Source organism: Cognatitamlana onchidii, from assembly GCF_004804355.1.
GTDB lineage: Bacteria > Bacteroidota > Bacteroidia > Flavobacteriales > Flavobacteriaceae > Cognatitamlana > Cognatitamlana onchidii.
In genome coordinates, this window is sequence record NZ_SRWZ01000008.1 from 1 (window position 1) to 115,343 (window position 115,343).

The window sequence follows — 115,343 nt, forward strand, 5'->3', positions numbered from 1 at the left end:
GAACTCTTTTAAAATCTTAGCTATTTGCTGGGGACTGAATTTACTTTTTCTCATAATTACTGTTTAAAGTTAATATTATTTTTACACTTTTAAACAGTTCGATTTATAGGGAAGCTTACAATTTCTTATAAAGAGAAAATTTCGGCGTTCTCTGGTATTAAAACTTCACCTATTGTTGTACGTAAATCATTTTTTTTAGAGAATAAATTAGACGTTGCGAGTTGGGTATTGGTTATGCAGTTGATTGAAGAATTATCAATAGAAGTCTCAAAAAATAATAGAAACAAACGTATAATTGTTTTCAACTAACTAATAGATGTTAATCAAAAAGCGCCAAATAATACCATAGTTCATTACTCTTGAAAATCACGCGTAACAGAACTATCTACAACTATATGAATTAAATTAGTCGCTAAAACAAGCGCAACGTACCATACAAACCGATAAGTGCTAGCCCAACTTAAAAAACATATTCTTAATCAATACGCTCTATATGCGCCCCTATAGCTCTAAGGCGCTCATCAATATTCTCATATCCTCGGTCTATCTGCTCTATATTTTGAATAGTAGAGGTTCCTTTTGCAGATAATGCTGCAATTAACAGAGATACTCCAGCACGAATATCTGGCGATGTCATGGTCGTTGCCTTCAAAGTCGATTTATAATCATGCCCAATTACGGTAGCACGATGTGGGTCGCAAAGTATAATTTTTGCCCCCATATCAATCAATTTATCCACAAAGAATAGTCGGCTTTCAAACATTTTTTGATGCACTAATACACTGCCTCTGGCCTGTGTAGCAACCACCAAAATAATACTGAGTAAATCTGGTGTAAATCCGGGCCATGGGGCATCAGAAATGGTTAAAATAGAACCATCTATAAAACTTTGTATTTCGTAACCATCGGTATGCGCTGGTATATGAATATTGTCTCCTTGTTTTTCAACCGTAATTCCAAGTTTTCTAAAGGTTTCAGGAATAAGCCCTAAATCGTTCCAAGATACGTTGGTAATGGTAAGTTCACTTTTAGTCATTGCTGCCAACCCAATCCAACTCCCAATTTCAATCATATCTGGAAGCATGGTGTGGTTAGTACCTCCTAAGCTATCCACCCCATCAATAATAAGCATGTTAGATCCTACACCGCTAATCTTAGCACCCATTCTATTTAGCATCTTACATAACTGCTGCAAATAGGGTTCGCAAGCTGCGTTGTAAATAGTGGTTTGGCCTTCAGCTAAAACAGCAGCCATTAAAATATTGGCTGTTCCTGTTACCGAAGCTTCTTCAAGCAACATATAAGTCCCTTTGAGTTTTTCGGCTTCAACACCATAAAATTGTTCTTCCCTACTGTATCCAAACTTGGCCCCTAGTTTTATAAGCCCTTCAAAATGCGTGTCTAAGCGACGACGTCCAATTTTATCTCCTCCTGGTTTTGGGATATACCCTTTACCAAAACGTGCTAATAGCGGTCCCACAATCATAATAGACCCGCGTAAACCACGACCATCTATTTTGAATTCATCAGACTCTAAATATTTTAGGTTTACCTCATCAGCCTGGAAGCTATAAGAGCCCTTAGCGAGCTTTTCTACTTTAACACCTAATTTTTTTAACAGCGCAATAAGTTTATTAACATCAACGATATCCGGAATATTATTAATGGTAACTAACTCTGGTGTAAGTAATACTGCGCATAAAATTTGTAAGGCTTCGTTTTTGGCTCCCTGTGGTTGAATGCTTCCCTTTAATTGGTGCCCACCTTCAATTTTAAATGTTCCCATGAAGTACTAGTAGCGTTTTCTTTGTCGGTTGTTAGAATTTTTTTTGTGATGTCCTTTCTTATTACTAGAAAACTTCCCCTTTGTTTTTAATAAACTTGATGCATCTAACAGTTCTTCTTCAGAATCTTTTAAATTAATGCGCCCTCCTGAAAGCTCAAATAAGTGATCGTATATAACAGCATCTTCAACCGTATCTTTATTCCAATTTAAAAAACACTTTTTCATGTGGTTTGCAATGGTAATGGTTAAAGCCTCCTTCATATCACCGTCTTCCCAGGTATTTGCCACATCAATCATGGTTTTTATATTATTTCCGTAAAAACGATATTTCGGGAAATTCTGTGGATATCGTAAAGGATCTGGGCGTTCTTCATAAATTTCCTTTGTAGGTTTTTCATATGGAGAATCGGCGTCCAATTCAAAATTAGACATGATAAATAACTGATCCCAAAGTTTATGTTGAAAATCTGGAACATCTCTAAGGTGTGGTTGCATATTGCCCATCACCGAAATAATGGCTTTCGCTAATTTATTACGTTCGTCCTTATCGTCTATGGTTTTAGCATGATTAATCATTTTTTGAATATGTCTACCATATTCTGGAATAATTAAATGTTCACGCTCTGTATTGTATTCTAAATTGTCTATCAAAATAAATGTGTAGAGTTAAAAAAATGCACGTAGTGGTTGTGCCTGCGCAAAATACAAAAAAAAACTAAAGACTTATGACCCCTTCAACTTTTTCTGCAACTTCCTTATATTTAGAAATTACGGCATCGGGGTTTTTCATAGAAACGTTAATCGAAACACTAGTATACTTGCCGTTTTTAGATTCTTTGGTCTCTATAACAGCTCCTAAATTATTAAAAAGTCCTTCAACCTGTGCTATTTTTTGTTTATCGGACACCACAATAAACTTATATAAATATTCAGAAGGCCAAAGTGCCGTATCGTATAATTGTTTTTTTAATTTTTCGTAAAATTCCTCTGAATTTGGAGATTTGCCCATAGTCTGTTTTTTCTAACACAAATATAAACTTTCCATACTAATTACCTTGTATTTTAAACCAACATAAAAGGCTATTTGCAGTGTCATAGTTTAGTTAGTAAACTTTAGCAAGAACTATATAACTTCCATTTTTTTAATACAAGTTAAATTACGAATTTTACAATCTAAACTTCAAACCCTTTGAGTATTAAAAAAATTGTTATCACGGGAAGTGCTGGCACGGGAAAAACATCAGTTATAAATAACTTAAAAACTAAAGGTTACTATTGTTTTGATGAGTTTATTAGAGAGCTAACCTCTGAAACTAAAAAGGAAGTAGACGCATCAAACCATGTGTCGAACCCTATTGTTTTTGCCAAAGATTCCTTAGAGTTTAACTCCCGACTTTTAAAGGGTAGAATTGATCAATTTAATAAAGCCGATAATACTAATAAAAATATTTGTTTTTTTGATCGTGGTATTCCAGATGTATTGGCCTATATGGATGTTTTTAACCAAGCCTACAATGCGACTTTTATTGAGGCTTGCACCAAGCACCAGTATACCAGTGTGTTCCTACTTCCACCATGGAAAGCAATCTATAAAACAGATAGTGGCAGATTTGAATCTTTCGAGGAAGTTTTAAAAATTCACAATCAGTTAGAAAGTACCTATACCAAGTTAGGGTATCCAATTATTAAGGTGCCTTTTGGTACTGTGGAGGAGCGAACACGTTTTATTATTAATCATATTTAGTGGCACACCCCATCAACATATTAGAACGGTACTGGAAATTTACCAGTTTCAGACCCCTCCAAGAAGCCATTATCAATGCCGTTATGGAAGACGAAGACACCTTTGCGCTCTTACCTACTGGGGGTGGAAAATCGTTATGTTTTCAAATTCCTGCGCTGGCTAAAGAGGGCATCTGCATTGTTGTTTCGCCGCTTATTGCTTTAATGAAAGATCAGGTAAAAACATTGAATAACAGAGGTATTAAAGCTTTGTCTATTACTAGTGGTATTAGCTACAACCAGCTTGACACCTTATTAGACAATTGCATTTACGGTAATTATAAGTTTTTATATGTATCGCCAGAGCGCCTTCAGCAAGAACTAGTGCAAGACAGAATTAGGCAAATGCCTGTTAATTTAATTGCTGTAGATGAAGCGCATTGTATTTCGCAATGGGGAAACGATTTTAGGCCCGCCTATAAAAACATTACCCTGTTAAGACAAATACAACCCAGTGTTAATGTAATAGCCTTAACAGCATCAGCTAGACCTCAAGTAGTCGAAGATATTGTAAAAGAATTAGATTTTATTCAACCCAAAATATTTAAGCAATCTTTTAAAAGAGATAACCTTGCTTATATGGTTTTTCATGAGGCCGATAAATATTTTAGACTGGAACGTATTTTAAAGAAAAATCCAGAATCATCTATAGTTTATGTTAGAAACAGAAAGCAAACATTAGATATTAGCACGTATTTGGAGTCCAAAGGCATTTCTTCAACCTATTACCATGGTGGCCTTTCAAATAATGACAAAGACACTAACATGATGTCTTGGAAAAACAACCAAACTCAGGTCATGGTTGCAACAAACGCCTTTGGTATGGGGATTGACAAACCTGATGTAAAAACAGTAATTCATTTAAATTTACCTGAAAGCATAGAGAGTTATTTTCAAGAAGCCGGGCGCGCAGGAAGAAATGGAAAAAAAGCGTTCGCCATTATTCTGAAAAACGATAGTGATAAAGATTTGGTTGAAAACCAGTTTTTAAACGTTTTACCTTCGGTAGAGCTTGTTAAGCAAGTTTACAGAAAACTGTGCAACTACTTTCAAATATCTTATGGGGAAGGCATGTATCAAACTTTTGATTTTGATTTTACTACTTTTTGCAAAACCTACAAGTTCAGCGCTACACTTTGTTATAACACGCTCCTACTACTTGATAGAAATAGTGTTATTAATCTATCTAAACAATTTAAAAATAAGGATTCCATACAGTTTATCATCCCTAATAATGCGCTCTTTGGCTACTTAGATAGACACCCCCATTTTAGTACCATTGTAAAATCAATATTAAGAATGTATGGTGGTATTTTTGATCATGTTACAAAAGTAGATTTGAATAAAATAGCCTCAAAGGCTTCTACATCAGAACCGGTTTTAGTGCAAGCCTTGCAGAAACTTGAACAAGATGATATTATAACATTAAACCTCGCTAAAACCGATGCTCAAGTAACATTTATTGAACCTCGAGAGGACGATAAAACCATTAACCGCATAGCACCTATTATTAAAGCGCAGAACAAACTGAAACGAACTCAGGTTGAGACAATGCTCGATTATATTGAAAATGAAGCTGTTTGCAAAAGCATGCAACTACTTGCTTATTTTGGGGAAATCCATACAGCACCCTGTGGCATATGCTCGGTATGTATTTCTGGTAAAAAATCTAAAACAAATCCAGAGCAATTAAAAAAGGAAATAATTAAGTTGCTTGAAATTAAAGACCTGTCATCAAGAGATTTATTATCCCAGCTAAACTGCCATGAAGCCGACCTAAAAGATGCTCTAGGCCTATTATTAGAACATCAAATAATACTTATTACACCAATTAACACATATAAATTAAGTCATTTATGAGTCATTTAAGAATTGTATTTATGGGTACCCCAGATTTTGCGGTAACCACCTTAAAAGCTTTAGTAGATCATCAATACAATATAGTTGGTGTTATTACCGCTCCTGATAGACCAGCAGGAAGAGGACGAAAACTAAATGAAAGTGCTGTAAAACGATATGCCAAATCGCAAGATCTACCTATTTTGCAGCCAACAAATTTAAAGAACGACGACTTTTTAAACCAACTAAAAGCCCTCAATGCGAACCTACAAATTGTTGTTGCTTTTAGAATGTTACCAAAAGTGGTTTGGCAAATGCCGGAACTTGGTACCTTTAATTTACATGCCTCTTTATTACCAAACTACAGAGGTGCTGCGCCAATAAACTGGGCCATTATAAATGGTGAAACCAAAACAGGTGTTTCCACTTTCTTTATCGATGATAAAATTGACACTGGCGATATGATTATGCAGGAGGAGGTTATTATTGACCCGGAAGAAAATGCTGGTAGCCTCCATGACAAACTAATGGTAGTGGGTAGCCAACTCGTTTTATCTACGGTATCATCTATTAATAATAAGGAGGTAGTTACCACTCCTCAAAATGCGATGCAAGGCATAAAAACGGCTTATAAGCTTAATAAATACAATTGTAAAATTAATTGGAACGATACGCTCAATAATATCTATAATCATATTAGAGGCTTAAGCCCCTACCCTGGTGCCTGGTGTACATTACTTAATGAAGACGACCAATTAGATATAAAGATTTACAAAGCAGAAAAGGAAATCATGTTCCACGACATGAAGACTGGTGACATTGTAGCGTCTAAAAAAGAGTTAAAAGTTGCAGTAGATAATGGTTATATTCATCTAAAAGAAATAAAGCTTCCCGGTAAACGTACTATGGATGCTAAGGCACTCTTAAATGGATATTCTTTTAGTAAAAACGCTAAAGTGCTCTAAACCCTTGTAACCATTGATATTATAAAATATCCGATAAAATACATATTCGTTATTAACAAATGAATGAAGTTATCAACAAAACCACCTATTTCCCTTACTGTTACTTGCATGGTTGCATAATCCGTATAAATTTGTAGAGGATTTAACTAAAAACGTTTAACCGATTTATTAATAATTAAAATTTATATTATGAACAAAACAGATTTAATCGACGCAATGGCAGAACACGCAGGAATCACTAAAGCAGCTGCAAAAAAAGCTTTAGAGTGTGCGCTTATTGAAATTGAAGGAGCTTTACAAAAAGGTAATAGAGTTTCTTTAGTAGGATTTGGTTCTTGGTCAGTTTCTAAAAGAGCTGCTAGAGACGGAAGAAATCCTCAAACAGGAGAGACTATCAAAATCAAAGCTAAAAACATTGTTAAGTTTAAAGCTGGATCTGATTTATCTAACGCAGTAAACTAATTGTTTACACTTTCTATAATATTAAAAGAGCCTTCAGAAATGTGAAGGCTCTTTTTTTATATTTCCGTTTAAATTTTGCATTTCATCGAAATAAATCTTAGATTTAATTATTAATTCCTACTAATATGGTTAAAACTAAACCCAAAAAAGGAGATTTATTAATTGCTGAACCTGCTATTATTGGGGACGTATCTTTTAACCGATCTATAGTATTACTTGCCGACCATTCTAATGAAGGATCTATAGGTTTTATTTTAAACAAGCCCCTTGACTATACTATTAATGACTTAATTCCAGAAGTAGAGGCAACTTTTAAAGTATATAATGGTGGTCCCGTTGAACAAGATAACCTATATTTTATCCATAAAGTACCGCAACTTATTCCCAACAGTATTGAAATCTCTTTAGGTATTTATTGGGGTGGCGACTTTAACAAAGTAGCCGAACTTATTAAAAACGATACGATAAAAGATAGTGATATTAAGTTTTTTCTTGGTTATTCGGGTTGGGAATCAAGTCAGCTAGAAAACGAACTAAAGTCAAATTCTTGGGTAGTTTCTAAAAACATTTACAAAAAGAATATCATTGAAAAAGATTATGAAACCTTTTGGAAAGAAAAAATGTTAGAATTTGGTGGTGAATATAGCATTTGGTCGAATGCTCCAGAAAATCCAAGTTACAACTAATCCAATCTTATTTTTATATTGAGTTTTTTAAGTAGATCACTAGCTACTTCATTAGTAAATAACTTTTTTCTGTACTTACTTATAGCCTGAATCCCAACCATTACATTGGTAATAAATAGTTCATCAGCTTTTTGTAGCTCAAAAGGCGATATTGGGGCTTCTATCAATTCGTAGTCTGGTAATTCTTTTATAATTCGCAACAACTGAGTCCTCATAATACCTTTTAAACACCCTTCGCTAAGTGGTGGTGTTTTTATAGTATTTCCTTTTACTAAAAATATATTACCGTTAAGCGCTTCAACCACATGCTTATTTGTGTTCAATAACAAACAATTAGTAAAACCATTCTCTTTTACATAAATGCTACCAACAACGTGTAAAGCTTTATTATTAGTTTTTAAAGTGGATAGTAAACTTGGCGATACATAATAATCTTTAAACAAATCTACCTCATACAACGAAGTATCTAATACATAAAAGTCATTATTAATTTGATTGACACTAATATTAAATCCAACGGCATTTGTATTTGGCGTATACAAGCCTCCTTCATTTCTATGAACCATTATTTTTACTCTAGAAGACGCTTCGCTTAAACCATTTGCTTCAATCGTTTTATTAATTTCATCTTCCAAAAACTCCATCGTAAAATGCATAGGTATTTCCATTCGCATAATACGCATAGAAGCCATTAGTCTAAAATAATGGTCTTCCCAAAAAAGAATTTTACCTCCGCTTACCTTGATAGTCTCAAAAAGGGCATCGCCATAGGCATAACCTCTATTTTGCGTAGACAATACCGTATTATTTTCTAAAAGTGTTCCGTTAAAATTTGTCATAAAAAAGCCCGCTATCGTTGTTTTGAAAGCGGGACAAATATAATTGAAAATATACGATTCTTAATTATGCAGAGCCCAATACTTGTTTTAAACTTGATATTTGATTTACCCAAAGCATTTTAGCTTCATCAAGCTCATCTTCTTCAGCAAAATCGGTTACCATAAGCGATACATCTTTTGTAATTTCATCTACTTGAATTCTTATTTCAAAATAATAAGTTTGGTCATCTTCCTCATCTTCTAACCATCTAAACTTAACACGTTCACCACTTTTTTTATTCAACAGTTTTGCTTTTTCTTCACTACCATCCCATATAAAAGTAAACAATTCGCCGCGAGAATTTACATTATCTGAAAACCATTCAGACAACCCTGAAGGCGTAGAGATATATTGATATAATAATTGAGGAGATGCGTGAATAGGAAATTCAATATCAAATTTAATTTTGTCGTCCATAAGCCGTCTAGAAATTTATCATGCCAATATATACATTAATTAAGAAGAATAACAACAATTTTTAATAATAATTTCCTTGAGTTCTATTTGCTTAAAGTAATATTGTTTTTATATTTGCACCCGTTAAAACAAGGCGAGGTAGCTCAGTTGGTTAGAGCGTCGGATTCATAACCCGGAGGTCTCGAGTTCAAATCTCGATCTCGCTACAAAACTTAAGTAAGTAATCAAGCGGTTTAGTCTTCACTAAACCGTTTTTTTTGCTTAGTTCAAAACAAACTCTTAAATTTCTTTGCCATATTGATAAGCATGCATACGCTTTGTAAAAAAGTCAAATTTTTCAACTCTAAAATTTAATTGGCCATTAGTTAGCTTTAATAATTGTCAATGTCTCGAAAAATAATATTGAACTAAAAAAAGGTACCTCCATATATTCTTAGAATAGTTTTGTAAATATTATACACGAATATGGCACAGACTAGAAACACATAGGATTGCTTTTGAACCACAGCTCAACTAAAAGCCACTAAAGCTTATACCATATACTAAAAAGTGGTTTTAATTATATTAAAAAAACCTCTTAACTTGTAGGATTTTAAGTATATTTGAAAGTGTGCACATTTGGGATATAAGCTGGCATGTATATCCCTGTGTTGGCTAACATTAAAAAATGAAAATACGATACAAGAAGAAGCAAGTAAAGTTAATTTTAATTATGGGAATAGTTTCGCTCATATATGGAATTATACATGTTATTTTCAATGAAGATATGAATTCGTTTGACTATGTTTGGTTTGTTTTTTCAGGGATTTCATTAATAATGTATTTCTATGAAAAAAAGGAAAAGTATTTAACTCTTGAAAACGGAATTATAAAGCAAAATTGGCCTTTTGGAAAAAAAATGAATCTAAATGAAATAAAACGAATTAGGCATTTTGCTGGAGATTATATTCTGGAATCCAAAAATAAAGAACTGACAATAAATATTCAATCAATAGATGAGGAAGCAATGTTGGAATTGAAAACGGAATTGAAAAAACTGAATGCTGAATGGAGTAAAAAAAATGATTTACCAAAACCGGAATAAAAGAATTGCTAGTTTTAGCTAAACCAAAGTTAGTTGCTCGTTCGCTAGCTTCTGATTTTCCTTCAAAAAATTAATACTCCCCCACAAACACCAAACTTCCTTATACAAACACGTTAACTTCAATTAAAATGACCCACCCTTTAAGAAAGCATATTGAGGAAGTAATTAGCCTTACAGATGAGGAATTTAACTTTGTTTTGAGTCATTTTAAGCCCGTTAATAAACGTAAACATCAATACATTGTTCAAGAAGGAGAAATTGTAGATAAAGAATACTGGATACTAAAAGGATGTTTAAAAAGTTATTTTATTGACAGCACAGGTAAAGAGCATATTCTTCAATTTGGAATGGAAAATTGGTGGATTACAGATTATGAATCTTTTGTAAAACAGACCAAATCTAAAACTTCTATAGACTGCATAGAAGACAGTGAATTACTCTATATATCATTTGAAGATAGAGATAAACTAACTTCTCAAATGCATAAAATGGAGCGTTTTTGGGCCAAGAAAAGTAAAATTGGTCGTATTGCTCTTCAAAATAGGATTCTGTCGTTGTTACAAAATTCAGCTAAGGAGAGATACGAGTTACTGCTAAAACAATATCCCAAGCTTTTTCAACGTGTTCCCAAAAAAATGATTGCTGCTTATTTAGGTGTTTCCAGAGAAACACTTAGTAGGTTAAACCCTTAGCATTGTTGTTTCTATTATCACCATTGTGACCTATATCACTTTAAACAAGTGACAAACCTCCTTTCTAAAAAAACAGGTACGCATCATCTTTGTATGACACTTAATTTAATAAAAAAGTTATGCCATACATTAACATTAGAGTTACTGAGGAACAAGTAACACAAGAACAAAAACGTCTATTAATAGAAGGTGCCACTAAACTTGTTATTGACATCCTTAACAAGAACCCACAAACAACTCATGTGGTAATTGATGAAATACCAACTGGAAATTGGGGAGTAAATGGTAAACAATATCTAGGAACAAAAAAATAAAAGAAATGAAAAACAAAACCGTAATCATAACAGGGGCGTCAACAGGAATAGGTAAAGAAATTGCTAAATATTTTATTGCACGAAAAAGCAATGTTGTCATGAACTCCTTTAATGAAGATAATTTAATTAAAGCGTTCAACGATTTGGGAGCCCCCTCCAATGCTACGTATTTGGCTGGTGATATTAGCAAACAAAAAACGAGCAAAAAACTTGCTGCTTTAGCTAAAGAAAAGTTTAATTCTGTAGATGTGTTAATAAATAATGCTGGAGTATTTGCTCCAAAACCATTTTTAGATGTTGAAGAAAAAGATTTAGATCTTTATCTTGGTGTGAACTTAAAGGGGACCTATTTTACCTCTCAAGCGGTTATCCCACAAATGTTGAAACAACAAAATGGTTCAATAATAAACATAGGAACCGTTTTAGTAGATCATGCCATAGATGGATTTCCTGCAACTGCACCTTTAACAAGCAAAGGAGCTATTCATTCTTTAACCAGACAATTAGCCGCTGAATTTGGAAAAAACAATATTAGGATAAATACAATTGCTCCAGGAATTATTAGAAGTCCATTACAAGGAAAAATAGGAATTGAGAATGCAGACAGCTTAGCTGGATTACATTTGCTAAACAGAATTGGAGAAGCCATAGAAATTGCCGAAGCTGCTTACTATCTAGCCTCTTCAAATTTTATAACAGGAGAAACAATTAACATAGCTGGTGGACATACAGTGGGCCACGCAATCTAAAAAAAAATAGTATGTATAAGGAAAGTATTAAAGAAATTGAAGGTGTAATTACCAATTATTTTGATGGGATTTTTTACGGGAATGTAACCAAACTTAAAGCTTGTTTTCTTGAAAATGCGGCTATATATGGGGATATAAAAGGTGTTGAATATTTAAAAAACATCTACGAATATCTTGAAGGGGTAAAAAACCGACAAAGTCCAAATGATTTAAATGAGACTTTCAAAATGAAAATCATAGGCATAGATGTAATGGGAAAAATTGCAATTGCCAAATTACACGTCCCAATGTTAGGGTATAATTACTACGACTACTTATCATTGGCTAAAGTTAATAATAATTGGAAAATCGTAAATAAATTATTCACGCATGAAGAATAGATAAACAATTGCTATAAACTATGAAGGCAATAGCGGTTCGAGTAGAACTCGAACCGCTTTCTTATAAAATTAATTATCTTGTAATATTAAGCTTATTGCGTTTTAATCTGCTACTACTTTTATACTAACCGATGAAATTCAGCAACCACCGACACCTAAAATACCTTAACTACAACTATTTTCTATTAAACAATCTCCAAAAGCAAGACGAATTATAACTAACACACCGCTAGACGGCTTCACGTTTATTTATCATCCACTTTTATTATCTTCGTTATCGGAGACAAACGGCCTTTAACAGTGAGTTAGGGGCTATTATAAAAGAACTTCTTCATGAAAAGGCTTCAGTACATTTTAATTATTATCTCGTTATTATTTGGTACAAAGTCGTTTGGACAAAGTTATCAAGACACCCTTAAAGTTCTTTTTGTGGGCAACAGTTATACTTATAGATCTAATATACCTCATTTGGTTTCATTAATTTCAGATTTTACACAAACCAAACTAATAACATCAAAGAGTGCCGCAGGAGGAGCTAAATTGAGTGACCATTGGAGAGGCAATAAAGGATTAAAAACTTTGGAATTAATTAATAATGGCAATTATGATATTGTTATTCTTCAAGATCAAAGCATGAGTGCCATTCAACAACCCGACAGTTTATTATTTTATTCTAAAAAATTCTCGGATTACATAAGAAAGCATGGCGCTCGACCTTATTTATATGCTACATGGGCGCGGAAAAAGGTGCCTCAATATCAAAAGATAATAACAGACGTTTATGCCCAAGCAGCAAGAAAAAATAATATTGGTATTGTACCAGTTGGTGAGTCTTGGAAATTGGCTCAAACGCATAGGCCCACAATAGAATTGTATCACCAAGATGGTAGTCACCAATCTCCTTTAGGAGGATTTTTAACAGCTTGCACATTTGTAAAAGAACTATCAACAGAAATACCTGAACAATTACCACGGTATTATAAAACAACTGATGAGAATGGAGAATCTGTTGAACTTTTAGTTCTAGATCCACTCGATGTTGTTTTTTGCTTGAAGGTAGTAAATGACATGTATAAATAACTATGCCTATCAAAGAAGTATAAAATGATTGCGAGGTTCTAGCCAACCCAGAAAACCCTGTAGGTTTCCCTTTAGTTCCCTCCAATTTTGGTAAATTAGCTACTTAATCAAATAACTATCCTCACGCCTTCCAATGTAATACATTCCTTTATAAAACTAACCAAGACAAGCTCACAACTACTTTTAGTAGGGAGTTGACTAACCTTATAAAAAAACGCACAGCAAACAATAAAATAGAGCTAATAGAAATGAATATTGAAAAAACACTAAATAACATTGAAGCAGCTTATTCACCTCTAACTTATAAATGCCAGCAAGAATTTATTTCTAGTTCAAAACTAATTACCTATAGCAAAGGAGAGACTGTTGTTCGTGAAGGGCAATATTCTAAAAAAGCATATTTAATTATTGAAGGTTGTGCAAGAGCTTATTATTTGAAAGGAGGAAAAGACATCTCTGATTGGTTTACATTTGAAAATCAATTTATGGCATCTATTGTTAGTTTTTTTAGTAATCAACCTAGTCCGCATTATGTTGAATTTATAGAGAACTCTACAGTTCTTGAGTTCTCAAAAGATACAGTCGACATACTTTCAAGCAATTTTCATGATTTCGAACGATTCATTAGTAAAGTAGTAACAGAAACCATGTTGGGGCTTTGTGAAAGATTGCATACAATTCAATTTTCAAAGGCCGAGGAAAGGTATCAGAACTTGACAAGTATTTACCCAGACATTACACAAAGAATACCACTAACACATATTGCTTCTTATTTAGGAATTACACTCGAAACCTTAAGTAGAATTCGCAACCCTAAAGTTCGAATTTGATTTATATCAAATGATATGACTTCCATTAAAATGACCTTTGTAAAAAGATTTAAAAATGGAAGATTTAAACAGTCATCAAAAATCGGTTTTTGGCTCTTGGTGGGAAGCTATTAGAAAATGGTTTTATCCAGCTTGGTTAATTTATGAAACCTCGTTACGCTTCTATGAATATGCGTTTGGGGTAAGTAACTATTTTATTAACCAACATGAGCGTATTGGCGAACTCTTTGCTCAAATTTTAGCTATTACTTCTGGGGTAGCAACATTTTTAATCTGCACATTTTATTTAACACTCCCTGCCTCTATTACGCTCTTTAAGTTTTTTAAAGAGGATAAACTTACAAACCCATTTTTACGCAAAATAAAAAAATACTTCTAATTCAAAATTTTAACAAATGAAAAGATTATACATAAAAATAGCTGGTATAATAAATCTTCTAGGAGCAATTCTTCATACCATAGGTGGGCAAATGGAATTGGTTAACCCTCTTTTAGATAGCAATATTAGTATTCAACAAAAAAGCGAATTAACTGGGGCGTGGCATATAGTAACCATCCTTTTATTTATGACTTCTTATATCATCTTGAAAGTAGGATTTTTAAAAGACAGTAGTCAAGAAAAAGAACAACTTAAATCTATAGCTTTTCTTTATATTTTATCAGGAATTCCATTTATAATTACTAGTTATATATACAATGTTAATGCATTCCAATGGATATTACTAATGCCTATTGGTATCCTAGTTTTCAAAGGATTACAAAAACCATCCACCAATAAGTAAAATCTTAAAAACTTCTTATGAATCAATATTTGTGGACTGCAGGAATACTATGTTTACTATTGGGATTAACTCACTCAATTCTTGGAGAGGTTTTAATTTTTAAAAATAAAAAGGAAGGTAAAAATATAATTCCAACAATAGTAATACCTAAACTAAAGGAAAGGCATCTTAGAATTCTTTGGGCTACTTGGCACCTAACATCTTTTTTCGGTTGGTGTATGGGCGTTATACTTATTAAAATAGCCACTATACAAACTCAAGTGCATACTGAGTTAGTACAATTCATTTTAACCTCTATAGCACTAACAATGCTCTGCTCTTCCCTTCTAGTTTTTATTGCAACAAAGGGAAAACATCTTGGATGGGCGATTTTATTAATAATTGGAATTTTAACTCTATTAGAAACCTTAAAATAATACACAAATGAGTAAACGGGTAGCATTAATAATCGGTCATCCAGATAAAGAAAGCTACAACTTCGCCATAGCACAAGCTTATAAAAAAGCTGCTGAGATCTCTGGTTTTGAAATTCAAGAAATCATTATTCAAGATTTACATTTTAATCCAAACCTTCAATTTGGATATAGAAAAAGAACCGAACTTGAACCTGATTTAATAAAAAGTCAAGAAATATTAAAATGGGCGAATCATTTAGTCTGGATTTATCCTGTATGGTGGGGCTCTGTACCTGCAATAATGAAAGGCTTTTTAGACAGAATACTACTTCCTGGGTTCGCATTTAGTAAAAAGAAAGATTCTTTATGGTGGGATAAACATTTTACCAATAAGACCGCTAGATTAATTTGTACCTTAGACCAACCTAGTTGGTACTATAAGTGGTTCTATTCAAGCCCTAGTCATAAAGCCATGAAAAAATTAACATTGAATTTCATTGGAGTAAAAAAAGTAAGAATTACTACTATTGGCCCTATCAGGCTTTCGAAAGAAAAGTTTAGGACAAAGTGGCTGAAAAAAGTAGAAGAATTAGGCCGGTTGGCTAAATAATAAAGCTGGTATATACAAATAACTTTTACTGGCAATGCCAGTAAAAATATCTAGCAATCGTTGAATTCAAAACCAAGCAGTTTTTTTGGAGTTCTAAACTAAACCTCGTTTCATATAACTAGTAAGGCAAGGAAACACCTTTAAGGGTTTAATAAAAATTATAAAACACAAAAGTCCTTAGCTTTTAACTAAGGACTTTTAAATCTATAAATTAAAAATATCTATTGGCAATAAAATTATTTCTTCCAAATATTTTCCATTTCTTCTAAGGTTTTACCTTTAGTTTCGGGGACAAATTTCCAAACGAACCACATGGCCAATAACGACATAATACCATACACCCAATAAGCAAAACCATGGTTAAATTGTTCTGTTAATTGTGTATTATCATTCATCATCGGGAAAGTTAAAGACACGAGGTAATTAGAAATCCATTGTGCCGCTACAGCAACGGCCATTGCTTTTCCTCTAATTTTGTTAGGAAATATTTCCGACAACAATACCCAAACAACTGGTCCCCAACTTAAAGCGAAACTTGCCACATAAAGCATCATACATCCTAAGGCCAAATATCCCGTTGCTCCAGAGAAAAACACAAAACCTAAGGCTAACATGGCCACTGCCATACCTAAAGCACCAATAAGCATTAAAGGTTTTCTACCTTGTTTATCAACTGTTTTAACAGCTATTATGGTAAACAAGAAGTTTACAATACCCACGATAATAGTTAACAGTAAAGCGCCATCGGTATTAGGGTCAATAGATTTAAATATTTCTGGCGCGTAGTATAACACAACATTAATTCCAACAAATTGCTGGAATACAGAAAGTGCAATACCTATAAGAATAACACCCCATCCATAGGACAAGATATTTCCCGAGGTTTCAGTTTTAGAAACCGAAAGTTTAATTTCTTCCAAAATCCGCTTACCCTCGTCTTCTCCATTTACTTTTATAAGTACGTCCAAGGCTTCTTCTGGTTTATTTTTAAGCATTAATGAACGTGGTGTATCGGGAACAAAAAATAAAAGTCCTAAAAACAGTCCCGCAGGAATAACCTCTGAAGCAAACATCCATCTCCAACCTACTTCATTCAACCATGCGTCTGATCCACCCCCTCTTGCGATAAAATAGTTTACAAAATAAACCACCATAAAACCACCAACAATAGCCAGTTGATTAAAAGACACCAACTTACCCCGACTATCGGCAGGCGCAATTTCGGCAATATAAAGTGGCGATAGCATCGATGCCAAACCAACTCCTATACCCCCAATAATTCTATAACAGATAAAAATGGTTGAAAAGGTATGATCTAACTCTCCAATTGGTGCAACCCCCATTTCTGGCATTGCAGACCCCAAAGCAGAGATTAAAAATAATACGGCTGCAAGAATTAAACCCTTTTTTCTTCCTAACTTTTTACTTACAAGTCCACCAAAAATACCACCTATAATACAACCTATTAAAGCACTAGCTACTAGAAATCCTTTAAAGGCATTGGCGGCGGCTTCCGTTAATCCTTTAGGTTCTACAAAAAAGCTGTCTAATGAACCTACAGTTCCAGAAATAACACCGGTATCATAACCAAATAAAAGTCCTCCAAGTGTAGCGACTAATGTTAGTTTAATTAAATATCCTGATTTTTTTGATGTTCCCATAATTTAAATTTAGTTGGTTAATATTTAAAGGTGTTTCAAATTTTAAAATCCAAAACACCTCTTGGTTTATATATATTGATTGATAATATTCTCGAACAATTCTTGCTTACCACTTTTTAATTGTAGTTCACCATTTTCTTGTGCAATTTTATACAAATCTTCCAAAGACAATTTACCCGCTTCAAAATCTTTTCCTTTGCCAGAATCGAAAGAACTGTAGCGCTCTTTTCTTAATGTCTCATAAGGTGATGAAGTTATGATTTTATCTGCAATTAATAAAGCACGTGCAAAAGTATCGGCGCCACCAATGTGTGCATGGAATACATCTTCTAAGTCTGTCGAATTTCTTCTAATTTTAGCATCGAAATTAACACCTCCACCTTGCAAACCACCAGCTTTTAAAAATACAAGCATGGCTTCTGTGGTTTCTTGAATGTTGTTCGGGAACTGATCTGTATCCCATCCGTTTTGATAATCACCACGGTTTGCATCTAAACTTCCTAACATGCCAGCTTTTGCGGCGGTTTCAATTTCGTGTTGAAAAGTATGCTGTGCCAAAGTGGCGTGATTTACCTCAATATTAATTTTAAAATCTTTATCTAATCCGTATTCCCTCAAGAATCCTATGGCTGTAGCTGTATCAAAATCGTATTGATGTTTTGATGGCTCCATCGGTTTAGGCTCAATAAAGAAATTACCTTTAAAACCTTGACTGCGGGCATAATCTCTTGCCATACCTAAAAATTGACCCATATGGTCAAGCTCACGACCCATATCGGTATTTAATAAAGACATATAACCTTCTCTACCTCCCCAGAACACGTAGTTTTCACCACCTAATTTTATGGTCGCATCAAGAGCTAATTTAATTTGCCCTCCTGCTCTAGCAACGACATCGAAATCGGGGTTGGTTGAGGCACCATTCATATAGCGGGGATTTGAAAAACAGTTTGCTGTTCCCCAAAGTAATTTAACCCCACTAGCTGCTTGCTTTTCCTTAATGTAATCAGTAATAAGTTCTAATCTTTGTTCTGATTCTGAGAACGTTGCACCTTCCTGAATTAAGTCGAAATCGTGAAAACAGAAATAATCGAAGCCCATTTTACCAATAAATTCAAAAGCCGCATCAGCTTTGTCCTTTGCCGCCTGAATAGGATCAGAAGATTGATCCCAGGCAAAGTTTTGCGTTCCTGGACCAAATGGATCAGACCCTTGGCCGCAGAATGTATGCCAATAAGCTACAGAAAATTTAAACCATTCGCTCATAGTTTTTCCTGCCACTACTTGATCTGGATTATAATATTTAAATGCCAATGGATTGTCTGAATCTTTACCTTCAAATTTAATTTTGTCTATTCCTTTAAAATATTCTTTAGTTGCCATAATGAAATTGTTTGTTTGTAAATTCTATTTTTTATTTAATATTAATTCTAATTCTTTTTTCCAATTATGATAGGCTTCGAGATACGGTTTCTTGTCTTTAAGAGGCATAAACGTCATAACATGATCGTTATCCATAATAGTTTTCCCGAAAGCTTCGAAATCGCCTTTATGCAAATTTGCTGCTCTTGCCGCCCCTATAGCACCAGTTGTGTTATAAATTTCTATTTCTTGCTCAATTAAAGTAGCCACGGTATTAGCAAAAATTTCTGAGCGGAATAAATTATCATTTCCAGCCCGAATAACACTTGGCTTGATGCCATCAGAAGTCATGATTTCCATTCCGTATACAAATGAAAAGGCAATACCTTCCAGAGCCGCTCGACACATATGTCCCTTATGATGGTTATTTAAGTTAATGTTGATAATTCGTGTCCCAATTTCTTTGTTATTTAGCATGCGCTCTGCTCCATTTCCAAAAGGAATTAAACAAACCCCATCTGACCCCACTGGAATCTCCGAGGCTAAATTATTCATATCTTCGTAAGAGCTTACCGCCAAATTATTAAGTAACCAACGGTATTGTATACCAGCACCATTAACACATAGTAACTTACCAATTCTTGGATCTGCCCCTTTTTGATAATTTACGTGGGCAAAATTATTTACTCTAGAACTTTCTTTGGCAGATAAGCTATTGGTTACTGCGTAAACCACCCCAGAGGTACCTCCAGTTGCCGCCACTTCACCAGAGTTAAACACGTTTAAGGACAAAGCATTATTAGGTTGATCTCCGGCCCTATAGAAAATAGGAGTTCCCTCTGCAATACCACTTTCCGCTTCACCATTTGCATCGACTATAGATTGTACTCCAAATGTATCAACAATATCTGGTACTAGTGCCTTGTCTATATCATAGTATTCCAATAAAAAATCGGCTACATTATCCTCCTTAAAGTTCCAGAAAATCCCTTCGGACAGCCCAGAAATCGTTGTATTAATGGTCCCTGAGAACTTATATGACACATAATCCCCTGGTAGCATGAATTTATAAATCTTGCTGTAAATATCTGGTTCATTATCTTTTACCCATTTTAATTTTGAAGCTGTAAAATTTGCTGGAGAATTTAAAAGGTTGGACGCGCAGGTATCATTCCCAATGGCATTAAACGCCGTATTACCAATTTCAACAGCTCTACTATCGCACCAAATAATACTTTTTCGAAGAGGATTTCCTTCTTTATCGACAACCACAAGTCCGTGCATTTGATACGAAATACCGATGCCCTTAATTTGAGTTTTGCTAATGTTGTATTTCGTTTTTAAAACCTTTATGGCATTGCAAATATGCTTCCACCAATTGTTTGGGCTTTGCTCTGCCCATCCATTTTTTGCTGCGTACATGCCCATTTCTTCCTTGGGTTCTTGCACAACGCCTAAACTTTTACCTGAGTCTACCTCTACTAAAGCCGCTTTAATAGATGAACTTCCAATATCTAATCCTAAGTAATAATTCATTTATAATGAGTCTCTAATTATTAATTCTGTTGGTACATAATATTGCATTGGCTTATCTTTTGTTACAAATTCTGCCGCTTTAGTGCCTAATGCTTTAAAATCTGTTGAGATAACCGAAATACCTTTATATATAAACTTTTTTGTAGGTGTTTCATTGTATGACAAAAAGCCAACATCTACGCCGGGTTCTAAATGTTTTGTTTTGCACTGTTCTAAAAATTGACCAAGCATTCTATCGCTTGTTGATATATAGGCCACATTTTTATCTACTTTAAAGGCTTTGGGATCTGATATTATTTCATAATCAAATTGAAACAACTCACAAAACTTTTTAAAATAGCTAATCGTTTCCTTGGGATGAAAAGTAAACGTTGGGTAAAGAAAAACTATTTTTTTATACTTTTTAAAAATGCTACTAGCAGGTTTTAGAGCTTCAAAAAAAGCATTGCCAAAATCCTGAAACACATAATTATTATTGACACTTGAATGTATGTTCCAATCTATAAGTAATAGCCTATCATTACGAATATCTGATAACACAGCAGGAACATCATCATGATTAAACGTCATAACAACATACTTATAATACTTCCCTTTACTGTTGTTTAAAATGGTTTTGAAATTATCAATATTATAATGATGAAATTGTACATCGGTAATAATATTATCGGGTAAATTATTCACAAAAGAGTGGTAAACAACTTCTTTATATGCTTTAAAAGTATCCAAAACTAACAATACTTTTCGAACTGTATTTGCAATGTAATACCCTTTATTGGGCACTGATTCAATAACACCTTGTTCCTTAAGAATGGAATAGGATTTGAAAACCGTATCTCTAGAGAGTTGATAGGTATTACAAATAAAATTAACAGACGGTAATGCATCTCCACTTTTTAACTTGTTATTGGCAAGATCATTATTTATAGCATTAACCAATTGTTGATATTTTGGCACTTCACTATTCGTATCGATCGTTAAATTAACACTCATTTATCCATTCTGTTCTGTTCTGGTTCGCAAATATAAAAAAAATTCTATTTCTATAATTTTATTTTATAAAATATTCAATTAACACACCTCCTTTTGAGTGAATGAAAACAATGCCAAGCAAATAAATTAGCCTTGAATTTCGTTACGGTTTGTTCTTTACAAACTTTGAACCTGCTAATTCTTTAAAACACCATTGATAGCCTTGGTTTACTTAGAGAATTTATCGTTCAAATCTAATTTTTCTAATGAGCTTAGTTCTGGCTTACCCCCTCTATTTCCACTTCCAGCAACAATGTAAATGCACTGATCTAACAAAACCGCTTGGGTGCCATGTCTACCTATCGTTAAACTATCCAAATACATCCAACTAGCAGTTTCGGTATTAAAGGCACTTACCTCGCTATGCGCTTTTTTTTGTGATACACTCTCCCCTCCTATTAGTATTAGATAATCTTTAAACACAATGGAAGCAGCACCAGCTCGTTCAATTTTTAGGTTAGCCCGAGTAGACAATGTCTCCCAAGTATTTTTCGCTATATTATAAACATCAATTTCTGGAACTGTTAATTGAAACGTTTGGCCCGTAGCATACGAGGAATTCCTTCCGCCCAAAGCATACACTTTTCCATCTTTTATTATAGCATGAAAATGATCTCTCGGCCTAGGCGCATCTGCTAGAACCTCCCATTTTTTTGTTTTAAAATCGTAACTATCTACCCAAGGTACGTGATTACTATTATGTCCATCAACAATACCGCTTACCACAATGGCTTTATCTTTATAGATAACAACCCCGGCAGAACCTCTCCGCCTATGCTCTGGTATTTTAGCCCCTTCATACCAAATATCTTCTTTCGGATTATAAATCAAAATATTCGAAATGGGCTTTTCGTAAGGGTATTTACCAGTCATAGCTCCTATTACATAAATATGCCCGTTATAAGGGATCGCTTGAAAATGATGAATTTCTACAGGAGGCTTTGCGCCTTCACTCCATATATTCCTTTTAACATCATAAATTGAAATAGGCTTTAACCCTCGACCTCCAATTAAATACAGTTTATTTCCTACGCCAACGAAACCATTCTCATGCCTAGCTATTGGATCCTTTTCTGTCTGAATAATTTCCCATGCCCCACTTAAATCGTTCATTTGAGAATACACCTGTGCAGGAAACAACACCATATGAAACAATAAAAAACAACCAACTAATACTCTGTAAGTTACCACTTTAAAAAAGCCATTTATAAGCTTGTTGCTGCCACTAGTTGTGCAGCAAATCATTAAAACTAATAATAGTATAACAAACATGATAAACTAATTAATTTGAACCGTACACAACAAAAACCATTTTTTTGAAATACATATAAGTAAAGATATAATAAACCTTTTACTAGCCCAACCAACAATAATACTAAATAAAAAAAGCGACTAACTTACTTTTTGATATCCGTCTACTCTTATTTAATAAATACTCTTTTAAGAAAAGTTTGTTTAAACCCAAAACACTAGGAACTTAGAATGCTTTTCGAGCCAATTGGACAACATACAACTAATTTCAAAACAAAACCCAAAACAGGTCAGAACAGGATGGGTAGTGGCTAAAATAACAATATCTTTATTCTTCGAGTTTAGAAATTTTTTAAATGAAAGATCGTAAAATAAAAGTTGGCTTATTTATACCTTGTTATATCAATCAGTTGTACCCGCAAGTAGGTATTGCTACTTTAGAATTATTAGAAAAATTGGGTGTTGATGTTTACTATCCGCAAGGTCAGACATGTTGTGGGCAGCCCTTAGGAAATTCTGGATATGAGGAAGATTCTAAAGGTATATGTAATCTTTTTGTTGAAAACTTTAAAGCGTATGATTATATAGTAGGTCCATCAGGAAGCTGTATTTATCATGTAAAACATCATTTCGATATATTAGAACAAACACCAGAGGTTGTTAGGGTTCGAGAAAACGCCTATGAACTATGTGAATTTATAGTAAAAATTCTTGGAAAGACAGATTTAGGAGCTTCCTTTCCATACAAAGTAGGTTTGCATAAAAGCTGTCATGGTCTTCGTGGATTAAAGTTAGGTTCTTGTTCAGAATTAAAAGGAGACCATTATTCAACGGAAGAAGACTTATTGAATGAAGTAAAAGGATTAGAGCTCATGTCCCTCAATAGAAAAGATGAATGTTGTGGCTTTGGTGGAACCTTCGCTGTTTTTGAAGAAGCCATTTCTTCTAAAATGGGAAAAGATAGAGTTCAAGATCACTTAAATAGCGATGTAGAAGTACTTACCGGGGCAGATCATTCGTGCCTAATGCACCTAGAAGGTATAGTAAATAGAAACAAGCAACCATTAAAGGTAATGCATATTGCCGAAATACTAAATAGCAGTTTATAATTATGAGTCACGCATCAAAAGCAGCAGAATTCAATAAGGACGAAGCTAAAGTCAATTGGCATGATAAGGCCCTATGGTATGTAAGAGAAAAACGCGATAAATCGGCTCATAATGTTCAAGGTTGGGAGTATTTAAGACAGCTAGGATCGAGTATTAAAGCCAACGTATTATCTAATTTAGACGAGTACTTGGTTCAGTTTGAAAATAACGCTAAAAAGAATGGTGTTCAAGTGCATTGGGCTTCTAATGCAGAAGAACACAACAATATAATCAATAGTATATTAGACAAGCACCATGCAAAAAAGGTTGTAAAAAGCAAGTCCATGCTTACAGAAGAATGCCATTTAAATCCTTTTTTGGAATCTAAAGGCATTGAAGTCGTTGATACCGATTTGGGTGAGCGCATCGTGCAACTAGCAGAAGAACCACCAAGTCATATTGTACTGCCGGCTATTCATAAAACAAAAGAAGATGTAGACGAGCTTTTTCAGGAACACTTAGGTACCAAACCAAGTGGTGGTAACCCTGAGTACCTAGTTGCTGAGGCCAGAAAACACTTAAGAGATAAATTTTTAAAAGCTGATGCTGCCATTACAGGGGTAAATTTTGCCGTAGCAGATACAGGAGGTGTTGTAGTGTGTACTAATGAAGGAAATGCCGATATGGGCGTACACCTATCAAAAGTGCATATCGCATGTATGGGGATTGAAAAAATTATCCCAAAGGAAAAACACTTAGGCGTTTTTTTAAGACTTCTAGCAAGAAGTGCCACGGGACAACCCATAACAACATATTCTTCACACTTTAACAAAGCTAGTGAAGGTAAGGAAATGCATATTGTAATAGTTGACAATGGCCGAACCGAGCAATTAAGTAGAGAAGATTTTAGAGCCTCACTACACTGCATTAGATGCGGTGCTTGTATGAACACTTGCCCTATTTATAGAAGAAGTGGAGGCCATAGCTATGATTATACCATTCCTGGTCCTATTGGCTCTATCCTTTCTCCTGGTAAAGATTTAAAAAAGCATAGTTCTTTACCATTTGCCTCGACACTGTGCGGATCGTGTTCTAATGTGTGTCCTGTTAAAATTAACATACATGAGCAATTGTATAAATGGCGTCAAGTTATAGTAAAAGAAGAAAAACAACCGGTTATTAAAAAGACCATTCTTAAAACTGCTGGTGTCGTTTTATCAAAACCAGGGCTTTACAATATGGCAGGTAAATCGGCCAGATTTATGCTGAAATACGCCCCTAAAGCCATGATATATAACAAGCTAAACGCTTGGGGAAAAGCTAGGGATTTACCCGAGGTAAAAAACGACAATTTTGATGATTGGTATAAAAAAAGAAAGAAAAATGGGTAGAGAAGCTATATTAAATTCAATAAAAAAAAATAAGCCTGAGCTACTTCCCTTACCAGAAATTAACAGGGAAGCATTTCACGAAGTTATTGATTTGAAAGACACTTTTAAAAACAATATCGCTCTAGTTGGGGGTCAGGTTGTTGAAATAGAAAAAAATTCTATTGACGAAGAAATAAAATCTAAATACCCAGACAAAGAACATATCGTTTCTGTTACAAAGAAATCGAAATTAGGAACCGTAATGGTAGATAGCAGTACCGACCCTCATAGTCTTGAACATATTGATTTGGCTATTTTAGAAGCTGAACTTGGTGTTTCTGAAAATGGCGCTATTTGGGTAGCCGCAGATAACAGTGTTGTAAAAGCCCTGCCATTTATTACAAACGATTTGGTAATCATTCTAGACAAAAATAACATCTGTTTGCATATGTTGGAAGCTTACGATAAAATAGAAAGTAGAGATAGAAACTTTGGGGTGTTTATTTCTGGTCCGTCAAAAACTGCCGATATTGAACAATGCCTTGTAGTTGGAGCCCATGGCGCTATGAGTTTAACCGTTATTTTGGTTTAAAACTTGTCTCCATATACGGAATAGCACAAATACGTGCTACAGAAATTATCAAGAATACTGACAATAATTGTTTAAATCCTAAAATAATGAAAAAGCTAGCTTTCAGCATATTTACACTTCTTGTACTTAGCAGTTTTCAGCTAAAACCCAATATTGAAAACACACTTAATGATATTAACAAGGCTTTTAAAAACATGGAAGTTAGTCTTTTAGAATGGCCTGAAGACTTACAGCCCAAATTGGGGAACTTAAAAGAGATCGCTTTTATGGCTTTTCCTAAGAAGAAAACGGAGGGTAAACTTCCACTTCTTATAACATTGCACGGAGGTGGCGGAAAAACATGGAGCATTGAAGAACAGCTTAAGCGTTCTTCGGAAGTAAAGGGACTATCTCTAGCTGAATTAGCTGGTAAAGATTTAATTCTGTTGGAACCCAATTCTTTTGAAAAATGGGACCCTAAAACACTTAATATCATGCTAGACTATATACTTAAAACCTATAATCAAATAGACCAAAGTCGTATTTACGTGGTGGGACACAGTATGGGAGGTCGAGGTGGCTGGGAGTGGATACAGCAATCTCCAGAGCGTTTTGCAGCTGCGGGTTTAGGAGGGTTTAGTGGTGTTTCAGAAGATGATAATTTTGATAAACTTGTTAATTTTCCTGTATTTGGTATGGTAGGTGGAGAAGATGGAAAAAACGTAGCTTCAGCAGAAAAAATGACATCCCTCTTAAAAGCCGCTGGTAATAAAAATGTAAGATATGTTGCTTTTCCCGGTGCCAATCATTCACAAGGAAATAAAATGCTATTTAGCCATGTTGAATGTGTTGATTGGATGCTTAAATTTTCGAATCAAAATTAAGAAACAGCGCTAACTAAAAGACAAAAAAAACTCAGTTAACAATTTAACTGAGTTTTTTTTATTTTGGTACGTAGTTTTCTTAGTAATACTTCGCGTAAACCACTTTAGTATGTAAATATTCTTCCATACCATATTTACCATCTGCGCCTCCTACACCAGACTTTTTCCAACCAGCGTGGAAACCTTGAATAGCTTCAAAATGTTCTCTGTTCACATAAGTTTCACCAAAATGTAACCCATTTGTTGCCTTCATTATATTATTGAAGTTTTCTGAAAATATAGATGACGTTAAACCAAACTCTGTGTCATTAGACATGGCAATCGCTTCATCTAAAGTATTAAACTTCATTACTGGTAATACTGGACCAAAAACTTCTTCTTGAATAATTTGACTGTCCTGACTACAACCCGTTATTACGGTCGGTTCATAAAAGTAGCCTCTGTCAAATTTAGATGGCTGACCACCTCCAACAAGCACTTCTGCTCCTTCTTTCTTGGCAAACTCAACCATTTCTGTAATTTTATCCAGTTGATCTTTAGACACCAAACTACTCATGTCGGCGTTAACTCCTGTAATAGCCTCTTCAATAGTGACTTCACTCATTTTCTTAGTCAACTTATCTACAAACTCATCATAGATGCTATCCTCAACGTAAACACGTTCGGCACAGTTACAAACCTGTCCGCTAAAGATAACTTTAGAAGATACTACGGAATTAATAGCCAAATCCATATTAGCATCTGCACAAACAATGGCAGGTGCCTTCCCTCCTAATTCTAATGACACTTTTGTGATATTCTCCGCAGCAGCAGTTATTACTTTTTGTCCTGCACCAACACTACCAGTTAAACTAATAATACCAGTAATAGGGCTACTAGACAATGCGTTACCAACTGTTCTACCAGCTCCACATACAAAGTTTAACACCCCTGCAGGCAAGTTTATTTTTTGAATAAAATCTGCAAACTCCATAATGGTATTAGGCGCTTCAGAACTAGGTTTTATTACACAAGTATTACCCGTAATTAATGAGGCAGCAACCTTACGAGCCATTACAAAAAATGGAAAATTCCAAGGACAAATACCTACAGCAACCCCAATTGGAACTTTGTGTAAATAAATATGTTCTTTTTCTCTATCACTTTGAATAATCTCGCCTTCAATTCTACGTGCCCAACCTGCATTATAATCAAAATAATCGGCTGTTACATCAATTTCAACTTGTGCTAAACCAATTACTTTTGCCTGCTCCTTAGATAGCGTTTCTGCTAGAAATACGCGATTTTCTCTAATTACGTCAGCCATTTTATGTAAATAAGCTGCGCGTTGAATTGCAGGTAATGCTTCCCATGCTGGTTGAGCGGCTTGAGCAGATTCAAGGGCATTATTTGCATCCTCTACTGTACCAGTACTAATTGTACTGATAACTTCTTCCGTACAAGGATTTAAGATCTCGATAACCGATGTAGCCTTCGAATCTACAAATTGTCCGTTAATGTATTGTTTGTAATGTTTCATGTAGTTAAAATTTAAGTTAGTGCGTTGTCGATAAATTCATTTCTCAATATCAATAAATATATGCTCCAAACACTGGTTGTTGATATTATTTTTAATTAACTGATAATAGTGACTTATTTAATTAAGTGATCTGAAAAATCTGTAGTATTTTCACAGCACAACTGTTCCATCACTTGTTGTAATTCTGTTTTAAGTAGTGAAATGGTATGGTCACCTCCCTTATTTCCAAGAGCCGATACGCCGTACATAAATGAGCGTCCCATAAATGTAAATTTAGCACCACTAGCCATGGCCCGTGCAACATCTGGTCCAGATCGAATACCACTATCCATCATGACTTCAATTTGATCGCCATACTTCTCAGCAATGGTAGATAATGGTTTTATGGTAGACTCGCCTGCATCTAATTGGCGTCCTCCATGATTTGAAACAATAATACCGTCTAACCCTAATTTTATGGCTTGCTCTGTATCGTACTCCGAGGCCACGCCTTTTAAGACAAGCTTTCCTTTCCACATATCTCTAATAGGCTTAATCTTTTCTTCATTTAACCTCCCTGAAAATGTTTCATCCATAAACTTACCTAACTGCTTTAAATCTAAATTTTTAGGCATGTAAGGCAATAAATTTGCAAAATTAGGAATACCATGCTTTAAAGTTTGCATACTCCAATGTGGTCTTCCAAATGCCTGCAAAATATTAGATATATTCATTTTTGGCGGCATAGCCAAACCGTTCCTAATATCTCTAGGTCTAAAGCCAAATGTAGGGACATCACATAGAATAACTAAAACGGGACACTCCGCTGCTTCCGCTCGCTTCAAAATATCATCTCGTAGTGTATCTTTTGCAGGATGATACAGTTGAAACCACGCTTTACCTTCAGTAAGTTCACTAGCCCGCTCTATACTAGTCGTTGTAACCGTACTTAGAATAAAAGGAATGTTATGTTCAAATGCGGCTTTTGCCAAAATCTCCGGCGAATTAGGCCACATTAACCCTTGCAAACCAACAGGTGCTATGCCAAAAGGCGCATCATATTCTACTCCAAAGAGTTTTGTCTTTAATGACGATCCTTTGTGGGTTCTTAAATAATTAGGCTTTAACTGAACTTCTCTGAGTTCAGCTGTGTTTCTAATTAAATTAACATCTTCGTTACACCCGCCATCTAAATACTCAAAAGCAAACTTTGGTATTTTCTTTTGAGCTCTTGCTCTTAAATCGTCTATTGAAGGGTAACGCGTATCATACGCCATATTAATTGCTATTTAACTTAAAAACTTCTTTCTTAAATCTTCTACTTCTTCATCGTTAATAGGTACCATGTCTCCTAAGGAGTTACCTAAAACAATTGATTTTGCACTAAACTCAGCTACTTCTAAATAATCAAAAGTTTGAAGCAATTTATCTCCAGTAATAATAACTGAATCATTTTCAATTATTAAAGCCGTAGCACAGTTATCAACCATCTGAGAATTATTGTTTTTTCTAAAATGATCACCGTACTTTACTGCACTAATGTCTTGCAAGAAAATCCAACTTTCTGGAATTGTTCTTACATTCAAGTATTCTCCAGTAACACCAAATGCCATTAAATACGGAGATTGTGTCATAATAATTGAATTGACATCAGGATTACGGTTATAAATCTCTTGATGAATCCAAGTAGCTCTACTAGGAACTTTTCCAGTTTCTCTTTTTCCGTCCTTTATTTGAACGATATCATCAACATCAATATCCCAACGATTTATTCCCGTTGGTGTTATTAAAAAGTCATTATCCTTCCAACGCATAGATACCGTTCCATAAGAGCTAATCATAAGTCCTTGCTGGCATGAACGTTGAACGATTTTGCAAATCTCTAAACGCTTTTCAACCTCATCTGAAGGATACTCTACCTCTGTTAATTCCGGTAAAACTCCAGTGGCTTGTGCTTCAAACTCATCAATCTGTGAATCAGACAAATATTTAGGGGTCCCGATTTGCGAACCATACAAAATAGTACTCGCACAAAACTCTAAGGCTTCAAACCTCTCGAAAGCATCGGTTAAATCGCTTCCTCCTAAAACCGTACCATGGTTTTCCATGATAATCGCCTTAAATCCTTTTTTGAATTCATCAGCAATTACCTCTCCTAAATCTTCACTACCTGGTAACCTGTACTTTGCATAACCGATAGGCCCACAAATATGTTTAGCTTGTGAAATGATATTAGTGTTCGGAATTTGGCGAACGATACTAAAAGAAACAAGCGCAGGCGGATGGGCGTGAATAACGGATTTAATATCAGGTCTAGCCTCATAAATAGCTTTATGAAATGGAAACTCAGAAGACGGCTTATGTTTTCCTATTATTGTTCCATCTTTCTTTACACATATAATATCTGATGCTCTTAAAGATCCTTTATCGATTGCAGAAGGTGTTACCCAAATATCTCCCTTATCGTCGATAATCGAAATATTTCCTCCAGAGGTTGTTGTCATTCCTCTTTTATAAATTCTGTCAATAACTTCAGTGATTTGGTCTCTTGGATGGATTAATTTAATATTTTTTGACATAATACAATGTTTTTGAAGTTAGTACAAAATTAACTTCTTTTGGGGTTTTAATAATTCTTATTTTATTTAACCGTTAATAATGAACGGTACGTGTTTCTTTAATGCGTAATTTTTTTTCAAAAACTTAGAGTTAAGTTTGGTATCTGAGATAGAAATTGCAGCTCCCAATGCCGACCCTAACGATGCATTTGTTGTTCTCAACTTTTTGTCTCTAAATTCATGAGATAGAAGCTTAATATAAAGATCATTATCACTAAATCCACCATCAACGTACAATCTTGAAATAGTATCATTTCCAATGGCTCTATTTATACAGTCAATTTGTAACTGAACTAACTCTAGCATCAATTGATGATAAGCGTGCTCATAATTGTTGAATACTATAGTAGTTTCACTGGGCATGGTTTTATCTTCTAAACTTTCCCATTTAAATGACTTCTTAAAATTTTTAGTCAACTCAGAATAAATATCGTAATCAAACTTCACATTTCTATGATAGTCATCATCAACGCCAAACTTAGCATTAAGTTTTTCCACCTGAATTTTGTATTCATTACCCAAAAATAATCTTGCAGCTTTAACTGGTCTACCATTAATTCTCATATAATTAATGGCATCTTTATCATCTGTATCTGTAGAGATTGGATTTTCAGTGAACGGATTAAAAGATATACTCCAAGTTCCTGTAGATACCAGCACAAACTTTTTCTTTACACTACGTGCATAAGGTAATAAGGCTGCAGAACTGTCATGTATACCTACACCAATTTTAATACGATTACCGTTATAATTCATATTAATACTGGTTTCGGTAGATACTATAGGTGGTAGTATCTTGTTTATTCCTTCCTTATACACCCAAGAATGATAGTCTTTTTTGCTATAATCCCAGAGCGCTGTATGACAACCTATACTCGTGTATTCGCTTAATGGAATACCAGTAAAGACATAGCTTAAATACTGAGGTAAATGCATAGAGTACTTTATCTTGCTATAAACCTCTGGTTTTGATTTCTTAAGCCAGTACAATTGCAAGCCTGAATTAAGCATACTTAAATCGGCACAACCAGTAGTTTTAAGAAAATCTTCTCTCGGCCCATAATCCTCGAAAAACGAGTTTATTATGGACTCATCTAGTGGCTTAGTGTAATTATAAAGTGGTGTTAAGGGTTCACCGTTTTCATCTACATGAACAAAACTGGCGCCATAGGTTGAAAAATTGATGGCCTTAACATCAAACTCTTTTTTTTCTAAAATGCGGTCAAAGACCTCCTTCAACCACTTTTTTAGAGCTGGAAGGTTCTCAGTAGGATGTCCATCTTCATCTTCAATTTCATCAAAAGACGTATATTCCTTGTGAACTTCTTTAAAGTCTTTGTCAAAAAGAAAGAATTTTTTATTCGTCTTTCCTATATCAAAAACTGCTGTTACTTTTTGTTTCATCTTTTATGGTTATAAACCAGTTGCTACTGTATTTTTACCTCTTTCTGAGATTAGACTATTTCTAATATCTAATGAACGGTATGCCTGAATTGGACTTAATGCCCCTCCAGTGCTTAAGCGTGCTTTTTCCAACAATGGCCTAACATCTGTTCTATACGCCCCTTGTAAAATTTCTTGACATTTCACAACGTCATTATCTAGTTGAGCAGCTTTAAGTGCATTTTGATCTATTAATAAAGCTTTAGCATAAGCTTCTTGAATAGCTTCTAGAGATTGAATTAAATCTTCTAACGGATCTTTAACATTATGACTAGCATCAATCATCCAAGCTAAATCTGGGTTTTGTGGATTGTTTTGCATACCATAAACCAACTCATTAAATATTAAAAATAATGCATACGGCTTAATACTTCCAACTGTTAAATCGTCATCCCCATATTTACTATCATTAAAATGGAAACCACCAAGCTTTCCTTTCAACTGTAAAATTGAAACAATTTGCTCGATATTAGAATTTGGCAAGTGATGTCCTAAATCTACTAAGGTGTAAGCTTTGTCTCCACAGCCATTTGCCAACATTAAAGAAGCACCCCAATCTTGAATTACTGTACTATAAAAGTTTGGTTCATATGGCTTATACTCCACTAACATTTTCCAGTCATCTGGTAAACCTTTGTAAATATCTATTAAACTATCTTGCGTGTTTTGAAATGCGGTTTGAAAATTATTCTGTCCAGGAAAACAAGAACCATCTGCAAGCCAAACAGTTAAAGCTTTTGAACCAAGTTTATCACCAATCTTTATAACATCTAAATTATGTTGAATCGCTTGTTCTCTAACTGCTTTACTTGTGTTGCTTAAAGATCCATATTTATATGACTCTTCAGCACCTTGTTGGTCCTGAAACGTATTTGAGTTTACGGCATCAAACTTAATACCTAAGGCATCTGCTTTTTCTTTGATAGCATTATAATCTGAAGGAATATCCCAAGGAATATGTAATGAAACCGCTCCTGCTGTTTGAGTTAAACTGTGAAGGACACCAATATCCTCAATCTTCTGCTCTAAGCTAGAAGGTTCACCATAAAAAGAAAATCGCCCAAAACGGGTTCCTCCAGCACCTAAAGCCCAACTAGGAATGGCTACCTGGAATTCTGATAATTTGGAAATTATTCCGGAAACGTCATGCCCTTGTTTACTTAACTTATTTGCTAAGAAATCATAACTCTCCTCGTGATTTTTTAAACTTTTCTTGTTACTCTCTAATACTTGTTCCTTCTGAATATTCATGTTTTTTAACCTTTAAAAGCAAAGAAACTTCCATAAATACGTAAGCATAAATGGAAGTTTTCTTTATCAAACTAAACTAAACTAATCAAATTATTATATTTTACTTTTTTTACTATCTCACAAAAGCATTGGCCATTCCTCCATCTACATTAATAATATTCCCTGTAGACTTATCCAGTATTCCTACTAGAGAAAACACACCATTAGCGATATCATCTGGAGTGATAATTTCATGGAGCAAGTTTCTCTTAGCATAAAACGCGGGTAATTCTTCAACCGTAATACCATTTGCCTTAGCTCTTCCTTCAGCCCAAGCGCCTTCCCATATTTTACTTCCTACAATAACACCGTCTGGGTTTACTGTATTTACTCGTACTTTATCTTTTGCTAATTCGGCAGCTAATAAACGTACCATATGCTGCTGAGCTGCTTTTGCAGTTCCGTATGCAACATTGTTTGGTCCCGCTACTAAACCATTTTTACTAGCAATTGCAATATAATCACCGCCTAAACCTTGCTTACGCACTATGGCTGCAAACTGCTTTGCCAAATCAAACTGTCCTTTTACTAAAATGTTTTGTAAAATATTCCAGTCTTTGTCAGTTGTATCTTCCAAAGGTTTAGAAATTGCTAATCCAGCACTATGCACTATAATGTCTACGCCCCCGAATTCTAAAACAGCTTTTTTGTAAGCGCTAGCTATAGATTCTGTGCTCGTTACATCACATACTGCATATGTAGAAATGTCTCTCTTATATGTTGCATTGGCTTCGATTAATGCTTCTTCGTTAATATCTGTAAGCACAACATTGGCCCCTTGAGCTGCTAATTTATCAGCAATAGCTTTACCAATTCCACCACCTGCTCCAGTAACTAAAGCTACTTTGCGAGACAACGGTAACTCTTTTGGCATACGCTGAAGCTTAGCTTCTTCCAACAACCAGTACTCAATATTAAATGCTTCTTGTCTTGGTAATGATGTGTAAGACGTAATAGCCTCAGCACCACGCATTACATTAATTGCATTGATATAAAACTCACTAGCAACACGTGTAGTTTGCTTATTCTTTGCAAAACTAAACATACCAACCCCTGGGTAAATGATTATTACAGGGTTTGCATCACGTATAGCAGGACTATTATCTACTTTACAAGTGTTATAATAATCTTCGTATTCTTTACGGTACGCTTCAAACGCTGGCTCTAATTTCTTTAAAATCGCATCAGCGTCCGACAAATCTTCATTTTTATCTAGATCTAATACAAGCGGTTGTATTTTTGTTCTTAAAAAGTGATCTGGACAGGATGTTCCTAAAGGCGCCAATCTCTCTAAATCATTACTATTAATATACTCCATAACAACATCTGTATCGGTAAAATGACCAATCATTCTGTTTTCTGAAGAGCATAAACCTCTTAACAAAGGCATTAACTGGGATGCTTTTTCTATGCGCTCTTCTTTTGGTAAGCTTTCTACTTTTTGGCCTCCAAATACAGGTCCTCCCGCTTGGATTTTTTTTGTAATATAGTCCGACGCCATTTCTATAACTTCCAAACTATTCATATAACACTCGTAAGATGTATCTCCCCAAGTGAACAATCCATGACTTCCTAGAACAATACCTCTAATACCGGGGTTATCCGCCAAACATTTCTCTAACTGCAACCCTAAATCGAACCCTGGCTTTTGCCATGGTACCCATCCCATAGTATCTCCCCAAATTTCTTTGGTAACTTTTTCACTATCCTCGGCAGCCGCAACAGCAATAAGCGCGTCTGGGTGCAAGTGATCTATATGGGCAAATGGCAGTAAACCATGTAAGGGTGTATCAATAGAAGGAGCCTTACTATCTAAATCATAAATACAATGGTTAAAAAGACCAACCATACGATCCTCATCATGAAGCCCTTTGTAAACATTTTTTAGGTTGCGTAATCTTTCCGTGTATAAACCAGCAATGCCTGAACGTGTTAGTGTACCAATATCTCCTCCAGATCCTTTAACCCACATTACTTCAACATCATTATTTGTTAAGGGATCCTTTTCGATAGTCTTACAACTCGTATTACCGCCTCCATAATTGGTAATTCTTAAATCTGCACCTAAAATATTAGATCTGTACAAAAACAAATCCACTTGATTATCTCCCAAAGAAGCTGCCTTTTCTTCGTCCCACAAATAGTCGACGTATTTAAATTCTTTTGTAATGTTTTCCATGTTTTCTGTTATATTAATATCCCAAAAATATATTAGACAAAAAACTTTTGTATCCTGTACTATACCGTTTAAGAAGGCTTTAAAAAAAAAATAGCTTTGCAATAGCTTTAAAACCCCATAAAGCCATGGGTTTTTCTATTTTTTTACATCAGAAATGAAGCGATTTTTAAATTACAAAAACTTATTTAAAACTGGGCATTCCTATCCATTTTTTTTCAGATTTATCTAGAACCTTCGTTCATACTTAAAAAAACACCTATATAGACAAATTGAGGCATCCTAACTACAACAAATGAGATGAGAAAAATTTATTTAACCTAACCCAAGAAACATTATTAATACATTCCTATTTTACCTAAAATCATTTCTTAGACAATCCTAACTTTCAAAACGAAAGGCTCCCGTAAATTTATATTAAAATCGTATCTAAGTAACTCTTTTAGTACTTCTTGAGAAGATGTTTTGAAACGCATAAAAAGACTTCAAAAAACTATGTTCTTTTTAGATGATTTTTGTTTTTTTTTCCTTAATATTATCCCTATATCTTTGCAAGATAGAAACAGCTTACTCTCTTAAAGAAATGCGATATGGAAATGATGAAATTTATAAAGATTGATGAAAATTCAAGAGTTCCAAAATATCAACAAATAATTGATTCTATTATTCACAATATTTCTATTGGCAATCTCACAATGGATCAAAAAATTCACTCCATTAACATGTTTAGTGAGGAATTTTATTTATCTAGAGATACGGTTGAGAAAGCGTATAGTATTCTTAAAGAAAGAAACATCATTACTTCTATACGTGGAAAAGGATTTTACATTTCAAGAACTCAATTAATCTCCAAGGTTAATATTTTGTTTCTTGTAAATAAATTGAGCTCCTACAAACTGCGAACTTATAATCATTTTATCAATAGCGTGGGGGCTAATTCTCATACAGATTTACGTATTTACCACTGCGATGAGACTTTGTTTTTAAATTTATTGGATAAAAACAAATCTGCTTATGACTACTTTGTAATCATGCCCCATTTCAAAACCGAAGATTTAAAGCATGTTAGTTTTACCGATAAAGTAAAGAAAGCCATTAAGCAAATACCCTCTGAAAAACTGGTTATTTTAGACAATATCAAACCGAATATCGGGGAAACACTTGCAGAGATTTATCAAGATTTTGAAAATGATATTTATAACGCTCTAAAAGAAGGGGTTTCCAAAATATTGAATTACAAAAAGGTCATACTAATTTATCCTGAAAAGGCAGTATATCCTTATCCGAGAAGAATTTTACATGGTTTTAGAAAATTCTGTGTAGAGTACAAATTAGATTTTGAAATTCTTGATAAGGTTTACGACGAAATGATTTTAAAAACTGGAGATTTATTTATTACAATAGAAGAAGCCGATTTGGTAAACCTAGTAAAGCGTGTAAGAGAAGATGAATTTAAACTGGGAGAAGAGATTGGCATTATTTCTTATAACGACACCCCGTTAAAGGAATTACTGGGTATAACAGTTATTTCTACAGATTTTAAGGTTATGGGTGAAACTGCAGCGAAAATGATACTAAACAAGTCTAAGGGCAAGGTAAAGGTTCCTTTTAATTTTATAGATAGAGATTCGCTTTAGCAGTATGTGTTTGCTCCCTCGTTCATAATTTCCAAATAGCTCCAACATTAAACCCTTGAAAAAGCCGCTTACATGTAAGTCGTTTATTTTGAATAATTAAATTTTAATTGCAAATGAAATTAGCTTCAGTAGATATTGGATCGAATGCCATAAGGCTTCAAGTAGTAAGAGTATATGAAGACCAAAATTTGGTAAGTTTTAAGAACCTGCAATTGCTAAGGTTTCCTTTGCGCTTGGGTCATGACGTATTTTCCAAAGGAGAAATTTCTACTGCTACCAAGGAGAAGTTCATAAAATTAATGAGCACTTTTAAACATTTAATCGATCTTTACGAAGTTGAAGGTTATTATGCGGTAGCCACCTCAGCTATGCGGGAGGCTGCTAACGGAAATGAAATTAAACAGGCCATAAACAATACAGTAGGCCTAAAAATAGACATTATACCGGGTAAAAAAGAAGCCAGTATTTTAAACAAAGCTATTTTACCCACTTTAAGTGACAATAAGTATGTTCACATTGATGTAGGGGGAGGTAGTACAGAACTCAACCTGATAGAAAATGGACGACTTGTTGCGAATCAATCCTTTAAAATTGGATCGGTGCGCCAGCTTTCCTCCACGGAAAGGGCGGAGGTTTTTAATGCCATAAGAGACTGGTTGCGAGCAACGCCATTTTACAAATCAAAAAATATAATTGGTATAGGTACTGGTGGGAATATCAACCGCATGTACAAATTGGCCAATAAAGCATCGAATATGGCGATTTCGTATGTCGAGCTTAAAGCATTGCGGGCTTATGTAAAGGAATTTAGCTATGAAGAGCGCATGTCTATTCTTAAAATGAATCCGGACAGGGCTGATGTAATTATACCGGCATCCGAAATATACCTCAAGGTGATGAAAGAAATGGGTAGCGATCAAATATTAGTTCCGAAAGTAGGTTTGAAAGATGGATTGGTTTACGAGCTGTATGAACAAAATACTAAACGCAACTTAAACAAAATTGAATATATTGGCTACCAGTAGCCTGCAAAAAAAAATGAAAATTTCGCTTATTAGTTAGAACTTGTCTAAGTGTACATTTGAATACTAGAAGGTATTTTTACTTTTATCTCCTTATCTGGTTTCGTTAGTTTTCCTGTTCCTTTTTCTATCTTAAACACGACGACATCATTAGAAAATTGATTATCCACTAAGAGAAAGTCGCCAGATGGAGATCTTCCATAAAAACACAAAGAATAGCTTCATTTTAAATAAGGTTTGTTCTTAGAATTATTTACTATAGTCCTTGTAGTATGACTTTACAGAATTTGTGGTAACATCCTCATTTTTATATGATAGTTTTTCGCCCTCTCCTATATAAATACTTTTTAACGTCTCATCTTCATTTAAGGTGATTATCGCAAAAGTGCCTTCAAAATGAATACCTAATGCTTCATTAATAAAAATGTCATTTTTAGACTGTGTAATCACATACTGAATTAAAGTTTCGGAAGGTGTTTTACTCACAACTTTTAATCCTTTGTATAATCCGCTCTGCTCAATTTTAGTAACTGATTGTATTGATGGCGTTTCTGTTTCATTGTAGGGTTCAAAAACCACTACGAATGGGTTCTTCCATGCTTCGCCTTTTTTTCTAATAACTAAGGTTGGTGTAGCTAAACTGTCATAGGGCTCAGGAGACTCGAAAGTTGTTGGAGCTTTTACTTTGGTATAAGTTCTGTTTTCAAAACCTGGAATATATAACTGCATAAAAACAGCGCCTTGTTCTAATTTTTTTGTATGAAATGTAGCATTAACATCACCCGTATACGATTTTGAAGTATTTACATCTTCGAAGAAATGCCATCCTGGATGCCTATAAACTTTATTACGCTTCCAAGGCCCATCTGCATTGGCCATATACCTATCAGGAGTTTCTTGAAAGTCTAAATCCTTGTTTTCAAAAGTGAGCTTATCTCCGATATTATGATATAAGTAGTCGTGGTATTGATTTGGTAGTCTGGATTTTGAACGAAACACGTCCACATAGTAGCCCGTTGTTGGCGAGGTTCTGATTAAAGCCAAGGTTCGTTCTTGTTTGGCTTCGGCCTTATCCCCTTTATCATCTTCAAAACTGGTTAAACTAAAAGAATGATTGGGAGACACCCCTGTTTTACCCACTTCGGGTTCCATGGAAATCAATTGAATTTTATTAATTTCTAAATCAACCCATCCGCCTTCACCTCGAGAACTCCCGTTTACGATAACCGTATTGTGAGCAGCAAAAATTCGGGAGTAGTTTTCATGAAGATCCACACCATAGCGATTTCGGCCATTATCTACTCCTAAAACTTGCCCTTCCCCGTATAATTCAATATTCATACCTTCCGCATGTCCATGTACCATGTGCGCACCACCAACGAAACCCATTAAACCATCCTTTGGATTGTCTGTACTACTTAAATTACGCTGTAAAACAATACCAGCGTGATAAACTCTGTCAGTCTGAGACAAGTCTACATTTGTTGATGCATTTTCAAAACTACCATCATACCACAATAAAGCCTCAGTCCCTTCTCGTTTGTATTTCCCTTTACTAATGGCCCTGTTAATAAGTGGTGCAAATTTATTTTGAATTTCGGTTAGCCCATCCATCTTAGCCAAGGTGTATGCATCATCATAAGCTTCATAAGGCACATGCGCATGCCTGTGTCCATCCCCCCAACGCACAATTTCATTGTTCGGATATACAAAATAATCTAGTCGAGGTAGCGCATGTAATACATTGGAGTACTTTTTTCCCAATTTTAAAGACGGATTGTATTTATTCAATATCAACATCAATCTTGCTAAAATGGATGTTGTGTGATTTAAATATTGGGAGGTTTCTGGCCAGATATCCCCTTCATTTTTATAATTTTTAACCATAATATTTAAGGCGTCTTGGTTGTCTGTACTTTCGGTAAAAAAATAAGACAACCATTTTTCTCGCTCCGGTTCATCATCCATAGCCAAGGCATTATAAACCAAACTTGGTGCTTCTAAAACACAGTGATTTGAACCTGTTTGCCCATAATTAACCGTAATATTTGCATAAGCTTTAAACACATTTTGAGCATCATCAAAAGGAAAATTGACTTTTTCGTTTTTAATAATATCTAAAGCTTTTCCCCCTTTTTTGAGATAAGGATGAATAAAATCATAAACTAATGGTAGTCTATACCCAATAACACGTACTTCTCGAAAGCCGTCATATGGAAATAACCAACCCCCTCTGCCCCTCCAAGTAGATACCTCCAATTGTTGTACGGATTTTAAAAATGAATATAAAATACTACTTGCCATGTAAGCATATTTCTCATCTTGAGTTAGGTAGTACATGGTACCACAATCTAATGCCACTTGTAGATGCGTAATTAAAAGTTCGGCAGGTTTCCAATCTTCATCAGTTGCATTATCCAAATTTTCTTGAACTCCATTCCTTACATGGGTTGTTTTAAAAAATGGCGGAAAATGGTTTTGTCGTTTTTTAGACCAGTCAAAAGGTAATTGTTTGATGTATACCGAAGGGTCTTTATAAAATTTATTAACCTCAGCATCCGTGGTAAGTTTTAGCGTATCATAAATGTGTTTAGCCCATGGTTGGGTATTTATTTTTTCAAGGATTTGATTACGTTCACTAGATTTTACGAAAATAAAAGGACGCTCTAATTCCTGCCCCTGCATTGGACCAGCTATAAATAGGATTACAAACAAAAAAGTGATTTTTATTTTCATTTTTTGTAAATTTTAAAATTCTTATAAATTGAAGAACGCGTATACATTTGGCGTAAACCTATTCTACCAGATTCAATTGGAGCAATATTTGAAATATCCCATTCAAAATACTCTACTTGATCTTCATGCTCCATTTTAAAACTTAATTTTTCTGCAGTTTTTACGGCCGTGATATGATAGGTTTTCCCCGTTTCAAAAAGCCCTTGCATATCATATGAAGGTTTAACTATGATACTATTGAAGGGCTTATCATCTGGTTTTGGGTAGCGACGCGCGCGAACATAATGCAAACCATCTCCTTTATTGCCAAAAGCCGAATAACTGATATGAAAGGCATTCATATTTTCAAAATAAATTTTCATCGCAGGAATTTCGCGTAAGTTTTTCCATTTCGAAATATCTTTTTGATAGACACCTTCTTCATCACCCGTGGCTTGAATATAAAGAATATTAACGCATCTTACCTCATTATCAGTCTTTGTATAATCGTATTCTATTTTAATATCTCCTGAAAATGATTCTTTTGTCCACAAAACAGCATGATGTGCATCGTTCTTATATTCTGATCCTGCTCTAAAATGCATACCATCTTTTGAATTTTCTACTGTTGCAATTAGTCCATCTAGAGTCCAACGTTTTGTCCAGTCTGATGTACAATCATCTTCAAAAACTAAATCCCATTGACTCCTTGTACTAATTACATCAGAACTAAGCCGTTCGCTTTGAGCACAAGTATTAATGTAATTACATAGGATAAAAAATATTACAAGATAATTCATTGTTAGCCCATTCAATTAAAAAAGTCTTAGTACTATTTCTCCCTTCCCATAAATCCAGAAAAGTTCATTTCTTTTTATTGAGGTTCAGTTTTGCTTGGTTAAACAACCTAATTCCAATGAATCGATTTTCTTATCAAAAAACATTCAGCAACAAGAAAAACAAGCTACCTATAAAAATTGGCATGTTAAATAAACTGTTCCAATTCTTTTAACTGGTCATCGGAAAGCCCACTAGGTTTAAAACCTGCCGACCAACACATCATTAAAAGCTTAGCCCCTTTATTGGCTACATCCAAAAAGTCCCATGCTTTTTCAACATCTGGTGCGGCTGCTGTAGCACCATGCTTTTCCCATAAAGATACGTTTCTTTTTTTAAACGCTTCAATAGTTACTTTAGCTAAATCTGAAGTACTTGATAAAGCGTAAGGGGTACAATGAATGCCTTTTGGAACGAATACCTTAACCTCTGGACACATCATCCAAACTTGTCTATTCAATTCTTCTTCATTGTTGAATAATTCATGGTGACTCAAACATATTAATTCTAGCGGATGTGTATGAACCACTGCTAAGTTTTCTGGTTGGTGAATTGAATTAAACAGATGAATGCTTGCATGTGATATCAATTCACAGGTTGGAGCAAAACCATGCTGTTTTCCTCCCCATATTATAGAATAGGCATTTGCTTTTTCGTTAATTCGAAGTATACAAGAAACCTCTTCAATTTTATCAACAAGATCTCTTAAATAACATCCTGTTCCTGTTATATAAATCACAAACCCTCCCATACCTCCTGGGAAGCTGAATGGGACTTCTTCTCCAATATCCAAAACTTCTTCTTTTGAAAAAAAAGAAGTCAAATTCATAGAAATATTTCCTGCATTTCGCTCTGCCCATTCGCGTTGCCATAAATAGCCTGCAACTTTAGACACCTTTTTTAATTCATTCTCAACCTGTATGGGCAGCTTTATAGCGTGCATAACTGTTTATTAATGTTGTTAATTAAGAAAATCTTTTCCCCATTTAGCTCTTAACTCCACAGCAAGTTGATTCACAGTGTCTTGATATTCTAGTTTTTCAGCTAGATTATCCAATTCTAAAGGATCGGTCTTATGGTCAAATAACATACGGGCGTAAGCTATTCCATCATCTTTAACCCATTCTGTGTAAAACAAATCGCCTTTAATTAAGGTAACCATATCTTTAAATTTCGATACTGCCCAATCTTTGTGTGATGTTTCTCCGTTTATGATAGGCACAAAACTTTGCCCTTCCACAGTTTCAGGACTCTCCAAGCCCACTAATTCTGCTAAACTTGGGTAGATATCAATATATTCGGTAGTGGCCTCGGTTTGTTGCCCGCTTGTTTTACCCGGAACTTTTATGATTAATGGTGTTCTTAGGGCGGTTTCAAATGTGACGTGCTTACACCAAAGTTTGTGATCACCTAAATTCCAACCGTGGTCGCCCCATAAAATAACGATGGTATCTTCATCAAGCTCTAAACGTTTTAATTCATCTAACACCAAACCTATTTGAGCATCCACATAACTTACACAAGCGTAATAGCCGTGAATCAATTCTTTGGCTAATGAATCAGGAATATCTCCCTTCTTAGGAATGTTTCCATAATTACGTAACTCACCGAATTTATGAAATGCCTGTTTCGGAGTGCTTTTAGGCTGCACATAACTTTCAGGCAATTCAATGTTCCCTCTATCGTATAAGTCCCAATACTTTTTTGGCGCATTAAATGGTAAATGAGGTTTCATAAAACCCAATGCCAGAAAAAAGGGCTTGTTTTTATTCTTAAGCATCTTTAAATCCGCAATCCCTCTTTGAGCAATTTTACCATCAAAATAAGCGGTATCATTTACTTGTGCCATTTCGAAAGCAGTAGCTCCAGCAACAGCTAAATTTGCATTACCATTTGCTATTATGTTTTCTTCTAACTGATAATTGCGAATATTACCTTTGGGAAACCAAATATTATCCCAAGCTAAACTATCATCGTTATTCTTATGATATATTTTCCCATTGGAACGTGTTATGTATCCGTTCTGTTTTAGAAGCTTTGGTAATGAAACAGCATTGGGAGCATCAGCATCTGCCGTTGCACCATAATTTATGAAGCGATGCCTAGTTGGCCGCATGCCTGTTAATAAACTTGCCCTTGAAGCCCCACAAACAGGGATATTGCAATATGCACGATTGAACACCAAACTCTCTTCAACCAATTTATCAAGATTTGGAGATTGAATGTGACTAGCACCATAAAAATTAAGTTCAGGACGCAAATCATCAACGGCAATAAACAATATGTTCATTGGCTTTTTTTCATCATCGACAACTTCTTCTTTTGTCTCATTTTTACATGCTACTAAAAGCATACTAATGGTAATAAACTTTAGAAAGAATTTCATATTTGTATTCATAATTATTCTTTTACCAATGTTCAATGATCATATAATCGCCTTTTTTTAAGGTGCCTTTTATGGAATCGGGAATTTGTCGTCTTGGCGTATCTTTGTCAAGTTTAAATCCTTTTTGTCCTTTAGGAGTGATGATTGGCATATTACCATGGGTTTCATCTAAAATATCTCCTTGCAATTTCATCCAACTGAACAAATCCTTTTTTAATTGTTCTTTAATGAATTGTAATTCTGGGCTTTTAATTAAGTTATATTGTTCGAAAGGATCATTTTGCAAATCGTATAATTCTTCAAACGGTTCATTTTTGAATTTATCTGCGCCTCGTTTTATAAAGTAATCTACATTGGGTTTTCCAGTTAAATTATTAGCTACAACCTCTTTCGAATTAAAATTACGGATGTATTTATAACGCTGATTGCGTATCATACGCGATGGAAATACCTCTGAAAATAAAATATTCTGATTGGTCCTAACGCCATACACATAGTCATTTATCTTAACATCCTCCCCCTGAAACAATGGTAAAAAACTGTTCCCATCCATCTCTTCAGGTGCCTTTCCTCCTGCCATTTCCATAAAGGTTGGTAACACATCGGTATAATGAATGAGTTGATTTGAAGTAGTCCCAGGCTTAATTACTTTAGGCCAACGCGCTACAAAAGGTACCTTCAACCCTATATCTTTAACCGTAAATTTTCCCGAAACCCCGTGGTCCGCACTATAAATAAACAAGGTATTGTCATCTAAATAAGTATCGACTAATTCTAAAACTTTTTCAATTTGCGTGTTATCTTCTTCAATACTTCGGTAATAACCTGCCTTAGATTTCACATATTCTTTATCTCCTTTTTTCTGTTCGTTATATGGATAGAATTTAATAGCATCAACATTTGGGTTTTCAACATCAAAATATTTCCCATGTGGGTATTTAGATGTAATAAACATGCAAAATGGTTTTTTCGAAGTTTTTAAATAACGCTCTATACTATCCAAAGGGATGTAATCTCTAGGCACACCTTTTTTAGGAACGGGCTCCCATTCTCTATCCCATTGATAAACCTCTGAAGGTTTTACGTGACTTTTTCCTGCCAAAACCACCTCATAACCCAAAGTTTTCATTTGTGCGGTTACACTTTTAATATCAGGCTTTGTTGCTGTATGATTCGCAAAACAGCCATTTTTTAATGGATATTTACCAGTAAATAATTGCGACCTACTAGGTGCACAAATGGCCTGTGCAGTAAAGGCATTCGTAAAAAGCATTCCTTCTTTTGCTAATCTGTCTACTCCTGCAGTATTCACCTTCTCGTTACCATAACAACCATAATCATATACATCTTGATCGTCTGCTAAGAAGAAAATAATGTTTGGTTGGGATGAAGTCGAGTTACTAGACTCTGTATACCCTTCCTTCTTTTCTTTTTTTTTGGCACAAGCTAATGAAATGCTTAAGGCTAACAGTAATAATACTTTATGTTTTTTCATTTTGACATTTAGGTTACTTATTTATCTAGGAAATTTTTACCCCATTTTTCACGCAATGCCTTGGCAAGTACTTGAACTTGCTCTTGGTATTCTGGTTTTTCGGCAAGGTTATCCAGTTCTAAGGGATCGGTTTTATGGTCGAATAACATTTTAGCATATGCTATACCATCATCCTTAATCCATTCTGTGTAGAATAAATCACCTTTTATTAAAGTAACAGCATCTTTAAATTTTGATACTGCCCAATCCTTTTCTTGAGATTGTCCTTCAATTAATGGCACAAAGCTTTTACCATCAACTGTTTCAGGGATATCTAATCCTATGAGTTCAGCTAAACTTGGATAAATATCTATATATTCGGTAATAGCCTCAGTATGTTGCCCGCTCGTTTTGCCTGGTACTTTTATAACTAATGGCGTTCGTAAAGCCGTTTCAAATGTTACGTGCTTACACCATAATTTATGATCACCTAAATTCCAACCATGATCGCCCCATAAAATAACGATAGTATCATCATCTAATTCTAAACGTCTAAGTTCATCCAGAACTAATCCTATTTGAGCATCTATGTAGCTTACGCAGGCGTAGTAGCCATGAATAAGTTCTTTAGCTAAATCCTCTGGTAAATGGTCTTTTTTAGGAATATTTTCATAGTTCCTCAATTCACCATATTTATGAAAGGCTTGTTTTGGCGTGCTCTCCGGTTGCACATAACTTTCGGGTAATTCTATACTTGCTCTATCATACAAATCCCAATACTTTTTTGGTGCAGTAAATGGCAAATGGGGTTTCATTAACCCCATGGTTAAGAAAAAAGGTTGTTTGTTTTCCTTTAATTTTTGTAAATCCTTGATAACTTTTAGAGCCAATTTCCCATCTCTATACACGGAGTCGTGAACCTCAGCAACTTCAAAAGGTAAGCCTCGCTTTGTTTTGCTTCTTATTTCTTGACTTTCTGGTAAGGCATAACTCCACAAAGCATCTGCTTGCCACATTTCATCCCATGCGTTTTTATCATCTGTCTTATGATGATATATCTTACCGTTTGATATGGTAGCGTATCCATTTTGTTTTAACAACATTGGCAAGGATACAGCCTCTTTAAAATCCTTATCTTTTTGAGTTTTCGCATCTAAAAATCTATGTCGTGTTGGTCTAGCCCCAGTCATTAAACTTGCTCTGGAAGCACCACATACTGGTACATTACAGTAAGCTCGATTAAACACCAAACTCTCGCCAGCAAGTTTATCTAAATTTGGAGATTTAATATGATTTGCCCCGTAAAAATTCAATTCAGGTCTCAAATCATCAACCGCGATAAATAAAATATTTTTGGGTTTGTTTTCCTGTGATACCTCCGATTTAGTTTTCTCATTTCTACAAGACACTACTGTAAAAATGATAATGAATGTATAGTTAATTATTTTATTCATTATTTATTTATTTATTTTAATTACTGAAAGACAATAACTTTTTACTCTAAACTAGTTCTAGCCTTTTGTTCTACAAAATATGGTTGAAATGTATATTTAGATGCTGCATCCCATTTTACATTTTTTGTTGGCAAAAGCACTTTCATTTTTTCTATTTGAACCTTGTATTTAGGGTTTTCAGCTTCGTTTGTCCATTCATTTGGATCGGAACGATGGTCATAAAACTCTTCCTTACCATCCTCATACTGAATATACCTATAGCCATTCATTTTAATAGCATGATTATTCATTCCAAAAGTAGTAATAGCCCGTGCTTCGCTAAGACCTTCATCATTTTGCATCATGGCAACCAAGCTATTGCCCTCATTTCTCTCATAAGCAGGTAAGGCACTCAACTCTAACAAAGTTGGATAAATAGATAACATCTCTACTGGTGCATCTATCTTCTTCCCTTTTGGCAAACCTGGTCCAGCAAATAGTAATGGTGCTTTTGTAGCAGTTTCCCAAAGGGCATGTTTTGCAAAAGTTCCTTTTTCACCCAAGCGATATCCGTGGTCTGACCATAAAACAATAACGGTATTATCGGTGTATTTACTATTTTCTAAAGCATCTAAAACCCGCCCTAATTCATAATCCACAAAACTGACACAAGCCAAATAGGCTTGTACAATTTTTTTCCACTCACCACTTTCTTTGGCCCATTCTGTAGATGGCATCATAGGTAAATCGTTAATTTTCATGCCAACTGGGGGAATATCATTTAAATCATCAGACTTATATGGTGGTGTTTCAATGGATTCTAAAGGATATAAATCGAACCATTTTTGAGGCACATATAACGGTACATGCACGCGCAAAAATCCAACGCCTAAAAAGAAAGGTTTATCATATTCGCTTTGTAACCTTTCTATTGCCCAATTTGCAGAAGCATGGTCTGGCATTAATGTGTCGCTTTCTGGAAAAGCACCCCAATCTGTACTTGTTTTACCATGAATTCCTTTGATACCCTTACCTCTACCATCCCAAACAAAACGTTTTTCTGGTAGTGGACCAAAACCCTTTACACGTCCTCCAGATTCATCAAAAAGGCTATCTGGGGCATGTATATGAAACAGCTTCCCTATTCCCATAGTGTGATAGCCGTTATTTTTAAAATACTCTGGAAGAAAGGTTATATCTTTTGTTGCTGGATTACCATCTCGACGCACTTCATTATCGGGTGCCATTCCGTAAATACCTGTAGTTGACGGGCGCAACCCCGTCATAATCGATGCTCTTGATGGTCCGCAAAGCGGCGCCTGAACATGCGCATTTGTAAACGTTACCCCCATGTTGGCTAACCTGTCAAAATTTGGTGTTTTTACGTTTGAAAAGTTATCGATTGGTCCAATCATATTGTTCAAGTCATCTACTGCGATGAATAATACATTTGGTTTAGTTTCTTGATTTTCGGAAACTTCCTCCCGTGATGCATTGGATTTACAAGAACTGATTAACAAGGTAATTACAGCTCCTAAAAAGACTAATTTTTTCATTATTATATTGTTATTTATTGATGCTTTTATAAAACGATTGCAACGTATAAAAAGCTTTTTTCTTGTTTCCTGTTTCAGATATTAAGCCTTTTCTATTCCAGCCATTTTGGTAAGGAATTAAGGTTCGTCTTGGTGACCTAAAATCTACTAGAGTCCAAGGTGTAATGCCGCTTATTCCTGGAATTTTAGCTAATGTCGGTAAGGTTTCTTGGTATAACAATTCCTGAAATTCTTCACTCCAACGTGTCATATTATCTGCATGATACCCTTGAAGCGCACCTGCACCAAATTCTGAAATAATGACTGGTTTATCGATATCAATTTCCCAACGAATATTTTTGATGTTATCAATTTTACCACCATACCAACCATAGTATTGGTTAAAACTTAGGACATCCACAACCTTAGCAAATTCATCTTCTACAATCATGATATTTTTGTTTTCTTTTTTACCATGGTCTTCTAAAGCAGCACTAATAAGACGGGTATCATCTAGTTTTCTCGTCGTGGTTGCCAAATTGGTTAAAAAGGTTAAACGCTCTTTAGATGAAGGCGTTTCGTTGGCCATAGACCAGATGATAGAACAGGCTCTATTCTTATCACGACTTATCAATTCTGACAACTGCCTTTCTGCTTTATTATAGGTTTCCGGATTTGTCCATTGAATGGTCCAATACACCGGTATTTCCTCCCAAACTAAGATACCCATTTGGTCGGCTAAACGAATCATGTTCTCATTATGCGGATAGTGCGCCAAACGCACATAATTACAGCCCAATTCTTTTGCCCAACCTAGCAGAACCCTAGCATCTTCAATAGACCAAGCTCTACAACCTCGCATGACGTTTTCTTCGTGAATGGAAATACCTTTTAGAAATATTTTTTCGCCATTTAATAAAATTTCTTTCCCTTTAGTTTCAATAGTTCTAAAACCGATTTTATCCGATATGTTATCTTTTGAAATAGCAATGTTTACATTGTATAATTTAGGATTTGTATCACTCCAAAACGACACACGTTTCACAGGAAATTTTACAGCTACAAATCCGTTAGCATCCGTTGTATAAGATTTATTTATTTTTAATTCTGGGATGGAAAGGCTAACGTTTTGATTTCCCTTATTTTCTCCATTTAATTGAATGTATCCAGAAACCTCCTTATTGTTATTTTTAGTTAGTTGAATTTTATAATCTTCTATAAAAGTGTCATCTAACTCATAAATAGTAACATCTCTGGTAATACCGCCATAATTCCACCAATCCGTGCTTAAAGTTGGTACTTCATCAGCAGCACGCTTGTTATCTACTTTTACGATTAAAAAGTTGTCTTTTTCTTTTAAAAGGTGCGTCATTTCAAAATTAAATGGTGTAAAACCACCAACATGCACGCCCAATTTCTTGCCATTTAAATACACATCTGCCTTGTAGTTTACTGCTCCAAAATGCAAATAGTAACGTTTAGCAGTATCATAATTTTCAACGTTAAACGTCTTTTTATACCAAACGGTGCCTTCGTAATAAAACAACTTTTCTTCTTGTGAATTCCAATCACCAGGAACAACCATAGTTGGTGCTGTATCAAAATCGTACTCTACCCTATCGGTTTTATTTTGTGGTTTTTTATTTAAAAAGTAGGCACTAGAACCGGGGTTTTCGGTACCATCATGAGGTTCCATTCTGTAGTTATAATAACCCGTTTCATAAACATCTACGATGTAATGCCACCTGCCGTTTAGGCTTTGTCCGTTTCTTAAGTAAGTATTCTGTAATAATGGTTGATTCGCAAATGTGCAAAATGAAATGAACAGTAGGCTTATGCTGACAATATATTTCATGTGATTTTAAATAACTTGAATTGCAATTTTAACTTGATTTTTATCCTCAAAAGACATAATTAATGGCACTGCTTCTGCACCCGGCACCATATTAAATAGCCTTTCTTTGGGTGTGTCTTTTATTTTTATAACTGAACTTGAAGTGATTTTTACTACCCCATCAGGTTTCTCAATAATAATTTCATTTTCTGAAACTTGTGTAACTTTTTCTCCTGTTGGCGATACTATTGGCAATACAAAAGCGGTCGGTGTTTTTATGACCTCATTTGTAGCGACAATAATTTCTAATTTTTCAGAATTGACAATATAAGTTAAATTGAAATTAGAAGCTGTTTCAGTTATCGCTTCAAAGTCTTCATTTTTTAGTTGTGCATTAGCCTTGTATTCCAAACTACCCATTTCATCTTTTGATGTAAAAGTGGCTTGTAAATCAAATAAATTGGTATACCAAACTTCGTCTTTGAACGTTTCAATTCTCGGGGTTAGCGCAAAATCCTCTCCCGGTTGCTCCTGTTGATTATGCGCTTCTAGTAGTTTATAAATTGCTAAACTAGTGGCACACAATAACCCCACTTTCATGTGATATAAGGTACAAAGCGAAGCACCTGTAGCTTGCCTTACATCTTTTCTGGTACTGTAAACGGAATCATAAGCAGATACCGTTCCGCGCCAATCGCCTTTGCCAAATAAAGATACATCTAACTCTTTAAAATATGTTACTCCATCTGCCACTGCTCTTGGTAATGGCGTGGAGGTATCAATTTTAGGTATATGGTCCCAATGGTCTAAAATAGTGGCTAATGGTTTAGCATGTGCAAAGGTATGATGCACACTAGCCTCAACACCATGTGATACATAATGAAGGCCACCGTACAGCAACCCATCTTTGGTGCATTGTTTTAACAATTCCGTATTCTTGATTGCAGCAGTTCCCAAAGCTGGATTATCCCCTGCCATAAATATAAATGCAGGTTGCATACCATCACTCGTTCTACTGCCCCAATAGGTCCACTTAAACATGCGGTTACCAAAACTGTTATCTATTCCGCCATCTGGCAGTATAAATTGCAAATGGGAATTCAAAGATTTATTAAGCACTAGTAAAAGCTCGTCATCTTTAGCCTCTAAAGCATACAACACTAAATTGTTTAGTGACTCTTCTATATTGTAACCTAAATCTATCCCTGGTAAGCCTTTGGGACTCAAGGCTTTTTTATTCTTATTTTGAATTTCGCCAAAAAGTAAGGCATTAGGTTCAGAAAAATGGCTTTTAATCTGATTTGCCATATCTTTACTTCTTTCTATATACTTTGTATTGTTAAGCATATTGCCAATCAAATACAAAGCATAAATTGTGGTAGCGCTATAGTTGATATTAGAATTCCCCACAACATGAAATCTATTATACACAAACTCAATAGCCTGCTCTAAACGCTTATACCAGCGTTCTTTTCTCGTTTCATCTATTAAATCGCCATGAAACTTTAATGTGTCTGCTAACGCAATAGCTGCAAAAACGGTCGTACCCTCCCAAGAATTAGGATCTACATCATTAGTCCAAGCCCCATTAGGTTTGGTTACATTTTTACCCCACTCAAAAACAGCAATACCAGCATCTAAATATTTTTGCTCACCTGTGATTTTTGCCATACAAAAAAAAGGATATACGGCATCGATAACGCGACCGTGCACCCATCCTGTTGGACATTTAAATTGTCCGTGCATTGCTGGGTCTGATGGATTTATGATTTGAATTTTAATCATACCATCACACCACGCTTTCAGTAAATCAAAAACTAGTTTTCTGTATTCAGGTGAATGAAATTCTTTTATCTCATTGTTACATGAACTTAACAAGCTAGTTGCTGAAAGCGATAGCCCAACACCTGTTATGGTTGACAACTGAATAAAATCTCTACGCTTCATCTGAATATTTCTTTATTACAATTTGAATTATTCAGCTCTAAATGCAGTAATTTTTGCCGTCAACTCCTCCACAATTTCTGGATGACTTTCGGCAATATTATTTTTCTCAAACGGATCTTCGGTAATATTAAATAATTGTACTACTTCATTTTTCTTTCTAACTGGATCTGGAATAATAATTTTATACGGCGGAAAAATAGCCATATTATAAAACATACTGTTTTCAATCGTGTCAAAATCGTGTGCATATACTTCTCCAAAAATACCTTTACGCTCAGCTAGCGCTTTTTCATCTAAAACACTTAATCCAGGTAAATTTTCAGGTTTTTCAATGCCTAAAATATCAAGAACTGTTGGTACCATATCAATACTACTTGTTATTGTACTTTTATCCATTTTAGGGGTGATTTTCCCTTTCCATTTATACATAATTGGCGTACGAATTCCCATATCGTAAGGTGCGCGCTTAGAATCTTTCATATAACCACTTTTTGTAGGATCTTGTCTCCATCCATTATCACATACATAAACGAAAAGTGTGTTTTCTGTTAAGCCTTTTTCTTCAAACATATCAAATAACTGTCCGCAAGTTTCATCAAACCACTCGCACATGGCCCAATACTTAGCCAAATGCTCTGAGTCTGTTTTTTTCAAATACTTATCTAATAAACGTTGTGGTGGTGTATGCGGTCTGTGAGGTAAAAATGGTGCATACCATAAAAAGAAGGGTTTCTTTTCTTTTAATGCCAGATCCACATAGCTGTTAATCGTATCTAAACCTTTTCTTCCAATTTCTAAACCATAATCTCCATGGCGACCACCTCTATTTGGGTCACCATGTGTCATACCATCATCAAAGCCCCCAATTTTGTGGTTACCATGCCACCATTTTCCTGTCTGGAACGACAAATAGCCTTTTTCTTTTAACATATCAGGAAGTGTAGTTTGCTTTTCAAAAGCTGAGATGATGGGCTTATAAGCCTCCGCTCTATTCTTCTGACTTGCCTTACGGTCTCCTTTTACGCGATCGTAAACCTTATCATTTCCTAAAATACCATGGTCTTTAGGATATAAGCCTGTAATGATTGTTGCCAAAGAAGGTGAACATAATGGTGTTGGCACATAGGATTGCGTAAAGGTTAAACTTTCAGATGCAAATTGATCTATTCTTGGAGTCTCTATATTTTCATCCCCCATAAAACTATAATCTGTCCATGATTGGTCGTCGGAAAGAATAAAAACAATGTTTGGTGTTTGATTTGTCTTATCAGACTCTTGGGTTTTTGCTTCTGATGTTTTGGTTTTATTTCCACAGGAGAAACATATTAGCAATAATACAATATAACCTAGTTTGTTCAATTTGTGCATCGTTGTTACTTAATTGTTTTGTTATTTATTATTTTTTAAAACTTCGGCTTCACTTTTTAAACGCTGAATGGGCCCACTATCTCCTAACAAATACATGTTTCTAAAATCAGTCCCTGATACTTTTTCCCCTACGATAATTCTAGCATCAGGGTGTGGATTATCAATAAGTGATGAAATGACAAAACCTGAGTGTTTTCGTTGCAAAAACACTTTACTCTTTTTAAACGATTCGCCTCCATCAGAGCTATCCCATCGGCATATTTCTCCAACATCGCCACTACCTTCATGTTCTAGATATACGCTTATTTCTTTTGCTGATGTTACTTCTAAATCCCCATTCCCTCTCGGGAGATCTGTATTCTCACTTTGTAACCACGCTTGTCCATCCCATCTAAAAAGTTGTAAACGTTTAGGGCCACTTCTTTTTTCGCCTATGTCAGGTCCAACCAAAACACCAACATGTGGATTGCCATTTGGATCAACATCTGCTATCCCTTGAAAGGTCCAATCATTAGGTATTTGCCTAACCACTGCTTTTTCATCAGCCATTTCCTTGGTCAAAGGCATTTCTAAAGATTCATTTTTAACATTTTTCCATTCCCCTGTCTTGGTATTAAAAACCATATAATATAGGTTGTGTCGTTCTGGAATATGCCCACGTGGGTCTTGTGCATTTTTATTGTCTCTACAAATGTGGTAATCAAATGCTACAATAATATCGTCTCCATTACCTCTGCTTAACCATGGATACCAAGAATCTTCGGCTTCAATCTCTGTTCTACGCTTATGCTTTAAAAATGAAACTGGCTCCTCAAATGTTTTACCATTATCAGTTGATTTTTGGTATACCCAATTACTTCTGTGTGCACCGTGGCGATAAAACAGGTATATATCACCATTATCCATTTTAATAAACTGACTATAAGTTCCAAACAATGAAATATTATCTAGTGTTTCCCACTCTGAAATATCTAAAGGGTTTTTAGAAACGGCGTGTAAATTTTTTCCGTAGTGATGATTTCCTAATGGATTGTCTCCATCTTCTCGGGTTCCTCCATGACCTCCAAAAGCAATATGAATATAGTCGGCATCATCAATAAGAATAGCTGGTTTCCCATGATTGTCTATTTTCTTTTTACGGTTTGGGTCTTTCCCCATTTCACTAACGCCTACTTTAAAAGGGCCTTTCCATTCTTTGGTAGTATGATTGTATGAAGCCACATAAGGATCTTCCAATGTACCTTGGTAAGCCACGTAAGTAATACCTTTGTGATACACCCCTGATGGATGTTGCACAATGGCCACCGCATTGCCAAAACCATTATCGGCAAAATAATCTACCATTTCGCTATCCGCGTCAATTGTCTTTTGTTCTTTGGCATTATTGGCACAACTCAACAAACAAAAACAAATCATTAAGTTTATAACCAAATATTTATTCATCATTACTTTCTAGTTTTACGGTTTCAAAAAATATAAGATTTACAGGCCCTAGCAGACCAGACTTTAGCAGATCATCATTCTTATTATAGTGATTCCAACTGGCAAATGTTGTTCTTTTCGATGGTCGTTCTGTATGATTTAATAACCAATCCGGAAGTGGCTTTGCACGCTTGCCTTGTCTTGGATAATCTAATTTTAGTTTTTCGTCACCAATCAATCGATTGGTCCATAAATTGGTCACCTTAACTTCTAAAGTATTCTTCCCTTCTTTCACAAATTCATCAATATTTACTCTAAAAGGGGCCTTCCATAAAGATACAATATTATTGCCGTTAACTATGACTTCTGCAATAACGGATACACTACCTAAATCTAAGGTTACACTTTTATTCGGCTGTATCATCTCTTCGGATAACACAAACTCTTTTTTATAAGATGCTGTTCCTGAAAAATTTTGAATCGCTTCGTCTTGCACATCCGTCCACGAAATCAAACTAGGAAACGTTTCTTTTTTTGAAGCTTCAGAGTTTATTGGGAAAGAAACTTCCCAAGCACCTGATAACTCCATAGGCTTTGAAACGGATGTTACTTTTGCTGTTTTTGTTGCTCCTGACGGAGTCTTGTAAGTTATCTTTCCAGCATAAGGTGTAGTCCAACTTATGGCATCATTTTTAAATTCTAATGTTGGTTTTGATGTGTCTTTAGACAATTTTAAAAACTGTCCTTTCGGAATAAATAAGGTGCGTTCTTTTCCATCCGTTTTATAAGTGATTTTTAAAACAGTTTTATTGCCTTCTGGAATTTTATTTTCAATTAATTGATTAGACACCAAAATATCATAAGTTCCAGAATTTACTATATTTTTAATCGTTTTGGTAACATCAAAAGTTTTATAATGCTGAGGAATACCCGTTGTTTCTCCTTTAAATTTTCCAAATACCGCTTTTAAAACTTTTAGAGATTTATCTCCAGCGTCAATATGAATATGCTCGCGTTCTTCAGCATAAATCTGCTTTTTGGTATCACCTATTTGGTATTCCATTCTGAACTCCTTTTTATAGCCCATTGCAGGATCGCAATCGCAAAAAGCCCTACTCATTTTAAAATCTAAAGTGCCATTTTTGATGGCTTTATTAACTCTATCTGTAATATCAATTAAACCTTCTTGCAAAAACGTACCGTATTCTGCTTTTACAATTTCTAAATTCGGAAGTGGTTCTACTTGAGAAGGTTCTAGTTCTGTTAAAACTTCTAATAAATGATTAGTACTAACAGGCTTTTTAAAGACAACAAAAACCGATTCTTCCCTACCTAAGGATAACGGCACTGTTGTTGTCCCATCTTTATTTTCTTTAAAAACTACCACATCTTTTATAGTCCCTTTTTCTGAGTTCCATAGTTCTGGTTGCTTTCCTGCCACTCGAAAACGCGCTGTAACTTCTCTGTCTTCTTTTCTGGCATTCGCTATAAAATAGATATCTGCATCAGCTGTCTTTCTGTGTATAAAACTCAAATCTGTTTGGTCACTGCTTTCAATTTTAAAATCTGTTGTTTTATTAGCCAAAGCTTTTGCTATAGTCATATCTTTTACCAAACCACTTCCCCATAATGCATCAACATAAGTTGTTACATCTTCATCGCAATTTGGATAGTTAGTCAAACTTGGCGATTGCATTGGTTTTTTGCCAATTACTTGTGCGCCACCATCTACCAATTCTTTTACTTTTTGAAGAGTTTCTGGTTTGATAAAGTCTGATTCTGGTAAGACTAAAAGCTTATACGTATTGCCTACGGATGAATATATTGTTCCGTTTTTAACGGTTAAATCTTTCAATTTATTTGCTCCAATCAAATCATAATCAAAACCCATGGCTTTAATTTCAGGTTTAATGAAGCCTGTATTTGGCGATGATTCTCCTGTAAACACTAAAACATCGGCTACATTTTCACCTTGTTGCAATAAATATTGTGAACGAGCTACGTAATCCATATAACCCTTACTTTGTTTCCACCAAGTATTTAAACGGTTAAAATCAAAACCATGGTAACTTAAGGCCAACCCTGGTGCTACATCCCAAGGTTGATGTACATACGTATGAAAAATGAAACGGGTTATGCCCTCTGCCCAAGCTCTATCTCCAATTGATTTTATATTTGCTGGGTGTTTGTCCCAACCACCAATACCTGTAAAAGATTCTGCCCCAACAATGGCACTACCATTTAAATGTGCTATGGATGATACAAATTTTGGCGAATCGAAAAACGGATAACCGCCACTCCAAAATTCGCACATAACGATATCGCCTTGAGCACCAACTTGCATATTATCAAAAGGTCCCCAATAGGGTTCTACAGAAAATTTCAACTTGTTTTTATGACATAATTCTCCAAAATGTGCATAATAATTCTCCGCAATTAAATCGCCAATAGTTCTTCTAAAATCCCAAAGAAATCGTTCTGAAACTTCTCCACTTTCCACATAATAGCCTGCTAAAGTTGGTAAATATGCTGTTAAATCATAACCTCTTAAACTTTCAAACTGCATATCGAAACCAGTAGTCCAATTAGTAGTTTCTACTTCGTAACTATCAATTAAACAATTGTTAACCGTTGTTCCTATTAAATCACCCAATTTATCAATAATAGGTTGTACACCAGCTTCCCAATAGGCATCTAGGGCTTTTTTACTCATTTTATCCACCTCTAAACCTTTAGCTTCTGGTGGTGCTGGTCTGTTAGTTGTTCCAATTGGTGTATGCCCTAATCGTAAAATAACCCAATCGCCTTGAGGCACTTCCCAATTTAAAACCCCTTCGTCAGATAATTTTGGAGTTAGATTGATAATAGCTTCTTTTTGGATAACAGCTTCTTTTGAAATTGATTTAGTATCAGGTAATAAATGATTTCGAACACGTTCAGAAAGCATTTTATAGTCTAGGCCATCAATTTTAATAGCTTGGTTAGGTTTTGGAAAGGCTAAAACTGCGATGTCTTTATAGTAATCGAATTTGGTCTCTGGTCGAGGTAATTTTTGGGTTATTGTTTTTCCTCCTTCAATTGCTAGTTCACTAAACACCACTGTTTGCATCGCATGTTCTTCAGTAACCCAAGGCCCTCCAGAAGATGACCAACCTGCGCTGTTATGAAATGCCATTTCTAAGCCCAAACGTTGTGCTTCTTCCGCAGAAAATTTAAACAAGTCTAGCCATTCTTCACTTAAATACTTTACAGGGCCTTGAGGAAAACCTAAGTGTACGTTGAATAGTTGTGCTTCTTGAATACCCACTGCTTTCATCGCTTCTAAATCTTTGGTAATTCCAGATTTAGAAACATTACCGCTTATCCAGTGCCACCACGTTCTTGCTTTAGCTTGGTTTGGTGGATTTTTAAAGCCCTCTTCTAAAGATACAGTTTGCTTCTCGGTTTCTAAAGATTGATTACTACACCCAAAACATAAAAAGAGTATAACTAAAATGGCTAGTTTTTTCATTCCTTATTTTCTTTTTATAATTTTTGAAGTGGTAATAGTCACTGGTCCTAACAAGCCAGATGGCAGTAATTTATCTGTTGCTTTTTGAAAACCATAAACGCTAAATGTTTTGCGTGGTCCTTCTGGTAATGGCTCATTATTTCTATACCACTCTGGCATTTTCTTAAACTTGCCTCTAAATTCTGAATCACCAAAACCTGGACTTCCTCTTCTAACATCATAACCCGTTTGATTCGGTAATTTTTCATCACCAATTAAACGATTTGTCCATTGATTGGTTACCTGTATTTCTAATGCATTCTCACCCTCTTTTAAAACGTCAGTCACATTTAACGTATGAGGCGCTATCCAACTCACACCAATATCTTGTCCGTTTACAAGTACTTTAGCTATCACATTTACTTCTCCTAAATTGAGTTGAAATTGTCTGTCGGATTGCAACATTCCTTTTTCAATATTAAATGTTGTTTTATAAATGGTTGTTCCTGAGTAATGTTTGATTTGTTCAGTATCGTGTGTTGACCAATCAAACAATTTATCAGTTTGTATGGTGGCTTTATAAAAGTCTTGTTCCCTAAAATTGATGTCCCAATTGCCTGTAATTTCAATAGGATTTAGAATATCGTTTACTTCAATATTCCAATTTTCTGAATCATTTACTAAAGCTGTATAGATTCCATTTTCAAAAACCTCAGCCTGTAAATTATTATCGCCATCTAAACTAAATGCAGGTTTGGATACATTGTTAAATGGATTAAGCGTAACTCTTGGTTGTACTGTTTCTGCCTCTTTAAAAACCACAAAAACCGATTCTTGAGGATGCATTTCAATGGAAATATCGGTTCTTCCATTTTTTGTAGTGTACTCCACCAACTTGGTAATTTCTCCAGTTTCGGCATTCCATAATTCGGGTACTTTTGCTTCCACTAGAAAACTACAATTTAGCGTTTCTGTTTCGGTTAGATTATGGTTATACACAAAATAAATTTCTTCCTTTTCAGTGCGTCTGTGGTAGAAATTAAAATCGGATTGGCCTTCTACAATCAAATCTTTCTGAATGTTATTTTCTTCAAAAATTTGCTCCCATTCGCCTGAACTATAGGTTCTTTTACTTGACCAAACTTCATTTACCAATGCATCAAACTCCTTTTGCATTGCTTCAGTTACAACATAACCTCCCAATTTTTGAGGCTTCTTACCAACGACTAAAGCACCTTGTTGTGATAATTTATGAATACCTCTCAACGTTTCTAGATTGATGATATCGTTTCGTTGCAAAGACAAGGCATTGTATGTAATACCATTGGGTAATTTCAGTTTCCCATTTTCTACACTTAATCGATTGATAATCACATCTGCATTTACACAATCGTATTTATAAGATGCTGGTAATTTAGGTCGCATTTGTTTTGCATGAATCACATGACTCGGTGCTCTATCCCCAACAAAAACCAATACATCTAGTACAGGATTCCCTTGACGTAACATGTAAGACCCTCTTGCTAAATAGTTGAACCATTCTGGACCTGCATTGTCCCACCAAGTTTGCGTGCGGTCTATATGCGAGCCTACAAAACTCATGCTCATCCCAGGTTTTACATGGGTATTCGATTGATGCGCAAAACGATGAAACATGTACTCGTTAATTCCATTCGTCCACTCGTAATCCCCCTTTTGTTTGGCTAACGCTGGATGGAAACTCCAGTTTAATTTGGTACTTGTAAAAGCTTCAGCAGAAATCACATTCTTACCGTAAATATGTGCAGAAGATACTGGAGCCCGTTTGTGATTATTAGGTTTACCCAACCAAAATTCTCCCATCGGAATATCTGCACGTCGCCCCGCATCTAAACTATTAAAAGGCCCCACAAATCCGTAAGGTTCCACATAAGAGATTAAACCATCTTGATGACATAATTCTGTAAAATAATCGAAATAATTGGTTACCATTAAATCGCTTACCAACTGCTTCATATCCCAAAAAACAGATTCGATAGTAGCTTCATTTTCTATATGTTTACCCGCAAACAATGGTAAAAACGGAACAAAATCATATTTAAAACGTTCTTTAAATAGTTGTTCCATATCGTCAGTCCAATTTTGTGGACCAACTTCGTAGCTATCAATTTCCACATATTGTAAGGCATTTGGCGCCTCAATTTTAGCTTGCTTTACCAACTTACCAACAAAGGCATCGTAGTGTATTTTTAAAGCTTTTTTACTGAATTTATCCACTTCCAATCCTGTACCCTCATCAGATGCTGGTTCGTTGGTAGCCCCTGAAGCCGTAAACCCAAAACGCATAATGGTCCAATTTCCTTTGGGTAGTGTCGCTCTCAGCACACCATCTGCATCCATTTGATCGGTTAACACAATGATGTCTTCTTTTTTAATGTAAGCATTTACATCTGCTTTAGTAATAGGGCGTCTATTTTTTCTGTATGACGTGTATTCCATTACATTTCCTAACATTGGACTTGCCGAAAGTTGCATCTCATAAATACCCGTATCCATTTCGGTTTTTATTCTAAAATAACGCGCTGTAATAGGTTTAAAACTTTCATAGAAATAACATTCGTCTTTTCCAATACGTTCTTCCTTAGGTTTGTGCGCTACTGTAAAATTAATACCATTATTCGATTTTAATAAGGTAAACCTCCCTTTACGCTTATTGATAAAAACATTCATAGAACGAAGCGTATGTGGTTTCCCGTAATCGTATTGCACCCATTGGTTCGCCTTTAAATCGGCATGAGTATTGGTTTGTTTATCGGAGGCTAAATCTGCATTAAACCCTTTATCTGATGATGTTATTACAGGATTTACACTCTCGTCAATCAGTTCCGTTTCTAAAGTTGGATATGCCAAAACAGCAATATCCTTGTAAAAATTATGTCTTGCTGGTGGTTGTGGTAATTTTAGGTTGATTTGCTTACCACCTTCTGCAATCACTTGACTATTAACGACAACTTTCATGGCATTTTCTGGGGCAACCCAAGGCCCACCACTAGAGGTCCAACCATCACAATTGTGAACCCCAAAACTCAATCCTAGTTTTTCGCACTCCTTGGCAGCATGTGTTAAAATATCTCGATGTTCTTGTGAGTTGTATTTTACATCGCCTTCTGGCAAACCCATAGACACATTAAACACTAAAACCCCACCAATCCCTGCTTCTTTTATAGCTTTTAAATCTTTAGTAAATCCTGCTTTTGAAGCATTACCACTATTAATGTGATACCATGTTCTGGGTTTGGTTTCTTGTGGTGGGTTTTTAAAACCTGCTTCAAGACTGATTTTTTTTTCTGAATTACTGTTAACTTTCTGATTTTGGCAAGACGTTAAAATTGAAATCAAGCAGAATAGTAACACCATCTGTTTTATGCTAAAACTGAAATCAACGTTCATTTATTTACTATTTCTATTACAACTAAACCTAAATAACAGCATATTTAACACCAATAAAACTGCAATTACATATACAAACCCCATATCTATTACTTAAGCTTAATCTATAAACAACTCGTCAATGTAGGGTGCGCTCTCTCCTGTGGTTTCTAATTTGATATTATTAGCTCCAGATTGCAGTACGATAATGGTGGGTACAAACTTCCATTCTTTTTCCCAACCACCTGTTGCTTTAAATTCTATATCTCTAACATGTTCGTCGTTTACATAGAGTTTCATACGGTGTAGTTTACCCTCATTGTTATGCATGTATCTAAATCGAATACTGTAATCTCCTGGTTCTCCATCATTTTCTTGATACCAAGTAATTGAGCCTTCACCACCTTTAAAATCTACAAAACCAGTACCTTTAAAACGACGTGCATCTCTACTCGGTTTTGCTGAACCCGTTAAGATACCATCTTCTGCAGAAATATTAACACCTCTACCAATCCAGATGTCGGCAGAATGCTCATCACCCCAAAACAACCCTTCAGTTTTACCAAATGTTTCTTCCATGGTTAAAACGACCTCACCATCTTGCTTAACAATCGCTTTAACTGTTGTTCCGTCTGAAACTTCAAATGAAGACTTATAAGACAATCCATTTACTTCAGGGTTATCGCCATTCGTGGTGTAAAAGATTTCTACATCTGATTTCTTTGAATTGCCTAAAATTGAAATAACTTCAGCGTCAATTGTAATTTTATTGGATAGAAATAATGCTTTATCACCTAAAATATATGCTGTTATAATCGACGCTTCTTTTGCATCTGGTTGCTCTCTTAAAAACAATCTTGTTTTCCCAAAAAACAAAGCTCTAAAATCTGCTTTAGTTCTACTTGTTGGATCTATTGGATTTCCATTTTCCATAGACACTTTATTCACATCGCCTTGAATATTATAATAGATTTTATTTTCGCCGTAGGGATATAAATTGTTGTTTTCGTCTAAACTTTCAGATGTGATGATATAGCTAGCTTCAAAACTATCTTCTGCTTCTAATTTTTGTATACTTGTTTTTAATTTTGATGGCTGTTCGCTGGTGCGAAATGATGTTCTATTCACTTCTTTTCCGTTAATATAACCCACGGCTTCAATAGTTCCTTCCTGATAAGGCACTAGCCACTCGCATTGCATTTCGTTCCAAATAGTTCCTGGTTTATCTTTTCCTAGAGATTTCCCGTTAAGAAATAGCTCCACCTCATCGGTATTGGAATATACCCAAACTGGAATTACCGTTCCTTTTTCCATTCTAGGGTGTGTCCAATGTGGTAGCATGTGAATCATGGGCTCTTCAGTCCACTGACTTCTATAAAAATGATATAAATCCTTTTTAAAACCTGCTACATCAAGGGCACCACCCATAAATAAATTAAACGGTAACCCACCGTGCACTAAACCTGCTTCTCCGTAATAATCGAAACCTGTCCAACGGAAATGTCCACTATGCCATGGTGTATCGCGCATGACCTCCCAATACTTTCTTGCTGAAACACGAACTGTTGCATTATCGTAAGACGAATTAAAACGTTGTTTTCTATTTCTCCAATTCTTTGGGTTTAGACCTTCATAAAAGAAAATTTCTTTTTCGGTTAAATTAGGCAACTCATATGTGCCAGGCAATTCGTTATCGCGCCACCAAGTTTGGGTACGGTAATAACCTCTTGTTTGCCATGTGTGTGGGGCTTCGGTAGAAATAAAGGGCTTAGTTAATGTTTTACCCTCTATAAACGATTTTGTCTCAGAACCACCATTCACCCCTTCAATATCCATATCTTCTGGGTTTCCTGCGCCTGAGGTAAACAGTCGTGTTGGGTCTAAACTTTTACCGAACTTCACCATTTCTGGTGCCACATCACTATGTGTCTCATTCCCTAAACTCCAAACAAAAATACTCGGGTGGTTTCTATCTCTTGTTATCCATTCTTTTACATCACGCTGCCACCATTCGTCAAAGGCTTGTTTGCCATAATCTTCAGGTGCTTTTTTATGCCATCCATCAAAAATTTCATCCATTACTAACAATCCAATTTCATCGCAGATATCGTAAAACATGGGTGGTGCAGGGTTGTGTGACGGACGAATAGCATTAATACCCATATCTTTTAAAGACTGAAGTTTCCAGCGTAACATAGGCTTTGTCCATGCTCCCCCTACCGGGCCTCCTTCCCAATGCTCGCAGGTACCTTTTAGCTTAACATTTTCTCCGTTTAGCCAAAAGCCAGTATCGGTTTTCCATTCAACAGTCTTAAAACCAAAATTGGTTTCTACCTCATCTATAATCATTTTACCATCTAAAATTTGAGTTACAGCTTTATATAAAACAGGCGTATCTGGACTCCACAATTGCGGATTTTTAACTTCTAATTGATATGTTGGGTTTATAACCGATAGCTTTTCTCTTTTACGTGCTATTTCTTTTCCTTCTGGAGAAAGTAATTTCACCTCATAGTTTAGATTCTTAAAGCTACCATTAATTGCTGCATTAATATTTACAGTAGCACTATGCTTTTCTATAGTTGGTGTTGTTATAAAAATAGAATTTGGCTTGAAGTGCACAGGATTTACCTCGACTAACTTTACCGCCGCATAAATTCCACAAGGATGATACCAACGCGCAGAAGGTTCTAAACTGTTATCTACCCTCACAGCAATAGTGTTCTCACCTTCCTTTAAATACTTTGAAATATCATATCTAAAACTAATGTAGCCATATGGACGCTTCCCGATGTAGTTGCCATTCACCCACACTTCACTATTCATATATATCCCGTCAAAATTAATGTATGTAATTTTTGAAAGACTTTCTTTTTTTACATCAAATTGCTTTCGGTACCAACCAATGCCGCCATCGTGGTAACCACCACCTTGACCTTGGTCTCCACCCTTTCTAACTCCCTTTTCAAAAGACCAATCGTGGGGAACGTTTAAAGTTTTCCATGAGGTATCATCTATGTTTTCTTTTGAAAATGACGGGTTATCTTCAAGAATAAAAGACCAACTATTATTAAAATTTGATACTATCCGTTGCGCATGTGCAGTGTTTAAAAAAAAAGCACTTAAAAAAACGGCTATAAAGGCAATTCTCATACTTAATTAATTTTGAACTATATCCCAACAAATCTAGCCTTTCTGACTTTAAAAATAATCCTGTAGTGTCATGCATTTTAGACAGTTTAATCATAATATTCTAAAGATGGGTGTTTTTAGGTAAGGCAAAAAAAATGAGCTAGAAGACTACTTATAATTTAAAGCGTTACAAGTAAGTGCCCTCAATTGAACCTTGAAACGAAAAACACCTAACGATACAGACAACATAAACCGCTTAAACTAACCTTAGTCACCCAATAGAATTCATCAAGAGATAACCAGTTTCGGCACGACTCAATGTTTCTATCTGAGGCAAAAATCACAATCAATTTAATTAATAAAGGTTATAAGCTACCTATGAATGCTCCTGCCTGAATTTTTTTGAAAACTCAGATGGCGTTATCCCGTATTTTTTTTGAAAAATCTGACTAAAGTATTTAGGTCTTTTAAAACCAACTTCAAAAGAAATTTCCGAGACACTTAGTTTATTTAACTCTAGCATTCTAGCGGCATGGTTTAACCTTACTTCTTGAATAAAATCGTTCGGCGTAGAATTTGTCCATGCCTTTATTTTTGTAAAAAGCATAGATCGACTCACCCCTAATTCTTCCGAAAAATGAGCAATATTAAACCCTTGATTAGAGACATTATCTTGAACTATTTTAAGAGCCTTCTTTAACAATTGCTCATCAAGAGAAGTTAAAGACAAATTTATGGCTGATAAACTCTCACTTGATGAAAATTTTTCCTTTAACCGCTTTTTTGACTCTAACAAATTATGAATTCTCAGATTAAATTCCTTCAAATTAAACGGTTTGCTAATGTAATCATCTGCACCACTTTCTAATCCTTCAAATTTATAAACCAAGGAAGATCTGGAGGTTAAAAGTATAACAGGTATATGACTCGTTGCCAAGGTTGTTTTAATTTTCGAGCACAATTCCGTTCCAACCATTTCTGGCATAATTACATCACTAATTATTAAATCTGGTAAATGCTTAATGGCTTTATCTAATGCTACTTTGCCATTTTCGGCTTGTAAAACATTATAATTTTGTTTTAGTATCTCTTTTATAAATGACCTGAGCACGGCATTATCTTCAACAACAAGAATGGTATACTCTTTATTTTCTGTAAGTAAATCTTCAGGAATACTTGTTAGTTGTATGTCCTTTACATCAATCTGTGCTGCGTATTGAGAGACATCATCACTCATTTTAAAAGTATCTAATACTTCATCCTCAGACAAATGGGCCCTACCCAATTTTAATTTTACAGTAAAAATTGAGCCTTTGGGTTCAAAATTATTTGCAGATATTTCTCCGTGATGCAGTTTTACAATATTGCTTGCTATAGACAAACCAATTCCTGTTCCTTTTTTATACACCTCCTCTATCTCATTCGTTGCAGGTATTTCAAAAAAGCGATCAAAAATCTTATCTAAATATTCCTCAGGAATACCCTCCCCTGAATCTCTAACCTCAACAAAAAGGTGCTCCTCTTTTTTGTAAATATTGATACTAATATCCCCGCCTTCAGTAGTATATTTAAAAGCATTTGAAATCAAATTATAGAATACCCGCTCTAACTTGTACCTATCGTAATACACAAGAATTTCATCGTCATTACAATGAAATTCATAATTGTAATTTCCGTTTTTAGCGTGTTCGGAAAAAGACAAATATATTTCCTTTAGAAACTTAACAATATTCCCCTCTGCTGCCGACAGTTTTAACTGGTTACTTTCTAGTTTCCTAAAATCCATCAACCTATTTATAAGCCTTAATAACCTATTTGCGCTGCTTTCGATGACTTTAAGTTTTTTGTACGTGGCATTAGAACCAGAGTAGTTCTCCAATATATTTTGAAGTGGTCCCAATATTAAAGTTAGCGGTGTTCTAAACTCATGAGAAATATTGGTGAAAAATTGTAGTTTAGATGTGTTTAAATCTTCAATTCTTTTGTTTTCTAAATACTCTAATTCTAACTTGTTTTTTAATCTTGCTTTAGACTGTAACATCCAAGTAATACCATAAAAGAGTCCAAAAAGCAAAAGAAAATAAATAGCATAAGCCCACCATGTTTTCCAAGGTGCAGGATGTATTATAACTTTTACATTAGTTGCTCTATTATTCCAAACATCATCATGATTTGCAGCTTTTACCTGAAAAGTATAAGTACCAGCAGTTTGGAGCGTAAAGAAAGCTTCTGTCTGTTTTGTATACATCCAAGAATCGTCTAGCCCTTTTAATCGATAAGCATATTTATTTCCATTAGGATTAATGTAATTTGGTAGAGCATAGCTTATAGAAAAATTAGAATTGTTGTAATCTAATTCCAGTAAATCAGTATAATTCAAGCTTTTGGTTAAGACTTTATTTTCGTCACCAATATTTACAGTTTCATTTTTAATTTTTAATTTAGACAAAACTACCTTTGGTACCTCAGTAATTTTGATGATGTTCTTAGGATTAAAAACAGTAACGCCATAAGAATCTCCAAAATAAAGATTATCATTTACCTTTAAACTCGCGTTTTCTCGAAAACTTTTAATTAATTTACTAGTCTGATTATAAGTGAAGCTTTTTCCTGTAACAGAATTAAATTTTACAATACCTGTATCTGTACTTATCCATAAAACACCTTTTTCACCCTCTAAAATAGAATTAACTGTTGAAAATCTATCTTTATAAGGAATCTTTGCCCTCTCGAACTTTTCTCCATTAAACTTATAAAGCCCCATGGTTAATGTACCCGCCCAAACAACGTTATTAGAATCTTTAAAAACACTAGTAACATTATTAACTACTAAAGGATTGTTTTTAAAATAATTTTTTACATTAAAATTACCCGCTTTGTTAACCTCAATTAAAGATACACCTCCCATTCCTCCAACAACTAAATTGTCATCATCATCTACAACAATAGTTTTCACAATGTTTGTTGCAATTTTTGGTCGGTTATACGTAGAAGAAAGCTTAGTTTTTAAGTTGTACTTAACAAGTCCTTTACCAAAAGTGCCGATATACAAATTTTGCTTAGAATCTTTTTTTATTTCGTTAATAATTGTATTCTTTAAATAAGCATTTAATTCTTTAGAAAAATAGTTATCCAAGGCTTTTTTAGCCTTTATATCAAATACAATTAAGCCTTTATTGGTAGTTCCAATAAAAAGCAAATTAGGAACGCAGAAAAACATTGATTTTATTGTATGACCTATATTATTCTCTAAGGTCTTTATTTTATAAACTTCAGAAATATTACCTTGTTTATCTATTATGTTTACAATACCACCTTCAGTTGCAAAATACACCTTGCCATCTTCATCTGCTACAATACTATTGGTAATGTGGTTGTTAGAATTATTATTTTTAATATGAAAGAAGTTTTGATAAGATTTATGCCACGTTATAACACCTGCATTTTGTGTACTTAACCAAAAAAACCCATTTTTACCTTTATAAATACTTCTTATATTATTTTGAAAACTATAATTATCTTGCTTTGTACTAGCTTGGTTGGTGTTTGAAACAATGTAAAGACCATTTGTACATGCCATCCATAAATTTTCATCTTCATCAATTTCCAAATCCCTTATGTCCAAGTTTTCTGGCAATTTATATTCCTTAGGACGATAAAACTCTTCTGTTTTAATATTAAAGTTTAAGTAACCTCTATATCTAGTTGCAACACCTAATATATTAGGTGCAATTTCTATAATACTGTTTACATAAATTTCATTGTTTTGATTATCAACATTATATTTCTTGACTTTAAACTTATTGTTCTTGTCTAATACAACTTTTATTATTCCGGCATTTGTGGACAACCAAATATTTTGATTTTTATCTATATAAATATCATGTATACGCCTTAATCCTTCATCTTTGCTTCCATATAGAAATCGTATAAATCGTTGTTTCTTTTTTTCATAAATAGAAATACCATCTGCTGTACCAAACCAAATGTTACCTCCACGCATTTCTTTACTACAAAAAATCAAGCTATGCGTTAAAGAATGCTTATTTTTCTTTTGCCTATAGTACCTTTTAAATTTATTAGTTTTCGGGTCATAGCGGTTTAAACCATTATAAGTCCCCGCCCAAACGTATCCATCTCTATCAACTAAAACATTAGAAACTTCACTAGTACTTATACTATGTTTATCTTTTGGTACATTTCTATATACTGTAAACTCTTGTCCGTTGTATTTGTTTAAGCCATTGCTAGTTGCAAACCAAAGCTGTCCGAACTTGTCTTGTGCTATTGATGAAACATTATTGTTAGATAGACCGTCAGATATATTAATATATCTAAAATTATAATTATCAAACTGGGCAAACAACAAGTTTATGTTGACAATCAAGAATAAAACCAGTAACCTTAAATTCATTAAACTTTATTAAAGTATTGATGCTAAATTAACCAAAGAAGTTTATTTTTTTTAACATACAGCCAAGAATTCCAAAGCTAAAAAATTGTTGAGTTCTATAATACCTGTTTTTTTAAAATTAGTGTTTTAGCTTTCTTTTTAAATAAAAAAGGAAGCCCATTTTGTACACAGACTCCCTACTTTTTTTACTACAAACTATGCTCAGGTTAAATTGAACCTCTATCTAAAAAATAAAATGGCACTTTTGCCTTTTCCTTGATATTTTCTGTAATCATTTTTGCTGCTTGTTTTCCCATGGCATTAAAATCACTTGAGATAACCGTTATACCAAGTACTTGTTTTAATGGTGTATCATTATAGGAAATAACCCCTACATCTTTGCCCAATTCATATTCACTTTCCTTAATATGGTTCATAACTCTAACTAAATCATCATCTTCAATAGTGATATAAAGGTTTTTACTTTCTAAGTTGAATTGACTTGGAATCTCTTCAATTATTTCAAAATTAAAAGCATGAAAAGAGCAGTACTTCCTGAAACCATCCAATATTTTTCTTGGATATGGATAAAATGATGTTTCAGGATACACAAGCGTTAACTTATCATACTTCTTTATTTTTTCGGTTCCACTATGTAAAGCGGCAAAAATATCATTTTCAAAATCTTGACAAACTTCAACACAATCACCTTTAATTTCATGATCGCCATTATCTAAAAGCACTAAGTTTTCCTTAGGTATGTCATTTATAACCTCACGCACTTTTTGAGTAAAACTGGTATGGGATAAACTCTCTGTCCGGAAATGCGGCATGATAACAAAGTAACTATAATCTGATTTGTATTTTGCCATTAGTTCTAAAAACAAGGTTTCATCGCAATGATAGCTATGAAGATCAACGTGACACCCTTCTCCCATTTCTTTCAAAAAAGAATTGTAAACCTTCATTTTATAAGGACTTAATTTGTTTACCAGAAATAAGATATTGAGCTTTGATATGAGTTGATTTTTTGCAATATAAGTTCCCTTACCATGCACAGAAACAATAACATTACGTTTTTTTAAAACCCTATAAGCCCTTTCAACAGTGTCTCTCGACAAATAAAATTCTTGACTCAGCTTATTTATTGAAGGTACCTTATCACCAATTTTCGCGTTACCGTTAGAAATATTATAAACAATAGAATCTATAATTTGCAAGTACTTTGGCACCATAGATTCAGCATCCAGTTTTATAAGGTCTATCATAATTATCTTTTTTTCAAAATTATGCAACCAGATAAAACCAATAATCTTAAATAGGGTAACTAAAAGTTTTTTAACATAAATTAAGCCTTGTTTAAACGCTTGTTAAGCTTGCGTTAATAAGTCTATTTTTTTCTAGGTATGTCATTCTGAGGAAACGGTTTATCTCTAGGAAACTGTTCTTCTAGAAGGCCTTTCATTCTTATTTCTGTCTCTGAATACTGGCTTTTACCTGACAAATTTACAAACGACAATAAACTATTTTTATGTTCATACAGTTCTACTCCCAAAACCTCATTGGTGTTTGAGTTCCTCCATTCGGTATATCGCCATTGGCCATCGGTAGCTGTACAACCCATAATTTTTGTTCCTCTTCCATAAACGCTCGTAGCGACATCATCCCATTTTTTATGTGGATTATCAATTACAGACAGTATGCTTTTTCCATCGGACGCAGGTCCTTCTAATTGACATAGTTCTACCAGTGTTGGAAACAAATCCACATTTTCAACTAAGGCATCCGATGTTTGTCCCGAAACCCGATTTTTATAAACAGTTTCTCTACTAATTATTAATGGCACTCTTACATCAATTTCAACATTAGAATGCTTACACCAAGCACCATATTCACCAATTTTATAACCGTGGTCACTCATAAAAATAACAACCGTGTTTTTTCTTAAATCCAAGTCTTCTAACGCCTTCATCACCTTACCAACTTGAGCATCAACATAACTTACCGACGCATGATAACCATGAATTAAAGTCCTTGTTAAATCATCATTTAAATCGCCCTCTTTAGGAATATTATAATACCCTTTAAGCTCACCCCATTTACTTAAAGCTAAGCTATACATACCCTCTGGTTTTTTTCTGGAAGGCACTTCAAAACTATTTCGATCATATAGATCCCAATACTTTTTTGGAGCATTAAAAGGTAAATGCGGTTTACTTAATCCTATAAAAATCATAAACTTATCATTCTTTACCTCATGTAATGTTTTAATAGCGTATTTAGCCGCACGTCCATCTTTATACCCTTCATCTTCTACATCGGCATCTTCATAAGCAGGACCTTTAAGTGGCTTCACGCCTTCATCCGCCAAACGCTTCAATAGCGCTTTATTTTCGGGTTTATTATACGTATTCTTCTCTTTTTCAAAATAGGTAGTCCAATACGCTTTATCATCTGTGCTATGATGATAAACTTTGCCTATACTTACAGTTTTGTATCCATTTTCCTTAAAGAGCTGTGGCATGGAAACAACATCTTTATGTACGCTCCTTAAAGGTGTGAATATGCTATAAATTCCTAAAGTTTCTGGGCGCAACCCTGTTAAAGTACTCATTCTGGAAGGCGCGCATATTGCCTGTTGGACATAAGCTTTATTAAACAACACACCCTCTGTTGCTAGTTTATCAATATTGGGGGTTTTTGCTGTCTTACTTCCATAACACCCTAATTCCGCTCGTAAATCATCAATATAAAATACAAGAACATTAGGTTGTATATCTGAATCACTTTGCTGCCCCGAAGCCGTAAAAAAACTACATAATAAGACTACAAAAAATAAAATATTACGCTTCATTTAAACTTGTTATAATTAGAGTATAAAATTATTACATAGTTAAACAAAATGCATCCTGTACTGTATTGAAATTTAATTCAAAACCTGCTGGATGAAAAAAACCATCCTTTCCATATTGACAACTTCATCTCGGAAAAGAAAATAGTCTATAAAAAATTACAACATCGACTTCAAAAAAAACCGCAATATCGCATTAATTCAACACAGTACAGGACAGATATTACTCCCACAATACGTAGACTTGCGTTTAAATTTCGTCTGTTTTATATGTATCAATTGAACTTAAAATTAGTCTTTATTTTAATAACCATTATTGGTTTAAATTCAGAGTCTTGTGTTAGTCAGAAAAAAAACACAAACAAAGAGAAAACAAACCTTAGTAGAATTAAATATAATTTTAATCCAGCTTGGAAGTTTGTTAAAGAAAACCCTGAGAATGCAGAAAAAATTGATTTTAATGATAGCTCATGGGATACTGTAAGTTGTCCGCATACCTTCAATGATATTGATACCTTTGACGATTACAGCCTTGGGCATCATGACGGTGAAGCGAATCAGTGGCGAGGAACTGTTTGGTATCGAAAGCATTTCAAACTACCAGAATCGGATAAAGGAAAAAAAGTATTTATTGAATTTGAATCGGTTAGACAAATAGCAGATGTTTACATAAATGGCACACATCTCGGGCAAAACCAAACAGGCTTTATTCCTTTTGGATATGATTTGACACCTCACCTAAATTTTAATGGTGACAACGTTCTAGCCGTAAAAGTTAACAATGACAGAGAAGACCATTTTAGAGAAAATTTCCCCTTAGTTTGGAATCATGAGCATTGGCATCCTACTCATGGTGGCATATATCGTAATGTTTTTTTACATGTGATGGATCCACTTCATATTACACTACCTCTATATGATAATCTAGAAACACTAGGTACATATGTATACGCAGACAACATATCTGAGACCGAAGCTGATATCTTTGTAAACGCTGAAGTTCAAAATGAATATAACGAGAATAAAACCGTTAGTTTTAAGGCCAACATATTCGATTACGAGGGCACACTTGTTGCGACTTCTGAAACAGAACAAGACGTAAAAGCTGGAGAAAAACTAACGTTTTCTACAAAAACGCATATTGAAAACCCTAATCTTTGGTACACCCGAAACCCATACATGTATTCAGTACAAAGCGTTTTACTGATAGACGGTAAAGTAATAGATTCGTATAACACTCCATTAGGTATACGAAACTTTAAATTCGATAAGGACAAAGGTTTTTTTAATAATGGTGAACACGCCAAATTGCATGGTTGGGGACAAAAACCTACTAATGCCTGGGCAGGATTAGGTGCAGCATTACCAGATTGGCTGCGCGACCATACATTTCAATTAATGGATGAAGCTGGAGGGAATTTTATTAGATGGGGGCATTGTGCAGGATCACCAGCCGAGGCTGATATGGCCGATAAATATGGTTTTGTAACCCTAATGCCTGGTGTAAGTGGTGAATCGGAGGATGCTGGAGAAACCTGGGACATCCGTATAAAAGCATTTAAAGATATGATAGTCTATTACCGAAATCATCCATCCATATTTATCTGGGAAGGAGGTAATTGGGCAGAAAGCGAGGCTCACTATAAAGAAATTCTAAATATTATCAATACGTTTGACCCGAATGGTAAACGCCCTATGGGGAATAGAAGAGCCGATGTTAAAAATGATTCTGAAGGCTATATTTCAATAGAGATTGGTACCGAAGGTTGGGAACGCGAATATCCTGATTTGCCTGTTATTGAAAGCGAATACATGCGTGAAGAAGCCCCAAGACGTATATGGGACAAAAATTCACCAGATGACAATTTCTTCAGTCACCCGAATATAGATAAAAACACTTATAAAATCACTTCAGAACAATTTGCTGTAAGACAAGTACAACATTGGTGGGACAAAATGGGCAGAAAAGCCTATCATGTAGGCGGAGCAAACTGGATTTTTAGCGATGGGACACATGGTGGTCGTGGCCAAACTGAGGTTACCAGAGCCAGTGGTGAAGTCGACGCTGTGCGTTTACCGAAAGAAGCTTTTTATGCACTTAAAGCTATGTGGCGTCCAGAACCTCAGGTACATATTATTGGACATTGGAATTACAATGAAGGTACAACAAAAGATATCTTTGTGGTATCCAACACTGCAGGTGTAAAATTATATGTTAATGATATATTAATTGGAGAAAACACATCTCCTACAAGTGGATATCTATACACTTTTAAAAACGTTGTCTGGGAAGCCGGTAAAATTAAAGCAGAGGGAATTATTGACAATAGCGTTAAAGTAACCCAAACGAAAACCACAGCAGGAAAACCAGTAGCTCTAAAACTAACTCCAATTATCGGTCCTAAAGGATGGCTTGCTGATGGTTCTGATATAGCACTAATTGATGTAGAAGTTGTAGATGCTAAAGGACAAAGATGTCCTTTAGCTAAGGGACATGTTGACTTTAGCATAACTGGACCAGCCATTTGGCGTGGTGGCTACAATAGTGGAAAACCCAATTCAACAAATAACCTATTTTTAGATCTAGAAGCTGGTATTAATCGTGTGGCCCTGCGCTCAATATTAGAGCCGGGAAACATTACCGTTTCGGCTACTTTCCAAGAATTACCAATGGCAAGTGTAGAATTAACATCAAATCCGATAGACCTTAAAAACGGATTAACAGCCGAGTTACCTCAAGTATATGAACAGGTCTTAACTGAGGAGCCCATGCCTGTTCATATCCCAGATATTCCAGAATACATTCCTGGTAAAACAAATAAAAGTAAACTATTTACAAAATTTAGCTATACTGGTGATGGCAAGGCTATGTTACGCACGAATATGCATTGGGGTAAAAAGGCCTACACAGACATGGAAGAAAACTATACGGTAATTCCAAAATACCTAAGAGGCTCTGAATACATAAGAACACCAAATTCCGATAATAGATATTGGGCTAGAGACCAGCTTCAATTTATTGCTGGCCTTAAAATGCACATATATGTATTACATGACGATACGGTTAAACGACCTGAATTCTTGTTAGACGATTACCAAGATACAGGCGACGATATTAAAGTTGGTAACGTTGTAATGTCTATTTTTCATCGGGTGGCCGAAGCTGGCGATAGTATCATTATGGCAGGGAATAGTGATGGTGATGCCCCAAAGGATTGCAGAATGTATACGGTCATAGGAAAAGTGTTTAAATAACAGCTATTTATAAGCAATAAAAAAGAGGAACTAAGTTGTAATTGAGGCTAAGTTCCTCTTTTTATAAATTATTTGTTTTCATCAGATCAGGGCACTCTAAGACTCCTAAACCTTGTCGCGTCTATAATTTCAAAAAATTAACACAATAAAAGCAAACGCCATGAACTAATTAGAAATTGGTTTAGGGGATTGCACAATTTTTGTGCTTCCTACATTTTTAAGTTCTCCTTCGCCTTCATTAAAGCCCCAATGTGGTATCGCTTTTTTCTTTGGATCTAAAATGTAATTGTACTTTTTCAAATAATAGTCACGTGTTCCAAATTCATCACTAATTTGAGTGAGCGCTTTATTTAACTGTTCATCTAAATCCTTCTGAATTTCACTCAATTCAGCCTTTCCTAATAAATTATTTTGCTGAAAAGGGTCTGCGATATTATCATAAAACATACTGGGGCCACTAGGTGTTCTAGCATAAGTATATTGTTTAGTCTTAATTGCTCGATACGGTTCATCCTTGAAGTTCGCACCAAAAGGTGCAGGATTCATAACCAATGCCGCCCTATCCGCATTAGGATCTGGATTTATTAGTAAGTCTTTTAGGTTCTCCCCTTCAATTCCTACTGGTATATCTATATCGGTTAGCCCTAATAATGAAGGTAATATATCAGGCGTCGTTAATGGTGCATTTACTACGGCACCTTTATTTTTATCAATACCTGGATAACGAATTAAAAAAGGCACGCGAATAGATTCGTCCCACGCAAGTTGCTTTACAAATGGTTTAACATCATGCGCTCCCATCATTTCTCCGTGGTCTGCAGAAAATACCACAATGGTATTATCCATTAAATTAAGTTCGTTAAGTTTATTAAGAACCCTCCCTATAGCTTCATCCGTTGCCGTGGCATGCGCATAATACCCCTGCAATTCTTCCCGGCAACGTTGTTTAAATTTCTCCGGAATATTAGGGTTTAATGTTAAGGAATCCATTGGATACATATCCTTATATTTTTTAGGCGCCGAATTATGCGGATAATGTGGTGTCGCTATTGAAATAAGGGCTAAAAATGGCTTATCGCTCTTAGCATGTTCCGTTACATAATTATTAGCATCTTTTACTATGGCAAACGGTGAGTATTCATCCCAATATTTCAACGTTTCATTGTTGTTATCATAATACGGCATTTTTGTGTAATTATGTGAACATTCCAAAGCCTTCCAATAATCAAAACCTTGGCGTCTTTCCTTTGGAATAAAACTAGATCTGCCATGACCATCTAAATGCCATTTACCCCAATAGGCTGTATTATATCCAGCTGACTTGAAAATTTCTGCCATAGTTAATTCTTCTGCTGGCAAGTACAAATCGTTAAGAAACATACCTGTGGTGGTCGGAAATTTCCCGGTAAGCAACGATGCTCTATGAGGTGTACAAACAGGCATAACCGAAACTGCATTAGCAAAATTTACAGATTGTTTTGCAAATGCATCTAGGTTAGGTGTTTTCACATCGGGATTTCCAGCGTAACCCAAAGCCGAGCCACGCCACTGGTCCGTTAAAATATAAACGATGTTTGGTTTTTTAGCGGGGACTTCTGGATTCGTTTCTTTTTGAGTAACCTCGTTAGTTTTTGTTTTACAACCTGACATTGCAAAAAACGCAATTGTCATTAAGATTAGATACCTGTTAAATTTCATTATATATTGTTAATAATTAATTTTTACTCTTTGCTATAATTGAGCAGCCCTTCTTAGCTTTTTCGGAAACTTTGAAATGCGCCTAATATGTATATCCTTCATGTAACATTCTGCACTCTCCGATTGCAGTTGAATCTGTCCAGAAGTTAAAACCTCACCATCGGATTTTTTAGCATTTGTTAGCGCCAAAACCACTTTCCCATTGGTTACATGAATGGCCGAATCTTCGAGTACATATAAATCAATTCGATTCCATTCTCCATGGGGAAGTTCTGCATCAAGAGCATTTTTGGTATGCGAATTGTTTTTTACTTTTGACATGGGATCCCACTGCTTTTTATCATCGACAGTAGTCGTTGCCTTTGTACCTCCTAAAACATATAAATCTCCAAAATCTTCTTCTTGAACCTGATATTCTAAACAAGCTTTCCAAACATTCCAGAAGGCCCCATGTTCACCATGGCAATGATAAAGTACCCCGCTATCTCGCTTTCTATCTAACCGTGGTTCATATTTCTTTTCACCCCATTTGAATAGTAATGTTAAATGATAATTAGAAAACTCCTTTTTCGAGGTTAAACCTGCATAAACCTCTCCAGATATGTTTAACACGAGTTCACCATTTTCGTCTTTTACAACCTTATATATTCCCATAGGATCTCCCAATCCAATAGGCGCTTTATTATCACCATTTACATCTTTCTTATAATTTTCGGGAAGGTTCTTAACAGAATTTTCAGGAACCCCCGTAAAAGGCTCCCATTGTGATAAATTATCATCCAATAGGTTGACCCATTCATTCGATTTTACCTTGTCTATTGGTTTCTTAACGCCTTCCTGTCCCGTAGAAAACAAACTACATAGTCCAAACAGACAAGTAAAAAGGAACATCTTTAAATATTTTTTTAGCCTCATAATTAATTTATTATTAGTCAACCTTTCTTACTCCTTTGTTAGTAGCATAAATTTCTTGAATGGTGCCATCTTCATTATAATACAAATACTCTATAGCCGTATTTCTACTAAATTTTGAACCGCCGTTCCAATGTTGCCAATGGTAAAAGAAATAATCTTGTCCTTTATAGTTTACAATAGAATGATGGTCTTGTCTTTGTTTTGGATTGATAGCGCCTTTGTACTCAAATGGTCCATATGGGCTATCCCCCATCGCATAAAATCCACCTAAACCAGCGTTGTATGAAAAGTAATAGACACCATTTCTCTTATGCATGTAACTGGCTTCAAAAAAGTTATCGCTTCCATATTCAATGGTTCTTGGTTTTTCGGCTAACTCTAAAAGATTATCTTTTAAACGGGCTACTTTCGGTGCTTTTACGCCCCAGTATAAATACACTTTTCCATCATCATCCTCAAACACGCAGGGGTCAAGCCATTGGCCTTCCACACCCTCAATCCAACCAATATCTCTAAAAGGTCCTTCAGGAACATCGCTCACCGCAACCCCGCAGCGCATATCGTCTTTAGAGCCTAAAACTGAATGTGGATATAGTAAATAGTACTTATCATTCTTATAGATAGCCGTTGGCGCCCACATCCATCCGCTAGAACCCCAAGGAATATCTCTGGAATGCAATACTTCACCATGGTCTGTCCAATTCACCATATCTCTGGATGAAAATGCTCGATAACCATCCATAGAATCGTAAAATGTAGCATCTTCCATATCGCGAGACGTGTACATCCACACTTTGCCATCGCTCCAAATATGAGCAGAAGGATCAGCAGTGCGAACATGACGAATTACTGGGTTAGTACCCTCACTAGATTGGGATGGCTCTGCTTCCTTTACCGGATTAGATACCTGTTCTTTATTTTGATTTTTACAGCTCACTATTGATAACACAGTTATCAATACAACAGAAACTATATGAAACCTTTGATTCATTATAATTTAGACTTAAACGTGTATGTTCCTGGTTGTACCAATAATTCTGTATCGCCAGTGTCTGAGCTCATCGATTTTATATCATTTGTATCTTCAATCGATTCTGCAGTTCCTGGTAATATAACTTTTGCTGTTGTATTTGGTGGAATAGTGACATTTAAAGTAAAAGTGCCTTCATTAATTTTCCATGAAGAAGCAACTTTCCCATACGGTGTATTTAATTCTGCAGACGCTGAGGTTAATGGACTTTTAGGTTCTGGGGCAATACGAATGGCTTTATAACCTGGCTCTAAAGGTGCAATCGCCCCAATTCTTTCATACATCCACTCGCCTATAGCACCGTAAGCATAATGGTTTAAGCTATTCATTTTTTGAGGGTTAAACCCTTCTGCCTTACTGTAACTGTTCCAACGTTCCCAAATAGTTGTTGCCCCTTGATTTATAGAATAGAACCACGATGGGTAGGTTTCGTTAAACAGTAGTTTATACATTAAATCTATCTCACCCATTTCATCCAGAATTTCTGACAATAGTGGTGTTCCTAAAAAGCCTGTTCTTAAGTGATTATCTGCTTCGGCTATTTTTTCTAGGAGGTATTTTTTGGCATTGGCCTGTTTACCTTCAGACAATAAATCATAAGCTAATGCTAATAAATATGAGGTTTGTGTTTCTTCAACGCCTTTTACTTTTCCCGTTTCATCAAAAAATTCATTTTCAAAAGCATCTGCAACAGTTTTAAACAAGGCCTCATATTTAGCTTGCTCTTCTTTTTCACCTAATACCTCAGCAGTTTGCGCTGTTAATTTTGCTGAATGTGCAAAAAATGCTGTTCCAATTAAGCTTTTAGATGTATCTCCTCTATTATCGCCGTTTTTAGGAAGTGGTTGCAACCAGTCTGCAAAAAATCCCATAGAAGAAATATAATTTTTGGTAGTAGCCTCATGGTATGCTACCCACCCCTTCATGGTTTCAAAGTTTTCTTCAAGAATTCTTTTATCCCCAGTTCTGTTGTATATATCCCAAGGAATTATGGCACAGGCATCTCCCCACCCTGCACTTACTTTGTTATTAAAAAGCACATCTGGTACTACCCAAGGAATTCCTCCATCTTCATATTGGGATTCACGAACACTTTGTAACCAGCTTGCCCAGAATTTATAGACATCAGCATTAAAAATAGAAGTTGGACCAAAAACCTGTGCATCAGCAGTCCATCCCATACGCTCATCACGTTGTGGGCAATCTGTTGGAATATCAAAAAAGTTTCCACGTAAGCCCCAAACAATATTGCTTTGCAATTGATTTAATTTTTCATGAGAGGATGTAAATGTGCCATTTTCTTCAAAATCTGAATACTGCACCAAACCTGTTACCCAATCAATTGATGGTGTTTTTGAGGTATCAAATCCACTTAGCTCTATATATTGAAATCCATGAAATGTGAATTTTGGCATCCACTCTATCACACCATCTTTTGATGCTGTGTAATAGTTTGTAGACAAAGCTGTTCTATAGTTTTTTGTATAAAACGAACCATCTGGAGACAATTTTTCCGCAAATCGAATTTTAAGTGTCTCCCCTTTTTTCATTGGCACTTTAAGTAGTGGTACCCCAACCATGTTTTGCTGAAAATCGAAAATAAAAGCACCATCTTTTTCAATGACTTCTTTTGCTGCCAGCTCAATCTTAGATTTAACCGTGGTATGCCTTTTAGGTTCTAATCGTATATCCTTAGAAATAGGAAAAGTATTTACTGTTTCCCAATCTTTATCATTAAAATTATTGGTTGTCCAGCCTAGCATTTCTAGATTAGCGTCGTAAGTTTCGCCATCATATATTTCAGAAAGTCTAATAGGCCCATTGGTTGTTCCTTTCCAGCTCTCATCAGAAATAATGGTTTCTTTAGAACCATCTTGCATAGTTAATTCTAACTGACATAAAATTTTGGGTGTTTCTGTATCACTCCAATAAGATTCCATCCAACCTAAACGACCTGAATGCCAACCAGAAGCTACTTCAACGCCAATGGTATTTTGTCCAGACTCTATTAAATTAGTTACATCATAAGTAATAGTCTCTATTCGTTCTTGATAAGGGGTATATCCAGGTGGCATAACATCATCACTTACATCTTCACCATTTATAGCCAAATCAAATACACCCTTAGCTGTAATATATAATCTTGCCGATGCTACATCGTTAGACAATTCAAATCCTTTTCTTAAATATTGTGGACGATGAATAATATTATCTTGACTTCCTAATACTTTCTCTTTTTTAGTATCTAAGCCAATCCACTTTGCTTTCCAATCGCTGTTGTTTAATAACCCCAGTTCAAAATGATTTATAGCACTCCAGGGAGAAGCATCTTCATCTTGATTCCAATACTTTACCTGCCAATATACTTTTTGGCGAGACTGTAGAGGTTTACCTTCATATTTTATCCAAACAGACTGGTCTGTCATTTGCTTACCTGAATCCCATAAATCGGCATTATCGGGCAATAAATCTTCACTGGAGGCCACCACAATCTGGAAGGCTGACTGATGTTTAACATCTTCAGCAACAGGCAATTTCCAAGAAAATGTTGGGTTAGCGTCGTAAAACCCAAGTGGATTTTTAAAGCCTTCAGAAACGGTTAAATCATTTGCTTTTTCTATGGTTTTCTTTTCTTCACAAGAAATAAAACTTAAAAAGACAATACATAAAAGGGTTAGTAACAATGTCTTTTGTTTGGATTGAATATTCATTAGATTTCAATTTAGCTTCGTTTGAAATTTATAGGTACCTGCACCTACATTTTTTAGTTTTTGAGCCTCGTTTTCAGAAGTATTTGGAAGGTAAATTTCAGCTGTTGTGTTAGGAGGAATTATTACCTCTAAATTAAACAGATTGTCCTTTACTTCCCAAGAAGATGATGCTTTGCCGTAAGGTGTATTTACGCTGGCTGATGCCGATGTTAAGAAATCTACATTTGGCACGGGTGCAATTTTTATTTTTTTATAGCCTGGTTCTAAAGATGAAAGTCCCGCTATACGCTCGTACATCCATTGTCCAATGGCTCCATAAGCGTAATGGTTTAAGCTGTTCATTGGTTGCTTGTTATAACCATCTTCTATGCTATAACTATTCCAACGTTCCCACATCGTTGTGGCTCCTTGATTGATGGAGTAAAACCAAGATGGATAGGTTTCCTTAAACAGAATATCATACATCAAATCAATTTCTCCAATATCATCTAAAACCTTAGGCAAAATGGGAGTACCTAAAAAACCTGTTCCTAAATGATAATCGGCATTTTTAATTTCTTCCAATAAATATTTTTGAGCTTTTAGTTTGGTTTCTGGTTGTAGCAAATCAAAATATATGGCTAATAAATAGCTAGTTTGGGTTTGTTTTTCATTTATAAATTTTCCGTTTGTATCAAAAAACTTGTTTTCAAAAGCTAGAGCGATTTGTTTATATAAGTCTTTGTATTTTTTTTCGTCTTCAGTCTTACCAAGAACACCCGCTATTTTCGAAACCAAGTGCGCCGAATGGGCAAAATATGCTGTGTTTACAAATAATCTTGGTGTATCGCCTTTATTACCTTCTTTTCCAGATTTTGATGGATAAGGCTGTAACCAATCTGTATAGGAATAAATATTGGGAATAAAATCTTTCGATTTAGATTGATAGTAACCAACCCATTTTTTTCCCATATCATAATTCTCTTCCAAAACTGATTTATCTCCTGTGATATTGTAAATATCCCAAGGAATAATAACACAGGCATCGCCCCAACCTGAACTGGCACTATTTCTTTGTAATATATCAGGGATAACAAATGGCACTAAACCATTATCATGTTCAGATTGGGTTTCGCGCATACTTTGCAACCATGCCGTCCAAAACGCATGTCCTTTAAAATTAAACATGGCTGTTGGCGAAATCACTTGCGCATCACCAGTCCAACCCAAACGCTCATCACGTTGCGGGCAATCGGTTGGTATATCTAAAAGGTTGTCTCTTAAACCCCAAGTGATATTTTTTTGCAGTTGATTTAATTTATCATGTGATGATGTAAACGTTCCATTTTTTTCAAAATTAGAATGTTGCACCAATCCTTTTACCCAAGTTGAATTTGGAGTTGCGGAGGTATCAAATCCTGACAATTCTAAATATTGAAATCCGTGAAAGGTAAATTTTGGCGTATACTCGATAAGGCCATCTTTTGATGCGATATAATAATCTGTTGATTTTGCCGAACGATAATTTGTTGTATAAAACGTACCATCAGACAATAACATTTCTGAAAAGCGAATCTTTAAAGTATCACCTTTTTTCATCGGCACTCTTACTTTTGGTACGCCTACCATATTTTGTTTCAAATTGAAAATTACAAAAGATGTTGTCGACGATACAATTTCTGCATTCTCAAAAACTGTCATTATTTTTACAGTTTCATGACGTTTTGGTTCTAACTTTACACTATCAACTATAGGCTCTATTTCTGTATTTTCCCAAGAGGTATCATCAAACGTATTCATTGTCCAATTGGGCATTTCCAAATTGGCATCATACACTTCACCATCGAACAGACCTACTAAACGTATTGGCCCATTTGTTGTGCCTTTCCAAGTTTTATCAGAAATAATGGTTTTTTTTGAACCATCTTTTAAAGCGATTTCTAACTGGCATAAAACTTTTGGAGACGCTAAAAAGTCATAAACAGCTGTTCCTCTGGTAATTCTTCCTGAATGCCAACCAGATGCTAATTCTACTGAAATTGCATTTTTTCCTGAAGTTAACATATCGGTTACATCATAGGTCAGTGTTTCAAAACGTTTGTTATAGGGTGTCCAGCCCGGTGTTAACACATCATCACTAACATCTTTTCCATTCAAATGCACATCAAAAACGCCTTTCGAGGTGATGTATAATCTTGCTGATGCTACATCTGATGGCAAATCAAACCCTTTACGCAAATATTGTGGTTTGTGCATTAAAAAATCATGCACCCCTTTTATGCTATCTTTTGCAGTATCTAAACCTGCCCATTTTGCTTTCCAGTCAGAGTTATTTAGTAAGCCCAATTCAAAGGAATTAATTTCGCTCCAGTCTGACACGGTTCCATCTTGGTTCCAATATCGTACTTGCCAAAATACCTTTTGACGCGATTGCAATTCTTCTCCTTGGTAGCTTATGAATGTTGATGTTGAACTTTCCTGCTTTTTAGAGTCCCACAAATCTGGAGTATTCGGTAATATTTTTTTTGAAGAGGCTACAACAACTTGATATGCAGATTGCGATTTAACACCTGTTACTACTGGGAGTAACCACGAAAAGGTAGGTTTTGGGTTGTAAAAACCTATTGGATTTTTAAAACCTTCTGAAACAGTTAATCCTCTAGGTTTATCAATGGGGCTTTTACTACAAGAGACTATTACAATTAAGCATATTATAAGACATCCCTTAAAAAGTATTAGCTTCTGTTTCATTGAATGAAAATAAATTAAAATTATTTGTTAAATATGCAATGTCCTTAATTTAAATAAAAAAACTGTCCTGTAGTATCTAGATTTCAACTAACATTTAAAATCTCATAAAAAACACACTTAAGTAAAATTATATACTGACTAAACTAAAATTAAGCACGAAAATGAGTTGGTATTAATTAAAGCGAACTGTTTTCCTAAAAAATGAACCACTAAACACTAAATATCATAAAGCCTTTATACGTCATATTGAAAAACCATCATATTTAATCAATGTCACTATTGTAAAATTACAACCATTAATTATACTGAAACTCACTATCAAGTTTTACATTTTCAAAGGATTCATTTTTGGGAAGGTCAAACGCATAACTTGTTTTTTGATCCCAAGGTACCTCTATGTCGTACTTTGTTTTAAACTCCATAACATGACCGCCCCATTTGCGGTCATCAGAAATAAAATGAAAATGATGACCAAAGGCATTAATATTACCAATATATTCTGGACAATAAAACCCAACTAATGTTCCACTAATATTTTCAGCTTCAAAAACAGGACGAATAGGTAATAGTACATCGAGTCCATCTGTAAATGGTTTTTCTACTTTGGGCACACCTCCAAGTTTAATATAATCGAGTTTTACAGGTACTCTATACGCATAAAAATAATGCTCAGATTCCATTTCGGTATTTAGCCTTTTTTGGAACGATGCATAATCTATTGGTCCTTGTACTTGAAAGCTACCGTCCTTATTGAAAAAGGTAGCATCGGAATATACAATTTCGTCCTCATCCTGTCCTATAGTTATTTCTCCGTTTTCCCTGATTCGGTAAGGAACGCCATCGAGCATAACTAATTCACCGTCCAAATAATCAAATGAGCCCAAACCAATATCGCCTTTTGTTTTAAGTTCCGAAACTTTTAAGTCACCATCAAAAACTCTATTTACAAATGCAAACCAAATGGAGTATTGGTAAAATACATCTGGCTTTGACTCACTATCTACTTTAGATGTTTGCGCAATTTTTTCCTCATCTACTGATTCAGTGAGCTTAGAATTTTCTTTGCAACCTAAAAATAATGTTAAAACTAGACCGAAAAGCACTATTCTATTTTTCATAATATCTTAAAGTTTTAATAATTAGTAACAATAATAACCATGCGTTTATAATCAACCAGAGGAACGATGCTATTATCATCTCGAACCTCTAAAATCACATGCAATTCCTTGGTTGCTACGTCAATTGGAATTTTAAACGAGGTTTTAATACTGGTATCGTTTTGAATTTTAAGAGGTAGATTATATGGTTTTTTTCCTGCTTCGTGGTATATCCACCACTTATAACTCAAATTATCCCCGTCTGGGTCTGTAGAACCCGTAGCGTCTAGAACCACCTCTTCATGGTAATTGTATTTTGCCTTTACAATTTGATTTGAACTAACACCATTCAATACCGCAACTGGACGATGATTAGCTTTACTAAAAGGTTGAACACACCAATCCATTCTAGCTTTTAAATCATTCCAAATTGCTTTTCGCCAGCGCCAAACAGGAGTATACTCATCAGCATAAATTTTGCCATCTTCGGGATTTGCCCAAGTATCAAGAATAGAGTCTCCATCAGCATAGGCCTTATATGGTAAATACGGTTGTTCATCTAATTCAACAATTGAAAACCCTGAAGGTGGATTAGGCAGTTCTTTAGCTGAATAGCGTCCACCCCAGCCTCCCCAAGAGGGTTCCGAAATATTTGATAAAGCTGGATTAACAAGCACCAACCAAGGAATAGTGCCTCCCCCACCAATAAAATGATAGGTGTCGCTTACTTTTCTATTTGGATATAAGGCTCCTAGTTCACCATGATTGGTTTGCACATTTTCTTTAAACCACTGGTGTTGTCCAAATGGTGAATATTCATAAGGTTGCCATACATGAGGCCCAAGATTTGAATTAGACGGACCGCCAAAACTTTTATTTTGATGGGTGGCCCGAATGTAAAATACCTCTGGGAATTCATGACAAATCCAAGCACCACTTTCATCTTGTCCAGAATTATCATAAACTCTTAATTTGGAAAGAAATGTTTTGAGTTTTTCTTTTGAATGGTTTGCTTTTAGGTGAAATAAAGCCTGAGCAAGTGTATTCATTCCACCATTTGATAATACTAAAATAGGTCTGTCATCGTCTTTGAGCATAGCATTTACTATTAATTTAGCGCCATCACTGGTTTTGCCTAAACCTACATCCTTCATCCCATTTCCAGACTGACCCGAGGCTACGATACTATGTAGATGTTTTGGTGTTTTCCAGCCTTTTTCATGAAGTTGGATGTTTGGATATACTTTTTCATAACCGTCAATGTAATAATGAAACAACTCGGGCATCAAAACTTTAACGGTATCCTTCGGGGTTGGTCTAAAATAACGCCCTGTAACTGCTATTAAACCTTCTAAATCAAATGTATTGGAGTACATCAATAGATGCACAAGTTGCTGTTCATCATCAGGGTCATGCCCTATATCAGACATTAAAATGAATCTGTTTTTAGTCTTTTTTTTATAAATTCTAGAAACATTTTCACCTTCAATCGCTTCCGTATTAAAATCGATACTGTCCTTCTTTAATTTTCCTTTGTTTCTTGAGCAAGAGCAAACGTTAAAAAGAATAAGTATGCAAATTATTGTATAGCTTGTTATTTTCATTTCTGTTTTTCGGTTCTGGCAATTTCCAAATCCTGTTTAACCCATTTGGTAATTTGATTCCAATCTATAATACCTACTCTATTGGTCCATAAAGGATTATGATTTTGTAACATGGCTTGATGAACGTACAGTTTCCAAAAACCTAATGCATTTTCTAAGGCTTTCACTGCCAAATCTTGGTACTCCTTTTTGTTAGAATTTCTAAATAAGGCTAAATAAGTTGCGCCTTCAATTTTATATCCGTAATATTTCCCTAAAAACGAAACGGTTTTTATATCGTTTAAAGTTAACTGTAATTCTCTATTGTTAGTTTCTTCAATTCCCTCCAATTCTTTTAAAGCATTATCTGCGACAGTAATAAGGTTTTTAGAAACCTCTAGAGGTGTTGTTAAAGTAGTATTGTTTCCTTCGGAAACCATTTTCACATACTCTGGAATGGATTGATTTCCAGATTTGGGATGCACTCCTAGTGATATAAACCGATTAACATCATGAAACCCTGTTTCATTTTCCGCTTGACTTGGACGGCTCTTACACCCTTCAATATACCATTGAAAATCGAGACTTCCCCAGTGAAAACCTGTAGTCAATGGGTAAACCATAGAGGCATTTTGCCATGCTGAAAATAATTTATTGGCCCCTAGGTCTGGAAAACGACTTCCCAATATATCCTTAAATCGCTCATTCGTTATAGAAGGGTCGAAACTTAATCTTCCCCATAACAACCATTGATACCAATGCTTTTCTACTTCAATTTGATTGGGTGTTTCAGGTGCTTTGGTCAAAAAATCACGCCCCCATATCCATTGATCCGAACCAAAGTAAATACCTTTAGCAACATCTTCATAAGGCAGATTATTAATAAATTCCCTCGTAAAATCCGGGGCACCCCACCTAAAGTAAAAGGTGTCATCATTTCGTAAGCCCCATAAAGTTTTCATGCCTTCAATTTGCTCTAAATAATTAGCATTTTCATGATACGGTTGTTTTGTAGCACTATACACATGCGCTTTGGCATATTTAAAACAAAACAAAAATTCTACATTTTCAGCCTCTACAACAGCCTTAAATTTTTCAGCAATTTCTTTTGCGCCTGATTGGTGTTGCCTATGTATAAATTTAAATTGTCTTTCAGGCATTTCCTTGGCTGCATCTAAAATACCAAGACCATAAGTATTATAAGCCCAATCTTCCCGTTCTTGGTGATTCGCTCCTTTCATATTCTCCCCTGTTGTTAATCCAATACCAGCCAAGTCCGGATAGGTAATAAATAGTTGTTTAATACTTTTTCTAAAATAATCCGTGGTAATTTCATTATCTCTATCGTCTGTGATGCCGTATTTCCCTTGTGTACCATAATCAAAAATATTCCATGTTACGATAAGGAAATCTATATTTCTACTTTTGCCATAGGACATTACTTTTTTCCAGAATTCAATTTTTTCGTCAATAGTTATTCTTTTTAAAACTTCTACATTTTCTAAAATTTCTGGTGCATTAAAACCAATGGCCATAAGATTATAGTTTTCCTTCCATTCTACAATAGAACGTTGCACGTCATCTAACGCAATATCCTCATATCCAGGCACTTTCACTAACGACGGAAACGGATGTAAGCTCCACAGCGAAATATAGTTATACCGGTAACGTGCCATTGTATCTATGTAGTCTTTCCAGAATTCAAAATCCCACATATGTGGTATATTATATTGTGCGGCATCGCAAACATCGGTATAACTCGGCGTACGTACATCTAATGGGATGTTAAATTTAGGTCCGCGCATCTCCAAATACGGATTTCTTACCATGGTCTTCACCCCTTCTATACCATATAGTTTTATCTGCTCTGTTAACTCCAACGTACCATACATTAAACCTGCTTCATCAAAGCCAGCAACTTCTATGTTACCATTTTCTTTTTTTATAGAAAACCCCTCTTTTTTTAGCTGAGATTCCTGTTTTACTCTCAATACAATAGTAGCTTTGTCCCTTTCTGATATATCAAATGGTTGGGACATATCACTTCCTACTAACATCAAGTCTTGCAATGCAAAATGTATTCTAGGATCGTTTGAAGAAGCATAAACACCTATTTTATTTTCGGGTTTTGAACACCCAATTATGAATAAAACAAGACATAAATAAAACACCTTGTACAGAAGTGTCTTCTTAAAATTGAACATGGTTATATCTTTTTCTAAAGATAAGGAAAGTCTTTTGAGAAACTATCCTGCCCTCTATGGGAGGGATAGATTTTATCTGCTAAAAAAAAGACTGAAGAAATTAATTCTTCAGTCTTTCATATGGGTAAAAATATAGTAGTACCAAACCGCGATTGCTACTTAATAACTAGCTTTTTTAGGTAAGATTGACCATTAGCTATTATCCTAACAAGATAGATTCCAGACTTAAACCTGCCATCATTATTAATTTTAATGTTAGAAGCTGAAGTAGAACCGGCATAAACTAATTTTCCGAGAATATCATTTATTTGAATATCTGCTTGTTTTAATCCACTTAGTGCAATTGTAAAATCTGATTGTGCTGGGTTAGGATACACCTTAATTTTAACACCCTCTTGCTCTGCATCACTTAGCACTAACTTTGCCTCTGAGCTTTTTGCGCTTGACCCTGTTAAAATCTCAAATTCTGTAATACTTACCCAGTTACTTAAATAGTTATGTGCCCCAGTAACCGTTAACTTAACGTAGCGTGCCACGCTATTAAAACTTGTTGTTAGTGGTTGGCTGGCACTTGTATTATTCGTTTCATCAGCCAAAACAGCAAAGCCACTATTAGGTGAATTTGAAGTTTCTACGCGATATTGATAGGCCCTATCTAGATACGTCCACATTTGAGTACCTGTTATTTGTCTGCTAACCCCTAAATCGAATACCACAGATTTTGAGAACCCTTGAGCACTCCACCTTGAATTATCGTTGGTATCTCCATCTAATAAATTTTGAGCCACATTAGGTACTTGTTCAGCTTCAACAGACTCGATGGTTGTATCTACCGCATTGACCGTTAATGTTATTGATGTTTCTTTAGTTAAGCCATCATTGTCTGTAGCTACGGCTTTTAAAACATGCGAACCTACTGGCAAACCTGTTAATTCATTTTCATTCGGGGTTCCCGGCTGCCCCCACTCATAAGGCGCAATGTTTTCTTGGCGCACCAATACATCGTTTATATATAGCTGAACATTAGCAATGCTACCATCAGCATCTGTTGCATTCACTAGGGCGTATAAGCTATAACCCTCATCTACACTCATACTACCTGATGGTTGGGCAAAACTAACCAATGGCTCAGATTGAGCAGGGTCAATTTGAACGGTTACAACTTCAGAAATTAACTTAGTATTATCCGCATCATAGGCTGCTACATCAATGGTGTAATTACCTGCTGCAGTTGGTTCCCATGTGGTTTCATAAGGTGCCGTATTGTCTTGTTTGTAAAAAGCACCGTTAACTCTAAAATTTACTTTTGAAATCCCGTTTGTTGCGAAGGCATCAGCTTTTAAATCAATGACATCACCTAAGGTAAATATTGAGGCATCCGAAGGAGCTGTTACCTCTGCGGTAAAAGTAGGACCAGAACCTTGATTAATATCCAAATCAATAACTTGAAGATGAAGTGGCTGTGCACTCCCAGATGTCTTTTCCATTAAATAATAATAGAGTTTTCCATTATTGATATGCACTCTACCGTGGTCAAAAGTTTTACCAGAAGTAACTTGATATACATTAGAAAAAGTATTGGTTCCTCCTTGAGCTTTATCAACAAAAACCCTTCCATTCTTTAAACCAATAATATATACGCTGTCCCCAGATGTATAAATTGAAGTTGCTCCGGTAAAATCCTCAGAAGTAATGAAATTATTGGCACCAGCAGGTTTGTAGGTATGCAGATATTTTGTGACTCCATATTGATCATCTCTAACTTTACTTATTATATGAACATCACCGTTTTCTGTAACCGTCCAGTCGAAATCACTAACAATATACACCTGATTTGTCTGTGTGGTTTGAACATAATCTCCCGGTTCCATGACTTTTATTAAATCAGCATCATAAAGGGGTATCGATATGGAGGTTCCTGAATGATTTTTCCAAGCATTTGTCCCATCTTGATTATCAGAATAGGCATAATACACGCCATTTTGATACCGGTATTTATCGTTGTTATTCGAAGATCTGCGCTGGAAACCAATCCTGATTTTACCATTCACATACTTCATGTTACCGTATAGCCCCCAATTGTAGGTTATCCCAGATTGATTTTTTGCGTTTAAAACATTAAAATGAGTAAAACTAGACCATGTAGATGTACTCGCTGTATATTTTGAGAACTTATAAGCGCCATTATTATTTCCCCCTTCACGGATATACATAAAGAGGTCTCCTGCATCATTCAAAAAGAATTTCGGATAAGTTAAGGCAACAAATTCTGATTGGGCTGCTGCACCAGGCATTCTTAAATGCTTATAACCGCCGCTAGTATTTTGTACGAATTTATCTAGCGTAAAATCAGCATCTGGCAAAGAGGCTGCGTTTGAAATAGAATACGAATATCTAAAATAATCATTAGCCAAACTCCCATCTGATGGTTTTGTAGCACTGTAAGCATGCATATCATATAGTAAATGAATGGTACCGTCTAATGGACTTACCCCGACAGCAATAGTATTGTGCGACTCTCCGATCCAATATTTGTTTTGATATCCTGTATGGCGGTGAGGAAATTCAATAGTTGCTTTTGTTCCCGTAACTGTGTTATACCGTGTTAACATAACATGACGGTCGTCTTTACCTCCGCGATACCAGGTCATAAAAACATATTCGTTATAGGTCTTAATACAATCGCCATGCGCAGATATATTTCTACCAAAGTAATAATCGTAGGGTGTACTATCCCCAGAATTTGACGCTGAACTACCCACTTTACTTCCGTCAAAGTGTAGTCCAAAATCCGTTATTTTTATATCCTGCTCTAATTGAACTTGGGCATTTAACTTCAAACCTGTTCCGAGAATAACACAGAAAGCTAGAGCAAGCTTTAAGTGGCTCATGATTGAGACTTTTGCATGTGTAATTTTTTCCATTTTGCTATTAAACTTTTAGTTGGTTATTATATTTTGGCATTTAAACCAAAATATATCTTCTTCAAATTTTAAAAAATCTACCATTCAACTATCCTGTACAGTCATGATTGATTTGTTAACATAAAAGTTAAAAAATTACGTTATACGCAACAAAAACAAGGTTTTTAAATGATATTGTCAATTTATAAAAATTATATAAAATAAAATTCTTACATCGATGAAGTGCACAAACTAGACTCACTCATTAATAAAACCTTAGTTAGTAGGCGATTATTGCAAGTTTAAGGCATGTGTTTCTTTTGGTACATTTTGATTGCCTTTATAATAGTATTAATACCAATTTAATGCTTGAGTTTTGATCACTTGTTAACAGGATACAATAAAAAAGCCAGAGATATTTAACATACTCTGGCTTAGAATTTAATCAAAACTATATTACTCAGTCTTTTATCGTACTATTAATTTGGTATGATATACTTTTTGCCCATCAGCAATAACCTTTATCAAATACATTCCTGCCTCAAAAAGACCATTATTATCTATGTGCAACTGATTACTATTTATGACATTTGAGTATACCGATTTTCCCAAAATATCATATATAACAACATTGGCTTTATTAAATCCATTTAGGGCAATAGTAAAGTATGAGTCTGCAGGGTTTGGGTATACTTTAACTGACCCATTATTAACTAACAGATCATTATTGGTGCTCAAGGTTGTAGACTCCACATACCATTTTGAGCGATCATCTGTATTAGTGGAGTGCTCTATGATACCATTTTCGTTATGATATAAGTACTTTGAATTATTGCGGGTTCTAAAACGAAACGTACCGTCATTTTCAGCAATAACCGTCCATTGCTTATCAGAATCTGTATTAGGAGCTCCAAAACCAGTATTAATGATATCGTTTGGAGGATTTCCTGCTGCTCTTAAAACACCTCGGTCTGACCTTTTACTTTCAATATTATAAAAACTACCCGACCTAATAATTTCCCATTCTTTGTCTCCTGCGGCCACATTATTATCGGTATCGCTCTCAACAACATCACTACCCACAGAATGTAAATATTTCCCACTTACAACATTCTTGATTCTATATATATCGCCTGTTAAATCATTTGGATCGAAGACCTTAGTATTCACCGTAATTATGGAAGAATTAACCGTTTCAGCACTTGCATTATAGGCAATTGCTTGAATGGTATAGCTTCCTACTTCAGTTGGTGTCCAATCCACTGAATATGGCTCAGAATTATCCTCGCTAAAATATGCACCATTTACCCAAAACTCGACTTTCGAAATACTGCCATTTTCATCTATAGCTTCTGCAGATAAAGGCGTTATTTCATCAACAAAATAAGTCTCCCCATCAAATGGCGATGTTAAAGACACTCTAAACGGTTCTTTTATGATATTTAAATCTATAATTTGTAGATATAATGGTTGGGCATTACCAGATCCATTTTCCATCAAGTAATAATAAACTTTACCATCCTTAACGTGTACCACACCATGATCGAAAGTTCTACCCGAATTTGCCTGATAAACCCGTTGAAAATTATGTGTTCCACCTTCCGTTTTATCAATATATACGCGTCCGTTTTGAAGCCCTATCATGAAAACATCATTGCCAGATGTGTATAGAGCTGACCCGCCCGCAAAGTCTTCAGAAGTAATAAAATCTGTTGCTCCAGACGGTTTATACGTATGTAAGTATTTTGTGACATTATTTTCATTGTCTTTAACTCTACTTATGATATGAATATCTTCATTTTCCGTAACCGTCCAATCAAAATTACCGACTATATGCACTTTATTTTTCTGAGTAGTAGCTACATAATCTCCAGGTTCCATAACTTTTATATAATCTGCATCTAACAATGGTAGAGAAAATGATTCTCCCTTATGGTTTTTCCAACCCGTAGCACCACTTTGATCATCTGAATACGCATAATAAACACCATTTTGATATTGGAATTTATCATTATTATTAGAAGACCTCCGTTGAAAGCCTATACGTATTTTTCCATTTACATATTTAATATCGCCATACAGCCCCCAGTTATACGTAATACCAGGTTGACTTTTAGCATTTAATCTATTAAAATCAATGAAATTACCCCAAGTTCCTGTAGCTGCGTTATACTTGCTAAACTTATACATACCGTTGTTATTCCCACCTTCTCGCATAAAAAACAGAAGATCGCCTTGGTCATTTAGAAAAAAGCTCGGATAGGTTAATGCAACAAACTCTGATTGCGCCACGTTGCCTGGGGTGCGTAAGTGTTTATAATCCCCTACCACGCCATTGTCAAGCACAAATTTATCTAATGTAAATTCATTATCTGAAACCGTTGCCGCATTAGTAACCGAATATGAATATCTAAAATAATCATTAGCCAAGCTGCCGTTAGAAGGCTTTGTTGCGCTATAAGCATGCATATCGTACAACAAATGTATAGTACCATCTAAAGGGCTTATACCTACGGCACAGGTATTATGCGACTCACCAATCCAGTACTGATTTTGATAACCGGTGTGACGATGTGGAAATTCTATGGTAGCAACAACACCTGTTAACTTGTTGTAGCGCGACAGCATTAAATGCCGGTCTCCTTTTCCCCCACGATACCAAGTCATAAACACATAGTCGCCAAAAGCCTTTACTGCATCACCATGAGCCGAAATATTACGACCAAAAAAATAATCATAAGGAGCACTGTCTCCTGTATTTGGAGTGCCATTTGGTACTTTGTTACCATCGAAATGTAAGCCTAGATCGGTAATTTTAATTTCGTTTTCTAGAACGACCTGAGCAGTAATATAGAAAAAACCTAATCCAAAAAGTAGTGAAAGGTATATACACTTTTGATTTCCATTAAAGTAAGTCCTTTGCATGATTATTAATGTTAAATTAAATTATTTTAATTATCTAATCATAAGTTTTGAATGGAAAACTCGTTGATTATCATCAGTAATTTTAATTAAATATAAGCCTGAATTGAATCTACCATTGTTAGCAATATCCAATCTATTAGAGGTTATAGTATCTTCATAAACTATTTTCCCTAGCATATTGTATATCACAATTCTAGCATTGTTCTCATCATTCAGCAAAATTGTAAACTCATCCTTAGCTGGGTTTGGATAAATCTTTGCTAAGAAGGAGTTGTCCTCAAACTCTTCAGTACTTAATGTTTGAACAAGAATGTAACGAAGTGGGCTAATTGCACCCCCATTTTGAAACCGTACTTGATCACCTGCTGCCGCTGGAGCTACACTATATCTAAAGTTTCCTTGTCCAGGTGGTTTCGCGAATAATGCATTGTTTCCAGCATCAGTCCAACCATTCGCTTTTCTTCTTTGAAACTGGTCATAACCGTAGTTTTCATCACTTGTATCACTTATCGGCACACCAGTTCTAGCGCTAACTCTAATTTCAGGATCTGATCCGGACCCATCATAAGTTGATTGATCTACAATCATGGTCCATGGTCCAGCACCAAGAGCAGAGAGGTCTGCTGTAATTTCAACATACCCGCCAGAAGCTGGTTGTCTATGGTTTGTTACAGTCCAAAGTTGTGTTGCTTCAGCAGGTGCCGTCGTTATTTCTGCAGCCCACTCTAACTGGCCAGTTGTGACATTAATTGTCATATAAAGTTCAGTTTCAGACAAATCACATGTTGCAATCTTATAAACATTAGGTTCAAGCCATAGTTCAGGACATGGTGGATCTGTAGAATCAACAACCTTAATATTAACAGTAATTTCGTTGGAAGATACTGTTTCATTATTCGCATTATAAGCTACTGCTTGAACCGTATAAGCCCCTTTAGTATCTGGTGTCCAATCTAAAGCATATGGCTCAGTTGTATCTTCTCCAAACAACGTACCATTAACCATAAAATCTACTTTAGAAATACTTCCATTTTCATCAATAGCATCTGCCGTAATCTGGACAGTTTCACCAGTATAAACCGTTTCTCCGTTATTCGGATTGGTTAAAGTAACCCTAAAGGGTTCTTGTACTATATCCAAATCGATAATCTGCAAGTATATAGGTTGGGCACTACCGGATAGATTTTCCATTAAATAATAATAAGCTTTACCGTTAGCTATGTGAACCCTTCCATGCCTAAAAAGTTTACCTGTCGTTGCTTCATAAACTCTTGTGAAATTATTGGTACCCCCTTCTGCTTTTTCTACAAATACACGTCCATTTTTCAATCCGATTAAAAACACACTATTGCCCAAAGTATAAACCGCTTCACCACCTGAAAAATCTTCCGATGTTATAAACTCCGTAGCTCCTGAAGGTTTATACGTATGTAAATACTTTGTAACGTTATTTTCATTGTCCTTTACTCTGCTAATAATATGCACATCTTCATTATCAGTTACCGTCCAATCAAAACCACTTACAATATGCACTTTATCTTTAACAGTAGTCTGCACATAATCTCCCGGTTCCATTACCTTTATAAAATCGGAATCGTACAAAGGTGTATCAAAACTTTCGCCTTTATGATTTTTCCATCCACCAACGCCATTTTGATTATCGGAATAGGCATAATACACGCCATTTTGATGGCTAAACTTATCTTGACTATTTCCTAACCTTCTTTGGAATCCTATTCGTATTTTACCGTTTTCATATTTAATGGTTCCGTATAGTCCCCAATTATACTGGATACCAGGCTGGCTGTTAGCATTCAAGCTATTAAAATCCACGAAATTACCCCAATTACCTGTACTAGCATCGTAGCTTATAAATTTGTACATCCCGTTGGTATGCCCCCCTCTACGCATCCACATAAATAAATCGCCATCATCGTTTAAAAAGAAATGCGGATATGTTAATTCAAGAAATTCAGATTGAGGGGCAGTGCCCGGCATTTTCAAGTGTTTGTACATGTCGTTTGAGCTTTGAACAAACTTATCTAAAGTGAAATCTGCATCGGGCAATCCTGCAGTATTTGGCAAAGAGTAGGTATACCTAAAATAATCATTGGCCAAACTACCATTAGAAGGCCTGTTAGCACTATAGGCGTGCATATCATACAATAAATGTATAGTCCCATCAATTGGGCTTATTCCAATAGCAATAGCATTGTGAGCTTCCCCAATCCACCATTGATTTAGATATCCTGTATGCCTATGAGGAAACTCTATTGTTGCCATAGAGCCAGTAACAGTATTGTACCTGGTCAACATAACATGACGGTCTGTTTTACCTCCACGGTACCACGTCATAAACACATAGTCACCATAGGACTTAATACAGTCCCCCTTTGCAGTAATGTTAGCACCAAAGTAACGGTCATACTTATCATCATCACCGTTATCTGGAGCATTGGCTGCAACCTTATCCCCATTTAAGTGAAGCCCAAGGTCTGATATTTTAATTTCGTCTTCTAAAACAACTTGAGCCGCTATAGTACTTGAATATGCTAATAAAAGTAAAATCAGAACACGTCTATAACGTGCTCCTTTTTGAGCGTAACTTTTTTTCACAACTTTTTTTTTAATAATCTAACAACAGACTATGGTATAAAATTAGGCATATTTTTTAAAAAAACTCACCTGCACTGTGCTGATGTGACATTTGTGAGTTTGATGAAAAGTCATTTTAAAGAAAAGCTCAATTATCTCAAAGGTAAAGACCAATATATATTATGTAGCAGCAATCACTTCCCTTTTTCTTAAACTCTAACTTACCCGATACTACTTGCCGATTGTTATCATTAACAACCAATCTAACATACCTTACTCAAGTAACGGTTAACCTGTTGCAAAAAATGTCATATAATTAGGACTATTTCATTTAAATATAATTTTATACAATTTAGATATTGTATAAGGGGAAAGTTATGCTGCCTTGCTCTATTCCATATAGAAAACTTCTTCTAACGATACTGATACAGGCGAGTTATCAGGATTCGTCTCCATGATATCTGCCATAAAAGCCCACCATTTCTTTACAATATCATTATCTGCTAAATCCTGAGAACCGCCATCACCAGATACTTTTTGAAAAGCAAAAAGTGTATCTGTTTCTTCATCTAAAAAAATGGAATATTCGCTTACTCCACTATCTTTTAATAATTTCTTTAATTCTGGCCATAATTGGTCATGACGCTGTTTATAGGCTTCTTTTTGCCCAGGGTTCAATTTCATTTTAAAGGCTAATCTTTGCATATTAGTAAAACTTTATTTTATAATTAAGACAAAAAAAATCACCCTATTTGAAAATAGAGTGATTTTATAATTGTTGCTATTCAGCGTAAGCTTATTGCTTAATAATTTTCTTAGAGAATGTTCCGTTAGCACCTTCTAATTTAACAATGTACATTCCAGTAGCTAAACTACTAACGTTTAAGTTAATTGTAGCTTCTCCAGAAATACTCTTTGTTAACACAGCACTTCCTAATAAGTTGTAAACAGATACTTTGTTTACGTCTGCAGTAAGTCCTTTAACTGTTAATTGATCGTTTACAGGATTAGAAATAAATACAGAACTTGTATCAAATGTTTCGTTACTTAATAATTCTACTAAGTGATAATCAAGTACATCTATTCCTCCACCATCAAATTGTACAAGCTCGCCAGCTGCTGTTGGTATTACACCAAATCTTGAACCACCTTCTCCTGGAACTTTAATGAATAAGGCATTGTTCCCATCTGCTGGATTTGCTCCTTCAGAGTCTGCATCCCCATTGGCATCTACTTTAGCTTTTCTTCTTTGAAACTGGTCGTATTCGTAGGCAGGATCGCTAATATCTGTTATTACATCTCCAGGAAGAGCCGTCACTGTAATATCTTTTTCATTTACAAGAGCTGGAGTAGTACCCAATCTCCAAGTTCCTAGAGCAGGATTTATAGACGTAAGGTCTGTAGTAATTTGCACATAACCAGCAGACGCAGGCATTACATGGTCCTGTACAGTAAAAGTTTGTGTTGGATCATCGCCTGGCAATTCTTGTTGCCATTCTAAAGCACCTGTACCAATATTAATTGTCATGAATAAATCAGTAGTTCTTGCACCCAATTTATACTTCCCTGGTGCTGTATATAATATAGGTTGAGCATAAGTTGCTGCTGCACTAAAAAGTACCGCTACCATTAACGTTAATTTAAGTAATTGTTTTCTCATAATTTTTGTTATTTATTTTAGTTATTTATTAAATACCCCCTAAACTTACTATAAAAAAAGCAACTATGCAACCTGCTGTATCCTGCTTTCTACAATTATTGTTAAATTTTATTAAAAAAAACATGCTACTCCCAGCTGAAAGAACATGATTTTCTTAAAGGAAAGATGTCGCTAAAGGTCATTTTTTCATTATATTTTGGTAAACACCTTGTCATTTCTATTTCAAAAACATGACCTTCTCAAAAAGAAAATGGTTTTATTTAACCAGAAGCGATGCCTGTTTCAAATCTTTTTCTAAGGAGGATGATCCTACAGAAATTGTAAACGTTCCTGGTTCAACCACTTTTTTCATCTCTTGATTAAGCACATTAAGCTCATCAAAACCGAGATTAAAGGTTACAGTTTTTGTTTCTCCTGGTTTTAAGGTAATACGCTCAAACCCTTTTAGCAATTTAAGATAGCGACCTACCGATGCAAAATCATCTCTTACATACATTTGTACAACTTCATCTCCAACTCTATCCCCTGTATTTGTAACATCCACTGATACCGTTGTAGAGCCATCTTGACTTATTATCGCTTGTTCTAATTTAGGTTGGCTGTAACCAAATGTGGTATAACTCAAGCCATATCCAAACGGAAACAACGGTGACTTATCACTAAATCTGTACTTGCCTTTTCCAGATCCAATAAAGTCAGGGCGCTCCAAATAAGTAACAGGCACTTGGCCTACAGAGCGTGGAAAAGACATGGTTAGTTTGCCCCCTGGGTTAACATCTCCAAAAATGACATTGGCAACAGCATCACCAGCATGCATACCACCATACCAGGTTTCAAGTACAGACGTTATGTTTTCTGCAATGTAATTTATACTTAATGGGCGACCATTGATTAAAACAACGATAACAGGTTTTCCTGTTTTATGAATCAACTCTACTAATTCTTTTTGGACACCATACAAATCTAAATCAGAGCGGTCTCCCCCTTCGCCACAGGTTTTGTGAGAGCTTCCTACAACCAACACAACGGCATCTGATTTTTTTGCAGCAGAAACAGCCGCTGGAAATCCTGCTTTTGAAAAACTATCAATATCGCAACCCTTAGCATAGTTTATTTTTACGTTTTCACCTACTCTTTTCTTTAAGCCATCTAAGACTGAAACGTAATATGGTGGTAATCCTGAATAGCCACCCAATAGTTTGTATGTTTTCTTTTTAGGTCTTTCTTCATGCGCATTGGGACCAATAACTGCCAGGGATTTTATGTTTGATAAATCCAGTGGCAAAAGATTATTATCATTTTTCAGCATGATAATAGATTTTTCAGCTAATTCCAACGCGAACTCACGATGTTCTTCACGCCCAGCATTTACAGTTTCAGGATCAATCTCTTTAGGTTCTGAATCAAACAAACCTAACTTATATTTTGCGGTTAAATTACGTGATACGGCTTTATCTATATATGTCATTAATGCAGGGTCCTGCATAACCGTATCCTTCAAAACGTTGGCATGATAAGTAGATAACTCAACCTTCTTACCAATTACCAAGTCCATGTCAACACCCGCTTTTAAACCTAAAATAGCCGCTTTGGTTCTGGTTTCTGGAATAAAATGCATAGTTTCTAATCTGCCAACATCATTATTATCAGAAACAATAAAACCATCAAAACCTAACTCATCTCGTAAAATATCTTTTAACAACCAGGTATTCATATGGCATGGAATACCGTTAAAGTCTTGATGCCCTGGCATAACACAGCCTACACCGGCTTCTTTTACTGCCGCCTCGAACGATGGAAGGTAAACCTCACGCAATCGACGTTCAGACATGTCGCTAAAGCCACCGTTTATACCTCGACGGTTTTCTGGGTATCCCACAAAATGTTTGGCTGTTGCAATTACATGATTTTCATCAAATTGCTCATCACCCGTACCTTGTAAACCTTGAATAAATGCCACACCCATGCGAGATACTAAATAAGGGTCTTCACCATAAGATTCTTCAACACGACCATAGCGCGCATCCCCGGCGTAAACATCTAAATTAGGAGAATAGCAATGTGTAACACCTAAGGCGCGCGCTTCAAGAGCCGTTTGCGACGCCATTTTTTTTATTAATTCAGGCTCCCAGGTTGAGGCACAAGCCACCGCTTGCGGATACACCGTTGTATTGCCATAATAATCAAGAACAAGCCACAAACCATGTAACGCTTCTCCGTATTTCATCACAGGAATACCCAATCTTGTGTTGGCTGGGGCATCTTGGGTCATTTCTGCTATTTTCTCATCCAAAGTCATTTGACTTAATAGCTTTTCAACCTTAGTATTAATATCTGCATCCTTACTAGATATGTCAGTTTTACTCGTGTCTTTAGAATTACAGCTTATTAGAGCAAGTGTAATTAAAAAAGCGTATACTATTTGTTTCATGTTTTGTTTGGTGTTATTTACTGTTTAGTTAAAATTCCTTATTCCTGGAACAATTTTTAATTTGATTTCTTTTTCGTCTGTTGGCCATTTCAGTATGGTTAGTTTCTGAGTTTTGGTATCCCAAATATAATCTGAAGGATTGACATAATCCGGGCATTTGTAAGTTTCTAAACCAACATTTTTAATGGGGTTGTAATACAAAACTAAATCGTCGTTAATCAAAATGGAGAAACCGTCTGGATAATGACGATTGGCACCGATAAAAATAGTTGAAGTTCCTTTTTTATTATCCGATTTTAAATTAACATCTAAGGTTCTTGTGGCATGATTAAAAAGAAAAGCATTTATGTCGCCTGCAATGGTTTGAGGAAATGGCCGTGATATCACATCGGTTATATATTTACGCTCAACGGTGCCCGCATCTGTACTATCGCTAAAAATAGACCAAGTGGATGGCCCGCCAGATAAAAAATGCTGCATAGTTCTATTTCCTAAAAACCAAGCTTTTATAGACCCCACGCCCATTTGATCGAACACCTCGGCTGTTCTTACATAAATTTCGCGATATTTAAGTTGCCCCAAATTCCCCTCTATTAAAGTGTCGGTCGTAGCAAATGTTGGAAACCCCCATTCACCAATTAGTATTGGGGCTTTAAGCATGTCTGATTCTTTATCAAATCGATCCATGTTTCGTTTTATGTAATCTACATTATTTTGATAAATGTGGGGTGCGAAAACGATATGCTTTCTATTAATAGGCGATGTAACTTCTGCATACTGATTGTTGTCTATTTTCTCTCCTTTATTCATAAAAATAGATTGCACTAAAATTAACTTATCAGGACTTATTTTTTGGCTCTCATCAATAATCCTTTGGTACAATGGAATTAAATACTTGTCGGTTAATTCTTGATACGTAATATCCATAGTTAGCTTTCTGGGTTCGTTAACTACATCGTAGCCTAAGACAAAATCATTATCGGCATACCGTTGCCAGATTACCTTCCAGGCCTTCAAATAAATTTCGTGTTCTTTCTTTTTATTAAGCCAAAACTTTTCCCAAACAAATTCGTCTACACCGTAAACCGTCATCTTGAAGACTGTTTTTATTCCAGCATGTCGCCCCAACTGAACCAAATTATCTAATTTAATTAAATAGTTAGGGTCTAAGGCGCCTCCTGGAAACTCGCTCAACTTTCCAAGCTCGAGCCTTACCACTTGCGTATTAGCTCCCATTCTTACCATTCTGGCATAGTCGTCGCTATCAAAAAAAACCTCGCCAACATGGTCGTTTGTATTTACTACAAATCCCCGAGGTATAACGTGCCTTTCCCTTTCATCTCTTAGACCATGCTTAATCTGTGAGAACATATTGGTTGTGAGCACCATAAATATTAGAACTAAACACACTATTGATTTCATAATACTTAAATCTAAATTTATAAAAGATGTAGTTTACAGAAAAAACAAAGTTAAACCTAAACCCGTTATTTTTTGTCCTGCACTGTGCTGAGTTTATTTTCTCATTTGGCACCTTACTGAGTATTACAGTAAATGTCCTAGCAATGACATGGTTTTAAATTGATAAAAAAAAGCGACCAAAATCAAGTGATTTTGGCCGCTTTAGGTAAAACTAACTAACAATGATTAATATTCAATATTATCTGTACCCATTATTTGTTGGATCGTCTTCCAATAATTTTGGGTTATTCTCTAACTCTTGTAACGGAATAGGAAGCTTAACGTGATATGGTCTAATATTTTCATTAGGTTTCCAGAAACGGTATTCCAAGTTTTGAACCACATCTAATAAAATCCCCCAACGGATTAAATCATATCTTCTATGACATTCTCCGGCCAACTCCCATTTACGTTCATCATAAATGGCTTCTCTAAACTCTTGTTGACTAAGTCCTAAAATAGCCTCTGCTTCAGCTTGAGTTTCAAAGGCACGCTCTCGTATCTCTCTTATATATTCAAAAGCAGTATTAGGGTTACCTCCAGAACGCTCATTTTCACATTCTGCAGCCATTAAAGCAACGTCTCCTAAACGAAATACCATTCTATTATCTGAGTGATTAAAACGTGGCGATCTGTCTAACTCTAAATTCCAAAATTTAGCGATGTATGGAAACACTAGATCATAACCTAAATAGTTATCTACTATGTTTAACTCTCTTCTCAAATCATTCATTGGGAATTTCTCTGCAAAATCTTTTGAGGCTACTTGTAATCCAGTTCCATTAAAAGCCTCGCCTCTAGCTTTAAGTGCTTCACCAAGAGAATCTCTTTCAGCGGTATTAAGTGGTTCATCTCTTAAACGCGGGTTAAACATAGATGGTCTCCAGTTATTATTCCCTGCAAATGATCTTCCTGGGAATGCTGGGTCAAATTGACTATTGATATCTCTAGCAAAGTCTAAGGACCAAATAATTTCATCATTATACTCATTAAACTGATCAAACACTTCATTGTAGGTTGGTAATATCCTATGTGGCGATTCATTTAAAATTTCCAAACACTTATCCAAACCTAATTGCCATTGCTGTTGCTTCATATAAATTTTAGCCATGATAACAGCAGCTGCCCATTTAGAAGCTCTACCACTTTGATCACCGTCATATTTATCTTGTAAATTATCTTGAGCAAACTGCAAATCTTCTAAAATTCCAGCTACTATCGTAGCCTCATCCGTTCGTCCTAACGCACTAATTTCTTCAAGAGTAAGTGCTTCCGTATAATAAGGAGCAGCTCCCCATAGACTCCAAATGTGCCAATAACATAAACCTCTCAAAAATCTTGTGTCTGCAATGATATCAGTTCTTACTTCTTGGCTCCCTATAGCTTCGTTTCCTGTAACTCTTTCTATAGTAAGATTCGCATTTTGTATAATTCTGTAAAGATCTTTCCAAGTATCTGAAACACTCATTTTTTGAACCGACCTGTCTGCAATCGCCTCATTCAAAGAATAATTCCCTATGGGCTCCACAAAATTTGCAGAACGATTCGGTTCAATAATATCAGCGCCATTGTCATAAAAATGATCTAAACCTACTTGACCATATAAAGAATTGTTCTTTAAAATGGCATACATACCTTGAACCATTTGTCTGGCATCATTCTCTGAACCGAAAAAGGTTTCAGGCGAAACAATCGCTCTTGGGTCTTCTTCTAAAAAGCGTTCACAACCAAAATATGTGAAAACTACAAAGACGTATAAAATTATATTTTTTGTTTTCATGTTATATATTTAAAAAGTTACGTTTAAACCAAGTGTAATAACTCTTGGATTAGGATACTGCGCACTAAGGTAACCTTGTGCTATATTACTACGACCAAAAGCATTGGCTTCAGGATCTATTAATCTGGTATTAGACCATAATAACAAGTTCGTTCCTGTAAAATAAACCGTAGCATTCTTAAGACCATCTAAGCCCATTGTATCGACAGGTAAATTATATGCCAGTCGCACATTTTTAAGACGTATATGTGATCCATCTTCAACATACTCAGAATTGCTTGGTACACCGGTTGCTGAATCTGATCCAGCTCTTAGGATATTAGAGGTTTCATTAACCCCTTCAATCCAACGGTCTCTTAAATCTCCAAACTTTACTGTTTCCCCACGGTTAAAGTAATTGTTTCGCATGTTTAAATTATAAACTTCGTTACCTGATGTCCCTTGAAAGTAGAAAGAAAAGTCAAAATCCTTATAAGAAAAAGAGTTTTCAAAACCAAAGATGATATCTGGAAATGGACTACCAAGAACCACATTATCTTCTGTAGAGGATATGCCATCACCATTTAAATCTTCAAAATGTGGTCCTCCAACAACCTGAGGATCTATTCTTCCCGAGGCATCAATTTCTTCTTGGCTTTTCCATGTACCTAAGTATCTAACCCCTGTAAAAGAAGGCACTGCTTCTCCCACAATTAAACGTGTATTACCTGATCCTATAATAGGATCTACCACAATATCAATAAAGTCTACCCCTCCAAGGTCTAAAATTTTATTATTATTTGCTGATAATGTTAGTACTGTATTCCAGTTGAAATTACTATTATTAATATTGGTAGAGTTTAACAATAGTTCCCACCCTTGATTTTCAAGTGACCCTATGTTTTGCAATTGGCTATTAAAACCAGTTTGTCTTGGAATGGTTACATCTAATAATAAATCTTCTGTTTTCTTGTAATAATAGTTAAACTCTGTAAATAAACGTCCTCCAAAGAAAGATGCTTCCAATGCAATATCGAATGAATTTGTTGTTTCCCATTTTAAATTTGGGTTTGCAGGCCTACCTAGAGTTCTACCTGGCACTTCTACACCATTAAGCGTTGTATTAGCATCTGTTAAAACACCAAAAGTTCTATATGGTTCAATGGCTTGATTACCCGATTTTCCATAAGATGCTCTTAGCTTTAAATCATGGAAAATATTTTGGTTATCCATAAACGATTCGTTAGTAACCTTCCAAGCACCAGCTATAGATGGATAAAACTCCCATTTATTACCCTCAGCAAATACCGAACTTCCATCGGATCTACCTACTAAAGTAAGAAGGTATTTGTCTTTATAACTATAATTTAATCTTCCGAAAAAAGATGCAATTTGAAATGCAGAATAATCACTACTTACTACAGCTCTTGTAGGGTCTGAGTTCCCTAAGTTATTAAATCCTGTAGCGTCACTGGTAATACCAAAAGCTTCTGCTTGGACTATTTCAGTTTGTGATTTTTGAAAAGCAGCACCTCCAAGCACTGTTAAACTATGGTCTTCATTAAAATCAGTGGTGTATTGCACCGTATTTTCATTGTTCCATCCATTTCTATTGGTTGTACGAACACTAGCACTCCCTTGGCCAGTATCACCTACGGCAAGCAAGCCAGGATCCTGACTGGAATTAAAGATATTACGTTTAGTATTATCAAATTCTGGACTAAATGTAGAACGAATAATCCAATTTGGTGCTGGGCTATACTCTAAATAAACCGTTGCTAATAAATTATTGGTAAATGTTTCATTGGTATTCAATGCTATATTAGCCAGCGGGTTTGAAAATGGCGATCCCACAACATCATTAAATCCATTATAGCTTCCATCCTCATTAAATACAGGTTGCGTTCTAAGAATCCCAAAAGCAGCTTGACTATAACTAGCCAGTGCATTATCTTGTTCTAATCTAGAATAATTTAATCTAAATCCTGTTTTTACTTTATCGTTCAATTTAATGTCCAAATTTGCTCTAAAGATATATTTTTCAAGACCAGAGCTTTTTACAATACCTTCTTGATTAAAGTAATTAAAGGACGTGTAATAGTCAACATTTTCAGTTGCTCCTGCAACAGAAATATCTGCATTATAAATTGGAGCAGGGCCTAATACTAAATCAACCCAATCATTGTCTGGATACGTGGATGGATCATCTGGAAACGGTTCTGCCGCCGATCTAAATCTAGCACTTTCGTTTGTGTATTCTATTTGTTCTCTTTGATTAAGTCTATCTGGTATTTCCGGTAGCATTTGTGAACTCGTGTAAAGATTTACACTAATCTGTGGCTTTGTTGAGCCAGCACTTCTACCGTTTTTTGTAGTTACTAAAACCACCCCATTTGCTCCTCTCGAACCATAAATAGCGATAGACGAGGCATCCTTTAGAACCTCAAGAGATTTTATATCGTTACTATTAAGATTATTAAGGTTAAAGTTTGTTCCAACAACAATACCATCAACAACCCATAGCGGTTCGTTACTACCTGTAATAGAGTTACCCCCTCTTACTCTAATAACGGTTCCAGCACCTGGTGCTCCACTAGCCTGTGTTACCTGTACCCCCGTTGCTCTACCCTGTAAAGCTTGGTCAACTCTGGAAACGGGTAAGCTCACAATATCTTCTGCACTTACAGAGGATACCGACCCGGTTAAATCTGATTTTCTTTGTGTACCATAACCAATAACAACAATTTCATCTAACTTATTGTCTGCCTCTAAGGTTATATTAATTTGTGTTTGGTTACCAACAGCAATCTCTTGAGTTGCATATCCTACATAAGAGACCACTAAGGTACTCCCAGCAGACACGTTCAATGTAAATTCTCCATCAAAATCTGTTGATGTTCCATTTGTAGTCCCTTTTTCAAGAACTGTTGCTCCAGGCAGTGGTTGGCCGTCTGCCGTTACTGTTCCTGATACCGACTGTGCACTTGCAGTTGCCATAGAAAGCAACAGCAAAAAAGCACCAATCCAAGATTTCCTAATGTCAGGAAACTTTTTGAGTGTAGTTTTAAAATTCATAAGTCTTTTTAGTTAATTTATTAATTCGTGTCCTAAAATATTTTTAATTTTTAACTGGTGTATCCTGCCCTAACCGTTATGACCTGTGCTGCTTTAATTAAAAAAGTAAGAATAATTAAATAATTCTGTTAAAAATTTGAAATTTTAAAAATTCATAACCCCTTTAAAATTAACAAGTAAGAAGAGGTATCACTAAAAAAAGAGTTCTTAACTAAACTGATAATTATCAAGTTTTTTTGTAAAAAAAAAGATTAATAAAAAAAATGGATATATTTTGAAATATTCTTGTTTGAAATATTTTCTTTCAAAAAGCGAACGTTATATCTTTCAAACGCACCTGTATCATTAGTAAGTGATTGCGACACATTTGTAAAAATCACGGATTCAGAGCATCCTGTAACGGAAAGATTAACCTACATCAATAATGTATGTAGCTGATTTCAGGGTTCCCCTCTTTTTCTATAAGCTTGGGCCCTATTAAGGACTAGGTGTTATAAAATAGATATTAAAAGCACTTAAAACTTATACAAGAGACTGACTATTAAACACCTAAACTATACAACACACAGAGTCTGTCCATGATACAACAGGGTACACACATCATAATTAATCATTACCTTTTCATTTTTCAGGCTATCTTGATAAGAAATGATGAGATACTAAAACAACTCATATTCCATAATGAAAGCATATACCATCAAGGCAAGAAAAACACTTTGTACAATGGCATTTCTATTTACTTTTATATGCCATGCCGTGACACAGTCTGCTGAGCATACAAACAACTTTCCAAAGCCTACCATCAACATTTTAGATCGGACTAACATCTCTAATAATTTAAAACACCCTGTGGCCTTTTCTAAAATTAAATTTTATAAATCCTTAAGAAATAGCGATGTTAAATTAAAGGAAATACAAGCACCTGAAAAATTAGATATTCATAAAAATATCAATCTAATTATTGGCACCTTAAAGGATTCTATTATAAAGTCACTTTTCATTAAAAACAGATCTCTCAATTACAGGCTTGGCCCTGAATCTGTTGTTTATCTCAAAATAGAAACAGAAAATAGGCCGATCCTGGTTATTACTGGATCAGATTCCAGAGGGCTTCAGTATGCCTTAAACGAACTTTCACAACGAATAGACTCTTATGGTCTTAGAGCTTTATATGATTTGGAAAGCTATGTAGAATCTCCTGAAAATACAGTTCGCGGTGTTGACAGATTTATAAAGGACGTACATGATAACTCTTGGTTTTTCTCGGGTGACTTTTGGAACCACTATTTAAATATGTTAGCAATAAATAGATTTAACCGACTAACATTAATTACAGGTTACAATGATGGTAAATCGGAAGATTTTATGATACCTGTATATCCTTATTTGTTCCAAGTTCCTGGTTTTAACCAAACTGAACTAAAAAGAACTACAGAAAAGAGTCCCGCCGAGTACCTAAGACAACTGAAACACATTGGAAAACTCTGTAAAAATTACGGAATTGAATTTGTTTTTGGAATATGGGGCCATGGTAGACATGAAAAGTTAGTGGGTGGACTTCCTAAAGATTCTGAGTTATATACGCAATATTGTGCGGCTGGGATAAGAAAATTATTAAGAGAAGTTCCGGAAATTGATGGTATACAGTTACGCGTCAACTACGAGTCTGGTGTTGGAGGGTTTGGCGAAACAGCAGATTTTTTTTGGAAAGAAATTATTATGGCCTTAGGAGATTCGAATAAAGAGCGAAATGGAAAACTTTTTTTAGACATAAGAGCCAAAGGATTAACAAAAAAGATTTCCAAATGGGCTTCACAAACTGGTATAAATTTTAGTGTAACAAGCAAATACTCTTGGGAAGGTATGGGGCTTCCTTATCATCCAACTCAAATGAGAAAAGGAGAACTGGCTTTGTTAGATAATATAGACAAGCGCCAACGCTATGGCTACGCTAATTTTTTAAACGAGTCCAGGAATTTTGATTTTATATACAGACTATGGGGCATAGGCACTTTGCGCCTATTCACTTGGGCAGACCCCGACTATGCCAAACGTTTTGCTAGAACAACCACGTTCGGCAATGCTAAGGGCTTCCAAATTACACCACCTATGTCAAGAAAAAACAATACTTGGCCCTTATTTAATAGAAACAATTTAGCTTACTTTAATTGGGAATACCAAAGGTATTGGGCCTACTATTTGTTATTTGGAAGACTTGGATATGCTTCTACCACAAATCCCATAGTATGGGAACGAGAATTTGAAAAGCACTATGGTTTGGAATATAAGCAGGTATTAAAGGCATATGTTTCAGCTAGCAAAATACTTCCTTTAATAACGAGTTCTCATCTTACGTATCATCCTGCAAACTACAATTGGGCCGAAATGGATAGTGGAGGAGCACTTTTTGTTGAACATAATGCAAATCTCTTTTTTAAAAACAAAAAAAGAACCTATCAATCATCAGAACCTGGAGATCCTGGTATTTTTTACACCATAAGCGATTATGTAAATGATGGGATATCAAACACTACTAAGCGCAAGATTACTCCGATTCAGTTGTCGGCAATTTTCGAAAAACTCTCACTCGAAACACAACTACATTTATCCAAAATAAACAAAGAACATATTCCTGATGAGTATAAAACCGAGTTTTCAACCAATTTAGCTGATCTAGAAATTTTATCGTCCCTTTCCATGTATCATGCTTTTAAAATAAAAGCGGCTACGCACTATGCTCTCTATGAACATACCCAAGACTATGGGTATCTAAAATCATGTCTTGCTAACATGAAAAAAGTCCGATCCAACTGGACTAATATTGTGACTAAAACATCTGAGGTTTATTATAAGCAGCCTCTTTTTCTTCATGACAACGGTACATGGGAAGACCGATTAATAGAAATAGAACAGGATATTAACAAATTAGAAAGTTTAACTTCTAGTTTTAGTAATGTTAAAATTAAGAGTCATTGGCAAAGTAAAAAGACCTCTAAACTTTTTGAAAGACTTCACTTTGAAGCAGTAATTCCAGATTCAATAAAGATTTCTCAAGATGTAGAAGTGGGCTTAACGCCTTTAATAAAAAAATTATCTAAATCCCCTCAAATACATTTTAGACTCGCGGACATGACCCTTGGGTCTTTTAAAACGTTAGATATGACATGGAATGGCACAAATTATACAGCCCAAATACCAACGTCTGGCCTAGACCCAAATTACGACTTATTACTTTACTTTACCTATCACAATACAGATGGGTTTTTACAATTTTATCCTGGACTATTTAACGATACCTCTAGCGCACCATACTATTGTATAGAACTGTTCAACTGACAGTTAGTTTTTATTACTCCAAAATAACATAACTTAGAAACAATAATTAAAAAATGGCCTATATAAAAAAGCTTTTACTTACAGGATAGCACAGGTTAAAATAAAACAATGGAAATTCTATTTTTATCACTTAAAACTGTTAGTTTTAACTAAAACAAAAAACAATCTACATTTTAGAATTTATTAATTGAGACTTATAAATGTGTCGATTAAAAAATACTAAGATTAATTTACTTAAAAAAAAAAATGAACAAAACACTAGTATCTATTTGCCTATTCTTAGTTTTTAACTACGCCACGGTTGCGGCTCAAAAAATTGCACCTCCCAAAGGCCGTATTGCTGTTGTTGCAGATGGAAATTCGCCAGATCCTGATGACCTTGGCGGTACTGCTGTTACCTTGGCTTTATTAAGGTCTTCTGGCTTAGAGAATAAATTGGTTCATTATTCGCATAGCTGCGATTTGGTAAGAGACGATCGTATTTCTAAACAAGCGGAAAAAGAGCGACACCATTTAATGCAAGTAGCATGTAACATGACTGCAAGACGCTGGGGTGGTTTTGAACATTTAACATTTTATGATGCCATGTGGCAGCAAGAGGCAACCATTAATGATTTATGTTGGGCCATTAATGCTTCTACAGCTGATGACCCCCTATGGATTATAGAGGCAGGTGAGCCTGATATAATTGGAATGGCCTTAAAAAAAACACCTAAAGAAAAACATCAATATATAAAGGTAGTGACCCATCATCCTGCAAATGATAATGCTGGTGATTTTTACACTTGGCAGCAGATTTTAGATTTTGGCATTGAAGAAGTACGCATACCAGACCAGAACATCAATTTAAAACTAGACCACGAAAAATGGGATTGGGCAAAGAACCATTCAGATCCAAGAATTAGATTAGTATGGACTATTGGTAATATTGCCGAACTGGATAACATCGTTAATTTTCAAAAAGGCAAATGGGACTGTTCTGATGCAGGTATGGTATTATACTGGATTACCGGGGCAAATGTAAATGATGGACTAGAAGCAGGTAGCCTCGATGTTGTTAAAAATTTCTTGGAAAATTATGTAACGAATAATCCTGAACCATCCAGAAAAAAGAAAAAATAATACATCCCAGTTGTATTTCTTGTAACTAAGAACTTTCCATTGAGGTTAGGTCAAATAAGCATATAACTTAACCACAAGAAAAATAGCCTTGCCTAGAACAACTTGAAAGCAGCTTGTTTAAATGCGGTGTATTACTTGGGGACTTATTTCAGTCAATTTAGAAGCGTAAAATCATTTTCTTTTAGAGAAAAAATTCTCCTGCAGAAACCTTAATCTCAACTATTTTTTGCTCATAACATTAACAGCGTCCCAATCTTCTGGAACCCCAGAAATAGTATATTCTGCTGATTTGGTTATGAAATATTTTGCCACAGCGTCCTCTGGGTTTTTAGATAAAACCTTATCGAATGCCGCAGAAGCTTTAGGAAATTGTCTATCAAAAAAACAGCTAAGTCCTTTTTCGAAATCCGATAAGGTTTTAATCTTCAAAGCTCTTATGTTTTTTGGATCCCCATCAAAACATTCATAAATACCCAAAGCATGATGTTTCCCTTCAGCCATAACCTTTCCTAAGTACCTAAAATGAAAACGTTCTTTATCATCTATAAGCTTCATGCTATCTTCACTTACAATAATATTCGCTCCATAATATTTTGTAACACCTTCCATTCTTGAAGCCGTATTAACTGTATCTGCAATAATAGCGGTGTCATTTCTATGCTTATCACCAATAATACCCATTACAAGATCTCCCGTATGCATACCCATACCAACAGAAATTGGTTTAAATCCATCTACCGCACGCTCTGCATTATAAAGCAAAACAGCTCTTTGCATAGCAATACAAGCGCGAAGGGCATTGCTCGCATTTTCTGGAAACAAAGCCATAATACCATCTCCTAAATATTGATTTACAAAACCTAAATGCTGCTTAATTAAGGGCCCCATTCTACCAACATAGGCATTAACAAACTTAAAATTCTCTTCAGGAGTCATGGATTCTGCCAATGTGGTATAGCCTCTAATATCAGTAAACAAAACAGTCACTTCTTTCTGCATATGATCTCCTAAAACAACATCTGTAACAGCTTCTCGACCCACAGATCTTAAAAACTCGGATGGCACAAATTTACTAGTTGCCTTATGAATCCCTTGAAGGTTTAAATGCGTTTTAATTCTACTTAGAAGTTCATTTTTTGAAAAAGGCTTTGTTAAATAATCATTAGCGCCAACATTAAAACCTGCAACCAAGTCGCTTATTCTATTTTTTGCTGTTAGCAATACAATAGGCAAATCACTGGCCGTATAGGTTTCTCTTATTTTTTCACATACTTCGTATCCAGACATTGTCGGCATCATAACATCGAGTAACACCAAATTAAAGTGCCCCGATTCAATACATTGTAACGCTTCTTTACCATTACTAACCTCTTTAACTCGATACCCTGCAACTGTTAAGTGATTTTCTAGAACCCGCCTATTTATGGGTTCATCATCTACTATTAAAATCTGAATATTATTGGAATAATCTATTTTAATAGTATCGATTTCATCCTCGGAAGCCGCTTCTTTATTTGCAATACTTTGAATAACCTCGTTTTCAACCCCTTTTAAAATATCCTTCCTTTTGTAATTACTCAATGGTAACGTAAAACTAAAAACCGAACCCTTGTTTAACTCAGAACGGACCTCAATGGTACCCCCATGAAGTTCTACAAGTTGCTTTGTAACAGACAAGCCTAGACCTGTTCCTCCATAATTCCTTGACGTAGTTCCGTCCAGCTGTTCGAAGGATTTAAAAATATCATTAAGTTTAAAATCCGGTATCCCCATACCTGTATCGGAGACAGATATCAAGAGCATATCCTTTTTTTCTTCTGCAGTAATTTCAATTGAGCCCTTTTCCGTAAATTTAATAGCATTCCCAATAAGATTATATAGTATTTGTTGAAGTCTATTTTCATCGGCCTCCACTAATGAAACATGTTTAGCAATAGAATTTTTTAGAGTGATACTTTTATCTTTTGCCAAAGTCTCAGAAACTTTTAATACCAAATTAACCAATGCATGAATATCTAAAGGGTTTATAGAAAGTACAAGGTCTCTATTTTTTAATTTAGAGAAATCCAAAATATCATTAACCAAATTAGACAGACGCCTTCCACTATGGGTTATCATATTTAAGTTCTCAATAGCTGTCGATGGTAATTCACCTGCGATTCCATCCTTGAGGGACTCCGAAAGCCCTATAATACCATTAAGTGGCGTACGCAATTCATGGGACGTATTAGCTAAAAACTCATCCTTAAGCTTATCTATTTTCTCTAAGTCTGCAACACGCTGTTTTTCATGTTCTGTCTTTCTTTGCTCCTCTATAATTTGAAGGTTTTTTTCCTTATCTGCTAACTTAATTTTTTGCATTGTTTTGTACCTATGAAATAATAAAAAAGACGCAATAATTGTTGCAATAGCAATTGCTAGCATTATATTTCTAAAGGTGGTTTCTTCCTTAATTTT

At 35.2% G+C, this 115,343-nt stretch carries 77 protein-coding genes and 1 tRNA gene (1 of these 78 running past the window's edge); 26 read left to right on the top strand and 52 right to left on the bottom strand.

Translation table 11 applies throughout. The annotated features are described in order from the left end of the window. Positions 1–475: 475 nt before the first annotated feature. The 3 genes from murA to E5D58_RS13945 form a co-directional block, all read right to left on the bottom strand. Positions 476–1,786, bottom strand: coding sequence for a UDP-N-acetylglucosamine 1-carboxyvinyltransferase (gene murA / locus E5D58_RS13935; protein WP_136482817.1), 1,311 nt, complete (start codon positions 1,784–1,786; stop codon positions 476–478). Positions 1,787–1,792: 6 nt separating this feature from the next. Further along, entirely contained in the window at positions 1,793–2,437 is a 645-nt protein-coding gene (locus tag E5D58_RS13940) for a DUF4290 domain-containing protein (RefSeq protein WP_136482819.1), read from the bottom strand. Between the two features lie 64 nt (positions 2,438–2,501). Next, on the bottom strand, positions 2,502–2,795 hold the full coding sequence (locus E5D58_RS13945) for a DUF493 family protein (protein WP_136482822.1): 294 nt from the start codon (positions 2,793–2,795) through the stop codon (positions 2,502–2,504). Positions 2,796–2,975: 180 nt separating this feature from the next. Between E5D58_RS13945 and E5D58_RS13950 the strand changes: the two genes are divergently transcribed. The 5 genes from E5D58_RS13950 to E5D58_RS13970 all read left to right on the top strand — a co-directional run bounded on the left by E5D58_RS13950 (position 2,976) and on the right by E5D58_RS13970 (position 7,520). Then, entirely contained in the window at positions 2,976–3,530 is a 555-nt protein-coding gene (locus E5D58_RS13950; protein ID WP_136482824.1) for an AAA family ATPase, read from the top strand. Continuing rightward, the gene (locus tag E5D58_RS13955) at positions 3,530–5,428 is read left to right on the top strand and encodes a RecQ family ATP-dependent DNA helicase (RefSeq protein ID WP_136482826.1); all 1,899 of its coding nucleotides are present in this window, start codon (positions 3,530–3,532) and stop codon (positions 5,426–5,428) included. The genes E5D58_RS13950 and E5D58_RS13955 overlap by 1 nt, the downstream gene beginning before the upstream one ends. After that, the gene (gene fmt / locus E5D58_RS13960; RefSeq protein WP_205660325.1) at positions 5,425–6,372 is read left to right on the top strand and encodes a methionyl-tRNA formyltransferase; all 948 of its coding nucleotides are present in this window, start codon (positions 5,425–5,427) and stop codon (positions 6,370–6,372) included. Before E5D58_RS13955 ends, fmt begins: the two co-directional genes overlap by 4 nt. A 189-nt stretch (positions 6,373–6,561) precedes the next feature. Further along, positions 6,562–6,834 carry an HU family DNA-binding protein gene (locus E5D58_RS13965; protein WP_136482828.1) on the top strand — a complete coding sequence of 91 codons (273 nt, stop codon included), beginning with the start codon at positions 6,562–6,564 and terminating at the stop codon, positions 6,832–6,834. A gap of 125 nt (positions 6,835–6,959) precedes the next feature. Continuing rightward, entirely contained in the window at positions 6,960–7,520 is a 561-nt protein-coding gene (locus E5D58_RS13970; protein ID WP_136482830.1) for a YqgE/AlgH family protein, read from the top strand. On the opposite strand, the gene E5D58_RS13975 is transcribed toward E5D58_RS13970, so the two are convergent. Continuing rightward, on the bottom strand, positions 7,517–8,359 hold the full coding sequence (locus E5D58_RS13975) for an aminotransferase class IV (RefSeq protein WP_136482831.1): 843 nt from the start codon (positions 8,357–8,359) through the stop codon (positions 7,517–7,519). The two genes, E5D58_RS13970 and E5D58_RS13975, sit on opposite strands and share 4 nt — an antisense overlap. 64 nt (positions 8,360–8,423) lie before the next feature. Beyond that, positions 8,424–8,816 carry an START-like domain-containing protein gene (locus E5D58_RS13980; protein WP_136482833.1) on the bottom strand — a complete coding sequence of 131 codons (393 nt, stop codon included), beginning with the start codon at positions 8,814–8,816 and terminating at the stop codon, positions 8,424–8,426. A gap of 132 nt (positions 8,817–8,948) precedes the next feature. Here E5D58_RS13980 and E5D58_RS13985 point away from each other — a divergent pair. From E5D58_RS13985 to E5D58_RS14040, 12 genes are all read left to right on the top strand, one after another. Further along, positions 8,949–9,022, top strand: a tRNA-Met gene (locus tag E5D58_RS13985). A gap of 461 nt (positions 9,023–9,483) precedes the next feature. Then, complete coding sequence (locus E5D58_RS13990) at positions 9,484–9,900, top strand: hypothetical protein (RefSeq protein ID WP_136482835.1); 417 nt, start codon at positions 9,484–9,486, stop codon at positions 9,898–9,900. 128 nt (positions 9,901–10,028) lie between these two features. After that, positions 10,029–10,592, top strand: coding sequence for a Crp/Fnr family transcriptional regulator (locus tag E5D58_RS13995; RefSeq protein ID WP_136482837.1), 564 nt, complete (start codon positions 10,029–10,031; stop codon positions 10,590–10,592). A 119-nt stretch (positions 10,593–10,711) separates the two neighbouring features. Continuing rightward, a complete protein-coding gene (locus E5D58_RS14000; RefSeq protein WP_136482840.1) occupies positions 10,712–10,906 on the top strand; it encodes a tautomerase family protein in 195 nt (64 codons plus the stop codon). Positions 10,907–10,911: 5 nt separating this feature from the next. Further along, positions 10,912–11,655: an SDR family NAD(P)-dependent oxidoreductase gene (locus tag E5D58_RS14005; protein WP_136482842.1), complete on the top strand. Its 744-nt coding sequence runs from the start codon at positions 10,912–10,914 to the stop codon at positions 11,653–11,655. An 11-nt stretch (positions 11,656–11,666) separates the two neighbouring features. Further along, entirely contained in the window at positions 11,667–12,035 is a 369-nt protein-coding gene (locus tag E5D58_RS14010; RefSeq protein WP_136482844.1) for a nuclear transport factor 2 family protein, read from the top strand. A 333-nt stretch (positions 12,036–12,368) separates the two neighbouring features. Beyond that, on the top strand, positions 12,369–13,115 hold the full coding sequence (locus E5D58_RS14015) for an SGNH/GDSL hydrolase family protein (protein WP_136482846.1): 747 nt from the start codon (positions 12,369–12,371) through the stop codon (positions 13,113–13,115). 248 nt (positions 13,116–13,363) lie between these two features. Next, positions 13,364–13,945 (top strand): Crp/Fnr family transcriptional regulator, encoded by a 582-nt coding sequence (locus E5D58_RS14020; protein WP_136482848.1) that lies wholly within the window; start codon positions 13,364–13,366, stop codon positions 13,943–13,945. 55 nt (positions 13,946–14,000) lie between these two features. Then, on the top strand, positions 14,001–14,324 hold the full coding sequence (locus E5D58_RS14025) for a hypothetical protein (RefSeq protein ID WP_136482850.1): 324 nt from the start codon (positions 14,001–14,003) through the stop codon (positions 14,322–14,324). A 16-nt stretch (positions 14,325–14,340) separates the two neighbouring features. Beyond that, positions 14,341–14,727 (top strand): hypothetical protein, encoded by a 387-nt coding sequence (locus tag E5D58_RS14030; RefSeq protein WP_136482852.1) that lies wholly within the window; start codon positions 14,341–14,343, stop codon positions 14,725–14,727. Positions 14,728–14,744: 17 nt separating this feature from the next. Next, positions 14,745–15,143 (top strand): hypothetical protein, encoded by a 399-nt coding sequence (locus E5D58_RS14035; RefSeq protein ID WP_136482854.1) that lies wholly within the window; start codon positions 14,745–14,747, stop codon positions 15,141–15,143. Between the two features lie 7 nt (positions 15,144–15,150). Then, a complete protein-coding gene (locus E5D58_RS14040) occupies positions 15,151–15,732 on the top strand; it encodes an NAD(P)H-dependent oxidoreductase (protein WP_136482856.1) in 582 nt (193 codons plus the stop codon). Between the two features lie 236 nt (positions 15,733–15,968). On the opposite strand, the gene xylE is transcribed toward E5D58_RS14040, so the two are convergent. The 5 genes from xylE to E5D58_RS14065 all read right to left on the bottom strand — a co-directional run bounded on the left by xylE (position 15,969) and on the right by E5D58_RS14065 (position 22,595). Then, positions 15,969–17,393 carry a D-xylose transporter XylE gene (xylE, locus tag E5D58_RS14045; RefSeq protein ID WP_136482859.1) on the bottom strand — a complete coding sequence of 475 codons (1,425 nt, stop codon included), beginning with the start codon at positions 17,391–17,393 and terminating at the stop codon, positions 15,969–15,971. A 66-nt stretch (positions 17,394–17,459) separates the two neighbouring features. Beyond that, positions 17,460–18,776, bottom strand: coding sequence for a xylose isomerase (gene xylA, locus E5D58_RS14050; protein ID WP_136482861.1), 1,317 nt, complete (start codon positions 18,774–18,776; stop codon positions 17,460–17,462). Positions 18,777–18,800: 24 nt separating this feature from the next. Further along, a complete protein-coding gene (locus E5D58_RS14055) occupies positions 18,801–20,291 on the bottom strand; it encodes a xylulokinase (protein ID WP_136482863.1) in 1,491 nt (496 codons plus the stop codon). Beyond that, positions 20,292–21,284: a GntR family transcriptional regulator gene (locus E5D58_RS14060; RefSeq protein ID WP_136482865.1), complete on the bottom strand. Its 993-nt coding sequence runs from the start codon at positions 21,282–21,284 to the stop codon at positions 20,292–20,294. A gap of 207 nt (positions 21,285–21,491) precedes the next feature. Then, positions 21,492–22,595: a Kelch repeat-containing protein gene (locus E5D58_RS14065; protein WP_235835927.1), complete on the bottom strand. Its 1,104-nt coding sequence runs from the start codon at positions 22,593–22,595 to the stop codon at positions 21,492–21,494. A 335-nt stretch (positions 22,596–22,930) separates the two neighbouring features. Between E5D58_RS14065 and E5D58_RS14070 the strand changes: the two genes are divergently transcribed. The 4 genes from E5D58_RS14070 to E5D58_RS14085 all read left to right on the top strand — a co-directional run bounded on the left by E5D58_RS14070 (position 22,931) and on the right by E5D58_RS14085 (position 26,487). After that, positions 22,931–23,683: a (Fe-S)-binding protein gene (locus tag E5D58_RS14070; RefSeq protein ID WP_136482867.1), complete on the top strand. Its 753-nt coding sequence runs from the start codon at positions 22,931–22,933 to the stop codon at positions 23,681–23,683. Between the two features lie 2 nt (positions 23,684–23,685). Further along, the gene (locus E5D58_RS14075) at positions 23,686–25,053 is read left to right on the top strand and encodes a LutB/LldF family L-lactate oxidation iron-sulfur protein (RefSeq protein ID WP_136482869.1); all 1,368 of its coding nucleotides are present in this window, start codon (positions 23,686–23,688) and stop codon (positions 25,051–25,053) included. Further along, positions 25,019–25,624 carry a LutC/YkgG family protein gene (locus tag E5D58_RS14080; protein WP_136482871.1) on the top strand — a complete coding sequence of 202 codons (606 nt, stop codon included), beginning with the start codon at positions 25,019–25,021 and terminating at the stop codon, positions 25,622–25,624. The genes E5D58_RS14075 and E5D58_RS14080 overlap by 35 nt, the downstream gene beginning before the upstream one ends. Positions 25,625–25,710: 86 nt before the next feature. Next, a complete protein-coding gene (locus E5D58_RS14085; RefSeq protein ID WP_168796699.1) occupies positions 25,711–26,487 on the top strand; it encodes a carboxylesterase family protein in 777 nt (258 codons plus the stop codon). 79 nt (positions 26,488–26,566) lie between these two features. Here the strand turns inward: E5D58_RS14085 and aldA are convergent, their stop codons facing one another. The 6 genes from aldA to E5D58_RS14115 form a co-directional block, all read right to left on the bottom strand. Next, positions 26,567–28,006, bottom strand: a complete 1,440-nt coding sequence (gene aldA, locus E5D58_RS14090) for an aldehyde dehydrogenase (RefSeq protein WP_136482875.1) — start codon at positions 28,004–28,006, stop codon at positions 26,567–26,569. Positions 28,007–28,119: 113 nt separating this feature from the next. Further along, entirely contained in the window at positions 28,120–29,262 is a 1,143-nt protein-coding gene (locus E5D58_RS14095) for an alpha-hydroxy acid oxidase (RefSeq protein WP_136482877.1), read from the bottom strand. A 12-nt stretch (positions 29,263–29,274) separates the two neighbouring features. Continuing rightward, on the bottom strand, positions 29,275–30,564 hold the full coding sequence (locus tag E5D58_RS14100) for a class II aldolase/adducin family protein (protein WP_136482879.1): 1,290 nt from the start codon (positions 30,562–30,564) through the stop codon (positions 29,275–29,277). Positions 30,565–30,630: 66 nt separating this feature from the next. Continuing rightward, a complete protein-coding gene (locus E5D58_RS14105) occupies positions 30,631–32,007 on the bottom strand; it encodes an FGGY-family carbohydrate kinase (RefSeq protein WP_136482881.1) in 1,377 nt (458 codons plus the stop codon). Between the two features lie 9 nt (positions 32,008–32,016). Further along, the gene (locus E5D58_RS14110; RefSeq protein WP_136482883.1) at positions 32,017–33,297 is read right to left on the bottom strand and encodes a sugar isomerase; all 1,281 of its coding nucleotides are present in this window, start codon (positions 33,295–33,297) and stop codon (positions 32,017–32,019) included. A 112-nt stretch (positions 33,298–33,409) separates the two neighbouring features. After that, positions 33,410–35,515: a bifunctional aldolase/short-chain dehydrogenase gene (locus E5D58_RS14115; RefSeq protein ID WP_205660326.1), complete on the bottom strand. Its 2,106-nt coding sequence runs from the start codon at positions 35,513–35,515 to the stop codon at positions 33,410–33,412. Positions 35,516–36,108: 593 nt separating this feature from the next. Here E5D58_RS14115 and E5D58_RS14120 point away from each other — a divergent pair. Together E5D58_RS14120 and E5D58_RS14125 are read left to right on the top strand one after the other, a co-directional pair. After that, positions 36,109–37,149: a GntR family transcriptional regulator gene (locus tag E5D58_RS14120; RefSeq protein ID WP_136482885.1), complete on the top strand. Its 1,041-nt coding sequence runs from the start codon at positions 36,109–36,111 to the stop codon at positions 37,147–37,149. A 113-nt stretch (positions 37,150–37,262) separates the two neighbouring features. Next, positions 37,263–38,174 carry a Ppx/GppA phosphatase family protein gene (locus E5D58_RS14125; RefSeq protein ID WP_136482887.1) on the top strand — a complete coding sequence of 304 codons (912 nt, stop codon included), beginning with the start codon at positions 37,263–37,265 and terminating at the stop codon, positions 38,172–38,174. A 44-nt stretch (positions 38,175–38,218) separates the two neighbouring features. On the opposite strand, the gene E5D58_RS15245 is transcribed toward E5D58_RS14125, so the two are convergent. The 18 genes from E5D58_RS15245 to E5D58_RS14215 form a co-directional block, all read right to left on the bottom strand. Then, a complete protein-coding gene (locus E5D58_RS15245; RefSeq protein ID WP_136482889.1) occupies positions 38,219–38,383 on the bottom strand; it encodes a beta-propeller fold lactonase family protein in 165 nt (54 codons plus the stop codon). A 37-nt stretch (positions 38,384–38,420) separates the two neighbouring features. Next, positions 38,421–40,907: a heparinase II/III domain-containing protein gene (locus tag E5D58_RS14135; RefSeq protein WP_136482891.1), complete on the bottom strand. Its 2,487-nt coding sequence runs from the start codon at positions 40,905–40,907 to the stop codon at positions 38,421–38,423. Further along, positions 40,904–41,686 carry a DUF1961 family protein gene (locus E5D58_RS14140; RefSeq protein WP_136482893.1) on the bottom strand — a complete coding sequence of 261 codons (783 nt, stop codon included), beginning with the start codon at positions 41,684–41,686 and terminating at the stop codon, positions 40,904–40,906. Before E5D58_RS14140 ends, E5D58_RS14135 begins: the two co-directional genes overlap by 4 nt. Positions 41,687–41,871: 185 nt before the next feature. Then, positions 41,872–42,666: a rhamnulose-1-phosphate aldolase gene (gene rhaD, locus E5D58_RS14145; protein WP_136482895.1), complete on the bottom strand. Its 795-nt coding sequence runs from the start codon at positions 42,664–42,666 to the stop codon at positions 41,872–41,874. 18 nt (positions 42,667–42,684) lie between these two features. Next, complete coding sequence (locus E5D58_RS14150) at positions 42,685–44,121, bottom strand: sulfatase (RefSeq protein WP_235835928.1); 1,437 nt, start codon at positions 44,119–44,121, stop codon at positions 42,685–42,687. A gap of 10 nt (positions 44,122–44,131) precedes the next feature. After that, positions 44,132–45,604, bottom strand: coding sequence for a sulfatase family protein (locus E5D58_RS14155; protein WP_136482897.1), 1,473 nt, complete (start codon positions 45,602–45,604; stop codon positions 44,132–44,134). A 17-nt stretch (positions 45,605–45,621) separates the two neighbouring features. Beyond that, entirely contained in the window at positions 45,622–47,037 is a 1,416-nt protein-coding gene (locus tag E5D58_RS14160; RefSeq protein WP_136482899.1) for a sulfatase, read from the bottom strand. A 41-nt stretch (positions 47,038–47,078) separates the two neighbouring features. Continuing rightward, positions 47,079–48,572, bottom strand: a complete 1,494-nt coding sequence (locus E5D58_RS14165; RefSeq protein WP_136482901.1) for a sulfatase — start codon at positions 48,570–48,572, stop codon at positions 47,079–47,081. Positions 48,573–48,582: 10 nt separating this feature from the next. Next, on the bottom strand, positions 48,583–50,406 hold the full coding sequence (locus E5D58_RS14170) for a glycoside hydrolase family 2 protein (protein ID WP_136482902.1): 1,824 nt from the start codon (positions 50,404–50,406) through the stop codon (positions 48,583–48,585). Positions 50,407–50,412: 6 nt separating this feature from the next. Next, the gene (locus E5D58_RS14175; RefSeq protein WP_136482904.1) at positions 50,413–52,332 is read right to left on the bottom strand and encodes a hypothetical protein; all 1,920 of its coding nucleotides are present in this window, start codon (positions 52,330–52,332) and stop codon (positions 50,413–50,415) included. A gap of 27 nt (positions 52,333–52,359) precedes the next feature. Further along, entirely contained in the window at positions 52,360–53,700 is a 1,341-nt protein-coding gene (locus tag E5D58_RS14180; protein ID WP_136482906.1) for a sulfatase-like hydrolase/transferase, read from the bottom strand. Between the two features lie 21 nt (positions 53,701–53,721). Continuing rightward, a complete protein-coding gene (locus E5D58_RS14185; RefSeq protein WP_235835929.1) occupies positions 53,722–55,146 on the bottom strand; it encodes a BNR-4 repeat-containing protein in 1,425 nt (474 codons plus the stop codon). After that, positions 55,136–58,633: a glycosyl hydrolase gene (locus tag E5D58_RS14190; protein ID WP_136482908.1), complete on the bottom strand. Its 3,498-nt coding sequence runs from the start codon at positions 58,631–58,633 to the stop codon at positions 55,136–55,138. The genes E5D58_RS14185 and E5D58_RS14190 overlap by 11 nt, the downstream gene beginning before the upstream one ends. Before the next feature lie 3 nt (positions 58,634–58,636). Beyond that, the gene (locus E5D58_RS14195) at positions 58,637–62,008 is read right to left on the bottom strand and encodes a glycosyl hydrolase (RefSeq protein ID WP_168796700.1); all 3,372 of its coding nucleotides are present in this window, start codon (positions 62,006–62,008) and stop codon (positions 58,637–58,639) included. 132 nt (positions 62,009–62,140) lie between these two features. Next, the gene (locus tag E5D58_RS14200) at positions 62,141–65,173 is read right to left on the bottom strand and encodes a sugar-binding domain-containing protein (RefSeq protein ID WP_136482912.1); all 3,033 of its coding nucleotides are present in this window, start codon (positions 65,171–65,173) and stop codon (positions 62,141–62,143) included. A 355-nt stretch (positions 65,174–65,528) separates the two neighbouring features. Further along, entirely contained in the window at positions 65,529–69,566 is a 4,038-nt protein-coding gene (locus E5D58_RS14205; protein ID WP_136482914.1) for a hybrid sensor histidine kinase/response regulator transcription factor, read from the bottom strand. 206 nt (positions 69,567–69,772) lie between these two features. After that, the gene (locus tag E5D58_RS14210) at positions 69,773–70,813 is read right to left on the bottom strand and encodes a GntR family transcriptional regulator (protein WP_136482916.1); all 1,041 of its coding nucleotides are present in this window, start codon (positions 70,811–70,813) and stop codon (positions 69,773–69,775) included. Positions 70,814–70,935: 122 nt separating this feature from the next. Further along, the gene (locus E5D58_RS14215; RefSeq protein WP_136482918.1) at positions 70,936–72,399 is read right to left on the bottom strand and encodes a sulfatase; all 1,464 of its coding nucleotides are present in this window, start codon (positions 72,397–72,399) and stop codon (positions 70,936–70,938) included. A gap of 276 nt (positions 72,400–72,675) precedes the next feature. Here E5D58_RS14215 and E5D58_RS14220 point away from each other — a divergent pair, with 276 nt between their 5' ends. After that, positions 72,676–75,651, top strand: a complete 2,976-nt coding sequence (locus E5D58_RS14220) for a glycoside hydrolase family 2 protein (RefSeq protein ID WP_168796701.1) — start codon at positions 72,676–72,678, stop codon at positions 75,649–75,651. Between the two features lie 165 nt (positions 75,652–75,816). Here the strand turns inward: E5D58_RS14220 and E5D58_RS14225 are convergent, their stop codons facing one another. The 17 genes from E5D58_RS14225 to E5D58_RS14305 all read right to left on the bottom strand — a co-directional run bounded on the left by E5D58_RS14225 (position 75,817) and on the right by E5D58_RS14305 (position 108,428). Further along, on the bottom strand, positions 75,817–77,349 hold the full coding sequence (locus E5D58_RS14225; protein ID WP_136482921.1) for a sulfatase family protein: 1,533 nt from the start codon (positions 77,347–77,349) through the stop codon (positions 75,817–75,819). Between the two features lie 33 nt (positions 77,350–77,382). Then, positions 77,383–78,240 carry a 3-keto-disaccharide hydrolase gene (locus E5D58_RS14230; protein WP_168796702.1) on the bottom strand — a complete coding sequence of 286 codons (858 nt, stop codon included), beginning with the start codon at positions 78,238–78,240 and terminating at the stop codon, positions 77,383–77,385. A gap of 37 nt (positions 78,241–78,277) precedes the next feature. Beyond that, a complete protein-coding gene (locus E5D58_RS14235) occupies positions 78,278–79,255 on the bottom strand; it encodes a family 43 glycosylhydrolase (RefSeq protein ID WP_136482925.1) in 978 nt (325 codons plus the stop codon). Continuing rightward, positions 79,255–82,005, bottom strand: coding sequence for a family 78 glycoside hydrolase catalytic domain (locus tag E5D58_RS14240; protein ID WP_136482927.1), 2,751 nt, complete (start codon positions 82,003–82,005; stop codon positions 79,255–79,257). The genes E5D58_RS14235 and E5D58_RS14240 overlap by 1 nt, the downstream gene beginning before the upstream one ends. A 6-nt stretch (positions 82,006–82,011) precedes the next feature. Then, positions 82,012–84,735 (bottom strand): family 78 glycoside hydrolase catalytic domain, encoded by a 2,724-nt coding sequence (locus E5D58_RS14245; RefSeq protein WP_136482929.1) that lies wholly within the window; start codon positions 84,733–84,735, stop codon positions 82,012–82,014. Between the two features lie 296 nt (positions 84,736–85,031). Next, on the bottom strand, positions 85,032–85,853 hold the full coding sequence (locus tag E5D58_RS14250; RefSeq protein WP_136482931.1) for an acetolactate decarboxylase: 822 nt from the start codon (positions 85,851–85,853) through the stop codon (positions 85,032–85,034). A 14-nt stretch (positions 85,854–85,867) separates the two neighbouring features. Next, positions 85,868–87,436 (bottom strand): nucleoside hydrolase-like domain-containing protein, encoded by a 1,569-nt coding sequence (locus E5D58_RS14255; RefSeq protein ID WP_136482933.1) that lies wholly within the window; start codon positions 87,434–87,436, stop codon positions 85,868–85,870. Continuing rightward, complete coding sequence (locus tag E5D58_RS14260; RefSeq protein WP_136482935.1) at positions 87,433–89,619, bottom strand: beta-N-acetylhexosaminidase family protein; 2,187 nt, start codon at positions 89,617–89,619, stop codon at positions 87,433–87,435. Before E5D58_RS14260 ends, E5D58_RS14255 begins: the two co-directional genes overlap by 4 nt. Before the next feature lie 155 nt (positions 89,620–89,774). Further along, a complete protein-coding gene (locus E5D58_RS14265) occupies positions 89,775–92,510 on the bottom strand; it encodes an Ig-like domain-containing protein (protein ID WP_235835930.1) in 2,736 nt (911 codons plus the stop codon). A 480-nt stretch (positions 92,511–92,990) separates the two neighbouring features. After that, entirely contained in the window at positions 92,991–95,447 is a 2,457-nt protein-coding gene (locus E5D58_RS14270) for a BNR-4 repeat-containing protein (RefSeq protein ID WP_136482940.1), read from the bottom strand. A 30-nt stretch (positions 95,448–95,477) separates the two neighbouring features. Beyond that, positions 95,478–98,063, bottom strand: a complete 2,586-nt coding sequence (locus E5D58_RS14275; protein ID WP_136482942.1) for a T9SS type A sorting domain-containing protein — start codon at positions 98,061–98,063, stop codon at positions 95,478–95,480. Positions 98,064–98,432: 369 nt separating this feature from the next. Beyond that, the gene (gene rhaM, locus E5D58_RS14280) at positions 98,433–98,747 is read right to left on the bottom strand and encodes an L-rhamnose mutarotase (protein WP_136482944.1); all 315 of its coding nucleotides are present in this window, start codon (positions 98,745–98,747) and stop codon (positions 98,433–98,435) included. Between the two features lie 91 nt (positions 98,748–98,838). Then, positions 98,839–99,702 (bottom strand): T9SS type A sorting domain-containing protein, encoded by an 864-nt coding sequence (locus E5D58_RS14285; RefSeq protein ID WP_136482946.1) that lies wholly within the window; start codon positions 99,700–99,702, stop codon positions 98,839–98,841. Between the two features lie 256 nt (positions 99,703–99,958). Next, complete coding sequence (locus tag E5D58_RS14290; protein ID WP_136482948.1) at positions 99,959–102,133, bottom strand: beta-xylosidase; 2,175 nt, start codon at positions 102,131–102,133, stop codon at positions 99,959–99,961. Between the two features lie 24 nt (positions 102,134–102,157). Then, positions 102,158–103,555: a cellulase family glycosylhydrolase gene (locus E5D58_RS14295; protein ID WP_136482950.1), complete on the bottom strand. Its 1,398-nt coding sequence runs from the start codon at positions 103,553–103,555 to the stop codon at positions 102,158–102,160. 238 nt (positions 103,556–103,793) lie between these two features. Further along, positions 103,794–105,374 carry a RagB/SusD family nutrient uptake outer membrane protein gene (locus tag E5D58_RS14300; RefSeq protein WP_136482952.1) on the bottom strand — a complete coding sequence of 527 codons (1,581 nt, stop codon included), beginning with the start codon at positions 105,372–105,374 and terminating at the stop codon, positions 103,794–103,796. Between the two features lie 9 nt (positions 105,375–105,383). Beyond that, the gene (locus E5D58_RS14305; protein WP_235835931.1) at positions 105,384–108,428 is read right to left on the bottom strand and encodes a SusC/RagA family TonB-linked outer membrane protein; all 3,045 of its coding nucleotides are present in this window, start codon (positions 108,426–108,428) and stop codon (positions 105,384–105,386) included. A 681-nt stretch (positions 108,429–109,109) separates the two neighbouring features. On the opposite strand from E5D58_RS14305, the gene E5D58_RS14310 reads away from it, so the two are divergent. Both E5D58_RS14310 and E5D58_RS14315 read left to right on the top strand, forming a co-directional pair. Continuing rightward, entirely contained in the window at positions 109,110–111,764 is a 2,655-nt protein-coding gene (locus E5D58_RS14310) for a hypothetical protein (RefSeq protein WP_168796703.1), read from the top strand. Positions 111,765–112,010: 246 nt separating this feature from the next. Further along, positions 112,011–112,886 carry a hypothetical protein gene (locus tag E5D58_RS14315; RefSeq protein ID WP_136482956.1) on the top strand — a complete coding sequence of 292 codons (876 nt, stop codon included), beginning with the start codon at positions 112,011–112,013 and terminating at the stop codon, positions 112,884–112,886. A 219-nt stretch (positions 112,887–113,105) separates the two neighbouring features. On the opposite strand, the gene E5D58_RS14320 is transcribed toward E5D58_RS14315, so the two are convergent. Beyond that, on the bottom strand, positions 113,106–115,343 hold the 3' portion of the coding sequence (locus tag E5D58_RS14320) for a tetratricopeptide repeat protein (protein WP_136482958.1). The gene runs 1,176 nt beyond the window's last position; only the last 2,238 of its 3,414 coding nucleotides appear in the window; its start codon lies off the right edge, out of view — the gene reads right to left on this strand; it ends in the stop codon at positions 113,106–113,108.

Excerpts from the sequence above, each read along its gene's own strand:
- murA (WP_136482817.1), bottom strand. The coding sequence starts at position 1,786 with ATGGGAACATTTAAAATTGAAGGTGGGCACCAATTAAAGGGAAGCATT.
- E5D58_RS13945 (WP_136482822.1), bottom strand. The coding sequence starts at position 2,795 with ATGGGCAAATCTCCAAATTCAGAGGAATTTTACGAAAAATTAAAAAAA.
- fmt (WP_205660325.1), top strand. The coding sequence starts at position 5,425 with ATGAGTCATTTAAGAATTGTATTTATGGGTACCCCAGATTTTGCGGTA.
- E5D58_RS13965 (WP_136482828.1), top strand. The coding sequence starts at position 6,562 with ATGAACAAAACAGATTTAATCGACGCAATGGCAGAACACGCAGGAATC.
- E5D58_RS13970 (WP_136482830.1), top strand. The coding sequence starts at position 6,960 with ATGGTTAAAACTAAACCCAAAAAAGGAGATTTATTAATTGCTGAACCT.
- E5D58_RS13975 (WP_136482831.1), bottom strand. The coding sequence starts at position 8,359 with ATGACAAATTTTAACGGAACACTTTTAGAAAATAATACGGTATTGTCT.
- E5D58_RS13980 (WP_136482833.1), bottom strand. The coding sequence starts at position 8,816 with ATGGACGACAAAATTAAATTTGATATTGAATTTCCTATTCACGCATCT.
- E5D58_RS13990 (WP_136482835.1), top strand. The coding sequence starts at position 9,484 with ATGAAAATACGATACAAGAAGAAGCAAGTAAAGTTAATTTTAATTATG.
- E5D58_RS13995 (WP_136482837.1), top strand. The coding sequence starts at position 10,029 with ATGACCCACCCTTTAAGAAAGCATATTGAGGAAGTAATTAGCCTTACA.
- E5D58_RS14000 (WP_136482840.1), top strand. The coding sequence starts at position 10,712 with ATGCCATACATTAACATTAGAGTTACTGAGGAACAAGTAACACAAGAA.
- E5D58_RS14005 (WP_136482842.1), top strand. The coding sequence starts at position 10,912 with ATGAAAAACAAAACCGTAATCATAACAGGGGCGTCAACAGGAATAGGT.
- E5D58_RS14010 (WP_136482844.1), top strand. The coding sequence starts at position 11,667 with ATGTATAAGGAAAGTATTAAAGAAATTGAAGGTGTAATTACCAATTAT.
- E5D58_RS14015 (WP_136482846.1), top strand. The coding sequence starts at position 12,369 with ATGAAAAGGCTTCAGTACATTTTAATTATTATCTCGTTATTATTTGGT.
- E5D58_RS14020 (WP_136482848.1), top strand. The coding sequence starts at position 13,364 with ATGAATATTGAAAAAACACTAAATAACATTGAAGCAGCTTATTCACCT.
- E5D58_RS14025 (WP_136482850.1), top strand. The coding sequence starts at position 14,001 with ATGGAAGATTTAAACAGTCATCAAAAATCGGTTTTTGGCTCTTGGTGG.
- E5D58_RS14030 (WP_136482852.1), top strand. The coding sequence starts at position 14,341 with ATGAAAAGATTATACATAAAAATAGCTGGTATAATAAATCTTCTAGGA.
- E5D58_RS14035 (WP_136482854.1), top strand. The coding sequence starts at position 14,745 with ATGAATCAATATTTGTGGACTGCAGGAATACTATGTTTACTATTGGGA.
- E5D58_RS14040 (WP_136482856.1), top strand. The coding sequence starts at position 15,151 with ATGAGTAAACGGGTAGCATTAATAATCGGTCATCCAGATAAAGAAAGC.
- xylE (WP_136482859.1), bottom strand. The coding sequence starts at position 17,393 with ATGGGAACATCAAAAAAATCAGGATATTTAATTAAACTAACATTAGTC.
- xylA (WP_136482861.1), bottom strand. The coding sequence starts at position 18,776 with ATGGCAACTAAAGAATATTTTAAAGGAATAGACAAAATTAAATTTGAA.
- E5D58_RS14055 (WP_136482863.1), bottom strand. The coding sequence starts at position 20,291 with ATGAATTATTACTTAGGATTAGATATTGGAAGTTCATCTATTAAAGCG.
- E5D58_RS14060 (WP_136482865.1), bottom strand. The coding sequence starts at position 21,284 with ATGAGTGTTAATTTAACGATCGATACGAATAGTGAAGTGCCAAAATAT.
- E5D58_RS14065 (WP_235835927.1), bottom strand. The coding sequence starts at position 22,595 with ATGTTTGTTATACTATTATTAGTTTTAATGATTTGCTGCACAACTAGT.
- E5D58_RS14070 (WP_136482867.1), top strand. The coding sequence starts at position 22,931 with ATGAAAGATCGTAAAATAAAAGTTGGCTTATTTATACCTTGTTATATC.
- E5D58_RS14075 (WP_136482869.1), top strand. The coding sequence starts at position 23,686 with ATGAGTCACGCATCAAAAGCAGCAGAATTCAATAAGGACGAAGCTAAA.
- E5D58_RS14080 (WP_136482871.1), top strand. The coding sequence starts at position 25,019 with ATGATTGGTATAAAAAAAGAAAGAAAAATGGGTAGAGAAGCTATATTA.
- E5D58_RS14085 (WP_168796699.1), top strand. The coding sequence starts at position 25,711 with ATGAAAAAGCTAGCTTTCAGCATATTTACACTTCTTGTACTTAGCAGT.
- aldA (WP_136482875.1), bottom strand. The coding sequence starts at position 28,006 with ATGAAACATTACAAACAATACATTAACGGACAATTTGTAGATTCGAAG.
- E5D58_RS14095 (WP_136482877.1), bottom strand. The coding sequence starts at position 29,262 with ATGGCGTATGATACGCGTTACCCTTCAATAGACGATTTAAGAGCAAGA.
- E5D58_RS14100 (WP_136482879.1), bottom strand. The coding sequence starts at position 30,564 with ATGTCAAAAAATATTAAATTAATCCATCCAAGAGACCAAATCACTGAA.
- E5D58_RS14105 (WP_136482881.1), bottom strand. The coding sequence starts at position 32,007 with ATGAAACAAAAAGTAACAGCAGTTTTTGATATAGGAAAGACGAATAAA.
- E5D58_RS14110 (WP_136482883.1), bottom strand. The coding sequence starts at position 33,297 with ATGAATATTCAGAAGGAACAAGTATTAGAGAGTAACAAGAAAAGTTTA.
- E5D58_RS14115 (WP_205660326.1), bottom strand. The coding sequence starts at position 35,515 with ATGGAAAACATTACAAAAGAATTTAAATACGTCGACTATTTGTGGGAC.
- E5D58_RS14120 (WP_136482885.1), top strand. The coding sequence starts at position 36,109 with ATGATGAAATTTATAAAGATTGATGAAAATTCAAGAGTTCCAAAATAT.
- E5D58_RS14125 (WP_136482887.1), top strand. The coding sequence starts at position 37,263 with ATGAAATTAGCTTCAGTAGATATTGGATCGAATGCCATAAGGCTTCAA.
- E5D58_RS14135 (WP_136482891.1), bottom strand. The coding sequence starts at position 40,907 with ATGAAAATAAAAATCACTTTTTTGTTTGTAATCCTATTTATAGCTGGT.
- E5D58_RS14140 (WP_136482893.1), bottom strand. The coding sequence starts at position 41,686 with ATGAATTATCTTGTAATATTTTTTATCCTATGTAATTACATTAATACT.
- rhaD (WP_136482895.1), bottom strand. The coding sequence starts at position 42,666 with ATGCACGCTATAAAGCTGCCCATACAGGTTGAGAATGAATTAAAAAAG.
- E5D58_RS14150 (WP_235835928.1), bottom strand. The coding sequence starts at position 44,121 with ATGAATACAAATATGAAATTCTTTCTAAAGTTTATTACCATTAGTATG.
- E5D58_RS14155 (WP_136482897.1), bottom strand. The coding sequence starts at position 45,604 with ATGAAAAAACATAAAGTATTATTACTGTTAGCCTTAAGCATTTCATTA.
- E5D58_RS14160 (WP_136482899.1), bottom strand. The coding sequence starts at position 47,037 with ATGAATAAAATAATTAACTATACATTCATTATCATTTTTACAGTAGTG.
- E5D58_RS14165 (WP_136482901.1), bottom strand. The coding sequence starts at position 48,572 with ATGAAAAAATTAGTCTTTTTAGGAGCTGTAATTACCTTGTTAATCAGT.
- E5D58_RS14170 (WP_136482902.1), bottom strand. The coding sequence starts at position 50,406 with ATGAAATATATTGTCAGCATAAGCCTACTGTTCATTTCATTTTGCACA.
- E5D58_RS14175 (WP_136482904.1), bottom strand. The coding sequence starts at position 52,332 with ATGAAGCGTAGAGATTTTATTCAGTTGTCAACCATAACAGGTGTTGGG.
- E5D58_RS14180 (WP_136482906.1), bottom strand. The coding sequence starts at position 53,700 with ATGCACAAATTGAACAAACTAGGTTATATTGTATTATTGCTAATATGT.
- E5D58_RS14185 (WP_235835929.1), bottom strand. The coding sequence starts at position 55,146 with ATGATGAATAAATATTTGGTTATAAACTTAATGATTTGTTTTTGTTTG.
- E5D58_RS14190 (WP_136482908.1), bottom strand. The coding sequence starts at position 58,633 with ATGAAAAAACTAGCCATTTTAGTTATACTCTTTTTATGTTTTGGGTGT.
- E5D58_RS14195 (WP_168796700.1), bottom strand. The coding sequence starts at position 62,008 with ATGGTGTTACTATTCTGCTTGATTTCAATTTTAACGTCTTGCCAAAAT.
- E5D58_RS14200 (WP_136482912.1), bottom strand. The coding sequence starts at position 65,173 with ATGAGAATTGCCTTTATAGCCGTTTTTTTAAGTGCTTTTTTTTTAAAC.
- E5D58_RS14205 (WP_136482914.1), bottom strand. The coding sequence starts at position 69,566 with ATGAATTTAAGGTTACTGGTTTTATTCTTGATTGTCAACATAAACTTG.
- E5D58_RS14210 (WP_136482916.1), bottom strand. The coding sequence starts at position 70,813 with ATGATAGACCTTATAAAACTGGATGCTGAATCTATGGTGCCAAAGTAC.
- E5D58_RS14215 (WP_136482918.1), bottom strand. The coding sequence starts at position 72,399 with ATGAAGCGTAATATTTTATTTTTTGTAGTCTTATTATGTAGTTTTTTT.
- E5D58_RS14225 (WP_136482921.1), bottom strand. The coding sequence starts at position 77,349 with ATGAAATTTAACAGGTATCTAATCTTAATGACAATTGCGTTTTTTGCA.
- E5D58_RS14230 (WP_168796702.1), bottom strand. The coding sequence starts at position 78,240 with ATGTTCCTTTTTACTTGTCTGTTTGGACTATGTAGTTTGTTTTCTACG.
- E5D58_RS14235 (WP_136482925.1), bottom strand. The coding sequence starts at position 79,255 with ATGAATCAAAGGTTTCATATAGTTTCTGTTGTATTGATAACTGTGTTA.
- E5D58_RS14240 (WP_136482927.1), bottom strand. The coding sequence starts at position 82,005 with ATGAATATTCAATCCAAACAAAAGACATTGTTACTAACCCTTTTATGT.
- E5D58_RS14245 (WP_136482929.1), bottom strand. The coding sequence starts at position 84,735 with ATGAAACAGAAGCTAATACTTTTTAAGGGATGTCTTATAATATGCTTA.
- E5D58_RS14250 (WP_136482931.1), bottom strand. The coding sequence starts at position 85,853 with ATGAAAAATAGAATAGTGCTTTTCGGTCTAGTTTTAACATTATTTTTA.
- E5D58_RS14255 (WP_136482933.1), bottom strand. The coding sequence starts at position 87,436 with ATGAAAATAACAAGCTATACAATAATTTGCATACTTATTCTTTTTAAC.
- E5D58_RS14260 (WP_136482935.1), bottom strand. The coding sequence starts at position 89,619 with ATGTTCAATTTTAAGAAGACACTTCTGTACAAGGTGTTTTATTTATGT.
- E5D58_RS14265 (WP_235835930.1), bottom strand. The coding sequence starts at position 92,510 with ATGAGCCACTTAAAGCTTGCTCTAGCTTTCTGTGTTATTCTCGGAACA.
- E5D58_RS14270 (WP_136482940.1), bottom strand. The coding sequence starts at position 95,447 with ATGCAAAGGACTTACTTTAATGGAAATCAAAAGTGTATATACCTTTCA.
- rhaM (WP_136482944.1), bottom strand. The coding sequence starts at position 98,747 with ATGCAAAGATTAGCCTTTAAAATGAAATTGAACCCTGGGCAAAAAGAA.
- E5D58_RS14285 (WP_136482946.1), bottom strand. The coding sequence starts at position 99,702 with ATGAGAAAACAATTACTTAAATTAACGTTAATGGTAGCGGTACTTTTT.
- E5D58_RS14290 (WP_136482948.1), bottom strand. The coding sequence starts at position 102,133 with ATGAAACAAATAGTATACGCTTTTTTAATTACACTTGCTCTAATAAGC.
- E5D58_RS14295 (WP_136482950.1), bottom strand. The coding sequence starts at position 103,555 with ATGAAATCAATAGTGTGTTTAGTTCTAATATTTATGGTGCTCACAACC.
- E5D58_RS14300 (WP_136482952.1), bottom strand. The coding sequence starts at position 105,374 with ATGAAAACAAAAAATATAATTTTATACGTCTTTGTAGTTTTCACATAT.
- E5D58_RS14305 (WP_235835931.1), bottom strand. The coding sequence starts at position 108,428 with ATGAATTTTAAAACTACACTCAAAAAGTTTCCTGACATTAGGAAATCT.
- E5D58_RS14310 (WP_168796703.1), top strand. The coding sequence starts at position 109,110 with ATGAAAGCATATACCATCAAGGCAAGAAAAACACTTTGTACAATGGCA.
- E5D58_RS14315 (WP_136482956.1), top strand. The coding sequence starts at position 112,011 with ATGAACAAAACACTAGTATCTATTTGCCTATTCTTAGTTTTTAACTAC.